Origin of the sequence: Nocardia sp. NPDC046473 (genome assembly GCF_040645995.1) — a bacterium.
GTDB lineage: Bacteria > Actinomycetota > Actinomycetes > Mycobacteriales > Mycobacteriaceae > Nocardia.
This window is the reverse complement of the sequence record NZ_JBEYZJ010000011.1, coordinates 1-115,343: the sequence shown is the minus strand read 5'-3', so window position 1 is coordinate 115,343 and position 115,343 is coordinate 1. Positions and strand designations below refer to the sequence as shown.

General features: G+C 67.0%; 90 protein-coding genes, 1 rRNA gene and 2 pseudogenes (1 of these 93 running past the window's edge). 27 read left to right on the top strand and 66 right to left on the bottom strand.

The features are described from left to right. Together ABZ942_RS35835 and ABZ942_RS35830 are read right to left on the bottom strand one after the other, a co-directional pair. A protein-coding gene (locus tag ABZ942_RS35835; protein WP_357390054.1) for a GGDEF domain-containing protein crosses the window boundary here: on the bottom strand, positions 1–769 show its 5' portion. 386 nt of this gene lie to the left of the window's left edge; 769 of the gene's 1,155 nt are visible here — the first part of the coding sequence; the start codon lies at positions 767–769; its stop codon lies off the left edge, out of view. 151 nt (positions 770–920) lie between these two features. Continuing rightward, positions 921–2,165, bottom strand: coding sequence for an alkane 1-monooxygenase (locus ABZ942_RS35830; RefSeq protein WP_357390538.1), 1,245 nt, complete (start codon positions 2,163–2,165; stop codon positions 921–923). Positions 2,166–2,442: 277 nt separating this feature from the next. On the opposite strand from ABZ942_RS35830, the gene ABZ942_RS35825 reads away from it, so the two are divergent. Both ABZ942_RS35825 and ABZ942_RS35820 read left to right on the top strand, forming a co-directional pair. Beyond that, a complete protein-coding gene (locus tag ABZ942_RS35825; protein WP_357390052.1) occupies positions 2,443–3,111 on the top strand; it encodes a GntR family transcriptional regulator in 669 nt (222 codons plus the stop codon). Positions 3,112–3,137: 26 nt separating this feature from the next. Then, entirely contained in the window at positions 3,138–4,145 is a 1,008-nt protein-coding gene (locus ABZ942_RS35820; protein ID WP_357390050.1) for a 1-aminocyclopropane-1-carboxylate deaminase, read from the top strand. Between the two features lie 6 nt (positions 4,146–4,151). On the opposite strand, the gene ABZ942_RS35815 is transcribed toward ABZ942_RS35820, so the two are convergent. The 5 genes from ABZ942_RS35815 to ABZ942_RS35795 all read right to left on the bottom strand — a co-directional run bounded on the left by ABZ942_RS35815 (position 4,152) and on the right by ABZ942_RS35795 (position 10,655). Then, positions 4,152–4,691, bottom strand: coding sequence for a DUF779 domain-containing protein (locus ABZ942_RS35815; protein ID WP_357390048.1), 540 nt, complete (start codon positions 4,689–4,691; stop codon positions 4,152–4,154). A gap of 37 nt (positions 4,692–4,728) precedes the next feature. Next, a complete protein-coding gene (gene adh, locus ABZ942_RS35810; protein WP_357390046.1) occupies positions 4,729–6,252 on the bottom strand; it encodes an aldehyde dehydrogenase in 1,524 nt (507 codons plus the stop codon). Positions 6,253–6,316: 64 nt separating this feature from the next. Beyond that, on the bottom strand, positions 6,317–7,612 hold the full coding sequence (locus tag ABZ942_RS35805) for a transcriptional regulator (protein WP_357390044.1): 1,296 nt from the start codon (positions 7,610–7,612) through the stop codon (positions 6,317–6,319). A gap of 131 nt (positions 7,613–7,743) precedes the next feature. Then, entirely contained in the window at positions 7,744–8,856 is a 1,113-nt protein-coding gene (locus ABZ942_RS35800) for a TerD family protein (protein WP_357390042.1), read from the bottom strand. A gap of 176 nt (positions 8,857–9,032) precedes the next feature. Beyond that, positions 9,033–10,655 (bottom strand): acyl-CoA synthetase, encoded by a 1,623-nt coding sequence (locus ABZ942_RS35795; RefSeq protein ID WP_357390040.1) that lies wholly within the window; start codon positions 10,653–10,655, stop codon positions 9,033–9,035. 125 nt (positions 10,656–10,780) lie between these two features. On the opposite strand from ABZ942_RS35795, the gene ABZ942_RS35790 reads away from it, so the two are divergent. Beyond that, positions 10,781–11,206, top strand: coding sequence for a nitroreductase family deazaflavin-dependent oxidoreductase (locus ABZ942_RS35790; protein ID WP_357390038.1), 426 nt, complete (start codon positions 10,781–10,783; stop codon positions 11,204–11,206). A 4-nt stretch (positions 11,207–11,210) separates the two neighbouring features. On the opposite strand, the gene ABZ942_RS35785 is transcribed toward ABZ942_RS35790, so the two are convergent. Further along, entirely contained in the window at positions 11,211–11,489 is a 279-nt protein-coding gene (locus ABZ942_RS35785) for a hypothetical protein (RefSeq protein ID WP_357390036.1), read from the bottom strand. A 196-nt stretch (positions 11,490–11,685) separates the two neighbouring features. Between ABZ942_RS35785 and ABZ942_RS35780 the strand changes: the two genes are divergently transcribed. The 4 genes from ABZ942_RS35780 (at position 11,686) to ABZ942_RS35765 (ending at position 21,070) form a co-directional block, all read left to right on the top strand. Then, positions 11,686–12,540, top strand: a complete 855-nt coding sequence (locus ABZ942_RS35780; RefSeq protein ID WP_357390035.1) for a tryptophan 2,3-dioxygenase family protein — start codon at positions 11,686–11,688, stop codon at positions 12,538–12,540. A 4-nt stretch (positions 12,541–12,544) separates the two neighbouring features. Continuing rightward, complete coding sequence (locus ABZ942_RS35775; protein ID WP_357390033.1) at positions 12,545–13,780, top strand: aminotransferase class V-fold PLP-dependent enzyme; 1,236 nt, start codon at positions 12,545–12,547, stop codon at positions 13,778–13,780. Next, positions 13,761–14,636: a PaaX family transcriptional regulator C-terminal domain-containing protein gene (locus ABZ942_RS35770; protein WP_357390031.1), complete on the top strand. Its 876-nt coding sequence runs from the start codon at positions 13,761–13,763 to the stop codon at positions 14,634–14,636. The genes ABZ942_RS35775 and ABZ942_RS35770 overlap by 20 nt, the downstream gene beginning before the upstream one ends. Before the next feature lie 167 nt (positions 14,637–14,803). Beyond that, positions 14,804–21,070, top strand: a complete 6,267-nt coding sequence (locus ABZ942_RS35765) for an amino acid adenylation domain-containing protein (protein ID WP_357390029.1) — start codon at positions 14,804–14,806, stop codon at positions 21,068–21,070. Here the strand turns inward: ABZ942_RS35765 and ABZ942_RS35760 are convergent. From ABZ942_RS35760 to ABZ942_RS35745, 4 genes are all read right to left on the bottom strand, one after another. After that, positions 21,017–22,138 (bottom strand): lipase family protein, encoded by a 1,122-nt coding sequence (locus ABZ942_RS35760; RefSeq protein WP_357390536.1) that lies wholly within the window; start codon positions 22,136–22,138, stop codon positions 21,017–21,019. The two genes, ABZ942_RS35765 and ABZ942_RS35760, sit on opposite strands and share 54 nt — an antisense overlap. Before the next feature lie 438 nt (positions 22,139–22,576). Further along, a complete protein-coding gene (locus ABZ942_RS35755; RefSeq protein WP_357390027.1) occupies positions 22,577–23,464 on the bottom strand; it encodes a biotin-dependent carboxyltransferase family protein in 888 nt (295 codons plus the stop codon). Continuing rightward, a complete protein-coding gene (locus tag ABZ942_RS35750; protein WP_357390025.1) occupies positions 23,461–24,111 on the bottom strand; it encodes an allophanate hydrolase subunit 1 in 651 nt (216 codons plus the stop codon). The genes ABZ942_RS35755 and ABZ942_RS35750 overlap by 4 nt, the downstream gene beginning before the upstream one ends. A 10-nt stretch (positions 24,112–24,121) precedes the next feature. Beyond that, positions 24,122–25,399, bottom strand: a complete 1,278-nt coding sequence (locus tag ABZ942_RS35745) for an MFS transporter (RefSeq protein WP_357390023.1) — start codon at positions 25,397–25,399, stop codon at positions 24,122–24,124. Between the two features lie 156 nt (positions 25,400–25,555). Here ABZ942_RS35745 and ABZ942_RS35740 point away from each other — a divergent pair, with 156 nt between their 5' ends. The 3 genes from ABZ942_RS35740 (at position 25,556) to ABZ942_RS35730 (ending at position 27,895) form a co-directional block, all read left to right on the top strand. Next, the gene (locus ABZ942_RS35740) at positions 25,556–26,263 is read left to right on the top strand and encodes a GntR family transcriptional regulator (RefSeq protein ID WP_357390021.1); all 708 of its coding nucleotides are present in this window, start codon (positions 25,556–25,558) and stop codon (positions 26,261–26,263) included. A gap of 95 nt (positions 26,264–26,358) precedes the next feature. Then, the gene (locus ABZ942_RS35735; protein WP_357390019.1) at positions 26,359–26,829 is read left to right on the top strand and encodes a GAF domain-containing protein; all 471 of its coding nucleotides are present in this window, start codon (positions 26,359–26,361) and stop codon (positions 26,827–26,829) included. A 172-nt stretch (positions 26,830–27,001) separates the two neighbouring features. Beyond that, entirely contained in the window at positions 27,002–27,895 is an 894-nt protein-coding gene (locus ABZ942_RS35730; RefSeq protein ID WP_357390017.1) for a class I SAM-dependent methyltransferase, read from the top strand. A 49-nt stretch (positions 27,896–27,944) separates the two neighbouring features. Here the strand turns inward: ABZ942_RS35730 and ABZ942_RS35725 are convergent, their stop codons facing one another. Next, positions 27,945–28,610 (bottom strand): maleylpyruvate isomerase family mycothiol-dependent enzyme, encoded by a 666-nt coding sequence (locus ABZ942_RS35725; RefSeq protein WP_357390015.1) that lies wholly within the window; start codon positions 28,608–28,610, stop codon positions 27,945–27,947. Between the two features lie 67 nt (positions 28,611–28,677). Between ABZ942_RS35725 and ABZ942_RS35720 the strand changes: the two genes are divergently transcribed. Further along, positions 28,678–29,592 (top strand): MerR family transcriptional regulator, encoded by a 915-nt coding sequence (locus tag ABZ942_RS35720; RefSeq protein WP_357390013.1) that lies wholly within the window; start codon positions 28,678–28,680, stop codon positions 29,590–29,592. Positions 29,593–29,662: 70 nt separating this feature from the next. Here the strand turns inward: ABZ942_RS35720 and ABZ942_RS35715 are convergent, their stop codons facing one another. From ABZ942_RS35715 to ABZ942_RS35680, 8 genes are all read right to left on the bottom strand, one after another. Beyond that, positions 29,663–31,348, bottom strand: coding sequence for a hypothetical protein (locus ABZ942_RS35715; RefSeq protein ID WP_357390011.1), 1,686 nt, complete (start codon positions 31,346–31,348; stop codon positions 29,663–29,665). Between the two features lie 297 nt (positions 31,349–31,645). Continuing rightward, positions 31,646–32,884, bottom strand: coding sequence for an acetyl-CoA acetyltransferase (locus ABZ942_RS35710; protein ID WP_357390009.1), 1,239 nt, complete (start codon positions 32,882–32,884; stop codon positions 31,646–31,648). A gap of 32 nt (positions 32,885–32,916) precedes the next feature. Continuing rightward, the gene (locus ABZ942_RS35705) at positions 32,917–34,659 is read right to left on the bottom strand and encodes a class I adenylate-forming enzyme family protein (protein WP_357390007.1); all 1,743 of its coding nucleotides are present in this window, start codon (positions 34,657–34,659) and stop codon (positions 32,917–32,919) included. Positions 34,660–34,668: 9 nt separating this feature from the next. After that, complete coding sequence (locus ABZ942_RS35700; protein WP_357390005.1) at positions 34,669–35,853, bottom strand: acetyl-CoA C-acyltransferase; 1,185 nt, start codon at positions 35,851–35,853, stop codon at positions 34,669–34,671. Then, complete coding sequence (locus tag ABZ942_RS35695; protein ID WP_357390003.1) at positions 35,846–36,880, bottom strand: LLM class F420-dependent oxidoreductase; 1,035 nt, start codon at positions 36,878–36,880, stop codon at positions 35,846–35,848. The genes ABZ942_RS35700 and ABZ942_RS35695 overlap by 8 nt, the downstream gene beginning before the upstream one ends. Beyond that, positions 36,832–38,292 carry a carotenoid oxygenase family protein gene (locus ABZ942_RS35690; protein ID WP_357390001.1) on the bottom strand — a complete coding sequence of 487 codons (1,461 nt, stop codon included), beginning with the start codon at positions 38,290–38,292 and terminating at the stop codon, positions 36,832–36,834. The genes ABZ942_RS35695 and ABZ942_RS35690 overlap by 49 nt, the downstream gene beginning before the upstream one ends. A gap of 80 nt (positions 38,293–38,372) precedes the next feature. Beyond that, the gene (locus ABZ942_RS35685; RefSeq protein ID WP_357389999.1) at positions 38,373–39,314 is read right to left on the bottom strand and encodes a helix-turn-helix domain-containing protein; all 942 of its coding nucleotides are present in this window, start codon (positions 39,312–39,314) and stop codon (positions 38,373–38,375) included. A gap of 70 nt (positions 39,315–39,384) precedes the next feature. After that, positions 39,385–40,173, bottom strand: coding sequence for an Asp/Glu racemase (locus ABZ942_RS35680; RefSeq protein WP_357389997.1), 789 nt, complete (start codon positions 40,171–40,173; stop codon positions 39,385–39,387). Positions 40,174–40,233: 60 nt separating this feature from the next. On the opposite strand from ABZ942_RS35680, the gene ABZ942_RS35675 reads away from it, so the two are divergent. The 4 genes from ABZ942_RS35675 (at position 40,234) to ABZ942_RS35660 (ending at position 42,947) form a co-directional block, all read left to right on the top strand. Further along, complete coding sequence (locus tag ABZ942_RS35675; RefSeq protein WP_357389995.1) at positions 40,234–40,899, top strand: class I SAM-dependent methyltransferase; 666 nt, start codon at positions 40,234–40,236, stop codon at positions 40,897–40,899. A 494-nt stretch (positions 40,900–41,393) separates the two neighbouring features. Further along, a complete protein-coding gene (locus tag ABZ942_RS35670) occupies positions 41,394–42,035 on the top strand; it encodes a histone deacetylase (RefSeq protein WP_357389994.1) in 642 nt (213 codons plus the stop codon). Between the two features lie 92 nt (positions 42,036–42,127). After that, positions 42,128–42,577, top strand: a complete 450-nt coding sequence (locus ABZ942_RS35665) for a hypothetical protein (RefSeq protein WP_357389992.1) — start codon at positions 42,128–42,130, stop codon at positions 42,575–42,577. 28 nt (positions 42,578–42,605) lie between these two features. Beyond that, the gene (locus tag ABZ942_RS35660; protein WP_357389990.1) at positions 42,606–42,947 is read left to right on the top strand and encodes a MazG nucleotide pyrophosphohydrolase domain-containing protein; all 342 of its coding nucleotides are present in this window, start codon (positions 42,606–42,608) and stop codon (positions 42,945–42,947) included. Positions 42,948–42,952: 5 nt separating this feature from the next. Here ABZ942_RS35660 and ABZ942_RS35655 read toward each other — a convergent pair whose 3' ends face one another. Continuing rightward, positions 42,953–44,080 carry a glycoside hydrolase family 3 N-terminal domain-containing protein gene (locus ABZ942_RS35655; RefSeq protein ID WP_357389988.1) on the bottom strand — a complete coding sequence of 376 codons (1,128 nt, stop codon included), beginning with the start codon at positions 44,078–44,080 and terminating at the stop codon, positions 42,953–42,955. A 1,851-nt stretch (positions 44,081–45,931) separates the two neighbouring features. Here ABZ942_RS35655 and ABZ942_RS35650 point away from each other — a divergent pair. Next, complete coding sequence (locus ABZ942_RS35650) at positions 45,932–46,120, top strand: hypothetical protein (protein WP_357389986.1); 189 nt, start codon at positions 45,932–45,934, stop codon at positions 46,118–46,120. A gap of 77 nt (positions 46,121–46,197) precedes the next feature. Here ABZ942_RS35650 and ABZ942_RS35645 read toward each other — a convergent pair whose 3' ends face one another. Next, a complete protein-coding gene (locus ABZ942_RS35645) occupies positions 46,198–48,762 on the bottom strand; it encodes an MFS transporter (protein WP_357389984.1) in 2,565 nt (854 codons plus the stop codon). Positions 48,763–49,236: 474 nt separating this feature from the next. On the opposite strand from ABZ942_RS35645, the gene ABZ942_RS35640 reads away from it, so the two are divergent. From ABZ942_RS35640 to ABZ942_RS35625, 4 genes are all read left to right on the top strand, one after another. After that, on the top strand, positions 49,237–49,893 hold the full coding sequence (locus ABZ942_RS35640; protein WP_357389982.1) for a hypothetical protein: 657 nt from the start codon (positions 49,237–49,239) through the stop codon (positions 49,891–49,893). 216 nt (positions 49,894–50,109) lie between these two features. Further along, the gene (locus ABZ942_RS35635) at positions 50,110–51,402 is read left to right on the top strand and encodes a fused response regulator/phosphatase (protein ID WP_357389980.1); all 1,293 of its coding nucleotides are present in this window, start codon (positions 50,110–50,112) and stop codon (positions 51,400–51,402) included. Beyond that, positions 51,399–53,033 carry a CHASE3 domain-containing protein gene (locus ABZ942_RS35630; protein WP_357389978.1) on the top strand — a complete coding sequence of 545 codons (1,635 nt, stop codon included), beginning with the start codon at positions 51,399–51,401 and terminating at the stop codon, positions 53,031–53,033. The genes ABZ942_RS35635 and ABZ942_RS35630 overlap by 4 nt, the downstream gene beginning before the upstream one ends. A 48-nt stretch (positions 53,034–53,081) precedes the next feature. Further along, positions 53,082–53,525: a response regulator gene (locus ABZ942_RS35625; protein WP_357389976.1), complete on the top strand. Its 444-nt coding sequence runs from the start codon at positions 53,082–53,084 to the stop codon at positions 53,523–53,525. A 23-nt stretch (positions 53,526–53,548) separates the two neighbouring features. Here the strand turns inward: ABZ942_RS35625 and ABZ942_RS35620 are convergent, their stop codons facing one another. The 10 genes from ABZ942_RS35620 to ABZ942_RS35575 all read right to left on the bottom strand — a co-directional run bounded on the left by ABZ942_RS35620 (position 53,549) and on the right by ABZ942_RS35575 (position 58,284). Further along, on the bottom strand, positions 53,549–53,917 hold the full coding sequence (locus ABZ942_RS35620) for an STAS domain-containing protein (protein WP_357389974.1): 369 nt from the start codon (positions 53,915–53,917) through the stop codon (positions 53,549–53,551). A 223-nt stretch (positions 53,918–54,140) separates the two neighbouring features. Next, entirely contained in the window at positions 54,141–54,719 is a 579-nt protein-coding gene (locus tag ABZ942_RS35615; RefSeq protein ID WP_357389972.1) for an alkaline shock response membrane anchor protein AmaP, read from the bottom strand. Beyond that, entirely contained in the window at positions 54,719–55,255 is a 537-nt protein-coding gene (locus ABZ942_RS35610; protein WP_357389970.1) for a DUF6286 domain-containing protein, read from the bottom strand. Before ABZ942_RS35610 ends, ABZ942_RS35615 begins: the two co-directional genes overlap by 1 nt. Beyond that, positions 55,252–55,575, bottom strand: a complete 324-nt coding sequence (locus ABZ942_RS35605) for an Asp23/Gls24 family envelope stress response protein (protein WP_357389968.1) — start codon at positions 55,573–55,575, stop codon at positions 55,252–55,254. Before ABZ942_RS35605 ends, ABZ942_RS35610 begins: the two co-directional genes overlap by 4 nt. Further along, complete coding sequence (locus ABZ942_RS35600) at positions 55,572–55,760, bottom strand: hypothetical protein (protein WP_357389966.1); 189 nt, start codon at positions 55,758–55,760, stop codon at positions 55,572–55,574. The genes ABZ942_RS35605 and ABZ942_RS35600 overlap by 4 nt, the downstream gene beginning before the upstream one ends. After that, positions 55,761–56,261, bottom strand: a complete 501-nt coding sequence (locus tag ABZ942_RS35595; protein WP_357389964.1) for an Asp23/Gls24 family envelope stress response protein — start codon at positions 56,259–56,261, stop codon at positions 55,761–55,763. It lies immediately after the preceding gene. A 95-nt stretch (positions 56,262–56,356) separates the two neighbouring features. Then, positions 56,357–56,674 carry a hypothetical protein gene (locus ABZ942_RS35590; protein WP_357389962.1) on the bottom strand — a complete coding sequence of 106 codons (318 nt, stop codon included), beginning with the start codon at positions 56,672–56,674 and terminating at the stop codon, positions 56,357–56,359. 76 nt (positions 56,675–56,750) lie between these two features. Beyond that, entirely contained in the window at positions 56,751–57,128 is a 378-nt protein-coding gene (locus tag ABZ942_RS35585; protein WP_357389960.1) for an Asp23/Gls24 family envelope stress response protein, read from the bottom strand. Beyond that, the gene (locus tag ABZ942_RS35580) at positions 57,125–57,727 is read right to left on the bottom strand and encodes an Asp23/Gls24 family envelope stress response protein (protein WP_357389958.1); all 603 of its coding nucleotides are present in this window, start codon (positions 57,725–57,727) and stop codon (positions 57,125–57,127) included. Before ABZ942_RS35580 ends, ABZ942_RS35585 begins: the two co-directional genes overlap by 4 nt. Next, on the bottom strand, positions 57,718–58,284 hold the full coding sequence (locus ABZ942_RS35575; protein WP_357389957.1) for a sigma-70 family RNA polymerase sigma factor: 567 nt from the start codon (positions 58,282–58,284) through the stop codon (positions 57,718–57,720). The genes ABZ942_RS35580 and ABZ942_RS35575 overlap by 10 nt, the downstream gene beginning before the upstream one ends. A gap of 167 nt (positions 58,285–58,451) precedes the next feature. On the opposite strand from ABZ942_RS35575, the gene ABZ942_RS35570 reads away from it, so the two are divergent. Beyond that, positions 58,452–58,658 (top strand): CsbD family protein, encoded by a 207-nt coding sequence (locus ABZ942_RS35570; RefSeq protein WP_357389955.1) that lies wholly within the window; start codon positions 58,452–58,454, stop codon positions 58,656–58,658. Between the two features lie 60 nt (positions 58,659–58,718). Continuing rightward, positions 58,719–58,916: a hypothetical protein gene (locus tag ABZ942_RS35565; protein ID WP_357389953.1), complete on the top strand. Its 198-nt coding sequence runs from the start codon at positions 58,719–58,721 to the stop codon at positions 58,914–58,916. A gap of 4 nt (positions 58,917–58,920) precedes the next feature. On the opposite strand, the gene ABZ942_RS35560 is transcribed toward ABZ942_RS35565, so the two are convergent. The 6 genes from ABZ942_RS35560 to ABZ942_RS35535 form a co-directional block, all read right to left on the bottom strand. After that, entirely contained in the window at positions 58,921–59,961 is a 1,041-nt protein-coding gene (locus tag ABZ942_RS35560; RefSeq protein ID WP_357389950.1) for a kelch repeat-containing protein, read from the bottom strand. Between the two features lie 92 nt (positions 59,962–60,053). Then, positions 60,054–61,229, bottom strand: a complete 1,176-nt coding sequence (locus ABZ942_RS35555; RefSeq protein WP_357389948.1) for a kelch repeat-containing protein — start codon at positions 61,227–61,229, stop codon at positions 60,054–60,056. Beyond that, entirely contained in the window at positions 61,226–62,494 is a 1,269-nt protein-coding gene (locus tag ABZ942_RS35550; protein WP_357389946.1) for a kelch repeat-containing protein, read from the bottom strand. The genes ABZ942_RS35555 and ABZ942_RS35550 overlap by 4 nt, the downstream gene beginning before the upstream one ends. Further along, a complete protein-coding gene (locus tag ABZ942_RS35545) occupies positions 62,491–71,676 on the bottom strand; it encodes a neuraminidase-like domain-containing protein (RefSeq protein WP_357389944.1) in 9,186 nt (3,061 codons plus the stop codon). Before ABZ942_RS35545 ends, ABZ942_RS35550 begins: the two co-directional genes overlap by 4 nt. A 78-nt stretch (positions 71,677–71,754) precedes the next feature. Continuing rightward, a complete protein-coding gene (locus ABZ942_RS35540) occupies positions 71,755–78,927 on the bottom strand; it encodes a SpvB/TcaC N-terminal domain-containing protein (RefSeq protein ID WP_357389942.1) in 7,173 nt (2,390 codons plus the stop codon). A gap of 36 nt (positions 78,928–78,963) precedes the next feature. Then, a complete protein-coding gene (locus ABZ942_RS35535) occupies positions 78,964–79,785 on the bottom strand; it encodes a hypothetical protein (RefSeq protein ID WP_357390534.1) in 822 nt (273 codons plus the stop codon). Positions 79,786–80,084: 299 nt separating this feature from the next. Between ABZ942_RS35535 and ABZ942_RS35530 the strand changes: the two genes are divergently transcribed. Beyond that, on the top strand, positions 80,085–80,834 hold the full coding sequence (locus ABZ942_RS35530; protein WP_357389940.1) for a helix-turn-helix domain-containing protein: 750 nt from the start codon (positions 80,085–80,087) through the stop codon (positions 80,832–80,834). A gap of 56 nt (positions 80,835–80,890) precedes the next feature. On the opposite strand, the gene ABZ942_RS35525 is transcribed toward ABZ942_RS35530, so the two are convergent. The 6 genes from ABZ942_RS35525 to ABZ942_RS35500 form a co-directional block, all read right to left on the bottom strand. Beyond that, positions 80,891–81,970, bottom strand: coding sequence for an amidohydrolase family protein (locus ABZ942_RS35525; protein WP_357389938.1), 1,080 nt, complete (start codon positions 81,968–81,970; stop codon positions 80,891–80,893). A 143-nt stretch (positions 81,971–82,113) separates the two neighbouring features. Further along, the gene (locus tag ABZ942_RS35520; RefSeq protein WP_357389936.1) at positions 82,114–83,226 is read right to left on the bottom strand and encodes an ATP-binding cassette domain-containing protein; all 1,113 of its coding nucleotides are present in this window, start codon (positions 83,224–83,226) and stop codon (positions 82,114–82,116) included. A 9-nt stretch (positions 83,227–83,235) separates the two neighbouring features. Beyond that, positions 83,236–84,030 carry a carbohydrate ABC transporter permease gene (locus ABZ942_RS35515; protein WP_357390532.1) on the bottom strand — a complete coding sequence of 265 codons (795 nt, stop codon included), beginning with the start codon at positions 84,028–84,030 and terminating at the stop codon, positions 83,236–83,238. 80 nt (positions 84,031–84,110) lie between these two features. Next, entirely contained in the window at positions 84,111–85,079 is a 969-nt protein-coding gene (locus tag ABZ942_RS35510) for a sugar ABC transporter permease (RefSeq protein WP_357389934.1), read from the bottom strand. 2 nt (positions 85,080–85,081) lie between these two features. After that, positions 85,082–86,443, bottom strand: coding sequence for a sugar ABC transporter substrate-binding protein (locus ABZ942_RS35505; protein WP_357389932.1), 1,362 nt, complete (start codon positions 86,441–86,443; stop codon positions 85,082–85,084). Then, complete coding sequence (locus tag ABZ942_RS35500) at positions 86,430–87,431, bottom strand: sugar-binding domain-containing protein (RefSeq protein WP_357389930.1); 1,002 nt, start codon at positions 87,429–87,431, stop codon at positions 86,430–86,432. The genes ABZ942_RS35505 and ABZ942_RS35500 overlap by 14 nt, the downstream gene beginning before the upstream one ends. Positions 87,432–87,532: 101 nt before the next feature. Here ABZ942_RS35500 and ABZ942_RS35495 point away from each other — a divergent pair, with 101 nt between their 5' ends. Beyond that, complete coding sequence (locus tag ABZ942_RS35495; RefSeq protein ID WP_357389928.1) at positions 87,533–89,020, top strand: mannitol dehydrogenase family protein; 1,488 nt, start codon at positions 87,533–87,535, stop codon at positions 89,018–89,020. Between the two features lie 49 nt (positions 89,021–89,069). On the opposite strand, the gene ABZ942_RS35490 is transcribed toward ABZ942_RS35495, so the two are convergent. The 13 genes and pseudogenes from ABZ942_RS35490 to steA form a co-directional block, all read right to left on the bottom strand. After that, a complete protein-coding gene (locus tag ABZ942_RS35490; RefSeq protein WP_357389926.1) occupies positions 89,070–89,828 on the bottom strand; it encodes an acyl-ACP thioesterase domain-containing protein in 759 nt (252 codons plus the stop codon). A 280-nt stretch (positions 89,829–90,108) separates the two neighbouring features. Beyond that, positions 90,109–91,518 (bottom strand): ribosome biogenesis GTPase Der, encoded by a 1,410-nt coding sequence (gene der, locus ABZ942_RS35485; RefSeq protein ID WP_357390530.1) that lies wholly within the window; start codon positions 91,516–91,518, stop codon positions 90,109–90,111. 11 nt (positions 91,519–91,529) lie between these two features. After that, on the bottom strand, positions 91,530–92,273 hold the full coding sequence (gene cmk, locus ABZ942_RS35480; protein WP_357389924.1) for a (d)CMP kinase: 744 nt from the start codon (positions 92,271–92,273) through the stop codon (positions 91,530–91,532). Further along, positions 92,273–93,154, bottom strand: a pseudogene (locus ABZ942_RS35475) (pseudouridine synthase); the annotation flags it as partial. The gene cmk and the pseudogene ABZ942_RS35475, both read right to left, overlap by 1 nt. Before the next feature lie 972 nt (positions 93,155–94,126). Further along, on the bottom strand, positions 94,127–94,771 hold the full coding sequence (gene scpB / locus ABZ942_RS35470) for an SMC-Scp complex subunit ScpB (protein ID WP_357390528.1): 645 nt from the start codon (positions 94,769–94,771) through the stop codon (positions 94,127–94,129). A gap of 629 nt (positions 94,772–95,400) precedes the next feature. Then, the gene (locus ABZ942_RS35465) at positions 95,401–96,216 is read right to left on the bottom strand and encodes a segregation/condensation protein A (protein ID WP_357390526.1); all 816 of its coding nucleotides are present in this window, start codon (positions 96,214–96,216) and stop codon (positions 95,401–95,403) included. Between the two features lie 557 nt (positions 96,217–96,773). Next, a complete protein-coding gene (locus ABZ942_RS35460; protein ID WP_357389922.1) occupies positions 96,774–97,748 on the bottom strand; it encodes a ParA family protein in 975 nt (324 codons plus the stop codon). 247 nt (positions 97,749–97,995) lie between these two features. After that, the gene (locus ABZ942_RS35455; protein ID WP_357389920.1) at positions 97,996–98,256 is read right to left on the bottom strand and encodes a cupin domain-containing protein; all 261 of its coding nucleotides are present in this window, start codon (positions 98,254–98,256) and stop codon (positions 97,996–97,998) included. Between the two features lie 80 nt (positions 98,257–98,336). Further along, positions 98,337–99,290: a site-specific tyrosine recombinase XerD gene (gene xerD, locus ABZ942_RS35450; protein WP_357390524.1), complete on the bottom strand. Its 954-nt coding sequence runs from the start codon at positions 99,288–99,290 to the stop codon at positions 98,337–98,339. Positions 99,291–99,301: 11 nt separating this feature from the next. Then, on the bottom strand, positions 99,302–99,964 hold the full coding sequence (locus tag ABZ942_RS35445) for an NUDIX hydrolase (RefSeq protein WP_357389918.1): 663 nt from the start codon (positions 99,962–99,964) through the stop codon (positions 99,302–99,304). 4 nt (positions 99,965–99,968) lie between these two features. Beyond that, positions 99,969–101,690: a CTP synthase gene (locus ABZ942_RS35440; protein WP_357389916.1), complete on the bottom strand. Its 1,722-nt coding sequence runs from the start codon at positions 101,688–101,690 to the stop codon at positions 99,969–99,971. 244 nt (positions 101,691–101,934) lie between these two features. Continuing rightward, positions 101,935–102,879 (bottom strand): copper transporter, encoded by a 945-nt coding sequence (locus ABZ942_RS35435; protein ID WP_357389914.1) that lies wholly within the window; start codon positions 102,877–102,879, stop codon positions 101,935–101,937. A gap of 13 nt (positions 102,880–102,892) precedes the next feature. Beyond that, a complete protein-coding gene (steA, locus tag ABZ942_RS35430) occupies positions 102,893–104,107 on the bottom strand; it encodes a putative cytokinetic ring protein SteA (protein ID WP_357389912.1) in 1,215 nt (404 codons plus the stop codon). Positions 104,108–104,928: 821 nt separating this feature from the next. Between steA and ABZ942_RS35425 the strand changes: the two genes are divergently transcribed. Both ABZ942_RS35425 and ABZ942_RS35420 read left to right on the top strand, forming a co-directional pair. Then, positions 104,929–105,693: a M23 family metallopeptidase gene (locus ABZ942_RS35425; protein WP_357389910.1), complete on the top strand. Its 765-nt coding sequence runs from the start codon at positions 104,929–104,931 to the stop codon at positions 105,691–105,693. A gap of 214 nt (positions 105,694–105,907) precedes the next feature. Continuing rightward, positions 105,908–106,327 carry an SRPBCC family protein gene (locus tag ABZ942_RS35420; RefSeq protein WP_357389908.1) on the top strand — a complete coding sequence of 140 codons (420 nt, stop codon included), beginning with the start codon at positions 105,908–105,910 and terminating at the stop codon, positions 106,325–106,327. A gap of 278 nt (positions 106,328–106,605) precedes the next feature. Here the strand turns inward: ABZ942_RS35420 and recN are convergent, their stop codons facing one another. The 6 genes from recN to ABZ942_RS35390 all read right to left on the bottom strand — a co-directional run bounded on the left by recN (position 106,606) and on the right by ABZ942_RS35390 (position 112,050). Next, positions 106,606–108,381: a DNA repair protein RecN gene (gene recN, locus ABZ942_RS35415; RefSeq protein WP_357389906.1), complete on the bottom strand. Its 1,776-nt coding sequence runs from the start codon at positions 108,379–108,381 to the stop codon at positions 106,606–106,608. Then, entirely contained in the window at positions 108,375–109,349 is a 975-nt protein-coding gene (locus ABZ942_RS35410; RefSeq protein WP_357389904.1) for an NAD kinase, read from the bottom strand. The genes recN and ABZ942_RS35410 overlap by 7 nt, the downstream gene beginning before the upstream one ends. Further along, positions 109,346–110,167 (bottom strand): TlyA family RNA methyltransferase, encoded by an 822-nt coding sequence (locus tag ABZ942_RS35405; protein ID WP_357389902.1) that lies wholly within the window; start codon positions 110,165–110,167, stop codon positions 109,346–109,348. Before ABZ942_RS35405 ends, ABZ942_RS35410 begins: the two co-directional genes overlap by 4 nt. Position 110,168: 1 nt before the next feature. Next, positions 110,169–110,477, bottom strand: a complete 309-nt coding sequence (locus ABZ942_RS35400; protein ID WP_357389900.1) for a hypothetical protein — start codon at positions 110,475–110,477, stop codon at positions 110,169–110,171. 13 nt (positions 110,478–110,490) lie between these two features. Then, positions 110,491–111,426 (bottom strand): HAD-IIA family hydrolase, encoded by a 936-nt coding sequence (locus tag ABZ942_RS35395; RefSeq protein ID WP_357390522.1) that lies wholly within the window; start codon positions 111,424–111,426, stop codon positions 110,491–110,493. A gap of 309 nt (positions 111,427–111,735) precedes the next feature. After that, complete coding sequence (locus ABZ942_RS35390; protein WP_357389898.1) at positions 111,736–112,050, bottom strand: hypothetical protein; 315 nt, start codon at positions 112,048–112,050, stop codon at positions 111,736–111,738. Between the two features lie 589 nt (positions 112,051–112,639). Between ABZ942_RS35390 and ABZ942_RS35385 the strand changes: the two genes are divergently transcribed. Continuing rightward, a complete protein-coding gene (locus ABZ942_RS35385) occupies positions 112,640–113,188 on the top strand; it encodes a DUF1062 domain-containing protein (protein ID WP_357389896.1) in 549 nt (182 codons plus the stop codon). Positions 113,189–113,247: 59 nt separating this feature from the next. Here ABZ942_RS35385 and ABZ942_RS35380 read toward each other — a convergent pair. Both ABZ942_RS35380 and rrf read right to left on the bottom strand, forming a co-directional pair. Next, a pseudogene (locus ABZ942_RS35380) lies at positions 113,248–114,066 on the bottom strand (hypothetical protein); the annotation flags it as partial. Between the two features lie 1,186 nt (positions 114,067–115,252). Further along, positions 115,253–115,343 (bottom strand): 5S ribosomal RNA (rrf, locus tag ABZ942_RS35375); the annotation flags it as partial.

Below are 115,343 nucleotides of genomic sequence, written 5' to 3'. Positions count from 1 at the left end.
CGCCGAAAGGGTGACCGAAGGTGTCATTGACGGATTTGAACCGATCCAGATCGAGCGCCACGACATACACGTCACCACGACCGCAGGATCCGACGAATCGCGCGAGGTACGAGTCGAGGCCGCGCCGATTCAGCAGCGTGGTCAGCGGATCCGACAGCGCATCCAGCCGCAGTAGCCAGTGACAGAACTGGACGATGGGAAGCACAACCGCGATCACCACGAAATTGCACACCACCACCCCGGCGCCGAGGGCGAAATCTCCGGTCCCACGCCCGGCATGCGGAAAGCCGATGACCATCATGCTCGCCAACACCACGTTCGCCAGCAGTGACCAGCCGATGTGCACGGCCAAGACCCGCGGACCGTGGAAGATCGTCACATATCCCCCGGTCGTCACCAGCAGAACGACGCCCTGCAGACCGAAGAGCCGGTCCCGGACCAGCACGTTGTTGGCGGCGATCGCGACATCGATCGCCGCGACCCAGGCGAGCGACTCCAGCTCCCCCGGCCACGGTAACGTCCACCAACGCAACGCCCACACCCCGGCGAGTACGGCCGCGGCAGCCGCCTGCAACTGTCCCACCGGCCCGGTCTGCCCCACCTGTGACACCACGGCCAGCACCGTGATCACGACCATCCCGATGCCCCCGCAGCCGACCATGAACTTCAGCGGGCGCAGCGCCGAATGGGATTCGAGCGTCTGAAGCAACCAGCGGTAATCCACCCGGTCGTTCCACCATGCTCGAACCATGGGTTGGATAACGGCCATCGAGTTACCGCCTTATGTCGGCAAACGGTCACCTATCGTCATAGATGCTGATGACAGTAAGCGACACAGCCCACTGGACGCACTAGTTACTTCGAGGCAACAAGCCGTCGCAGAGCTGTTACCGGTCACAGTCGGCCACTACGGGTGCGCCTTACGACGGCACGAGGCCGTCTACGGCCGGCGCGGCCGTCCCCGCCGGCCGCTCGAGCTGTCGGCCGCCAACCCCACTCAAGTGGTTCAGTTCGCTGCGTCCATGGGCCGCCAGGATCTTGGCTCGTTTACTGGGCTGGATATTGGCCTTGGTGATATCGCCGTCGTAGTGCGCGAGCACCCGCGGGTCCATCACGCGCCGCCACAGTGGCGGAATCGCCGCGCACACGACCATGGCGATGTATCCGGCCGGCAGCCGTGGCGCCTCGTCGGAATTGCGCAGCGTCTGATACCGACGTCCGGTATTGATGTGGTGATCGCTGTGCCGCTGCACATTGAAGATGAAGAGGTTGGTGACCAGCCAGTCGCAGTCCCAGCTGTCCTTGGGCGAGAAGCGAGCCCACGAACCGTTGGGTTTGCGCTCACGTAGCAGTCCGTAGTGCTCGATGTAGCCGATCGTCTTGAGCAACCCCATGCCGAGCGCTGCCTGTATCAACAAGTACGGCAAAATGCGCCAGCCGAATACGGCGAGCAGTCCGCCGAACAAGACTACGGTAATCGACCATCCCTGCAGGATTTGGTTGTGAATACTCCACCACCCCTGGCCTTTTCGGCGTAACCGCACCCCTTCCAGCTCGATCGCGGCACGGAAAGCGGTGACCAGATAGCGTGGCAGGAATTCCCAGAGCGACTCACCGAACCGCGCACTCGAATGATCGCCGGGCGTGGCCACCCATACGTGATGTCCGCGATTGTGTTCGACGGTGAAGTGACCGTAACCCGACTGTGCCAAGGCGATTTTCGACAGCCACCGCTCCAGTTTCTCGACCCGATGCCCCAACTCGTGGGCGGCGTTGATACCGATAAAGCTCACGAAGCCTACCGTCACCGCCAGGCCCAGTTTGTCCACCACACTCAACTCGTGACCGGACCACATGGCGCACGCGACAACCAGGCCGATCAGCTGGACCGGCAGGAACAGGAACGTGCACCACCGGTAATACCGGTCGTGCGACAGCACCTCATAATCCTCGTCGCGCAGATTATTGCCGTCCTCCCCCACCATCCAATCCAACACCGGGATAACGACGAACACGATGATCGGACCGCTCCACCAGAAGAGCGGAGAACCCGTGCGCAATACCAACTGAGAGGGCAGCAGCGCGGTCGCCGGTGCGATGAAACCTAAAATCCATAGGTGACGCTTGGGATCAGGTGACACCAAGCGTTTGCCCATTATTCGCATGTCTGCCCTTGGATGCGACTCGAAGCTACATTTCGGATGCGCGAAGCATAGGACGAGACCGCAGGTGGTGCCGTCCAAGACCTTTCAGTTAAGACCCACCTAAAAACCATCACGGGAATTCTGCGCTCGGTACTCACCGTGGCTTAAATCGATTGTCACCAGCAGCACGCTGAGGACTCATCAACCTTGCGGCCCCGCTGTGTGACGCCTGAGGTTTGCTGAGCGATGCGGGGAGGAAACCTTGACAACCACCCTGCGGTGGCATGCAATATATTGCATGCCGGTCCCGCACAACGAAGGTCTCGTCGCCCGATCACTGCTTCGGGAGAACGCCTATCGCGCGATTCGGGACGCCATCGTCGACGGCACCCTCGCGCCCGGCGAACGCCTCAACGACAGTGACCTGGTGAAATGGCTCGGCGTCAGCCGCACACCGGTGCGCGAGGCGCTGATGCGACTGGAGCAGGCGGGTTTGGTGCAGACCAAACCCGGCCGCTACACCATCGTCAGCCCGCTGGACGTCCGCGCGGTCCGCGCCGCTCAATCGGTCACCACCGCCATGCACGAGCTCGCCGTCCGCCAGGCCCTCCCCAACCTGTCCGCCGGCGAATTGGCGGCCATGCGCGAGGCGAACACCCGATTCGCGGAAGCCTTGCGCCGCAACGATGTCGACGCCGCGATCACCGCCGACGACGACTTCCACGGCGTCCCGGTCACCGCCAGCGCCAACGACGCCCTCCGCAGCGTCCTCGAACAGTTCACCCCGGTGCTGCGCCGCGTGGAACGCTTGCGGTTCTCCTCGCTGAGTGGCCGCAGCTCGGTGGCTCAGCACGACCGCATCATCGCGCTGTGCGAAGCCCGCGACGTCGAAGGCGCGGTGGCAGGCACAAGGGCGAACTGGCAGACGCTGCTGCCGCTGCTCGAAAACCTCACTCCCGGAACGTAATAACGCCGCTACCCCAAGGAATCACCATGCCACTCGACACCTTCGAGCGTTATCCCCTGCTGTTCGGGCCGAGCCCGATCCACCCACTGGACCGGCTCAGCGACCACCTCGGCGGCGCTCGCATCTGGGCCAAGCGCGAAGACTGCAACAGCGGTCTGGCCTTCGGCGGCAACAAGACTCGAAAGCTGGAGTATCTGGTACACGACGCGCTGAGCAAGGGCGCGGACACCCTGGTCAGCATCGGCGGCGTGCAGTCCAACCACACTCGGCAGGTGGCCGCGGTCGCCGCCAAGGCGGGCTTGAAAGCCGTTCTCGTCCAAGAGAGCTGGGTCGACTGGCCGGATCCAGGCAACGACAAGGTCGGCAACATCCTGCTGTCCCGCATCATGGGCGCCGACGTGCGACTGGTCCAGGCCGGTTTCGGCATCGGCTTCAAGGACAGCTGGCATCAGGCCCTCGACGATGTCCACGCCGCGGGCGGCACCCCGTACCCGATCCCGGCCGGCGCCTCCGACCACCCGCTCGGCGGCCTCGGCTTCGCCAACTGGGCTTACGAGGTGCAGCGACAAGAGCGCGAGCTGGGCGTCTTCTTCGACACCATCGTGGTCTGCAGCGTCACCGGCAGCACCCAGGCGGGCATGATCGCGGGCTTCGCCGGGCAGGATCGCCCGCGCCGGGTGCTCGGCATCGACGCCTCGGCAAAGATCGCCGAAACCCACGCGCAGATAGCGAAAATCGCCCGCGGCACAGCCGAACTCATCGGCCTCGGGCGCGACCTGCGCGACGACGAGATCACTGTCCTCGACGGCTGGGCCGGTGACCGCTACGGCATCCCCGTCCAATCCACCATCGACGCCATCCGGCTCACCGGCAGCCTCGAAGGCATGATCATCGACCCCGTCTACGAGGGCAAGTCCATGGCCGGTCTGCTCGACCTCGTGCAAAACGGTGAAATCCCAAAGGATTCCACCGTTCTGTACGCGCACCTCGGCGGCCAGCCCGCCCTCAACGCCTACAGCGGCGTCTTCTCCTGATCGAACTCAGCGCACGGTCGGTGGCGCGGGCACCGGGCACGCGTCCACCGCCTCCGCCACCACCTGAGCGGAATCCGGCACCGGCGGACGAACGCCCTCGGCGTAGTCAGCCCCGACCACCGGTGGCGCGAGTTCTAGCGCCTCGTTCTCGTCAGCGGTGAAAGCTCTTGCCCGGCTGAGGAATCGCCATCCCTCGGGCGCTTCCAGACTGAAACCACCGCCTCGGCCGGGGACAACATCAAGGACGAGTTGCGTGTGTTTCCAGGCCTGGAACTGCGATCCGGAGATCCACACCGGCACGGCGTCGAGGTCGGCGGACGGCAGACTCGCCGGCGCCTCCCCCACCGCGAGACGCAGATCGAGGATGCCGAGCAGGATGTCACGATCGCCGACGATGAACTCTCCCAACGGATAACACATCGGCGACGACCCGTCGCAGCATCCGCCGGACTGGTGCATCATCAGCGCACCGTGCACGTCGCGGAGGCGGCGCAACAGCGCCGCCGCCCCCACGGTCGCGACCAAACGGGGCGGGGCGACACTCACCGTGACGCCCGTTCCCGCTGCGCCATGTTGCCCGGCATCAGAAGAATCCCATGGCCTTCGGCGCGTAGCTCACCAGCAGGTTCTTCGTCTGCTGATAGTGATCCAGCATCATCTTGTGGTTCTCCCTGCCGATACCGGACTGCTTGTACCCGCCGAACGCCGCGTGCGCCGGGTACTGGTGGTAGGTGTTGGTCCACACCCGCCCGGCTTGGATGTCGCGGCCCGCGCGATACGCCGTGCCGCCATCGCGCGACCACACGCCCGCGCCGAGGCCGTACAGGGTGTCGTTGGCGATCGAGATGGCGTCGTCGTAATCGGTGAACGAGGTCACCGAGACCACCGGCCCGAAGATCTCCTCCTGGAAGATCCGCATCGCGTTGCGGCCGGTGAAGATGGTCGGCTGCACGTAGTAGCCGCCGTTCAGGTCGCCGCCGAGCATCGCGCGCTCGCCACCGGTCACCAGCTGGGCGCCCTCGCCCTTGCCGATCTCGATGTAGGACAACACCTTTTCCAGCTGATCGTTGGACGCCTGCGCGCCGATCATCGTCTCCGAATCGAGCGGATCACCTTGGCGCACCGCCTTGGTCCGCAAGGCGGCCAGGTCGAGGAAGCGGTCGAAGATGTCGGCCTGGATCAGCGAGCGCGACGGGCAGGTGCACACCTCGCCCTGGTTGAGCGCGAACATGGTGAAGCCTTCCAGGGCCTTGTCCAGGAAGTCGTCGTCGGCGCTCATTACATCGGAGAAGAAGATGTTCGGGCTCTTGCCACCCAATTCGAGGGTCACCGGGATCAGGTTCTGCGACGCGTACTGCATGATCAGCCGACCGGTGGTGGTCTCACCGGTGAACGCGATCTTCGCGATCCGGTTGCTCGACGCGAGCGGCTTGCCCGCCTCGACACCGAAACCGTTGACGATGTTGACCACGCCGGGCGGCAGCAGATCGCCGATGATGCTCCACAGGAACAGGATCGAGGCGGGTGTCTGCTCGGCGGGCTTCAGTATCACCGCGTTGCCCGCAGCCAGCGCGGGCGCCAGCTTCCAGGTCGCCATCAGAATCGGGAAGTTCCACGGAATGATCTGCCCGACCACGCCGAGCGGCTCATGGAAGTGGTAGGCCACGGTGTCGCTGTCGATCTCCGACAGCGAACCCTCTTGTGCGCGAATGGCTGCGGCGAAGTAGCGGAAGTGGTCGACGGCGAGCGGAATGTCGGCGGCCAGCGCCTCCCGGATCGGCTTGCCGTTGTCCCACACCTCGGCGACGGCGATCGCCTCGAGGTTCTCCTCGATCCGATCAGCGATCTTGTTCAGGATCACCGCGCGCTCGGCGGGCGAGGTCTTGCCCCAGGCCGGTGCCGCGGCGTGCGCGGCGTCGAGCGCGAGCTCGATGTCCTCTGCGGTGGAACGCGCTATCTCGCAGAATGTTTCACCGGTGATCGGGGTCGGGTTCTCGAAGTACTGGCCCTTGACCGGCGCAACCCACTGGCCGCCGATCCAGTTGTCGTAGCGTGGCTGGAAGCTCGTCGGGGACTCCGGCGAACCAGGACGTGCGTATACGGTCATCGAATCTCCTAGCGTTCACGGCGGTACTCACTGTGACCTACGACACTAGGACGTCAACGTTGCATCAACGTTGGGAATGGTTCGACCGGTCGCCGAGTTCCTGATCCAGCATGCCGATCTGTGCCGCCACTTGGGCATACAGCGACGAATCCCGGTCGAGCGAGGCCAGATAGGCCGACCACGCGCCGCGGTCCTCGCGTCCATCGACCGACGAGATCCACCAGCCGAGGATCGCCGGGTCCCTGGAGGTGAGGACGGCCGCGCGCATCCGTGCCCGCAGCGATTCGCGGACCCGGCCGACGCCGGGTGCCCGTGAGGCAGGCAGCAATTGGCCGCGGTAACGCGCCACTGCCGCGCCGATGTCGCCGCGGCGCAGGCTGCGCCGCAACTCGCCGACATCCGAATCGAGTTCCGTCAGTAGCCGATAGGGTCGCGAACCCAATGCGGTGCCGCCGAGAATCCTGCGCAGGCGCGAGATTTCGGCGCGCACGGTGACGGCGTCGAGGTCTCGTTCGTCCAGCAGTACCGCGATGTGCTCGGTCGCGAGTCCTTCCGGATGTTCCATCAGCAGCAGCAAGATCTCCGAGTGCCTGCGCGACAAGGCGATTCGCTCGTTGCCGAACAGGAGCGCGGGTTGTGATCCCAGCAGCTCCACCCGCGGTGCCGTACGCACGGACACCGGATGCGCCCGAAGTTCGGACTCCGCGACGGCGACCGTCGCCCTGATCAGCGAAAGCACTTCCGGCACAGCAACCCGAGGACCGCCGGTGATATCGATCGCGCCGATGATCCGGCCGGTCGCCGGATCATGCACCGGCCCCGCCGCACAGCTCCACGGATGAACCAGTCTGCTGTAATGCTCGGCGCCGAAGATCTGCACGCAATGATCAAGTGCCAGTGCCGTTCCGGGGGCATTGGTGCCGACCGCGGCTTCGCTCCAGTCCGCGCCGTCGACGAAGTTCATGCCCGCCGCCCGGTCCTTGGCCGCCGAATCGCCCTCCACCCACAGCAATCGGCCGTGCGCGTCGCTCATCGCGATCAACAGCCCGGTGTCCCTGGCATCTTCGACGAGCAGGGTCTGCACGACCGGGCGAACCGACGCCATCGGATGCGCGCGCCGATGCCGCTCCAATTCGATTCCGGTCAGCGACGTCCGCCCGATCTGCCGATCGGGATCGATGCCGTTGCCGCGACTGCGCACCCAGGACGCCTCGACCACCCGCCGCACCGACGCCGGCGCCGCACCCCGCTCGACAAACGATTCATGCGCGGCCGACACATCCGTGCCCACCTGCTCGGCATCCTCGTCCGGGCGCAGCGCTGCCCACGGGTTCACCCGAATATCCGCACCGCCGGCCACGCCTTCCATCCTCCTCGGCAATTCCGCCCCGATCAACGCACCGACCGGGTCCGACCCCGACGCTACCGACCGCGCAGGCAGTATCGGTCCGTTCGACCGAACGCCGTTGCTGCAGCGCACCGAACTGCGACTCAGAGGTAGGGGGTGATCTGTTCGGCGGCCTCTACGGGGTGGCCCGCTTGGATCGGGGCGCCGACGGGGTGGAACTTCCAGATGTCGGCCTCGCGCTGCACCTTCGCGACCACCATGCCGGTGTGCCTGCCGCCCACGCGGAGATTGCCGCCGGTCAGTTCGACGTTGGTGGTGCCGTCGACCAGGCGCCAGAAGGCGTTTCGCACTCGTTCGAAGGTGTGTCCCGCGTAGGAGGTCACGACGAAGACGACGGTCGAGGCCTCGGGTGACAGCAGGGTGAGATCGACGTCGATCATCTCGTTGTCGCCGTTGCCCGAGCCGGTGAGATTGTCGCCTTGATGACGGATCGAGCCATCCTTGGAGGACAATTGCCCATAAAAAGCAGCATCCATGAGTTCGCAGCCGGAAAAGACCAATGCCGATGCGTCGAGGTCGATATCGACTTCGCGTAGTCCGAATCGCCCCGGTTCACGAACCGGGTCCCAGCCCAATGCCATTTTCACATGCGACAATTCGGCGCCGCCCGGTTTACGCAGCGCCATTTCCTTGTTTGCGCCGAGCATGCCTGCGTCATGCGGGGCGGGCTGACGCACCGGCGGTTTCGGGGTGCGCCCCACCGCGACGCCGTGTGCGGTAACCAGGGTTGCGAAACCGCTGTGGTAGCCGTGTCCGAGGGGACGGAGCAGCCAGTCGGGGCCCGACCGATCGAAGTCCATGGCGACGACCGTCGATTCGGGTCCGAGGTCAGCAACGACGTACTCGCACAGTCGGTTCCCCGCGGCGTCATCGATCCGCAGCTCAGGGGCCGGGTATTCGCTCAGGTTGTCCTGCTGGTCATCGAGCGCGACGACGACTCGGACATGTTCGATGTCGGCGGGAATCGCGCGCAGGTCGATCGCCAACGCGCTGGGCCGACCTTCCTCGCCCGGCAGCAGTCGAACACCTTGCCCGAGCGGCTGGTTGTAGAAGACCAGATCCGCGTCCGCACGCACCATGCCGTCGGTGGTGAGCAACAGTGCGGACAGATCGACGGCCGCGCTGTGCCGGACCGAAACAACGATGTGCTCGGCTTCGAGCACATTTACCTGCCCCCGAGCCAGTTGCACGGTCATTCATCACACACTACAAAAACAATCGCCGAATACCTGGAACGGCACGCGTCTATTACTGCGGTTGAGTAACATATTCGGCGGGCCGGCGATGAATTAACGATGATTACCGGCCGACACCGACCGGATGCCGAAAACGATAGCTTTCAGCGGCGCCCGGTCGCGCCGGCACCCGTCGATCAGCGCGGCGAGCGCACCTGCTCGGGATGCTCGGCGACGTGCTTCTTGGCCGCCGGATAGTTGGCTTTGCCGCTCGGTTGCCGCATCACCTCGTCGACGATCCAATAGCGACGCGGCACTTTGTAACCCGCGATCTTCGTGCGCACGTGCGCGTCCAACTCTGCCAGATCGAGCCGAATTCCCTTGCGCGGTGCGACGACTGCCGCCACGGACGCACCGAAACGCTCGTCCGCGACGCCGACCACCAGCGCGTCGAACACCTCGGGTGACGACTTCAGCGCACCCTCGACCTCCTCCGGATAGACCTTCTCCCCACCGGTATTGATGCATTCCGAGCCGCGTCCGAGCAGGGTGACGGTGCCGTCCTCCTCGTAACGGGCGTAGTCGCCGGGCACGACGTATCGGGTGCCATCGATCTCGACGAAGATCGTCTCGGTCTTCGCCGGGTCCTTGTAGTAGCCGATCGGCACGTGCCCCCGGCGCGCGATCCGGCCGACCACGCCCGGCTTCGGCTCGATCAGTGCGCCGTCCTCATCGATCAGCGCGGCCTGGGCGTTGAACTTCACCCGGGGCCCCTGCGTGTGGTCGGAGTCCTTGGTGACCACCCCGAGTCCGGTACCTCCGCTCTCCGAGGAGCCGATCACGTCGGTGATGAACAGGTTCGGGAACAGCTCGAGGTACTGCTGCTTGAGCGAATGCGAGAACAGCGCCGCGTTGCTGCTCAACGCCCACAGCGCCGACACGTCGTACGGGCGCTCGCGGTAGGCGTCGAACAACGGCCGGGCCATCGCGTCGCCGGCCACGGCGAGCACATTGACCTTGTGCCGCTCGACGGCCCGCCACACCTCGTGCGCGTCGAACTGCGGCACGAAAACCACTGTGCCGCCGGAGTTCAGCGCGATGAACGACGCCCACTGTGCCGCGCCGTGGATCAGCGGCGGCAGCGGCGCCATGACGATGCCGGTGGGTCCGGACTTCGCGCCGTCGGCCAGTTCCCACTCGTCGGCGACGTACTCGCCGGTGACGTGGTTGATGCCGCCGCCGAGGGTGCGCCACACATCCTCGTGCCGCCACATCACACCCTTCGGGAAGCCGGTGGTGCCGCCGGTGTACAGCAGGTAGAGGTCGTCGGAGCTGCGTTCCGGGAAGTCGCGCACCGTCGCCTCGTTCGCCAGCGCCGCCTCGTATTCGGTACCGCCGTAACGGCGGAAGTCCCGGTCGGTGCCGTCCTCGATGACGATGACGTCGGTGAGCAACGGAGTGTGCGGCAGCACCTCGGCAACCACGTCGGCGTAGGCGCGTTCGTGGATCAGCGCCTTCAGATCCGCGTTGTCGGCGATGTAGCGCACCTCGTCGGCGACGTAGCGGTAGTTCACGCAGACCACCGCCGCGCGTAGCTTGTAGGCCGCGAACATCGCCTCCAGCGCCTGGATGGAGTTCCGCGAGTACACCCCGACATGATCACCCTTGCCGATGCCACGCGAGGCGAGGTGATGCGCGAGTTGGTTCGCGCGTTCGTCCAGCTCGCGATAGGTGACCCGACGGTCCTCGCAGATGACGGCGATGCGGTCGGGCACCGCGTCCACCGCGTGCTCGAGAAGGTCTGCGACGTTGAAAGCCATGACCGTCAAACTAGAACTTGTTCCAGTTCTACACAACGAAACCGGCACGGGCAGGCCGATGTCGGCAGCTTCCTGTCACGATTCGCCCGAACGCCACACCGCGAAGATCGACATAAGCTGGTGCCATGTCGATTCAGAACCAAGCCGAACGAATCTTCGCGGGCCTCAACGCATCTCTCTATCGGGTCAGCGGCGGGAAACTCGGCGGCAAGATGGGGCAGGCACCGATCCTGTTGCTCAACACCGTCGGTCGCAAGTCGGGCCAGCGGCGCACCTCGCCGCTGCTGTATCGGCAGGACGGCGACCGCTACCTGATCGCCGGGTCGCATCGCGGTGCCGAAAAGCACCCCGCGTGGGTGCTGAACCTGCGCGCGAATCCCGACGCGGAAGTCGAGATCGGCAAGAAGACCATCCCGGTCACCGCCACCGAGCTCCCGGCCACCGAACGCGACGCCGCCTGGGCCGAGTTGGACGCCATGTACGCCGGCTACGCGAATTACCGCGGCAAGACCGACCGAACCATTCCCATTTTCGCCCTCACCACCCGCTGAGCCGTCACACCCTGGTCAGCATGGCCTCGCCGACCCGAGGCGATGATGTCGTGCCTGCGAGAATGCCCAGCTCGGCCGCGCGGACGCCGAGCTGGAAACGCGTCGCGACCCCGAGGCGTGTCATCACCTCCGCGACGTATCTGCGGTAGGTCCGCAGCGAGACCGAAAGTCTGCGTGCCGCAGCCTCATCCTTCAATCCCGCACTCATGGCAGTGACGACCGCGACCGTCAACGCATCGAATGCGCGGTCGCCTCGGGTGGCCGGTGGCAATTCAGATGGCATGTCCCCTCCATGACGTCGCACTTTTCTCAATCAAGGAGGTACACCGACAACGTCGATCATGGACAGGCGAATCCCGGTCACCAGACGCCGACGAGCCCCGATGCGACAGTTGCCCAACCATGACACACACCTGGCGTGCGTCACGATAGTGTCATACGGTGGGGTGAAGGCCGCACCCTACTGAGGGGGACTCCGCATGACCGTCGAGCACAACACCCGCGCACTCGAACACGACATCGTCACCGACTTCAGCTCACGTCTGAGCTATGGCGGCTATCTCGACCTGGACACGCTGCTCAGCGCGCAGCATCCGGTGAGCAGGCCACAGCATCACGACGAGCTGCTGTTCATCATCCAGCACCAGACCACCGAGCTCTGGCTCAAACTGGTGCTGCACGAAACCCGGGCGGCGCGGGCGGCGTTCGAGGCCGACGACATCGGCGTCGCGCTCAAATGCATTGCGCGCGTGAAACATATCCAGAAGACACTCACTGAGCAGTGGTCGGTGCTCGCGACCCTGACGCCTACCGAGTACGCCCAGTTCCGCGAGGTGCTCGGCAACTCGTCGGGTTTCCAGTCGTATCAGTACCGCGCCGTGGAATTCGTGCTCGGCAACAAGAACGCCTCGATGCTGCGGGTCTTCGAAGCGGATCCCTTCGCACACAAGGAGTTGCACACGCTGCTGCACGAACCGAGCCTGTATGACGCGTTCTGGCAGCACGCCGCACGGATCGGCCTGGACGTGCCGCGCTCGACGCTCGATCGGGACGTGACGAAGGCCTATGTCCTCGACCCCGACCTGCTTCCCCTGGTGAAGTCCATTTACGAAGCGCCGGAAGAGCATTGGTCGATCTACGAGACGTTCGAAGAGCTGGTCGACCTGGAGGAGAACTTCCAGCTGTGGCGGTTCCGGCACCTGCGCACCGTGCTGCGCACCATCGGCATGAAGCGCGGGACCGGTGGATCCAGCGGGGTCGGCTTCCTGCAGCGCGCGCTCGACCTCACCTTCTTCCCTGAACTGTTCGCTGTACGCACCGAGATCGGACGCTGATCACATGACCGCCGCACCGCTCGACTTCGCCACGCGCGCAAAGGCTCTCGACGAATCCGACCCGTTGCGCGACTACCCGAGTCGCTTCCTCGGCAGCGAGGACCCCGAGATCGTCGCCTACCTCGACGGCAACTCACTCGGCCGCCCCACCCGGGCGACGGCCGAGCGTCTCGCCGCCTTCATCACCGACGCGTGGGGCGGCCGACTGATCCGCGGCTGGGACGAGCAGTGGTTCGACCTGCCGCTGACGATCGGCGAGCGGATCGGTGCGTCGATACTCGGCGCCGCGGCCGGCCAGACCACGATCGGCGACTCGACCACCGTGCTGCTGTACAAGATCGCCCGCGGCGCCCTCGCGCTGCGGCCGGGGCGCACCGAGATCGTGCTGGACCGGGACAACTTCCCCACCGACCGCTACCTGCTGGAGGCGATCGCCACCGAGCTCGGGCTGACGCTGCGGTGGATCGAGCCGGAGTTCACCGGTGGCGTCACCGCGCAGGAGGTGGCCGAGGCGGTCTCCGGACGCACCGCCCTGGTGGTGCTCAGCCATGTCGCCTACCGGTCCGGGTACCTGCTCGACGCGCCCGCCATCTCCGCCGTCACCCACGAAGCCGGTGCGTTGCTGCTGCTCGACCTGTGCCATTCCGCGGGCGCGGTGCAGATCGAACTCGATTCCTGGGCAGTCGATTTCGCGGTCGGTTGCACCTACAAGTACCTGAACGGCGGTCCCGGCGCGCCCGCGTTCGGCTACGTGCGCGCCGAGCACCTCGCCGAGTTCACCCAGCCGATCTGGGGCTGGATGGGGCGCGAGAGCCCGTTCGAGATGGCACAGGGATATCTTCCGGCGCAAGGGATCCGGCGGGTCATCAGCGGAACGCCCGCGATCATCGGCATGCTGCCAGTCCAGGACACCCTCGATCTGATCGAGGAGGTCGGCATGGCGGCCGTGCGCGCGAAGTCGGTCGCGCTCACCGAGTTCGCGCTCGAACTCGTGCGAACCTGGCTGCTACCGCTCGACGTTGCGGTATCGTCGCCCATCGACCCGGCCCGCCGTGGTGGCCATGTGACGATCGACCACCCCCAGTTCAAGGAGATCACCGCGCGACTCTGGCAACGCGGCGTCATCCCCGATTTCCGTCCGCCGCAAGGCATCCGGATCGGCCTGAGCCCACTCAGTACCACCTACGCCGAGGTGCTCGCCGGGGTGGCGGCGATCCGCGATGAACTCACCCCGCGCTGACCTCGCGGGGGCCGTCCTCGACGATATCGATTCGCGGCCGGGCAGCGCGACCTCGCTCGCCCGGACCGTGCTCGGCGCCTACGTCCGCGACCTGGGTGGTTGGATCGCCATCGCCGACTTCAGCGGATTGCTGGCCGGGCTGGGGGTGCCGGAGCAGAGCACCAGGACGGCGGTCACGCGGCTGAAGAGCAAGGGGGTGCTTGCTGCCGAATCCCGTGGTGGGCGTAGCGGATATCGCATCACCGACGCCGCGGAGGCGATGTACTCGCGCGGTGATCCGCGCATCTTCGGCTTCCGGCAGATGGGCGACGGCGAGGCCTGGCATCTGATTTCGTTCGGTATTCCCGAGTCCCAGCGCGCCGCACGACATCAGCTGCGCCGTCGGTTGTCCTCGATCGGCTGCGGCACCGTTTCCGCTGGCTTGTGGATCTGCCCGGAATACCTGGCGGCGGAGGCGTCCGCGATCGTCTCGGCACTGGCGCTCGACGAGTACGTGACATCGTTTCGCGCAACGGAACTCCAGGTCCCCGATACGCTGCGCGCCGCGGCGGCGCAATGGTGGGATCTGGCTGCACTCGCCGATCGGCACCGTGCGTTCCTCGAACACCACCGCGACATCCTCGCCCTCGAAAGCCGCACCGGTCGGCAGGCCTTCGATCGTTTCGTGCCGCTGCTCGACGAGTGGCGCATCATCCCCTATCTTGATCCCGGTCTCCCCGAGGAGATGCTGCCCGCCGACTGGCCCGGACTGGACAGTGTGCGGCTGTTCGCCGATGCGCAACAGCGCTGCCTGGAACCGAGCCGCCGATGGGTGCGGTCGAGCGTCGGAGACGCATCGATAAACGTAGGACTATAATCCTCCGAATTCGAAACCTCTTGGCACCCAATGCCGTAAAGTCTGGCTCCGCGCCGAGCGACCGGGCTGAGCACGTGCGTGTATAGGTGTCTTCTCAACGGTGGTGAACCCAACGGCGGCGTTATACCATCAGGCCCCTTTGTCACTTCGGATGGCGGGACCAGAGCTTGACCAGTGGTATTCAGCGGACCCCCTCGTCCGCTCGTCGTGCGCGTTCCCGCCGAACGTCGGCGTCGCACTCGCCAACGCTCGCCGCGCTGCTCGCCGCGGCGGTGGAGCGCAACCCCGACGGGGTTGCCGCGGTCTGCGGCGACAGCTCGATCACCTACCGCCAACTCGATGCGCGCTCATCACAATTGGCTCGAACCTTGCTGGCGATGGGGGCCGGTCCGGAGACCATGATCGTGGTGGCATTGCCGCGCTCGATCGACTCCGTACTCGCGGTGTGGGCCGTCGTGAAGACGGGTGCCGCGTTCGTGCCGATCGATCCGGGCCTGCCGCGCAGGCGCATCCAGTTCCAGGTCTCCGATTGCGCCGCCGAAATCGGGCTGACCACCAGCGAATACGCGACCGCGCTGCCCGCAGGCGTGCGCTGGCTGGCAATCGATGATCCCGAGTTCGTCGCGCTCACTGCAACGGAGTCGGCCAACCCCATCTCCTATCTGGATCGTCCTGCGCTGCTTCGTATTTCGAATACGGCCTACCTGATCTACACCTCCGGCTCGACCGGTCGTCCGAAGGGTGTCGCGGTAACCCACGCCGGTCTCGCCGCGTTCTGTGCTGAGCAGATCGCCAGATACACACTCACTCCGTCAGCGCGCACACTGCACTTCGCGTCACCGAGCTTCGACGCCTCGGTGCTCGAGCTGCTGCTCGCCGTCGGCTCGGCCGCCACCATGGTGATCGCGCCGCCGACGGTCTACGGCGGGGCCGAGTTGGCGAGTGTGATTGCGCGACACGAGATCAGCCATGCCTTCATGACGCCGTCGGCGCTGGCTTCGCTCGAGCCGACCGGGCTCGACCTGCTGCGGGTGGTGGTCGTCGGCGGCGAAACCTGTCCCGCTCCCCTGGTTCGCCGCTGGGCGGTGCCCGGTCGCCGATTCTTCAACGGTTACGGACCGACGGAGACCACCATCATGGTGGCGATCAGTGCGCCGCTGTCGCCGGATCTTCCGGTGACCATCGGGTCGGCGCTGTCCGGTATGAACTGCCGCGTGCTCGACAAGCGGCTGCGTCCGGTCGGCCTCGGCACCGCCGGTGAGCTGTATGTCTCCGGTCCCGGCCTGGCCCGCGGCTACCACGCGCGCGCCGGCCTGACGGCGCAGCGTTTCCTGGCCGACCCGCACGGTGCGCCCGGCACTCGGATGTATCGCACGGGCGACATCGTCCGCCGCGGCACCGAGGGCGACCTCGAATACTTGGGCCGCACCGACGATCAGGTCAAGGTCCGTGGCTTCCGGATCGAGCTCGGCGAGATCGAATCGGTGCTGGCGCGGCAATTGGGGGTCCGGGTAGCGGTCACCGTCGACCGCAAGACCCCGGCGGGAGAGACGGCGCTCGCCGCCTACGTCCAGGCCGAGCCGGGCTACCTACTCGACACCGATGAACTGGCGAACGCGATGGCGCGGCAACTGCCGCAGTACATGCTGCCCACCTCGATCACCATCGTCGATCGGATTCCGCTGACACCCACCGGAAAGGCGGATCGGGCGGCCTTACGCCTTCGCGCAGTCGATCAACTCGCCTGCCGGTCGCTGTCCGGCCCCGGCGAGGAGTTGATCGCCGAGGTGTTCGCTCGGGTCTTGGGTCAGCAACAGCTGGGCGCTGACTCCGATTTCTTTGCCTCGGGCGGTAATTCGCTGCTCGCCACCCAGGTCGCCGCCCGGCTGAGCGAGACGTGGCAGGCGCAGATTCCGACCCGGCTGCTGTTCGACCATCCGACCGTCGCGGCGTTGGCGAAGGCGATTCAGGCACAGCGGTTCGACAAGGGCCGACCGGCGCTACTGGCCCGGTCGCGGCCGGAGCGGGTGCCGTTGTCGCCCGCGCAACTTCGGTTCTGGCTGCGCAATCAGTTCGACCCGACGTCGTCGGTGGACAATATCGGCTTCGCCTTGAACATGTCCGGTGACCTCGATGTCGAGGTGCTGCGCGCGGCCTTCGCCGACACCGTTGCCCGTCACGAGATTCTGCGCACGATGTATCCCGCCGACGCCACCGGTCCGCGCCAGCAGGCGCTCGAAACAGCCAGTGTCGTTGCCGATTTCGCCGTCGAGGAGATGCTGACGGCGACCCCCGACGCGGTGGCCGAACGCATTCGCGCCATCCTGTGGCGTGGGTTCGACGTGTCGACCGAAGTGCCGCTGCGGGTTCGGCTGCTGCGGACGCCCGGCGAATACGTGCTGGTGTGCGCGGTGCACCATATCTGCGCCGACGGATCCTCGCTGGCGCCGCTGGCTCGCGATATCGCCGTCGCCTACACCGCGCGATCCGCGGGCACCGCCCCGATGTGGCGGCCACTGGATATCCAGTACGCCGACTACGCCCTGTGGCAGCAGGCTTTGCTCGGCTCCCGCGACGACCCGGATTCCATACTGTCCCAGCAGCTTTCCTACTGGACCACAGAATTGGCCGGGCTGCCGGACGAGCTCGACCTGCCGACCGATCGACCGCGACCGAGCACCGCGTCGTTGCGGGGCGCGGCGACCCAGCGGCCGGTGTCCGCCACACTGCACCGCGAATTGCTCGGCGTCGCCCGCGAGCACAAGGCGACGCTGTTCATGGTGATGCGAACGGCCCTGGCCGTCCTGCTTTCTCGGTTGTCCGGCAGCACCGACGTCGCCATCGGTGTGCCGATGACCAACCGCGCCGAGGCCGCCCTCGATGACCTCGTCGGCATGTTCGTCAACACGACGGTGTCACGGACCCGGATCGACCTCGGTGAGAGTTTCACCGCGCTGCTCGATCGGACCAGGGACCGGGATCTGGTGAACTTCGCCCATTCCGAGGTGCCGTTCGAGCACGTCGTCGACGCGGTCAACCCGGTGCGGTCGCCGGGACGGCATCCGCTGTATCAGGTCGGTTTCGCGTTCCAGAACTTCGGCAAGGCCAGCCTCGAGCTGCCCGGCCTGACGTTCTCCGGGCTCGATATCGACACGCGAACGGCGAAGACGGATCTGCATATCGCGGTGGTGGACGAGCACGGCGCCGACGGCACGCCCGGCCAGATCATCATCCGGTTCAGCTACGCCACCGACCTTTTCGATGAGCCGACGGTGCTGCGGTTCCTCGACGCCTATATCCGGGTGTTGCATCAGGTTGCCGCCGATCCGGTCGGCGCGGTCGGTGACATCGACATGGTGCCCCCGCAGGAACGGCGGCGGATCGAATCCTGGTCGACCGGTGGCGATCACGCGGTCGCGTCCGAAACCCTCGGTGCGGCACTGCAGCGCAATGCCGCGGCCACTCCGGATGCCACGGCCCTGATCTTCGGATCAGAGCGCCTGACCTACGCGCAGTTGCAGGACAGGTGTAACCGGTTGGCGCGGTGGCTGATCGGGCAGGGCGTCGGTCCGGAGACCGTTGTCGCGGTGGCGATGCGTCGGTCTATCGATCAGGTTGTCGCGCTGTGTGCGGTTGCCGAGTCGGGTGGCGCGTGGGTTCCCATCGATCCCGAGCATCCGGCCGAACGGATCGGCTACGTGCTGGATTCCGCAGCGCCACGGTGCGTGTTGACCACTACCGGAGACGCATTCACGGTTACCGCCGCGCATGCTGTCGACACCCTCGATCTGACACAGCTGGACCCCGCACCCGTGCGCGCGGACGAGCGGCGCGTGCCGCTGCGTGGCGACCATCCTGCTTACGTCATCTATACCTCGGGTTCGACCGGGCGCCCGAAAGGTGTTGTGGTCAGCCACGAAGCGATCGTCAACCAGCTCGACTGGATGCAGCAGCGGTACGACGTCGAGCCCGCCGACACCTATCTGCAGAAGACACCGGCAACCTTCGATGTGTCGCTGTGGGGATACTTCCTGCCGCTGCGTGCGGGTGCCCGGATGGTGCTCGCCGGACCGGACGAGCATCGCGATCCAGCGGCGCTGTGCGGGCTGATCGCCACGCACCGGGTCACGCTCACCGATTTCGTGCCCACCATGCTGACTACGTTCGCCGGTCATGCCACCGCCGCCGAAGTGGCCTCGCTGCGCGCCGTTTTCGTCATCGGCGAGGCGCTCGCGCCCGAGACAGCCCGGGCATTCGCCGCGATCAGCTCCGCCGAGGTGCACAACCTGTACGGCCCGACGGAGGCCGCGGTCAGCATCACCGAGCACCGCTTCGACCCGGCCGATCCGGCGCCCGCGGTGCCGATCGGTGTGCCGGAATGGAATTCGCGGGCCTTCGTGCTCGACGCCCGGCTGCGGCCGGTGCCGGTCGGCGCGGTCGGCGAACTGTATTTGGCCGGAATCCAACTCGCGCGCGGCTATCACGGCGCGCTCGGGCTGACCGCCGGACGCTTCGTCGCGAACCCGGCCGAGCGCGGTGCGCGGATGTATCGAACCGGGGATCTGGTGCGCTGGAACGCGCGCGGGACCCTGGAGTACCTCGGGCGCAGCGACTTCCAGGTGAAGGTGCGCGGGCATCGCATCGAACTCGGTGACATCGAAACCGCACTGCTCGCCGATCCCGCGGTCGGGCAGGCGGCGGTCGCGGTGAAACCGTCCGACACCGGTGACCGTCTCGTCGGTTACGTCGTCGCGGCTCCCGACGCCGAGGTAGACCCGAATACGCTGCGGCAGTCGATATCTCGCATGCTGCCTGCCTACATGGTGCCGTCTGCGGTGTTGTTCCTCGACGCGCTGCCGGTCAATACCAGCGGCAAACTCGACCGGGCGGCACTCCCCCAGCCGGTGTTCGCCTCGCGGAACGGCGTCGCCCCGTCGACAGTGCTCGAGATAGCCATCGCGGACGTGTTCGCCGAGGTTCTCGACGTGTCCCCGATCGGGGTGACCGACGACTTCTTCGAGCTCGGCGGCTCCTCGCTGATGGCTTTCACGCTGCATCAACGGCTTTCGGCACGGCTGGACCTCGACGTGCCGATGTCGGCGCTGCTCACCACGCCCACCGTGCGGGGCCTCGCCGCACATCTCACCGGCACCGCAGCGCAGACCCCGGCGGTATCCCCGGCGGAGGACGCCGTACTCGACCGCGACATCGATGGTCACGGTTGCCTGCCCGTGTACTGCGGACCACGAAAGGAGGTGCTGCTGACCGGCGCGACCGGCTTCCTCGGCGCTCACCTGCTGCGGGAGCTGTTGGAGCGCACCGACGCACAGATCAGGTGCCTGGTCCGGGCCGACACCACCGAGCAAGGCGCCGACCGGATTCGGCAAGCCCTGCACCGCTATCAACTGTGGAACGACGCTACCGCGGCTCGGATCGTCGCTGTCCCAGGCGATCTCGCCGCGCCTCGACTAGGACTCGCCGAGACCGACTACCACCACCTCGCCGACAGCATCGACGTCATCCTGCACAACGGCGCCCGGGTCAACCACATCGACCCGTATGCACGGCTGCGCACCGCCAACGTCGAAGGCACCCGGGAGGTTCTCCGGCTCGCGACCACCCGGCGGCTCAAGCCGGTGCACTTCGTCTCCACCCTCGGTACCACCGTCCCCACGACGGTGGCACCGGGCGTCATCGAAGAGAACGTCCGGCTCGAAGCCGACCAACTGCCCGACAACGGCTATGTCGCGTCCAAGTGGGCCGCCGAGGAACTGGTCCGGCAGGCGGGCGAACGCGGCATCCCGATCGGCATCTACCGCCCCGGAACCATCTGCGGCGACCCGAAAGTCGGCCGCAACAGCGCCGATGACTCGTTCTGGAACATGATCCGCGCCGCCGCCATCCTCGGCCTGGCGCCGGACGTCGGCGACGCGACCATCTCCCTCATCCCGGTGACCTACGTGGCCCGCGCCATCGTCGAACTCACCACCCGACCGCAGTCGGAATCGGTGTACCACCTGATCAACAAGACCCCGGTGACGGTAGCCGACATCTTCACCTGCCTGCGCTACCACGGCCTCCCGGTAACCATCGCCCCACTGGACACCGTCCGTGCCGCCCTCGCCGAAGAATCCCACCGCCGCAACACCATCGGCGACGACTCCCTCGTCCGCGCCGCCCTCCTGAGCACCAACTACCTCGGCCTCGCCAACCTCGACTGGAGCGACACCCACACCCGAACCGCACTGTCCGACACCGGCATCACCTGCCCACCGATCACCGAGGCCGCCCTCGACGCCTACATCAGAGAGTTCATCACCTCCGGCTTCCTACCGTCCGGCCGCACTCCCGGCGCGGTGCTACGCCCCAGCGACGTGAGTTCAGCAGGTGGTCGGCCCGGGGTCGGCACCGGCCAGGACGGCGGTCAGCCATAGCACCGATGGTTCATAGCCGACCAGTTCGGCCGAAATATGCTCTGTTGCAGGCACTCTGAAGAAGCGGAGGTTTGCTCCTGCGGCGCAGTACCGTTGGACAACGGGCTCGATGGCGGCGATGGGGATGATCGGGTCGGTGGTGGAGTGCCACATGGCAACCGGCATGTCGGGGGTGCCGCCGTAGCCGAGACTGTCTCGGTGCAAGGCGGTTTGGATGTCGGGGTCCAGGAACGCCTGCTTATCCTTCAGGTAGTTCTTCAGTGGTCGCCAGGCGCCCGTGGCGGCGGCGGTGTAGAGGCATCGGTGTTCGATGTCGCCGACCATGGTCATGCCGTCCGCGGTGAGGAACTTGTCGAGCGGGATCAAATCCGGGTATTCCCTGGACAATCCGATCAGCCAGATCCAGCCGACGAAATCGGCCTGTCCGGCGATACCGGGACCCGCGTCCATGGCGAACATGGTCATCGCGTGTTTGTCGCCGGGCACGCCGCCCTGGGCGCTGCCCTTGATCGGTAGTTCGGGGGCGTAGCTGCGGTGCAGCTCGGCCGCCCACCCGGTCGCGCTGCCGCCGCCGGAGTATCCCCACAGCCCGATGGGCGAATCGGCCAAGCCCAGATCGGCGCGCCGGGTCGCGCGGACACCGTCGAGCACCATCCGGCCCTCGCTCGGCGCCAGGGTGGTGTCGGTCTTGCCGTTGAAATCGGGGACCGACACCGCCATGCCCTCGCCGAGGAACTGCAGCAGCAGCTGAGTTTCCTTCATCGTGCCCGCGCGCACGGTGTGCGAGGGGTTGCACGCCGGATCCAGGCCGTCGATCGCCTCCTGATACGAGATGACCGGGCGCGGACTCGGACCTAGCCACGGGATACCCGGGATCATCACGGTGGTCGCGGTGACGATCGGCCGGTCGAGACTGTCGGTGCTGCGGTACAAGACCTGTTCGGTGTGCACCGGCGGCCACGGCAGCCCAAGCAGATAGCTGGTCACCACGCGCTTGCGGATCACGTCACCGTTGGCGTAGCGGCCGAGATCGGCCGGGTCGTCGAACCACCGATCGTCTTTGGGCATCGGCACCGGAATGACCGAGTAGATATCGGTTTCGCGGGGCAGCGGCGGCAGCTGGTTCTCGTCAGGCCGTACCGGCCAAGTTCCTCCCGGGCCGGTGTTCGGCGCATCCGGTCCGGCGGTGGCCGGCGCGGCGACCGCGCATGAAACAGCGAGCGTGAAACCTACTGCGAATATGGCACGACAAACACGGATCACTAGCGGGGCACCTCTCACGCGAAGATGACATCGAAGCCAGAAGCCGCCGATAACAGCGGCCGCCAACCGGGACACCATCGAGCGCCCGACGGACCGAAAGAGGTCTCAGTCCACACGACGGTTCGCAGGTGTGTCACTACGCAACCAGCCAAGGTTTGCCAGTTACCGCTGTGCAAACTGCATAAGCCTCGCCAGGCCTGCGGAGCCGCAGGTTGCTGCCCGAACCGGCTCTGGCCGGTGCGATCAGGGGTGAACCGGGCGAAAGCGCAGGTGTTGACCCGGTCGCAGCTGCGCGAGCAGGTCGACGTCGGCGGTGACGACGGTGCCGATCACCGGGTAGCCGCCGGTGATCGGGTGATCGGCGAGGAACACGACCGGTTCGCCACTCGGTTGCACTTGGATCGCGCCGAGTGGCATGCCCTCGGTCGGCAGCTCCTTGTCGTTGATCCGGCTCAGCGGCGGCTCGTCGCCGACGCGGGCCAACCGCACGCCGACCCGATCGGCCCGATCGGTCATCGCCCAGGCGCCGGTGAACAGCGAGCGCGGATCGGTGAACCAGTCCTCCCGCGGCCCGAGCAACACCCGGACGGTGACGACACCCGATCGCACCGAAGGGACCGGCGCCACAGCGACATTCGGCCACGGGTACCCGTCCGCCGAGCCCACGCCGAGCTCCGTTCCCTCGGTCAGCGGCTCCGGGCCGAGCCCCGCGAGGGTGTCCCGGCTGCGGGAGCCGAGCACCTCATCGACGGCGATGCCGCCGCGCACGCCGACGTATGTACGCAGCCCAGCGGCGGCCAGGCCGAGCTTCAGCCGCTGGCCGGTGCCCAACGCGATGACCGACGCGTTGGCCTCGGCGACGCCGTCCACGGTGATCGGCGCGTCGGCACCGGCCACCGCGAGTAGTACCGGCGCCTCGGCCACGAGTTCCAGTCCGCCGAGCAAGGTTTCGATGCCCGCGGCATCCTCGGGATTGCCGACCAGTCGATTCGCCAGCTTCAGCGAACCGCGATCGGCCGCACCGGAGACGCCGACGCCGACCGAGAACCAGCCGGGCCTGCCGAGGTCCTGGATGGTGCTCAACGGACCCGGGTCGAGAATCCGCAGTACCGCACGACGCGTCGAACTCATCCCCTCGCCTCCTCGGTGAACCGAACCCTGGTGCCCGGGCGCAGCAAGGATGGTTCGGCTCGGTCCAGGTCCCACATCCGGACGTCGGTGGTGCCGATGAGCTGCCAGCCGCCGGGCGAACGCCGCGGATAAACGGCGCTGTACCCGTCGGCCAAGGCTACCGAGCCGGCGGGCACCGAGGTCCGTGATTCCGTCCGGCGCGGTACGGCCAGCCCGGAATCGGTGGACTCCAGATAGCCGAAGCCCGGCGCGAATCCGATGAACGAGCACCGCCACACCGCTCGGGTGTGCGCGGCGATCACGTCACGGACCGAGATACCCAACTGCGCCGCAACACTTTCCAGATCCGGCCCGTCGTAACGGACCGGGATGGTGCGCAGGGCGTCAGGTTCCGACTCGACCGAACCAGCACCCTGCGTATTCCGAAACAGTTGCCGCAGTTGCTCTTCGACGGCACGGGCGTCCGCGGTATCGGTCATGGTAACCAGGATCGTCTGCGCGGCGGGCAGCACATCGTGCACGCCCGCGGGCAATTCGCGCCGCAGCAGGTCGATGAACGCGACCAGATCGGCGTGCTCGTCGGGCGCGACGAGCACCGACCGGTCCCCAGCGGGCAGTATCCGCAGCGGTGCGCTGATCGCGGACATCGACACTCCTTCAGGCTAATTCGCGGCCGCGGGTCTCCGGCAGGCCGAACAACGCGAGCACGGCGAGCACATAACCGAACGCGCCGAACATCATGGCCCCGGCCAGTCCCAGCGTGGTGGAGGCCAAAAACCCGACCACCGTGGGGAATATCGCGCCGACGCCGCGACCGAAGTTGTAGGTGAAGCCCTGCCCGGTGCCGCGAGACGCGGTCGGATACAGCTCGGACAGGAATGATCCGAAGCTGGAGAAGATGGCGGCGGTGCAGAATCCGAGCGGGAAGCCGAGGATCAGCACCAGCGTATTCGCGCCCTCCGGCACCTGGATGTAGGCGACCATGAAGGCGACCGACAGCACGGCGAAGAGTTGGATGGTGCGTTTGCGTCCGATCCGATCGGCGAGGATGCCGCCGGTGACGTACCCGAGGAACGCGCCGCCGATCAGCATGAACAGATAACCGCCGGTACCAACGACATTCAGGTGTCGACTCTTCTTCAGATAGGTCGGCAGCCAGGTGGCGAGGGTGTAGTAGCCGCCCTGCACACCGGTGGCCAGCACCGAGGCGAACAGCGTTGTCCGAACCAGGTCCCGCCGGAAGATCGACGCGAACGATCCGGCCCGCTTGCCCGCCGATTCGCGCCGCTGCGTGACGGTTTCGGAGTCGGTCAGATTGCGGCGCACCCAGATGATCAGCAACGCGGGCAGCGCACCGGTCCAGAACAACACCCGCCAGGCCAGGTCTTCGCTGACGAACTGGAAGACCAAGGTGTAGACCAATACCGCCAAGCCCCAGCCGACCGCCCACGCGCTCTGCACATAGGCGACGGTCCGGCCGCGGTACTTGGTCTGCGCGTATTCGGCGACCAGGATCGCGCCCGCCGCCCATTCACCGCCGAAGCCGAGCCCCTGGAAGGCCCGGAACACCAGCAGCGTCTCGAAGTTGGGCGCGAAGCCGCACAGCACCGTGAACAGCGTGTAGGTGGCGACGGTGAGCTGAAGGGTGCGTACCCGCCCGATCTTGTCGGCGAGCACTCCCGCCAGCGCGCCGCCGAGCGCGGACACCAGCAGCGTCACGGTGGTGAGCAGACCGGCCTTGCCCGAGCTGATCACGAAGTACGACGAAATGGCGCCGAGCGCCAACGGCAGAACCTGGAAATCGTAGGCATCCAAGCCATATCCGCCGAACGCGCCGAGGAAGGCCTTCTTGCCTTTGGCGCTGAGGGTGCGGAACCAGTCGAAGGGTGGAGATTTCTCGGCCGGATCCACCGGGAGGTCTGTGGAAAGGCTCATGGCTGCCTCGCAATGCTAGAGCTCCGGAGAGCGACGTACGTCACAGCAGCGTACGGATCGTTGAACGATTCTGCAATCCTAAAGTTGGATCGTCGGCTGGCAGTTCGATCCCTGAGTTATGCTCGAACAGCAAAGCCACTGGTCCGCGGAGGTTTGATGGCAATACCGGTAGATCGGCCCGATCCCGTGTACACGGCGCTTTCCGAACACAAGGGTCTGCTCGCCCGGTCCAGTCGCAGTTCTCAGACCGCCGACATCGTGCGTGCCAGCATCCTGGATGGGTCACTGCGACCGGGCCAGCGGTTGTCCGAGCCCGATATTTGTGCGGCGCTGGGGGTTTCGCGCAATACCCTGCGGGAGGCGTTCCGCTCGCTGATCGAGGAACGCCTGGTTACCCACGAGCTCAACCGTGGCGCGTTCGTGCGCATCCCCACTTCGGACGATGTCGCGGAGCTCTACCAGTGCCGCCGGGTGATCGAGGGTGCGGCGGTGCACGGGTTCGACCGTGCGGGGCAGGAACCGACAGACCTTGCCGCCGCCCTGGCGCGCGCGGATGCCTGTGCGGCGGAACAGGATTGGACCGGCGTCGGCACGGCCGACATCGATTTCCACAAGGCGATCGCCGCACTGAATCGCAGCAGGCGGCTGGATCAGATGATGGCGAGCGTGTGGAACGAGCTGCGACTGGTTTTCCACGTGATGGCCGACCCGCTCACCTTTCACGAGCCCTATCTGGCCCGTAACCACGAGATCTACGAGGCGATGATCGGCGGGCAGTCCGCCGCGGCGGAGAAGATGCTCGCGGACTATCTCACCGACGCCGAATCCCACATCCGCGCCGCGTACACCCAGATCGTCGCCTGACCCTGGTTTGTCGCAGGGTGAGCGCAATCGTCGCGACCGGACCGTCCGCCGAGGAGAGTGAGACGACTTGTCCCGTCTTGCCAGGAGAGGTCCCCATGCCCGATAGCAGTGCGCGGTTCCGGCCGATCGAATCGTTGCTCGAACAGACGGCGGCCGAGCTCGGCGTGCGGTCGGTCCTGGTCATGCGGTCGACGCCGACCCATATGGCGGTCGAGGCGACGGCCGGCGCCGCCGAGGTGCACTACACGGTGGGTGCCGAGGGCAAGAAGGGTGCGGCTTTCGCGGATGCGCAGGAGCTGTACTGCGAGCGGGTGGTCGACAACGACACCGAGCTGTTCATACGCGACTCGCGCGCGGATCCGGTCTTTGCGGGCAACGCGGACGAGGTGGAGTTCGGGTTGGTCAACTACCTCGGGTTGGCGGTGCACAATCCGGACGGCAGTGTGTACGGCACCGTCTGCGTGCTCGATGACCAGGCGCGCGACTACACCCCCGAGGAGCGGGCGCGCCTTGCCGAGCTGCGTGCGGCGGCCGAACAGGCCCTTGCCACCGAGCCACGCCCCTGATCGCGCCCTGACCGGGCGTTCTGCAGGGTTCGCCGCCAAGTCGTAGGATCAATTCGGTCACCGCTCTACCCTTCCGACAGCAGCGCAATTGCCACGTCGGCAAGCGGATCGCGTGCATCTCTACCGGAACTGCTTGCCGGACAGGTCATTCAAAGACTTCGAGGAGAGCACCATGCGTACCGAAGGTGATACCTGGGACATCGTCAGCAGCGTCGGGATGACCGCGCTATTCGTCGCGGCCATGCGGGCGGTCGAGTCGAAACAGCCCGACGCCCTCGTCCACGACGAATTCGCCGCGTTGTTCGTCGCGGCCGCCGACGATCCCGACATGAATCAACTGCTCAACGATCGAGAGCTATGGGCGCGGAGCCCGCTCGGCACCGAATTCATGGGACTGCGCAGCAAGTTCTTCGACGACCTCTTTCGCACCGCGGCCGAGGCCGGGGTGCGGCAGGCGGTGATTCTGGCCGCAGGGCTGGACGCCCGCGCCTATCGCCTGGACTGGCCGCAGGGCATGGTCGTCTACGAGATCGACCAGCCCAAGGTGCTGGAATTCAAGCGGCAGGTCCTCGACAGCGCGGGCGCCACGCCCAAGGCCGACCGCCGGGAGGTGGCCGTCGACCTGCGGGACAACTGGCCCGCCGCGCTGATCGAGGAGGGCTTCGATCCCACCGTGCCCACGGTGTGGTCGGCGGAGGGCTTGCTCCCGTATCTGCCAGGCGCCGCGCAGGACGCACTGTTCGCTCGGATAGCTCAGCTGTCGGCGTCCGGCAGCACGCTGGCCTGCGACGCCTTCGACGCCGATGTCGACCTCGCCCAGCTCGCCGACCTACAGGCCGAGCAACTGCGCGACACTCCCTTCGGGACGGTCGACTTCACCAGCCTGTTGTATACCGACGATCGCGCGGATCCGGCCGAGTGGCTGACTGATCAAGGCTGGACCACGACCATCGTGCCGCCCGAGGAACTGGCCGAGCGTTATGACCGGCCGCTCACCGCCGTCCTCGAGCCGTACGCCGAGATGTTCAACAGCATCAAGTACTTGACCGCCGCCAAGCCCGCCTGATTGCCCACGCGCTTGTGGGGGCCGCCGCTGTTGATGGCGGCCCCATTGTTCAGGCCTGATTCGCGATCAGGGTGGCGGCGAGCGTGATCGCGCCGGGACCGGTCAGCAGCGACGACGCCGCAGTGCGGCCCGTCGCGAGCAGGAGCAACGCACCCGCGGTGCCCTCGACGAGCAGGCCGTCGCCGGCCGACCAGTCGATGTCGGTCGCTACGAGGCGATAGCCCGCCAACCGGTCGTCGATGCCGAACCGGTCGCCGGTCGCCCACACTCGATCCAGCGCGGATCGTGCTGGCACGGAAGGCATCTCGCGGGTGAGGCCGAGCGGTATCGCGATGTCCTGGACATGCACGAGCATGTCCAGCAATCGATCGGTGGGGATCGTGCCGATCGGGAAGAACCGCGACGGCACGCTGGCGCGCAACTCCGCGTGCAACTGCCGGGTGCTGACGCTGTCGGCGTGCCGAATGGCGGTGTCGCGCAACGCCCCGTGCACGCTGCCGCGGGCGCGCAGCAGGTTGACCAGGATCCAGCCGAGGTTCGCACGCGTGCACAGCACCACGTGCGCGACGACATCGCGCACTCGCCAGTCGGCGCAGAGGGATTCGTGGTCCCAGTCGGACTCGGAGCGATCGGCGAGCAGGTCGGCCATCCGCTGGCGCTCGGCGGCCACCGCGTGCCAGATCTGCTCGGTCGTCATGGATTCGATGTGGTTCATAGCTCGACCCTCTCACTCGACGTTCCACTACCGTAAGAACTCCACCCGAGTGGAGGTGCAAGCTACTGTGACCGAGGACACACCGCACGGCGTGGTGAGCATCGGCGAGTTGGCGCGCCGGACCGGCGTGCCCGTTCGGACGATCCGGTTCTACTGCGACAGCGGGATTCTGGAGTATCACCGGACCGGCGGCGGTCATCGGGTGTTCGACGCCGCCGCGGCCGACCGGCTGCTGCTGGTGCGCCGACTGCGTGCCATGGGTTTGCCACTGGCCGCGATCGAGCGGGTGCTGGACGGTAGCGAGACGATCAGCGAAGCCGCCGCCGTCGAACGCGCCGCGCTCGATGCCGAGCTCGAGGCGCTGCGGTGGCGGCGGGCGGCGCTGGTAGCCATCGAGAACGCACCGCCCGAGGAACGGGCCGGGCGGCTGGAACTGCTTGCCGCGGTGCACGACCGGGGCGCGGTGATCGAGAGCATCGTCGCGTTCTGGCGGCCCATCCTGGTGCCGCTGCCGCGCGAGGAGTTCGATTCGTTCATCGATATGAACGTGCCCCCGCTGCCGAGCGAACCCGCACCCGCGCAGGTGGTCGCCTATGCCGAGCTCACCACCCTCACCACCGACCCGCACGTCAAAACGGCGATGACACATCAGATCTGGCGATCGGATGGAGACCGGATCAGCGACCGGCTGCAGTTCGTGACCTCGGTCGCCGACGCGTTCGAGGGCGCGGCACCGCTCGTCGCCGCCCACGAAATACCCCGTCCTGGACCAGAACTGGACCAGTACGTACAAGCCCACGCGGCCGCCAGGCACGAACGGGACACCCCGCGATTCCGACGCGAGCTGCTGACCACCGGCACGACCGACACCGATCCCCTGCTACATCGTTTCTGGCGGCTCACCGCCGATATCACCGGCACGGAGACAACGGTGGGGGCCGTCCACTACTGGCTGCTGGACGCGCTACGCCAGACAGTCTGAAGCCGCTCCCGGCCCGATCTTCCGGGCAAACACGAAGCGGCTGAAGACTTTATGGAGTTGTGCGGTCCGGCTAGCGGTCGCGGCCTGCTGCCGGAGTGGATGTCTTCCGGCTCGTCCGGGCGCGGCGGCGGGCGGCCTGCAGTTCGGCGAGTTCCTGTTCGAGGATCTCGGCGATGCGGAACTGGCCGGTGTCGTGGATCTCCGGGGTGGCCGGAGCATCTTTGGCGGCCTTGGGATCGGCTGCGGTAGCCGCCTTTTCGTCGGCCGCGGCCGGCTGCCGCTTGATGGCGGCGGTGGTGGCGGACGCCGCGGCGGTGGCGGACGGGCGGTCCGCCGCGGCCACGGCGGCCTTGTCCGGGGCCGGTGCGGCAGGCTTGCTCGGCTTGGCCGGGGCAGGCTGCTGCGCGGCGATCTTGGTCGGCGTGGCCGGCTTCGGGGCCGCCGCGGTGACCGGCTTGGTGGCCGCCACAGGGGTGGGCTTGGTGGCTACCGGAGTGGCGGGCTTGGTCGGCGCGCCGGCGCCGTTCACCGGGGTGATCGGCTTGCCGGCGATCCCGTTGTGCTTCTCGCCGTTCACCGGCTTGCTCGGCACGACCGGCTCGTCGGCCTGGACCGGCTTGGAAGTACCGGGGGCGGTGCCGTTTTCGGACTTCGTCACCGGCGGCGTCTCCGCCGTGATGTCGGAGAGGTCGCTGCCGAGGGTCGCTGCGGCCACGACCTTCGCCGACGGTGCGGGGGCTGCCGAGCGGAAGGCGGACCGGGTCGGCGCGGGCGGCTCCGGCGCCTTGTCGTCTTCGTCGGCGAGCACGACGGTGTCTTCGATCTCGGGATCGACGATGCTGGCCGGTGCCGCGTTCAATTCCGCGAGCGGATCCGGCTCGGCCTCGACGGTCAGTTCGGCGAACGAGCTGGCCGCCATCACGTCCGCAGAGCGTCGCATCCGGTAGCTGGCGAGTGTGGGCAGAGTGCGCCGGATCTGCTCGGCCGGGTCGGGCAGATCCCGGACCTGATCGGTGGCGCGGTGGATGGCGAGGCCGTAGCGGGCGCTGGCGGCGTCGTGGATGAGCAGCGAGACGCCGATCATCACCGGCGCGACGGCGTGCACGGCGGCGTCGTACCAGTGCTCCGCGCGCAGATACGGGTACGTGTTGAGAGTGACGGTCAGCCCGAGCAGCGCGACCTCGGCGGCGACGACCTGCTTGCGGTTGTCGACGACACCCCACTCGGCCACCTTGTTGGTGCCGATCATGATGATGATCAGGCAGACGCTGATCATGCCTTCCAGCAGGTAGCTGAACCAGTACAGCGGGTCACCGGGGCCGCCGGGCGCGATGTTGTGCTGGACGTTGACCGCGGACCACAGCATGCCTGCGGCGACGACACCGGCCAGCGCGCGCAGTGACCAGGCGCGGTGCCGATATAGGGAGGCCAGTTTGGCATGCGGGCTCGACTCGCGGCGCTGGGCTGCAATTGCCTTGCGGGCCACCAGGAGATCTCGCATGTCGGCCTTCTCGATCGCTTCGGTGGTCTGCCTGGCGCGGTCGGCCGCTCCCGCGGCGGCTTGAGCCTCTTTCCAGCGCTGACCCCGGTCTTGCCCGCGAATCTTCTCGGCGAGCTCGCGTTCGGCCAGTAGCTCATCCTCGGAGAGCGCTTCGGTCAACGCGGGATCGAATTGGTATGCCAGCCGGCCACGGGCCTTCTCGACCCGCCGCGCCAGCTGTGTGACCTCGTCCTCAATGGGATGCTGGATGGTCATTTCGGCTCCAAGAGGAGATTCGATGGCAGACAAGTGATCACGCGTGGGAAGGCTACATCGCATTCGCCGTCGACGCACCGTTGCCAGCGAAAACCGTCGATTTGCCGGGAGAATGCGGCGTGCCGCGACCGCGTTTCCTGGATGATCATAGAACAGGCACGACGATTCGCAACCGCAAAGTTGCGGACGATCGATAGCCGAGGATGCTCGCGGGACGCTGTGCGGCGTCGGTCACCGCACGCCGAGTGTCCTTGCACCGTGGGCGAATACGGCAAGATCAGGAACGGCTCGACTTCACTATGACCGTTTCGTCTGACTCTGCACGATGAAACTCGCTGCGGTCGTGGCGCTCCCGCCGATGTTGAGGGTGGCGAACCGGTGCGCATCCGGCACTTGGTACGCTCCTGCATTCCCGGTGACCTGTTTGTAGGCATCGAGTACCATTCGTACACCAGTCGCACCAACAGGATGACCACCACCGATCAATCCGCCGCCGGGGTTGACCGGCAATCGGCCGTCACGCGCTATATCGCCGCCCTCCACGGCTTTCCAGCTCTCGCCGGGACCGGTGATGCCCAGATGGTCGATCGCCATGTACTCGGACATTGAGAAACAGTCGTGTACCTCGATGCCGTCGAGCGCGTCGATATCGGGCAATCCGGCCCGGTGCAACGCGTCGAGCATCGTCTGTCGCACATGGGGAAACACGTATTGATCGTCGGCCGAGACACTTAGCTTCTGCGCCAACGACAAACCTGCGGTGCGATGTCCCCAGCCGCTGACCACCGCGCGCTCGTCGGGCCGTAAGTCGGTGCGCCGCGCCAAGAATCGATCCGACACCAGGATCACGGCGACGGCGCCATCGGTCATCTGACTGCAATCCTGACGGCGCAGCCGGCCGGCCACCGGCGGGTTCGCGGTGTCGCCGGTGCCGAAGCTGTCCGGGGTGAAGGTCCAATTCCTGGTCTGTGCAAGCGGGTTGGTGCGGGCGTTGGTGATGTTGAGTTCGCTGATCGCGCGCAGGTGGGCGTCGTCGAGTCCGTAGCGCCGATCGTATTCGTCGGCGAGTTCGGCGAACATGGTGGGCCACACGAACTTCGTGTCCTGCGCCTCGTGGCCGACCCAGGCCGCGGCACCGAGATACCCTGCGGCTTCGTCACCGGGGACAGTCTTTTCCAGCTCTGCGCCGATCACCAGCGCGCAGTCGTAGCGACCCGATTCCAGGTCGGCCATCGCGGCGAGCAGCGCCATACTGCCGGAAGCACAGGCGGCTTCGTGCCTACTGGCCGGGATGCCCCACAGCTCCGGGATGACCGTGGCGGGCATGCCGCCGAGTTGGCCCTGGCCGGTGAACAACTGGCCGAACGCATTTCCGACGTGGATCACGTCGACCTCGGCCGGCGCGAGGGCCGTCGATGTGAGCGTCGCACCGACGACCTCCCCGATGAGTGCGTCGAATCCCTTTCCGGCGCGGTGCCAGTTGACCGCGAAATCGGATTGGCTCCCGCCGAGTAGATGAATGGTGCTGGTGGACATGGAAACTCCTGTATGTCGTGGATAGGCGGCGATCAGGCCGGGTCATCGATGAGCGTCGAGCGCAACTCGCGGCGCAGCAGCTTGCCGACCGGGTTGCGGGGCAGTGTTTCGACGATCTCCAGACGTTCCGGCAATTTGAACGACGCCACCTCGCGGGCCCGCAGATGATCGACGAGAACGTCCAGCGTGACGGCCGCGCCGGGCTCGGGAACGATGAAGGCACAACACTTTTCACCGAGCACCGGATCCGGATAACCGACCACCGCCACGTCGGCGACGCCGGGAGCGTCGGCAAGCAAGCCCTCGATCTCGGCCGGGGCGATGTTCATGCCGCCGCGGATGATGATCTCCTTGATCCGGTCGACGAAACGCAGATAGCGGCCGTCCACGCCGCACAGCTCGAATACGTCTCCGCTGCACAGGAACCCGTCGTCGTCGAACGGTTCGGTCGTTGCGGTACCGGGCAGATATCCGCCGAACACGGCCGGGCCCGCGAGCCGGAGTTCGCCGATGCCACCGACTTCGGTGACCGTCGCGCCGGTGCTGACATCGACGAGCTTGACCCGCGTACTTTCGGCGAGCCGGGTGGCCCAGCGGACGCCAGGCGCGCCGTAACGCGGCAGGTATTGCGCTCGCATGATCGGATCGGGGAAGTCGATGGGCGCACCGAGCAGGGACACGCCTTCGTTGGAGCCGAAGAAGTTGAGCACCTCGATGCCGAGGTCTTCCTGCCAGCCGCGAACGACGCTGGGTGGCAACGGCGCTCCGCCGGAACCGACTCGTTGCAGCGAGGACAGGTCGGCCGAGGCGCGGAGTGTTTCGTTGTGCAGCAGCATCGTCAGTAGCGCGGGCGGCATGCTGGTGTGGGTCACCCGATGGTGCGCGATCTGGCCGAGGAACACCGGCAGATCCAGGGGTTGGTGCTGCACCAGGTGCCCGCCGGTGATCAGCCACGGCAGGAACGACGCGGCGAAGCCCGCCATGTTGACCATGGGAAAGGGGTTGAGCAGCACCGACTCCGGGGTGAGGTGCAGTCCGTCCTGCACGCCCCAGGCCATGGCGAGCCAGTCGCCGTGGCATCGTGGAATTCCCTTGGGCGCGGCCTCGGTTCCGCTGGTCCAGCAGATGGTGACCCGGTCGTTCACCGAAATCGTCAGTCCGCGAACGTAGCAGCGCAGCCGCTCCCGGTCTGCCGTATCCACCGGCTCGTCCAGTGCGATCGCGGCGTCCGGCACGCCGGGGCCGAAGGCGAAGACGGTGCGCGAGTCGCCCGCCACTTCCAGTGCCTCGCCGGCGAGTTCGCGTCCCGACAGCTCGCCCGTGGTGATGATGGCCGTCGCGTCGGCCGCAGCGATGATGCCGGTCAGTTCATGACGGCGGTAGGAGGCGGGCATGGGTGTCGCGACCGCGCCGAGTCGCCACAGCGCGAAGTAGGTGGCGGTCAATGCGATCGAGTTCGGCAGCAGGACGGCGACGGTATCGCCCTGGCGGATTCCGTTGCGGTACAGCACGGCTGCGAGATCGATGGTGTGCTCGTCGAGTTCGAGCCAGGACAACGTTCGCGGCTGTGCTCCGGTCAATGCGGCGAGGTTGGCGGGATCGGTGACGGCGGGCGCATCCGGTGCCGTGTCGATTCGGCGTTGCAGGAGTTCCGGCAGCGTATCCGGTTGCCACCAGCCACGATCGAGATACTCACGCACCGTGTCCTCGGGGTGGCAGGTGGGTACCGACGCAGTGGTTACGGCATCAGCTGCGGTGATCGGCGACTCGACCATGATGTTCCTTCAATTCAGACGCCGCAGCACGACCGCGGCGCCAAGCCCGAGGGCCGCGGGAATGGTGACCAGCGCGTGTTCGCCGCCCGTGCGCGTGAGTGCGTCGAGCGCTTGGACGATGAGGTTGCCGCCGGTCGCCCCGAGCGGATGACCGACCGCGAGTGCGCCACCGGTCGGATTGACCAGCGCTGGGTCGAGGCCGAGTTCCCTGGTGAGCAGAATTGGTGTGACAGCGAAGGATTCGTTGGCTTCCACCACCTCCAGGTCGGCGGCGGTGAGGCCCGCGCGGCTGAGCGCGAGTCGTGCGGCGGCGGCCGGGGCGGTCAGTAGTGGCGAGCGCACGGCGGTCTGTGCGGTGCCGATGATCCTGGCGATCGGTGGGTGGCCGAGTGCCTGTGTCGCGCGGAGACTTCCGACTACCAGGGCGGAGGCGCCGTCGGCGAGTTGTGGCGCGGTCGCGATCGTGTGTAGGCCGTCCGCCGGGTGTGGTGATCCTGGTAGGCGGCGGGCCACCCGCTCCCATGCGGGATCGTCGCCGAACAGGGCGGGTAGTGCGGCGAAGGTGTCGATGTTCGCGTCGGCGCGGGCGCCCTCGTCTGCGTCGAGCAATACGGTGCCGCCCTTACGGACCGGCACCACGGAGTCGGAACTCGGTGCGGCGGTTGCCCTCTGGTGTGACTGCACGGCGTAGGCATCGAGTTCGGCGCGGGTGATGCCGTAGGTGGCGGCGGTGAGGTCGGCGGATACGCCGATCGTCACGAACCCGGTGCGTTCGCCGAGGTCGGTGTCCGTGGCGATGGCGGGTCGATCCGACAGCATCGGCACCCGGGACATCGATTCGACGCCGCCTGCGACGATTACGTCGGCATAGCCTGCGGCGACCCGGGCTGCGGCGCTCTCGACCGCGTCGAGGCCGGAGCAGCACAAGCGTGAGACCACACCACCGGGCACTCGGTCCGGCCAACCCGCCCACAGCGCCGCAGCGCGGGCGAGGTTACCGCCCTGCTCCTCCACTGTCGTGTTGATGCCGACCAGGATGTCGTCGACGGAATCCAGACGGAGCGAGCGGCTTTCGAGTGCGGTGAGCAACTGCCCGAACAGCTCGTAGGGCGGAATTTCGGCGAGCGTGCCGCCTGCTTTGCGGACTCGGGCGCGGGGTAGCCGAATCGCGTCGTAGATGTAGGCGTCAGGCATGGTCGATCCTCGCAAGGGTCTCGAGCGTGTGGTGGCCCGCCGGGTCCTCGGCCGAAGTGGCGGGCACGACGACGATTTCGTCGACGCCCGCGCTGCGGTACGCGTCGAGTCGGCGGAGCAGGGCGGTGTCGTCACCGAACATGCCTACGGCTGCGGGCAACTCGTCGGGGACACCCGCCAAGATGTCGCGCGGATGCGCGCCACTGTGCGCGAGTCGCACGATCTCGCCGAAGCCTGCCTCCTCGAACATGGCGTCATAGCCCGGAGCACGCAGGTAGCCGACGACACCGCGGCGGACCGTGGCGAGGAGGTCGACTGTCGGATCCGCGGCGGCGGTGACCCATACCGAGATCGCGGGGCTCGCTACGCCTGCTGCTGCCGCGGCCTCGCGGACCAACTCGGCGCATCGCGAAACCTGTTCCGGGGTTACCAGATTGAGCACCACGCGGTCGGCGGTGCGGGCGGCGGCAGCCAAGGCCCGAGCACCGAAGGCGGCCACGGTGATCGCTGAGCGCGGCGGCGTGAGACGGAGCCGGTAGCCCTTGGTGCGTTCCACCTCCCCCGCGAAATCGACCTTGTCGCCTGCGAGCAGCCCACGCAAGATGCGCGCCGATTCTTCTAGATGTGTTGCTGTGTGGCGTCTTTCACGTCCATGCCAGCCGTTCACCACGACTGTGCTCGAACTGCCGATGGCGACGTCGACCGTCCGGCCGGTGAGTGCCGCGACACTAGCGACGCCCATCGCGATGGTGGCCGGACTGCGCACATCGACGGCAAACGGTCCGAGGCACAGCGGAATTCGGCCGGGCGCCAGCCCGATCGCGGTGGCCAGGGCGAAGGCGTCGAAGGTCGCCATCTCGCCTAGCCACAGCCGGTGATAGCCCAGCTTCTCGGCCGCTTCGGCGACGACAAGGGCGTCCAACGGATCACGGTCCTGCCAATAGGGCAGGCTCACGCTCAGTTGGCGGTCGGCGGCGCTCACTCGGCCGGCGACGCGGCCGCGCGCATCCGCGCGCCACTCACCCACGTGGCGTGGAATCCGAGCGGCACGCGGGTCGGCAGGCCGAGGCGGCAGACCGGTCCGGCGGCCAGGTCGGCGGCGTCGTAGATCCAGACCTCGGACAGCTGGGTGTGGCTGTTGAACGCGAACATCGTCAGCCAGGCGTCGTCCTCGTCGCGCCCGTCCGGACGCGGGACCACGGTGAGCTCGCTGCCGAAGAAGCCGTCGCCGAACGGCTGGGTTTGCTTGGCGCCGGTGCGCAGGTCGTACTTGATCACCGCGTCGAAAAGCATTGTGCTGTCTACCGATAGCCGCATCTGATAGGACCAGCGGCCGCGCTGGCCGGTGCGGCCTTGATCGATGGCCGGAAATTCGGTGTTGACGTCGTCCATCGGCTCCTCGATGGTGGCGCCGGTGCGCAAGTTGAAGCGGTACCTGTGCAGTTTCGCCTCGGGGCGCAGGTAGGCCAGCAGCTGGGCGAGGGGGTTCGTGCGGTCCGATACCGGGCTCGGCTTGGCGACCCGGCAGACCACCATGACGATCTCGTCGCCGTCCTCCCACGAGTTGACCGTGTGATAGATGTAGCCGGGCGCGGCCTCGAACCAGCGCACCTGGGTGCCGTCACCGCGCCGGGGCAGCACCGCGAAACGGCTCGGCAGCGTGCGATCGAAGAACAACTTGAACCGGCCCGCCGCGGCGGCCCTCGGGTCGTTGTACAACGGCAGATCCATCAGGATCGAGTAGTTCTCGGTGATCGCCATGTCGTGCGGCAACCGCGGGCCGGGCAGCTCGAGGCCGGTGTAGTGGGTGACCGTGCCGGACGGGTCGGCGATGCCGTAGCGCAGGTACGGCGCGTGGATGCCGTAGTCGAAGAAGATGAATTCCTCGGTGCGCTCGTCGACCTTGGCGTGCGCGGAGATTTCGCCGGGCAGCGTGCCGCCGAAGGTGTCGACGCCGCGGGTCTCCAGGCTGATCGGGTCCAGCGCATAGGGTTTGCCCGCGCGGTACCACAGCGACAGCAGGTTGCCGTGATGGAAGACGACGTCGGTGTTGGCGGAGTTACGTTCCCGGCGGTCACCCGGCGGGTTGTCGTCCCACGGCTCGATCACGCCGCGCCACAACGCGGTTCCGGCGGCGCGCTCGGCCTCGAACTCGGTGGTGCGGATGTAGCGGTTGCGGTAGGTGGCCTTGCCGTTCTCGAAATGCACCGCGTGCAACATGCCGTCGCCGTCGAACCAGTGGTAGCGGCCGATCGGCGCGAACTGCGGGTTGGGGCCGTTGCGGACGTAGACGCCGTCGAGGTCGGCGGGGAGTTCGCCGTGCAGGACGGCGAGGTCGGTCGCGGTGATCTCGTCGGCGGTAGGCGCGTACATGCCTTCCAGGTACGGATTGGTCAACGCTTGCGCGGCCGGTGCGATGAGTTCTTCGTTGAGCGTCATGAGTTGCCTACCTCTTCACTACAGTTATTGAAGTGATACGCGTCTCAGTGAAGGGTGTCAAGAGGCGCTGGTCGGGCGGCTCAGGCGAGGCGGTCGAGGGCGGCCTGTGCGACCGGTTCGAAGCGGACGTCTGTGCGATCGAGTCTGGCGTCGCAGCCGCGGCAACGCAGGGCGGGCACCAGGTCCGCGCCGCATTCACGATGGCGGATGCGCAGGCCTGGTTCGGGTGCACCGGGATGTGCGAGTGCGGACCAGGAGAGCAGGAACGCGTAGATCGCGAACAGTGCGCGGCCGCGCGGGGTCAGGCGGTATTCGCGGCCGGCGCCTTCGCCGGATCGGCGCAGGATTTCGGCGTCGCACAGGCTGGACAGTCGCTCGGTCAAGGTGGTGGGCGACATGTTCATCGCGGTGCGGAACGCGCTGAATCGGCGCATGCCTGCCAGCGCGAGGCCGGTTACCGTGGCGCTCCAGCGGTCGCCGATCGCCGCCATGACCTCGTCGAATTGCATGTCGGATCGCGCGGAGACGGGAGCGCGGGCGCGGCGTCTGCCGCTGGAAGTGAAGCGCCCCAACGCATCGTCGCCCAGGTCGACGTCGGTGTCGCGTGGGGTCACCGTGCGGCCGCAGCCTCGGCACATCAGCACCGGTGGGCCGCGGTGTCCGCATGCACCGTGCACCAGGTCGGGGTGCAGCGCGCCCTCGGCGGTCCACTCGCGCTGCCAGCTCCAGACGGAGACGAGGATCTCCCAGGTGGCCAGGCCCAGATCCGTGAGCAGATAGTCGAAGCGGTCCGGCGACGCCGCCTGCGGGGTGCGGACGAAAACGCCTGCGTCGACCAGGGCCGCGAGTCGGGCGGTGAGTACGGCGGGCGGGGCGCCGGTGCGTTCGATCCACTGGTTGAAGCGGCGGGTGTGGTTGACGAAGGCGTGGCGCAGGATGGTCAGCGTCAGGCGGTCACCGAGCAGGTCGAAGGTGGCTGCGACGGGATGCCGGGCTGATTGCCCTGCGTCGATCAGGTCCATCTGTGCACACCTCCGGATCCTTGCCTAGTTGCACTTCATTAACTGTAGTTGATTTCGGCCTGGTGAGTGCTCAAGGAATTTCGACGGACTCCAGTTCGAGGTCGATCTCGAGGCGGGTGAGCATCTCCCGGAACTCACTCGCCGGGTAGCGGTCGTTCTCGGTGACGAGGCCGAGCACGGTGCCGCTGCCCGGTACGGACAGCGGGCGGATTCGGTCGACCACGCCCTCGATGGGGTCGAACAGTCGCAGTTCCGGGCGCGCGCGCTCGAAATAGTCACGGAGCCAAGGTAAATGGGTGCTGGAGAGCGTTACCGCGTCGATGCCGGGATGCGCCGCGAGCAGGGTGGTCAGGAACTCGCTGATCACCGTCGCGGTGTGGTCGCGGCGGAACAGGAAATCGCCGCTCTCCACCAGTTCCACCAGTGGTGAGGCATTAACGGTGTGTACCCGGGTGATCGCCGAGCCCGCTGCCGCGCGCAGAAAGTCGACCAGCTCAACGCTTTCCACCAGCGAGCGCACGCCGAGCACCGCCACCTCGCCGGCGACCGCCAGCGCTTCCCGCACCGGTGGCCGCACTCCGAATATCGGGACCGGGCTGTGCAGATCGTCGAGGATGGTCACCGAAGGGGCGTTGGAAGCCAACAGGATTGCGCTCGGCTCGAAATCCGCGAGGAACCGCACCGCGCGGTCGACCACCGCCAACAGTTCGGTCCGATCCTTCGCGCCGTACGGAAAGCTGGCCCGGTCGGCGAGGTAGACGATGTCACGGTCGGGCAGGCGCTGATGCAACAGTTCCACCGCCGAATAACTGCCGAGGCCCGCGTCGAAGACCGCGATCGGCTGCCGCAAAGAGGTCACCCGGTGATCATGCCCGGTGGTCGCCGCGCGGTCTCCGAGGACGCCTGACAGACTCGGCGGGTGACCGATTCTCGTGATGCGGACGCGACCCGGCTGGCAACCGACTCGCTGACGCAAGGTGATCCAACAGGTTGGTTCGAGCGGCTGTACGTGGCGGCCGCCGATGGCACGGCCGTGGTGCCGTGGGACGCCGATGAGCCGAACGCACTGCTGGTCGACTGGCTCGAGCGGCACGAGCGGGCCAATGATGGCATGCGGGCGATCATGGTCGGCTGCGGGTTGGGGCGCGATGCCGAGCACCTCGGCAAGCTGGGCTTCGAGACGACCGCGTTCGATGTCGCCGAAACCGCGATACGGACCGCCCGTGAACGTTTCCCGCACTCCCCGGTGAACTACGTCGTAGCCGATCTGCTCGAGCCGCCCGCCGAGTGGACGGGTGCGTTCGACGTGGTCGTCGAGTCGATCACCGTGCAGTCACTGCCCGTCTCGTTGCGTGCGGTAGCGACTGCGAACGTCGCACGGATGGTGGCACCCGGCGGGGAGCTCGTGGTCATCGCGAATATTCGCGAGGAAGGTGCGGAAGTGGACGGGCCGCCCTGGCCGCTCACCCGATCCGAAATCGACGCGTTCGCGATCGATGATCTCCAGCCGATCCGGGTGGAGCAGGTATCGCCCGCAGGACGACCGGGCTTTACACGGTGGCGCGCGGTCTTCCAGCGAGCCTGACATCTCCGCTGGCACACCATCCACACTGATGCGAGCTATCCCCCTGACAGCTAGTCGAGCCACGACCACAGCATGGGCAATGGCCCCCGCGCACGCCTCGTCCCCCCGCGCACGCCTCCTCCCCCCGCGCACGCCTCCTCCCGTCGCGTTCGCCTCGTCCCGTCGCGTTCGCAATTGCTGGCAATTGCGTGCGCGGTTGGCGAATTCTAGCGCGGGGCCAGCCGGTTGACGGATTCAGTCTCGTGCCCGGCGGCGTCACGTCGGCGTAAGCCCAGCCGTCTCGTTCAGCCAACCGGCGAAATCGTGCGCGGCCAGCAAAACCATGCACAGCACGAGGTGCTAGCTCGCGGCTGACTTAGGCCCAGTCACCCGGCGTTCCTGCTTGCGCGCACGTCCCAGGCAGCCGCGCACGAAATCGCCGGCTGAATTGTGCGCGGACGGCGAAACCGTGCGCAGCATGCGGGCTGGCTCGCGGCGAGCGGCAGGATGGTGGGGTGACCGAGAACGGTGATGTCGGTGCCGCTGGCCTGGTCTGGTATGCGGCGTACGGGTCGAATATGCATCTGAGTCGGCTGCAGTGCTATCTCGCCGGAGGTACGCCGGAGGGTGGGGCGCGGGCGGTGCCGGGCTGCCGTGAATCGGCTGAGCCTGCCCGTTCGGTCCCCATCATGCTGCCGGGGCTGCTGTATTTCGCCACCGAATCGTTGGTGTGGACCGGCGGGCGGGCGTTCTACGATCCCGACGGCCCCGGTCAGACTGCCGCCCGCGCTTACCTACTCACTGTCTCTCAGTTCTCCGACATCATCGCCCAAGAGATGTACCGGCTCCCCGGCACTGATCTCGACCTCACCGAGGCAATCGCCAACGGCCGCTCCGCACTAGGCCCTGGCCGCTACGAAACCCTCTCCTACGCAGGCACACTCGAATCCCACCCGATCCTCACCTGCACCGCGCCCTGGCACCACACCGATCTCCCCGGCAACTCCCCCTCCCCCACCTACCTGCGCCACCTGGCCACCGGTCTGATCGAATCCCACGGCTGGACAATCGAAACCACTGCCACCTACCTGGCTACCCGCCCCGGTGCCAGCCTCACCTGGACCCCCGATTCCCTGACCGCCCTGCTCCGTACCTGACCGATGAGCCGCTCTGCCAACCTCTAGGTTCTGCCTGCACGGTGCATCGATCGGCTCTCGCTCGTACGGAGATCATCGCTACCGTGTCGGCTGTGGGTACCATCGCGGCCGCCAGATTGAACAGGTTGCGAACGGGGCTGTGTGCTCTCGCATTCGCAGCAGATGTGTCGCTTCGGCTTTCGCCGCTGCCGATCTGGGAATCGCTGGCACCGCACTCCATTGCCGATCTCCTGATCGCTACAGTGGCGATAGCAGTGGCTTGGGCGTCGGTGTTACTCGCACGGCGCTCACGGGTTGGACGGGCGCTGTCCATCTGTATCGCCGCGCTCGCCGTTCTGTCCGTCACGGCGCAGATCGCGAAGATCTACCTTGCCTATGACGGGCATCGCAGTCTCCGGTTCGCCGACCATGTCCTGGCCACTCCACACGGCGACCTCGTCGATTTCAACGTCCCTCTTATCCTGGCCTACACCGCGGACATCCTCTTGTGGTTGTTCGCTGTGGCGTTGTCGATCGCCTCCACGCGAGGCAAGAAGACCTGACCGACCGTGGACGAGGTAGACACGGGGCGTGGATATTCAGGAACTTCAAGCCCGAGCAATCACGATTCACGATCTCTACGACGCGCTGAATCTCGCGGAACGTGGACGGACATGGACTCGGGCGGACTTCATGCTCGGGTTCGTCGGGGACGTAGGCGATCTCGCGAAATTGGTCATGGCGGCCGAGGGGGCTCGAGCGATGCCCGGCGGCCGGGCGGCGTTGGAACATGAACTCGCGGACTGTCTTTGGTCCGTGTTGATTCTGGCGCACCGATACGAGGTGGATCTGGAGAGCGTGTTCACCCGGACGATGGGTGAGCTCGAGGAGAGCATCTCGGATCGGTTGGGGCGTCGATCTGGTTCAGCGTGAATTGTTCACGGGAGGCCGGCACGTAGGGCGGTGACTCGGTCTACCGCGGCGGTGAAGGCTGCGGGGTCGAGTTGTCCGTTGGTGTAGGCATTGGCCAGGGCGGTGGTGGCGCTTTCACCTTGGCTGGTGTCGCGAGCGGAGCAGAGGATGAGGTCCATGCCTGCGGCTGCGGCGGAAGTGGCGCGCTGGCCGGTGGTTCCGTACGGGTTCAGCGCTCCTGCCTCGATGGCGTCGGTGATGGTGACGCCGGTGAAACCGTTGCGGGCGCGTAGTTCCTGGTTGACGATCTTGGGTGACAGTCCGGCGGGGTGGTCGGGGTCGAGGGCCGGGTAGATCGCCCAGGACAGCATGACAAGCTTTACCCTGCCGAATATTGCTGGCGGGTAAGGAAACTCGTCGACCGAGTGCAGGGTGGACTCACTCGAGGGGAGCGTGACCGGGTCGGTGTCGGTGTTCTGACCGCTGGGTGCGGAGCCGAGGCCGGGGAAATGCTTGGCGGTGGCGGCGACGCCGGTGGCCTGTTGCGCGGCAGTGAACGCCAGCCCGAGTGCTGCCACCACAGCGGGGTTGTTGCTGAACGAGCGTTGGTAGCGATCGATGAAATTGCCGGGAGTGTCGTAAACGTCCAACACCGGGGCGAGGTTGACGTTCATCCCCACCCCACGCAAAGTGCGCCCCGCACCGAGGCCCGCATCGATGGCAGCGGCCACCGGATCAGCAGACTGCCCAACCTGTTTCGCCGACAACACCGGATCCCCGGGCAACCGCCGCACCAGTCCACCCTCCTGATCCGTCATCAACAACAACGGCACCTTGATCGGACTTTCCGCCTGCGCCTGCCGCAACTGCCCGATCACCCCCGCGATCTGAGCCGTACTGGAAATGTTCTCCCCGAAGAAGATCACCCCGGCAGCCTGACCAGTGCGAATGGCATCCAACAGCACCGGCGGCGGGACCAACCCCGAATACGAATAGATCACCCGCTGCCCCGCCAACTGCATCGGCGTCAACCCCGCCGCCCGCGCCCCTGGCCCAGCGACCACCCCCACTTGCACCGCAGCGACCAGCACTAACACCACAATGGCAGCCAACCGGGCATGCCAGCGACGGAAACCGATGGCGGGCATCAACATCCCCGACTCCTTCCACCCCATGACAATGGTGGCGCATCGATCGGCTCGACGCGAGGCCCTGTGTCCCCAGATGGAACGCCTGGGTGAGTCTTCCGCTTTGCTCGATAGGTCAGGTTGGGAAGTCCTTAGGTGTACCTATCCGATGAGTGGACCTATCCAAGGGCATGAACTGGTAGTGCTGGGCGCGTCGCCTGCCGTACCCGGCTTTAGTTATCGGTCAGGTGCGCGATGTCGCGTTCCCGAGGTGGTCATCTGGCTGTGGTGGCGTTTCGAGAGCTCGATAATCAGCGAATCTCGGCTTCCGAGGTGGTGTAGACACCTCCGGCACCCACTGTTTGAGCCCCTCACTCAGTACAGCGGGGGTGAGGCTGACACAATGGGTGTACGGATGGGTTTCGCGGGGTGATCTGGTCGTGGTTGCGGCCCAAAGGGCTCCGATGTGGTGAAACCTGGTGGTGGAGAGGGGGTTCCACAGGGCCTGCATACCTCTCACAAAGGCTCGACACTTCGTAACAGGTGTGGACGGTCTGCGGGTTCGGCGCCTACGGGCCAGACGGCGTCGATCAACACCATCCGTTGCGGGTTGCAGGACGTATCGCCTCGGATCTGCACTCTCTCTCGGGATCTGCACTCGGAATAGGGCCCTAGAGTCGGTGCAGATCCCGAGAGAGAGTGCGGATTTGGTGGTGCGGGGGGGGCGAGGCCGCGGGACTCGTTGGAGTGTTCCTCGAGGACCGGGAGTAGGCCGTCGGTGGTGGGCTTGCGGCGGAGTCCTACCTGGTCCGGGTAGTCGGCATTGATAACGGTTCCATCGGGTGCTGAGGGTGATCAGGAACTGGGAGGGGGCCGTTGATTCCAGCTGCGGAGATTGCTACTCAGACCGTGCGTGCCGAGAGGGGTGCGACGACCGAGGTTCGGATCTATCGCCAATTCGCCGATCCGTCGGCGCGGTGCTTATCTGTATGCCTGCCATGGGGACCTGGGGAGCTACCTGCGTTTCCTTCGCGGAGGCGCTGGCGCGGGCAGGGTTTCAGGTGGTGCTCGGCGAACTGCGGGGGCAGGGCACGAGTTCGGTGCGCATGGGGCGCGGGACGCGCTACGGGTACCACGAGATCGTGACCCGCGACTATCCCGCGCTGTTCCATGCCGTCGAGGCCAATTTCCGTCAGCGCCACGGTATCTGTTCGGGCACAGCCTCGGCGGCCAGCTCGGAGCACTCTCCCCGGGGCAGCATCCAGCGAAACCAAGCACATCGCCCTGCCCGCGTTGGAGCCGCAGTCGCTGCTGAGCCGTCCGACGTCGGCCGAGGAGTTGCTCGCCGGAGTGCGAGCGGCCATCGTGCGGTTGTACGCGATGCTGGAGCAGGAGCCCGGACTTCATTCGGCTGGTACTGGTCGAGGCGAGTGCCATCGACAAGGAGCTCAGTGATCGGCTGCTCGGTCTCGAGTTGCTCGTCAGTACCATTGTGGCACAGGAACTTCGGCGCGGTGTCGCGGAGGGTTGGATTCGGGCGGACATTGATCCCGAGGCGACCGCGCATATCACGATGACCCTGGTGGTGCCGGGGTTGTTGCAGCGGCGGGGCCATCCTCATGGGAGCGCCCTCCTGCCGCTACCGAACCTGGCCGTTTCCGCGAAACCTGGCCATTCTCGGTGGCGCACACCTGGCCGTAGGGATCGGCCGACTGGTCGGCTATTTTCCGGGCCGGCGCATCGGAGTGCTCGGTGACGACTCGACCCAACTCATGCGCGACTTCGCCACCCAGGTTCGGACCGGCCGCTACCGGGTCCCTTCCTCGACAGTGGATTTCGAATCAGGGTTGTCCCAGGTGCGGATGCCGGTCCTGGCCGTTGCCATCGAAGGCGACAGCATGGCCACCGCCCGAGGAGTCCAGGCCCGGCGACAAGCTCGCCAACGCATCGGTGACCCACTGGAACCTGCTGCTGGACACCATGAACCGAAACCCGCACTACCACTGGGTTCGCGACAGCGCCGTGCTCATCGAGCGCATACAGGCGTTCATCGACACAAACTCCTAACCGACAAGCCCATGCGTCGCGTTGTCGGCCCCGTGTTGGAGGCACTGTAGACGGAACCCGCGACAGCCAGTCGCGGGTTAGGGGTGGCTCGGTGAATCGTCCAGTTGGTAGCTGAGTTTCACGTCGTGGTTTACCTCGCCGCCCGTGACGGTTATTCGGCTGGTTGATGGCGGGTAGCCGCGGGCTACTACGGTGTATTGACCTTGGGGGAGATCGGTGACGAGGTAGCGGCCGGTGTCGTCGGTGCGGGCGGTGGCGGTGAGGTCGCCGGTGGTGTTGAGGACGCTGATTTGGGCGTCGGGGACCGGGCGGCCGTCTTCGGCGACGGCCGAGCCGACGAGTACGGCCATGGGGCCGAGTTCGATGTCGTGGCGAAGCAGGCCGGATTCGGGGACGGTGAGGGTGGTTGCGCTGGGGCGCATGTGTTCGGCTACGGCGACCAAAGTGTAGGTGCCGGAGACGATTCCGTGGCAGGTGTAGCGGCCGTCGGCGGTGGTGGTGGCCGCGCCGACTACTTCGCCGCGCAGGTCGGTGAGGGTGACGGTGGCGCCGAAGAGGGGGGTGCCGCGGGCGGCCGAGCGGACGACGCCGGACAGTTCACCGGATCCGAGGAGGGTGAGGTCGAGGCGCTGTGCGCGCTGCCCGACCGAGACTGTTACCGCGGCGGGTTGGTGATCGGTCGCCGAGATGATGAGGACGTAGTTGCCGCTCTCCGGTACGCCGATGACGTAGCTGCCGTCGGCGTCGCCGGTCGCCCGCGAAACCTGGTGGCCGCGTTGGTCGATCAGGGTGAGCGCGGCGTCGGGCACCGGGTGACCGTTTTCCCGGTGGATACGTCCGCCGATCGCGCCGTCGCCGTATCCCTCGAAGCCTTCCACCGAGTCGAGCACGGTCACCGTGGAACGTGCTGCGGCCATGGCGAACTGGCGTGCGCCGTTGTGCTCGGCGGCCGCGTGCCTGGCGACGGCCCCGGCCAGCACGGGTTCGGGCTCGGTGAGTGCCTGCGCGGCGCCCTCCCAGATCTGATCCTCGTCCCAACTCGGCTGCACGGCGGGCGAAATCACGATGGGCTTCGGATCCCCCTGCAGCGGAATCTCTTTCATGAACATCAGCACGAAGCAGGCCAGCAGCGCGACCGCCGCGGCGACGTAGAACACACCGTGCATGGACTCGGTGAAGCCGATCAGGATCGGCGCCTTCAGCTCGTCCGGCAGCGCCTCGATACCGCTGGTGTTGCTCTGCATAGTGCTGAGCTGTTCGGCATCGAACCCGGGCGGCAATGCCCCGCCGAACGCGTCGATGATCTTGTTGGGCAACAGGTTGAACAGAATCGTCAGGAACACCGCGACACCGAGCGTGCCGCCCATCTGCCGGAAGAAGGTCGCCGCCGCGGTGGACACGCCCATATCCGACCGCGGCCCGGCGTTCTGCGCCGCGATGACCAACGTCTGCATACAGAAGCCGAGCCCGAGCCCGATCACCGCGCAGTACGTCAGCGGCTGCCACAGCACGCTGTCGTAGTGCACCTGCGCGAACAGCGCCGAACCGAACGCGGTGATGAAAGTGCCTGCCACCGGCAGGATCTTGTAGCGACCGGTCCACTTGGTGATCCGCCCGCCGAGCTGCGACCCGACCGTGATGCCGAGCACCAGCGGCACCATCAGCAGACCGGCATGGGTCGGCGTAAAGCCGCGCACCACTTGGAAGTACTGCGGAACCATGGTGATCGCGCCGAACATGGCGATGCCGACGATGAAGCCGCCGAGAATGGTGACGCTGAACGTCGAACTCTTGAACAGCCGCAACGGAATCAACGCCGCGTCCTTCATCAGGAACTCGACGAGCAGGAACAGCAGCAGCCCGACCGCGCCGACCCCGTAGCAGAGCAGCGACCGATGCGATTCCCATCCCCAGTGCCTGCCCTGCTCGGCGACGACGAGCAGCGGCACAGTGCAGATCGTCAGCGTCACCGCGCCGAGCCAGTCGATCCGGTGATTCTGGCGCTGGTGCGGCACATTGAGCACCCTGGCGACCACGAGCCAGGCCAGCACGCCGACGGGCACGTTCACCAGGAACACCCAGCGCCAGCCCGCGATGCCGCCGAGGGTGTCCAGGTCGGAGAAGAAGCCGCCGAGCACTGGGCCGAGCACGGTGGCGAAACCGAAGACCATCATGAAATAGCCCTGGTAGCGCACCCGTTCGCGGGCGGGCACGATATCGCCGACGATGGTGAACGCCAACGACATCAGGCCGCCGGCCCCGAGGCCCTGGAACGCGCGGAACCCGGCGAGCTCGTACATCGAGGTGGCGAAGGTGCAGGCCACCGAGCCGACGATGAACAGCCCGATCGCGGTGAGGTAGAACGGCTTACGCCCGTAGATGTCGGCCAGCTTGCCGTACAGCGGCGTGGTGATCGTCGCGGTGATCAGATAAGCCGTTGTCGCCCACGCCTGTTCGTCGAAGCCGTGCAGGCTGTTGGAGATCTTCACGATCGCCACGCTGACGATGTTCTGGTCGAGGGCGGCCAGGAACATGCCGAGCAGCAGGCCGGACAGGATGGTCAAGATCTGCCGGTGCGACAGTGCGGTGCCCTCGCCCGCTTCCAGGCCCGGCGGCGTTGCCTGGGTGGTGGAATTCGTCATGTAGGCCCTGATTCTGGTCGGCTGCGTTGTCAGCGGTTTTCTTCGAACACGCGCATCCGATCACCGGTCGCCCCCAATGCACTGCGCGGCCGTCGATCGGCTCGGCTCGGCGCTCGCCAAGCCATGTGACACAAGCGATCTGCACTAACTACTGCTGGTAGAACTCTCAGCGGTGCGACAGTTCGGCGAGCTTACCGGTGTGCTGTGGGCCGCCAACGGGCGTGGCCCCTCCCCATTTTCACCAGCAGACCTACCAAAACCGCGCAACTAGTTGCTAACGCGAACAATACATAGGCCCGTCAATCCATTATCACCGCGGGTAGGCGGTTCCAGAGAAACCCGCGCCCGGATAGCCATTTGCTATGTAAGGTCTTTCGTGTCTCGCGCATGCGGGACGAGCTTCTGCGGCGCGGGCTGCGGTATGCCCTTGTCGCAGGTTCCGAACAACATTCGGCGACAGGGGGGAATCAGCAGATGTCAGAAACCGGCCCGGCACCCAGCGACCCATCACCCGCACCCGCACCCGCACCCGCACCCGCACCCGCACCCGCACCCGCACCCGATGGTGGCACCACGCCCGATGCCACACCTTTCTGGCGGTCGATGCTGTTCTGGGCAGTGGTGAGCGGCGTCGGAACGGTGCTCGCGGTGTTCGTCGGCATCGCCCAGTGCGCCGGCTCGAATTCGCCGACGGCGGCACCGAGTAGCGCACCCGTTCCGGTCCCGTCCGCGCGACCGGCAACCGTCGAACCACCATCGCTCACTCACGGCCACCAGAAGATCGCCAACGTCGACGGTATCGACCTGGACACCGGGCAGATCCACGATCAGAACCAGCTCGGCGTAGACATGAGCCCATCCAAGACCGCCGACTCCCTCAACGCCATGACCAACGGCAAGCCCCGCTTCGCCATCCCGCGCGACGACGCGGGCTCCGGCCTGGACCGCTGCAGCGCGATCCGGCCTGCCGCCTGGACCCAGACCTTGGCCAACACCTACCACCTGCTCACTGGCAGCCACCTGTGCGTGCAAACCGACCAGGGCAACCTGGCCGATCTCACGCTCACCCATATTCCTTCCGCCGCCGAGCAATACCTCGAATTCGATTTCACCACTTGGCGGCCTGAATAATCGACGGCGGTCGGCCACAGCGAGTCCAGGAGGGAATCGAGCCGCGCGACACCCGCCACAGGTAGTCGGGCTCGGCTGTGCCTGGCGGGACGGTAATGTTGGCACGTCGCGAGGTACAAGGCCCGGAGGGTGTGCCGAACGAATGTGGGTACTCCGCGTGAGTCGTATTCGACGACGACCGAGTAGGTCAACGCGGATGGAAGGAGACCGGAGTCGATGCTTTCCGGGCAGAGTGGGCAGATCGGCCTCCTCGGCGACGGCGACGGCAAGGCCCGCGCAGCAGCACCGATTCCCGAGCGCCGACCAGACCGTGCCGCCGTCTGGAGTTGGCCGGAGTTGTCGGTGTTACTGGTCGAGGACGATCAAGCCGACGCCTTGCTGGTCGAGGAGCTGATCGCCGACGGCGCGCCGGGCCTGCCGATGCGGTGGGTGCGGTCCGCGGCCGAGGCGCGCGCGCTACTCGCGCAGCAATTACCCGACTGTGTGCTGTTGGACCTGCATCTACCCGATGCGCACGGACTCGAGGCGCTGGCCACGGTGCGCGAGTACACCGACCAGGTCGCGGTCGTGGTGCTCACCGGCCTGGACCAGGAGCAGATCGGCCTGGCCGCGGTGGCGGCGGGCGCCCAGGACTACCTCGTCAAAGGCCGGGTCGAGCCCGAGTTGTTCGGCCGTGCAGTGCGTTACGCCATCCAGCGTAAACAGGCCGAGCGTGCGTCGGCGGCGCTGCGGACCAGCCAGATGCGCGCGCAGGAGAACGCGCGACTCGAACGTGGGCTGTTGCCGACCCCGCTGCTGCGCGGCGAACGCTCGGTCGACATCGTGGCGCGCTACCGTCCCGGCCGGGCCAACGCCCTGCTCGGCGGCGACTTCTACGACGTCGTACAGCAGGCCGACGGCACCGTGCACGCGCTGATCGGCGATGTCGCCGGCCACGGCCCCGACGAGGCCGCGACCGGGGTGGCGCTGCGGCTGGCCTGGCGCACGCTGGTGCTCAGCGACATCTTCGGCATCCGGCAGTTGCAGCTGCTGGAGGAGGTGCTGCTGGCCGAGCGCACCGGCAGGCAGACCTTCGCCACGCTGACCAGCCTGATCCTGCGTCCGCGCGATCATCGCGTGGTGGTCACCAGGGCCGGGCATCCCGGCATGCTGTTGCGCACCGGGGCCGAGATCGACTGGGTCGAGGTGCCCGGCGGTCCCGCACTCGGTTTCCTGCCGGGCCGGGCCGAATGGGCCGCGCACGAGATCACGTTGCCGGTCGGTTCCGGCCTGATGCTGTTCACCGACGGACTGTTCGAGGGACACACCGACGCGAGCCAGGATCGCCTCGGCGAGGAGGGCCTGCTGGAGCTGGCGCGCACGGTGACCGCCGCCGAACCCGCGGTGTTCGTCGACGAATTGATCCGGCGCGCCGAGGAACTCGCCGAGGCGCACGGCGGGCTCGAGGACGACGTGGCGGTCTTGTACCTGCAGTGGAATCACCGAGACCTGAACCAGGACAATCGATGACGACATCTCCCAGCAAGCGGTCCGTGGCCGGTCGACTGACCGTCCAGGGCTGGTTCATGCTCGTGCTGGCCCTGATGGTGATCTTGGTCGTCATCGGCACGGCGGTCGGTGCGCACCAGCTCGCCAAGACCAACCGGGTCGCCGACCGGATGGTCGACGGGTTGCAACCCGCCACCGCCGAGACCTATCGACTGCAGGGCGCGCTGCTCAATCAGGAGACCGGCATTCGCGGCTATGCCATCGGCGCCGATTCCCAGTTCCTCGCACCTTATTCCGAAGGGGTACAGGACGAAGCGCAGGCCGCAGCCAAGATTCGCGAGCTACTCGCGGACCGCCCGCAGCTGATCGCCGACCTCGACGCGGTGGAGCGGGCGGCCGCTGAGTGGCGCACCGGATACGCCGAGCCGCTGATCGCCGCGGTGACCGCGCGCGGCCCCGCCGCCGTCGACGAGGCCGCGGCAACGCGCGGCAAGGCGAGCTTCGACAGCCTGCGTGCCCTGTTCGCGGCCCAGAACGCCGATCTCACCACCGAGGTCGACCAGGATCGGGCCGAGCTGAAAAACACTCGCGCCGTGCGGGATGCGGTGCTGACGGGCCTGGTCGTCGCGTTCCTGTTGGCCGCGGTCGCGCTGACCGTCCTGGTGCGCAAGCTGGTGGCGCGCCCGCTGGACTATCTGGAGGCGGCCTCCCGGCGAGTCGCCGACGGCGATTTCGACCACCACATCACCGCACACGGACCCGCCGACCTCGCCACCGTCGCGGTGGCGGTGGAAGGCATGCGCCGCAGGGTCGTCGCCGAACTGGAGTCGTCCCGGGTCCAGGAGTCGGTGCTGGCGGCACAGACGGCGGAGTTGGACACCCAGACCGCGGAACTGCGCCGCTCCAACGCCGAACTCGAGCAGTTCGCCTACGTGGCCTCGCACGATCTGCAGGAACCGTTGCGCAAGGTCGCCGCGTTCTGTCAGCTGCTGGAAAAACGCTACGCTCCCCAACTCGACGAGCGCGCAATCCAATACATCGACTACGCGGTGGACGGCGCCAAGCGGATGCAGGTGCTGATCAACGATCTGCTCACCTTCTCCCGGGTGGGGCGCGTCATCGACGGCAATGTGCCGATCGAGCTCGACCAAACCCTGGACAAGGCGGTGGCCAACCTCTCGGTGGCCGCCGAGGACACCGATCTGCGGCTGGAACGCCCGGACGAGCTACCGGCGATCACCGGCGATCCGACGCTGCTGACCATGCTGTGGCAGAACCTGGTCGGCAACGCGATCAAGTTCCGCGCACCCGATCGGTCGCCGGTTGTCCAGATCGCTTGTGTCGCAGATGGCGACACCGGCGGCTGGCTGTTCTCGGTCTCGGACAACGGGATCGGCATCGCGCCGGAGTTCGCGGAGAAGGTATTCGTGATTTTCCAGCGGTTGCACAGCCGTGAGGAATACACCGGCACCGGCATCGGGCTCGCACTGTGCAAGAAGATCGTCGAACACCACGGCGGGAGAATCTGGCTCGATACCGAATACACCGGCGGCACGCGTTTCTGCTTCACGCTGAACTCGCCTGTGCTGCCGGTGGATACCAGCGCACTCGGCGAAACCAGTAGGCCGCGGCAAACTCTCGAAACCAGCTGACCCCGTCCTTCGATAAGACTGTCCCCCAGATGAATACAGGAGTACCTCTTGACCATTCCCGGCCAGCCCATCGACATCCTCCTGGTAGAAGACGACCCCGGCGACGAGTTGATGACTCGGGAAGCATTCGAGGACAACAAGATAGGCAACACCCTGCACGTCGCGCACGACGGTCAGGAGGCTCTCGACTTCCTGTATCAGCAGGGCGAACACGCGGGCGCGCCGCGGCCGGATCTCATCCTGCTCGACCTGAATCTGCCCAGATACGATGGGCGCCAGGTGCTCGAACGGATCAAGGCCGACCCTGACCTGGCGCACATTCCGGTGGTCGTGCTCACCACGTCGGCGGCCGAGGAAGACATTCTGCGCAGCTACAAATTGCACGCCAACGCCTATGTGACGAAGCCGGTCGACCTGGACCAATTCGTCACGGCCATCAAGCACATCGACGATTTCTTCGTCCAGGTCGTCCGGCTGCCTCGGCAGCGCTGATATCCGACGAGCGCAGGCCGGCACTAGACCGGGCGGCGCGGCTCCTCGACGGCGAGCGCTTCGTCGACGGTGTTGTGCACGCTGAGCAGCTTGTCCAGCCCGGTCACCTCGATCGGCCTGCGCACCGGCGGCGAGGCCACCACGCGCAACCGGCCGGACGCCAGCGACTCCGCCGCCACGAGCAGCACACTCAGTCCGGCGGAGCCGAAGAATTCCACCTGGGACAGGTCGACGACCAGCGTGGCCGGCTTGTCCCGCAACGCATCATCGACCGCGGCCTGGAACTGTGGCGCGGAGGCCATGTCGATTTCTCCGGTGAGCGAAAGGATTCGGGCGGAATCGACCGATCGCACGTCCGTTTCCAAGCTCTTCGCCTTTCCGTCCGCGCTCATCGAGTACCCGCCTGGACACCGACGCCGAGCGCCATTCGGCCTCGACTCGACCGACCTGAGTCCGCTACACCAAACCGGTTGCCTGGCATCGCCACTTCGCTACCTCCGACGCGTCGACCCCCCGCCCGCTCGAGCACGGCGCGGGGCTGATCCAACTCGCCAAACTACCGTAGGCCGCCTCGGCTCGCCGCGCCCGCCTCGGCCTGCCGCGTTCCGACAATTCTCAGCGCACCCGCGCCGGTCGCCGGTCTTCGGCGAAGTCCAGCTCCAGCGTCACCGGAATGACCTCGACCTCCAACGCTTCGCGTAGCCGGGTGACCGCGTGGCCCAGAATCCGGCGGCGCAGCTGGGTGATGTCGGCGGTCGGTTCGGCGGTGACCACCAGGTGCAGTTCGGGCGCGTCGCGGCCGCCGGACAACCAGGCCGAGGCGGTGCGCACGCCCTCGTAGCTTTCGATGTCGGTGGCCACCGGGGCCGCGGCGGTGGCCGACGCCAGCACGGTGGTCCCGGCCCACTCGGTGCCGCCGGTGCGCCAGGTGACCGACTTGGGCATCCGGAATACCTGTGCCAGCAACCAGCGCAGGCACAGCAGGCCGATCAGCACGGCGACGGCTACCGCGGCCCACAGCACCCAGGTCGGCGGCGCCGCGGTGCCCGGCACGAGGGTGTCGTCGGATTCCACCCAGCGCAGCCGCCCGTAATGCGCGGCGACGGCGAGCACGCCCGCGGCGAGCAACAGCACGCCGGTGAGCCCGAGCATGGTCCGGTTCAACGCGGCCGGACGGTTGGTTCGACCAGCCATCACACCTCTCCTGTCTTCGGGCCGTGCAGCTTGGCCCGGACGCGTCGCACCGGCTGCGGGCCGATCTCCTGGACCCGGCGGGTGAGCGTCTCGCAGATCTCCTCGGGCAGACCGTCCGCACCCGCGCGATCGGTGCGCGCGGACACCTTGACTCCTTTGCGCCGCAATCGGATTCGTGCGGAGCTGACGCCGTCCACCGAAGCCGCGGTGCTGCGCAGCGCGGTGCGCAACCCACCGCGGGTCACCCCCGCGGACATCCCGTCGTCGGTGTCGAGCGGCAACACGGCGGCCCGGCCCGGCCACAGCGCCAGCGCAAGCAGCACGAATCCGAACACCACCGCCGCGACACCCACCGCGAGCACCGGCATGTCGTGCCAGGTCATGCCGTGCAGGTCGGCCGCGACGGTGTCGTAGGACAGATACTCGTGCGCGCCGATCAGCCGCTGGATCAGCGACACCGCCACCGCCACGCACGCGGCGAGCAGCAGCACGGCGACCATGATCGCCGGAATCACCCGGCGCGGCCTGCGCTTCACCGAACTCTCCTTCCGGCAACGGTTTCAGTGGTCAGCTCGGTCACCACGATGTCGATGCCGGACACCGCGAGTCCGGTCAGCTCGCTGGTGCGCCGGGCCAGATGTGCGCGACACGCCTCGGTCACCCGGCCGATCGGCGACGGATACTGAATCGGCAACCGCACATCGAGGGCGGTCCGGTTCGCGAAGACCCGCGCGTCGACCCGCACGTCGGCGCCGACGCCGGCCACCTCGCGCGCGGCCTGCGCGACGATCCGCTGCACCGCGCGCGGCGCCACCGTGGTGACGCCCGGATACTCGTCCGCGACGACGGCGGTCATCGCCTGCCCTTGCGCTGTGCCGATTGCAGCAACCCGACCAGGTCCAGCTCGCCGTCGAGCCAGCGGCCGACCACCAGGCCGAGCACGGCGAACAGCAGCACGACGGTGAAGGCGCCGAATCCGCCGAACGCGCCGGCGAAGCCGAGCGCGAGACCGACCGCGAGGCAGATCGCTGTGGCACTCATCTACTGCACCCGACTGCTCGGCGCGGGCTCGTCGTCGTCGCCGGGGATGTACACGTCGTTGACGTTGATATTGACCTCGACCACGTCCAGGCCGGTCATCTGCTCGATCGCGTTGATCACGTTGCGGCGCACCGCGCGCGCCAATTCCGCGATGGCGACGCCGTATTCGACGACCAGTTCCAGATCGACGGCGGCCTGGGTCTCCCCCACCTCGACCGAAACCCCTTGGCCGATACTGGCGGACGCGCCGGGGATGCGATCGCGAATGGCGCCGAACGCACGCGCCGCGCCGCCGCCTAGATCGTGCACGCCACGCACCTCGCGGGCCGCGAGCCCGGCCACCTTCTGCACGACGATGTCGGCGATGGAGGTGGTGCCCTGGTCGCTGGCCAGCTTGCTGTCCTGCTGAGCGGCCGCGGCGGAGGAAACCCGGCTCGCCGGGGCCTTGGTGTCGGCGGGCGCCTTGGTGTCCGTGTTCTTGTCAGTGGTTGTCGTGCTCATTGCTCCTCCTGATTTCCCTTGCGGTACAGCGGACATCGGCTTCATTAGGATCGACACGTGATCCGACCCGGACGTCACGGGCTCGACGGTGTGACCTAGGTAACCCCCTCGCTGCCGAAGGCTCCGGCGTCGAGCTCGGTAACCACCAGGCGCAGGCGCGCATCGGACCAGTCGGTCCCGGCCAATGCGGCGCGCAGGGCGGCTGTGGCCTTCTCCAGCAGCGGCGCCAACGGCAGTTCGGCCGCGGCGACCCGCACCTCGACTCGGCCTGGTCTGACATCCACCGCGAAACCTCGTGCGTCCCATGGCCACCAGGCCGGGCTTTCCGCTCCGAGCGGTGTCGCGGGACGAATGCCGTCGATCGTGTCCAGCGCGCCCAGGACCACGGCGATGATGTCGCTGGGAGAACTCACGGCTGCGCCTCGCCGGCACTCGACTCCGCCGTGCCTTCTAGGCAGCTGTGATATCGGTTCGCTCGCTGACGCTCCCTCACCGGCGCTCCGGCTCGATATCGAGAATCGTCACCGACACCTCATCGACCGTCTGCCCGGTCTGTTCGAACACCACCCGCGAAACCTCCTGCTGCACCGCGTGACCGATCACCGCCGCCGCGCGTTCGGCCGAAATCACCACGTCCACTTGCACACTCAGCGCGCCCGAGGCGGTCCGGCGCACCCGCACGCCCTCCGACGACGCGGGGTCGGCACTGGTCAGGCGCTGCTTGCCCACCCGGACCAGCGACGAGACCAGCCCGCGCACACCGGGTTCCAGCCGGATCACGCCCGGCGTCGCGCACGCCGCCTGCGCGGCCACCGCGGCGACGACCGGCGCCTCGATCCGGACCTCGGAAAAAGCATCGGTCGTCATCGCCGCCCGCCCCCCGTTTCGTCGTCCTCATAGATGTCCGCGACCACCAGGTCCAGGGTCTCCAGCACGAGGCCGGCCTGGGCGGCGAGTGCAGCGCTGACCCGTTCGCGCACGAGCGGCAGCGCCGCGCCGACGGTGGTGTGCCCGAACCGGATGGCGACCGACAGCTCCACCGCCACCAGGGTTTCCCCGTCCATCCCCATGCCGACCCTGCGCACCCGGCACTGCCTGGCGCGCACGCCGGGCACCGAATCGGCGGCATAGCGCAGCACGGTGGCGACGGCTTGTTCGCTCACCTCGACCGTGCCCGGCGCGGGTGTCGGCAAGACCAGGGTCCGGCCGCGCCGCGCCTCGGCGCGCACCGCGGACATGATGCGTCCGGTCAGATCGGGCGGCGCCGGATCCGGTTCGTCGATCAGCTCCTTGGTCGCCGCGCGCAGGGCGAGCAGGCTGTCGCGCGCCGCCCGGCAGTGCGGGCAGCTGGTCTCGTGTTCATCACCGAGACCGGCCTCGACCGCGTCGAGCCGATCCCAGACCTGTTCGATCTCGCGGCCGCAGGGCAGCCGGTAATCCTGTTCTGTCGTTCCGTTCACCGCCATGGTTTCATCACCTCGGACAAGTGGGCTCGCGCGCGGGCAATCCGGCCACGCACCGCCGTGGTATTCACTTCGACGATGTCGCCGATCTCCTCGTAGGTCAGCCCGTGCACCTCGCGCAATAGCCAACAGGCGCGCTGTTCGGGCGTGAGCAGCTGCAGCGCGTCGTTCAGCGCTGCCAATTGCGTGCTCACCTGCACCGCGTGCTCGGGCTGGGTGTCCGAGCGTGGCGATTCGGTGGTCTCCGGGTCTACCTCCACGGTTGGTTTGCGGGCCCGGATCACGTTCAGGCACCGATTGGTCGTCATGCGATAGAGCCAGCCGACGAAGGCCGCGTCCTCGTTGAGCTGCGGTAGTCGGCGCCAGGCCCCGAGGAACACCTCCTGGACGACATCTTCGGCGTCGGAGCGGTCGGCGAGCATCTTGACCGCGAGGCGGAACATCTGGGCCTGATAGCGCAGTACTAACTGCTCATAGGCCCGCATATCGCCGTCGCGCGCCCTGCTCACCAGGGTCGCATCATCGGGCGCGGTCTCGGCAACCGTTTCTGTCGTGGTCACAGCACCTCCTCCACCGCTCATCACGTAGACACCGGGGAATGGAAACCGTCACGGCCAGTATGACGTGATCGTTGTCTCATTGGTTGCTGCGTGCGGTTTGTGAAATGGCCGTGTCAATACGACGTGTGCATCCAACCCGGATGTGCCACGACACAGCGGAGGTTTCGATGTCTCTGAGCGACAAGATCGGCAACAAGGTCGACGAGTTCGGCGGCAAGGCCAAGGAAGCCGCGGGCAACGCGACCGGCGACGACGATCTGCGCGCCGAAGGCAAGGCGGACCAGGTCGAGGCCGCCGTCAAGGGCGCGGTGGAGAACGTGAAGGACGCCATCGGCGACGCCGTGGACAAGGCGAAGAGCGCGTTGGGCAAGTAGCCCGCGCGTGCGGTGTGCGGCCGCGAGTACGGCCGCACACCGCTCGGTTCGAACAGGGGTATGACAGTGATCAATCATCGACCGACCAGAATCGCCGGTGTCGAACCGGTGACCGCCGTGCTGGCCATCGCCACCTGCCTGGCATTGACCATCGGTGTGGCCGCAATGACGGAGTCCGTCGCCGCGACCGTGGCGGCGTGTGTCAGCATCATCGCCGGACTCGCGCTCGCGCTGGCCATCCTGCCGCACAAGGCGTGACGGACTACGGGGTGTAGATCTCCGTCAGTGCCGGAAGATCGTCCGCGTTGCTGCCGCCCGCGGCGAGCACCCGGCCGTCGGACAGCAGCGTTGCGGCGAAATCCGTGCGGCCGTAGGACATCGGCCCTACCGCACTCCATGTGTCGGCGTACGGGTCATACAGCGAGGTGGCGAGGAACCCGGCGAACAGATACTGCTCGTCACCACCACCGAACACCAGCACCTTTCCGGACTTCAGGGTGATCGCGTGAAAACGGTCCCGGCCGATCGGCATCCTGGCGGCGGGCGCCCAGCGATCGGTCACCGGATACCACCGCTCGGTGGTGTTCAGCGAATGCGAGTCGTATACCGGACCCGATACCCAGCCGTGGGCCGCGCCGCCGAGCACGAGCACACTGCCGTCGGGCAATAGCACCGCTTGGTGCGAAAGCCGAGGTGTCGCCAAAGACCCTGTCGTGCTCCACTTTCCGGTCACCGGGTCGAAGATCTCACAGAAGGCGGTCGGCGCGGCCTCGTGCCTCGCGACGATCGCGGCGCCACCGATCACCAGCACCCGGCCGTCCGCGAGCAGGACCGCCTGATGCGAAGACCGCTCGTCGACCATCGGCTCGGTCGGCTCCCAGGTGTCGGTGGCCGGGTTGTACAGCTCAGCCGAGTTCGTGGACCCTAGGTCGGTACTCATTCGCGGTTTCGCGCCGCCCGCCACCAACACTCGGCCATCCGCCAGTAGTGTGGCGCTGTGCATGCTGCGCGGAGTGCTCATGCCGGTTCGGGTCGGCGTCCACTTCTTGGTCCTCGGATCGAAGCGTTCCGCCGCAGCGACGGTGTTGAACGGCTGCTGATATGGACCGGAGATACCGCCGGCAACGAGGACCGTCCCGTCCGGCAATCGAGTCACGGTGTGCAGCCTGCGCCCGAGCGTCATCGGCGCCGTCGCGGACCAGGTCGAGGTGGTCGCGTCGAACAGTGCGGTGGCGGCCACCCCGGCGAACGCCGCATCGGCGCCGCCGGCGAGCAAAGCCCCGCCACCGTCCACACCAACCATGGCACAGTCATTTTCAAAGGCTCGGCTGGCGTCGGGTAGATCCGACGCATTGGACCAGCTAGCGGTCGCGACCGGCGGACTGTCGAGTGAGGTCACTGTTCTCCCTCCGAAGGCGTGTAGATCTCGGTGCTCGCGGTGAGCCGCCAGTTGGTGGACGACCCGTCGAGGTGGTCGACCCCACCGACGACCAGCACCCGGCCGTCGTCAAGCGCAAGCGCGCCGAATGCCCAACGGCCCGTGGCGAGTCCGGCTGCCTGCTGCCACGTCTTGGTGGTCGGGTCGTACAGCGCGGCGTTGCGCAGACCAGTGGACACATTGCTCGCATTGGCGCCGCCGATCACCAGCACCCGGCCATCGCGCAGCAGGGCGGCGCGATGATACAAACGGGCACAGGGCAAGTCGGCGTCCCTGGTCCATGTTCCGGTGATCGGGCTGTAGCGTTCGGTCGTCCAATCGCTGCCCGTGTTGAACACCCAGCCCGCCACCCAGCCGGGCCAGCCGCCGCCGGTGACAAGCACGGTGCCGTCGCGCAGCACCGTCGCGGTGGCGTCGAACCTCGGCCGGGCCGTGCTGCCGGTCGGCGTCCACTTCCCCGTTGCCGGATCGAAGATCTCGCAGAAGGCCAGGTCGGTGTAGGTGCCCGAGCCGACGTCTGCGGTGCCCCCGATGACAAGCACGCGGCCATCGTGCAGCAGCACCGACTGATGCACCGATCGAGCGTCGTTCATCGACTCGATCGGTGTCCATGTCTTGGCGGTCGGGTCGTAGATTTCCGCGGTCGCCGTGGTGCCGCTACTACCCGATCGATCGGCGTATCCGCCTGCCAGCAAGACCCGCCCGTCGGCGAGCAGGGTTGCCGAATGCGCGGTGCGGCCAACGCTCATCGAGCCCGCGGCAACCCACTTTCCGGCGACCGGATCGAACCGCTCGGCTGTCGCCAAGCCCGCGTTCGAGGTCTGTGGCGTCGGAAGTCCACCGGCCGCCAACACCGAACCGTCCGGCAGCCTGGTCAACGTGTGCCCGCTGCGGCCCTCCGCCAGCGCGCCGGTGGTCGTCCACGTGCCAAGGCCCGGGTTGAACAGGGCACAGGCCGAGGCGGACCCGAAGTTCGTGTCCTGCCCGCCCGCGATCAGCACATGACCATCCGCGAGCTGCACGGGGTTGTCGCCCATGCCCTGCCAATTCACCGCGAGGGGAACATCTTTCGCGGCGTGCCAGGCACCGGCCTCGGTCGATGCCTCGAATTCCGTTGTGCTGATCGAGGTCATGGCGTGTACACCTCCGCGGTCGCGGTGAGCACGTTCTCACCGATGACCGGTGCCGCCGCGCCCGACCGCACGATGCCACCCGCGACGAGCACCCGGTCCTCCGGGAGCCCGACCGCCGCCATGGCCCAGCGCCCGACCGCCATGTTCGCGGCGACCGTCCAGGTACCTGCGGCCCCGGCCGCACCCGGCGTATAGAGAACGGTGTCGCTGTAGCCCGCGTCGAAGACGCTGCTGTCGGTGCCGCCGATCACCAGCACCTTGCCCGATTTGGGCAGCGACACCGCACGATGCTGGCTCAGCCCCCACGGCAGGTCGGCGTCGGCCGTCCAGGTTCCGACACCGTTCGCGTCGAGCCGGAACCGCTCGCAGGTCTTCAAGCTGTACGGATCGATGATCGAACTGTCGGAGTGGGACACCACGTCACCACCCGTCACGAGTACCGAGCCGTCATTCAACGCGGTTGCCTGATGCCCCTTGCGTGGCGTGTGCAAGCTCGCGGTCGGCGCCCAGGTGCCCTTGTCCGGAGTGGTTCCGGCAGTGAAGATTTCGCAGTAGCCCAGCGCGGCGTACTGGCCGCGGCCGATGGTGATGACGCCGCCGACAACGAGCACCTTGCCGCCGGGCAACGCGATTGCCGTGTGCCCGAATCTGATATCGGTCATCGGCTTGACCGTCGTCCACGTGTTCGTTCCCGGGTTGTAGATTTCGGCGGACCGCACCGCCCGGTTGGTGTCGGCCGAACGCGCCGAGCAGCCGCCCGCGACCAACACCGTCCCGTCGGTGAGCAGGGTGGCCGAGTGCGAGAACCTCGGCTCGTTCATCGAGGCGACCGCGGTCCAGGTACCGCCATTGGCGGGATCGAATATCTCGGTCGCGTTCGTGCCACGGGCAGGCACCGTGACCGGCCCCGTAATGCCGCCCGTGACAAGCACTTTGCCATCGGCGAGCCGGGTGCTGGTGTGTAGTCTGCGGGCCACATTGAGCTGCTTCGCCGTCGCGGTCCAGGTGCCTGCGGCGGGATCGAATCTCGCCGAGAGGGACAGCGGATTACGGCGCCCGTCCTCGCCACCGGCCAGCAGTATCGCACCGTCGGACAACAGAGTGACCGCCGTTTCGTTCGGCTCGGCCCAGAATCCGGGCACCGGCAAGGGGCCCGCCGAGGTCGTCCAGGTGCCCGGAGCTGCTGCGGCAGCGGCATTTTCGACAGTGCCGGGTCGGTGCCACGGCGACGGTCGCGGCCGCAGTCGATCCACTGGAAGTGTCATGAGTTCTTTCCTTTCACGGTGAACGGGCAAACCAGGAGCAGGTCGAGCACGGCATCGGGATCGAGCCGTCCGTCGGTGGTGAGCAGGTGCGGATCGAGACCGGTGAGCGGGACGGTGACGATCCAGTCCTGGCCCGAGTCCTTGACTTCGGCAGTGATACTGGGGAATCCGGCCTTCGGCAGGCCGCCCAGCGACGGGTCCGGCTGGAGTTTCACCGCAGGGCGGCCGGTGCCGACGGCCAAGGTAGCGATCAACGGGTCGCCTTCCCGGTAGTAATCGACGAGCCGGGTGCTGCCGTCCGGCCCGAGATCCTGGGAAAGCACCAGCACCAGTTCGGGTTTCGTCACGCTGAAACGCTCGTCGCGCAACATCTGCGGGAACTGGGTTTTCGACAGCGTGAAGGTCGCCTTCGCGGTCCCCGCGGCGGGGGTGGCCAGGAATTTCTGCCACTGGTCGGCGAATTCGCGCCGGGCGCTGAACACCCGGAACAGACCGGTGCCACCCCCGGCGTGCACCCAGTCGTTGACCGCTTTGCGCAGCTCGTCACTGACCTGCTGCCCCAATGCGGTACCGCCGTCGCGGGCGGTATAGCGCAGGTGCAGCACCACATCGGTGATGGACTCATAGTCGAACTGACGGAACTCGCTCGGCAGCGACAACTGCCACTCGCTGATCGCGCCCGCACCCTCGAACGGCAGGAACCGCTCGTCGCGCAGATTCGTCTCGAACAAACCGGAATCGTCCTGTCCGGTGCTGGTGACGATCGACTGCACCGGACCGGCGAGATCGCGGAACCGAGTATCGGGCCCCGGCCGTTTGCGCGCGTACTTGCCCTCCGGCAACCGCGGATCCACCCGCACGCTGCTCCGGGTCAGCGTCGCGGTGAGATTGACCGTGGTGTACGGACCGACCACGCACGGCACCGTGACACTGAGACTCTTGATCCGGCGGAAGTAGTGCCCCGGCGCGTCCAGATCGAACAGCGCCTCGGGCAGCGTGATATAGCAGCGACCGGTTTCCTTGAGCGCGAGCAATGCGCGGGAATCCAACTGTGCCAACGAGATCCGCTTGGACAGCTCGAGCTCGCGGGCGTTGGCGTCCAGGAACGCGACGTCCATCCGATTGAGATCGGCGACCAGCCGCTCCCCCGACAACAGGCCCTTGTGCAAGCTGTCCCAGTACCCGAATTTGACGAAATTCGAGTCCTCGGTGCCCAATTCGTGCCGGTAGGACCGTTCGGCCCGCTTGGCGACGTCGTAAGCCAGCTGATAGGTCTGGAAGAAACTGGTGGACAGCTGGCCGACCATCCAGTCGTAGAGTTCCCGGTTGGTGTACTTGCCATGCAAGAACTGGTCGACTTCGCGCGCTTGATCCCGCTGCTTGTCATGGTTGGCCAGCTCGGTCTCGGTCATCTCCTTGCGCAGCGTCGCCGCCGCGACTTGCTTGTCGTACTGGGCGATTTCGATGTCGGCCTGCCCCGCCTGGAAGGCCCAGTCGTCACCGCGACGGCCATAGCCGCCCATGGTCGCGGCCAGGCCGGCGCCCGCGCTCAGCACGGCGGCGGCAGTGCCGATCGCGCCCGCGGCATGGCTGAGCGAATTGCTGATCTGGCTGCCACCGAAGGTCACACCCGTGGTCGGCGGCGGGCCGACCTTGGCATCCGGGAACAGCGCGGCGACAGACGCCGAGGCCTGGAACACGCCGCTCACGCCCTGCACCACCATGGACGCGGTGGTGAGCGAGCGATGCGTCTTCTCGCCGTCGTTCATGAATTCGCGCTCGCTGTAGTACTTCTTCTTGTGCTCGGCGAGCTGCTTGGATTTCTCCAGCGCGGCCAGCGACTGGTTCGCCTCGGTGACCTGCTGCACCCGCACGTTCCTTGCCGCGTCGAGGATCGCGGTCTCGTGCCCGGCGCGCAGCCGGGCCAACGCCTCGACGTCACGTTTCTCCAGTGCCGCGAGCAACGCCGCACCGAACGCCTTGACCTCGCCCGCCAGCTCTTCGGCCTTGGCCAGCATGGGCGCGAAACGGTAGTGCGGCAGCGGCGCGTTGATGTCGTCGAGCACCGACGACAGGTCGAGGCCCGCCGCGACCGCCCGAACCAGCACATTCGGATCGATCACCGCGCCGAACGCAGGCAGCTTACGAGCTACGCCGTCGATATTGCGGCCGGAGCGGATCTTCGACAACCGATCGTCGACGAGATCCCAGTACCCGAGCAGCTTTTCGTTGCGCGGGATGTGGAAATAGTTGTACCAGGCCATGCCCGAACCGATTGTGATGGACGGCGTCACCGGGGCCTCGGCCGAATCGCTTGGCGCGATCAGGCTTTCCGCCGCGACGACCGGGCTCAACGGCCGATCGCCCGCCGCCAGTTCACGGAAGCTCTTGATCGGCGGCGGGGTGGGGTCGGTGATCTCTTCCGGCCTGCGGCCGAGCAATTCCGCGGCCAGGATGTACAGCTGCGCCGCCTGGTTGATCGACTCGCCGGTGTCCTGCCGGAACAGCTGATCGCCCCAGGCGATCAGATTGTCGAGGTATTTCATCACGACCGCCTTCTGATAGGCGGTGGTGCGCAGCTGTGCGACGACATCGGGCTGGAACGGATTCTGCATCCAGAGCGCGATCGGGGTGTATTCGTTCCCATTGCCCTGCGCCACCCGCAACAGCACCTGCTCGATGCGCTGCTGGTAATAGCTGCTGTCCGGCTTCGACGGATCACCCGCCGTCTGGAAGAACGGCTTCGTGCGCCAGAAGCGTTGCGGCACCGGCTCGTTGCTGGTGTCCAGGGGGTCGAAGATGGTGTGGAACCACTTTTGCGCCTCCTCGAACTTCCGGTCCACCGACAGCCGCTCGGCGATCATCAACGGCGCCTGGAAGAACAGTTCCCAGTTGTACTGCGCGTACGGGTCCGCCCGGTTGAATTCGACCGACTCGACGGGCATATCGCCGGATACGTAGGAGAAATCGGGGTCGTATTCCGCGGTGAAGTCGAACGGCCCGCTGTACAGCTCAGGCCTCGTCTGCAGGTCACGCTGGAAAAGTCCGGCCGTTCCCGCCGTATCATACTGAGCGGCAAACGATTTGGTGTGCGGATGATACAGCGGGTTGACAGTGTAGTGGAAGTCGAAGATGAACTCGACGTGCGCCTGCAGCAGATATATGCGTTTGTTGTCGATGTAGAACAGGACGTTCTTCCACATCTCGTTGAGGTCGTTGATCCATTCCTGGTGCGGGTGCAGCAAGCGATATGCCCGGCCCGGCGGGGTTTTCCGCCAGAGCATGAACATCAGGTCGTTTCGCGGATCGAGGGTATTGATGGTCACGAAGCCGGGGGAGAAATTGTAGAACTCGTTGTTATCGGTAGCGAGCCCCTTCCGGTCCGCGATCGGCAGCAGGATCGGGTAGTCGCTGAGCTCTACGGTTGTCATGCCGAAGGCAATGACCGTCTCGCGGGCATCGACTCGGAACCAACCCCGCATGCGCACCGGCGTCGGCTCGACGCCCCGCTGTTCGCGATAGACCAGGGCGAAAACCAAATCCCCTGCCGCGTCGTCCGGAATCACGTATGTCTGGTACCTGGCCAGCTCGTCGACGAACGAGGTAGCGCTGTGCGTCACGCTCAATTGGGTTTTCGCGGTCTTCTTGGCATGCCACGCACCGTTGACGAAGCTGCTCCAGTTGAGCTGGACCTTCATCACCCGCAGGGAATCCCGCATTTTGTCCTTCGGCGCGGGCATCTCGAACTCCACCGGCGCACCCTCGTAGGTGGAGGTCGTCCAGAACAGATAGAGCCGCTTGTTCCAGACGACCGGCAGCACACTGTCGCTGTCGATGTCGAGCTCGACCTTGCGCCACGGCGTCCACGCCCTGGTACCCGATCGATCGAGCAACCGGCAGGAGCGGAAGTAGTAGTCCCGAGGGCTCGACTCGGTCCGCGCGAAGACGTACAGCGTGTTCGTGGCCTTGTCGTAGTACGTGCCGCACGGGTGCAACCGCGCCACGTCGCCGAGCTGTTTCAGATAGCCGCCTATCGCGGCTTCTCCTGCGGCGGAATCGGATTCCTTCTGCATCAACTCGTTCTCCAGTTGTGTGAAGAACGGCGTCTTGTCCAGCCGCAGGTCGGGTTCGAAGTAGTTCTCCGGGTACAGGAAGACCTTCTGGTTCGCCTCCCACAACCGGTACTGCTTCATCCATTCCCAGACCTGGAGGTCGCCGGGCGAGGCGATCGTGACATTCGGCTCGAGGTCGAGCTGGATGCGTTGTACGAACAGCTGGACGCTGTAGATGGCCTGGGCGATCCGCGTTGTCATTTGGGCGGCACCCATTTCGACGTCGAGCAGGTAGTAGTCGTGCAGGCCGTACGCGTCGTGCCACAGCGGCGTGCCGTTTCCGGTCAGCAGCGGATTGGCGACCAAATAGGAGACCAGCGCGCCACGCTGATGTCCGCGAATCCCGTCTTGCATCGGGGCAGCGACGACCGGCCAATCCTGCAATGTGTGTTGCGCTTTCGCGGCCTGCCAGGCGGCCTGGGCGGCGTCGGGTGTCAGCTCGGCGTGCAGCCAGGAGCCGAGCCGCTCGGCGGTCACACCGAGGCGGCGCAACATGCGGACGGCGGCATTGAGCACGGCCATCGCGCCGACATCGAGGAAACGCGCCGCCGTGGACAGCCCGAGCAGTTCGGCCAGTCCGGCAAGATCCGCCGCGTTCCAACCGGTTCGGGTGGCAAGCACGGTGGTGACGTCAGCGGGCGTTGCCTTCGGGCCTTCGGCGGCCTGCCATGCGAGAGCCAGCGTCTGGTAGCGGCCCGGCGTTGCGTTGCGCAGCCGGATCAGGTCGAGCAGCCGCACGAACTTGCCGAAAAGTGGGGCTGGTCCGGTGATCCGCGTCGGTGGCAGGTCGTTGAGATCGATCCAGCCGACCCGATCCGCATAGCCGAACAGCAGCGGCAGCTCGAGCGCGGTGATCCCCAGCTTCGCCAATACCAATGCCACGCGGTGGATTCGGGCGAGCGAGCTGAATTGCTGGGCGAAGGCGGTTGTGGTCACCGCGACGGCGGGATCGCTACTGACATAGCCTGATACCAGGAAGTCCTCCAGCACCGTCGACCCCGGAGTCGAGCGCAGCCATACCCCGAGCAGCTGGTCGGCGGTGGCGGCATCCAATCCGGTCGCCTGCCCGATCTGCTGTTTGATGGTGATCTCGCTGAGCGTGCGCCGCAGCAGCGGATTGAGTTTGCTCAGCACCACCCGGAATCGGCCTGCCGGGCCCAGGATGTCGTCCTTGAAGAAGGCGAGGGCGTCCCCGGCGGTCAGGAAGGCATTGCTGTCACCGACGGGAAGTGGAACTTCCTGCGCCGCAAGCAGGGTAGTCACCGCCGCGGTGAGACCGGCGCCGCCGGGTGCGGCCGTCAACGCCTCGGCTTCGGCCTGCGACAGGTACCCGCGCAGCTTCAGCGTGTGGTCGTTGATGTCGTAGAAAACCTTGCCTGCCAAAGCTTTCGGCATTTGGTAGCCGACCGGCAACTGCGGCAGCGATGCGGCGTAGACCGGAATCCGCAGCGCCTTCATCCTGGTCCGGACGAATCGCTGTGGCGCGTCGTACAGTTCGTCCACCGCCGCGAGATACGCCGCGTTCGCGGGCAGGACCGCGCGCAGTTCGAGACGCTGGGCTTCGGTCATCGGACCGGCGAAGACCAGCTGGTGATCGTCGCCGTTGTAGCGGATCGGCGACTTCTGCGGGAACACCACGTCGTCGGGCAGCGCGTCCAATTGCGTGGTGTAGGTGACGATTCCGAGCAGGGTGGCGACGGCGTCCTGCGCCAATGCGGGCTCCCAGCCGAGCAGGGCCAGCTGCTTCTTGGTCAGATCGCCGCGTTCGTCGAGAGTTTGCGCGGTCTCCTGATAAACCCCCTGCAAGGCCGCGCGCAGCACGGTGAGGATGCTCGCCGATGTGTCGTCGTCGGGGATCACCCCGCCCTGCGGCGGCAACGTGGCGGTGAGCACCGCGTCTACCTCGGGGACGGTGAAGCCCGCATCCTGAATGGCCGCCGCCGCGTCCAGGAAGTGTTCGGTGACAACGGTTTGCGCGTAGATCGGGGCACGTGGGGCGATATCGACGAGGGCGGGCGGGCCAACCGGGGCACCGCCGGAGACCTCACCTTCCACACCGGGCGCGAATGCGGGCAATGGCTGTCCGACCGTCGGCAGGATCGGCGCGCCTGCCGGTACCTCGTGCTCGACCGTCTCGCCGGCGAACACCCCTGCCAAGATCGGGAACGGACCGCCGCCGCCGTAAAGTTCGATGAGCCGCAACAGATCCGGGATCGACAGCGACAGCGCGGTGGCCAGGGTGACCGTACGCACCAGCGCCGACAGATTGGCCAGATTCACCACCCGGTTGGGGATCACCGCGCGCGGACCGGTGGTCAGCGCGGTCAGCTCCTCGTCGGTCAACTGCAGCACCGCGAGCAGCGCCGCGGTCACCGCTGGGTCGGTGATGCTGCCGAGCACCGACAATTCGGCCCGATCGGCACGCAACGCGAACGGATTCCGCCCGCCCGGCGCGCTGGTCACCACCGACGGGTCGAGGAACATCCGGTCGTACAGCGGCGGCTCGGCATCGGTGCGGTAGACGTGCGTTTCGACCGTTTGGTAGAACGTCAGCACCTGGTCGACTGAAAGATCCAGCCGTGCGGCGATTTTACGCACGGCACCGATGGTCCGCAGGGTCTCCCGATCCAGGTCGCCGCGGCTGTTGCTGCCGAAGATCGCGCGGTCCAGTGTGCTGGCCGACCAGCCGAGCGCGCGCTGCAACCGGACGAATCGATGCAGCCGATCCAGCGCCGCGTAGTCGAGGCCGACGAGGGTCATCTTCGTGGTGTCGTACCGCGAATCCGCGTCCGCTTTGATCGACAGCGCGGCAACGGGATTGACGAACCGGGTATCGAGCAGCTCGGTCAGCTCGGTGTAGCGCAACGAGCCGACATCGAGCAAGGTCCGCACGTTGGCCAGCGCCGTAACGAGGTCCGGCCCAGGCGGATTGCCGTAGAAGTCGGCGAGCGTGCGTGCCGGTGTGAGCGGCTCCCCCGCGATGATCTGTGCGGCAACGGTATTGAGCCCGAGTCGCTCGTCGGCCCGCAGCGTCGGCGAATCCGCCGCCGCCCCGACGGTTTCCAGCAGCGATATCCGGGTGACCCCGAGGTTGGCCAGGTAGGAGCCGGTCTGATCGCGCCACAGATCGTAGGGCAGATCCCAGGGGTAGACCGCCGTACGCAGCTTGTCGTAGGCGCCGTTGTTCACGTGCTGCGGCTGGATTCGCAGTGTCGCGGCGTCGCCACTGCTCTGCCGCTGCTTCGGTGGAATCGCCGTGGTCGGTGCGACGGCCGACTCGAGCAACTCGTTGATCAGGTCGACATAGGGCAGCTCGAGCGTGGTGTTGTCGATGCTCAGGTCCACGTCGACCAGGTCGCCGCGACGCGCGTAGAGCACGTCGGCGACCGTGCCCTCGTGCCGGTCGTCACCACCGCCCAGCCTGCGCAGGAAGTACAGCAGGTCGACCAGGTACGCGGCCTCGCCGTACACCGAGTGTGCGTCGTCGAAGGTGCCGTAGTCCGCGGAACCGAACAGCTCTTCCCAGTTCGGAATCGGGTGGGGCGCGCCGGGGTCGGCGGGGGCGAAGCTCGGCAGCCATGGCACGTCGAAGTGGGCGGCCGTGCGATAGTCGGCGATCAGGTTGACCGCGGCCGCGTGCACCTCGGTCGCCCTGGCGTGGATGGCGTGTGCGTCGGCTTCGTCGATACCATCGGCCACCTTGCTCGCGAAGGTGTCGCGGCCGAGCCGGGCAACGGCGAACGACGAGCCGAAACCGTTGTTGCGCAACGACTGCATGGCGTCGAAGCGGCGAGCGACCTTGAATGTGCGCTGGATCTCGCCGAGTTCAACGCGCGCTTGTTCGTCCGGGACAGTGGCCGAGTTGACCGGTGTGCCGAGGATCTCGAATTCCGGGTTCTCGGCGAGGAACTTGCTCGCCGCTGTCTCGGCGTGCTCCGGGCTGGCCGATAATTCGAAGGCGATATGCGCCGTCGGATAGGTCTCGATGAGTCGCGTGCGCAGGATCTCCGCGTACCGCCTCACCTGGTCGATCTCCGTACCGGATTGCGTCAGCGATGCCTGAACCCACTGCGGCACACCGCTGGTCTGCTCGATCAGCTCGGACCAACTGCCATCGAGGCGCACCAGGTCGCGGGGATGAGCGAATTCGCCGCTGTCGAATCTGGTCAGCAGTTCCCGCAGCAATGGCGGGTTGTCACCGATCAGCCCGCGAAGTTCGAACGCAAGACGCAACCGTGCGGTGTGCGGCGCGGCAACCGGGTCCTCCGCGGACTCGACCGCTGAAGCGTCCGCATCGGCGGCACCATCGAGGTACGCGGCGTACATCCGCTGGCGGGCAACGGGATCGGGCACGGCCGCGGCAAACAGCTCACCGACCGGCGACAGCGGAACGCTGGCCGCCGGATCGACCGCTGCCCGTACCTGTTCGGCCCGCGCGCCGGCCGCGAAATCGGCGGCACCGTCGGATGATTCGATGACTTTCGCGGTGACCGCGGCGGTGACCGCGGCTTCGATCTGAGCGGCCGGACGTGCCGTGAACGCGGCCAGATCTCGCGGAAGCCCTTGGCGCAGCGCGCCATAGAACAGCTCGGCGGACAGACCTGTCGCTTCGGCATGCCGCGCGGCGGTCGCGAGATCTTCGATCTGGTCCGCATCGGTGCCCGTGGCAGCGGCTAACGAGTCCGTGTCGGCGGTGCCGAGGCCGCTGATCGTCGCTCCGTCGAGCAACGGGGTGACGGCGGAGCGAACCGCCGCATACTCCGCCCTGCTGTCGACCGGCAGATGCAGATCGACAATGGTCTCGCCGGTGCCCGCGGGCTCGCGGCTGGATTCCACGCTGGGACCTCCATTGTGAGCCGCCCGGACGATCACGCCGACCGCCCCGCCCGCGGGCGCATAGTCGATGCGATATCGACCGTCTGCGCCGGTCACGCTTTCGCCGAGTGGCGCTTCCGAGCGCAGGCGGCGCTCTGTCACGGTGACCGTCGCACCCGCGACCGGGCGGCCGTCCGGGTCGCTGATCGTTCCGGTTACCGAATCGCGTTGTACCACAAGCTCATTGGATGTCATCGCTGCCCCATTCCACTGCTGAGAGAATTTGTCATGTCCGGGTCGGACGGCCGTATTCGGTCGTCGGTGCTGTGCGGCTCAACGGAGCCAGTTGGCGAAGAACTGCTCCAGCGTCAAACTCGGCTGTCGCACATAGGGCTGATTGCCATTCCGTGGATCGGCCGCCTTGATCGCGTCGTTCAAGATCACGCCGCTGTTGTGGTTGAGATGTGCCAATTTGTCACCGACATACGCCGCTCCGCCGATGAAGGCGCCGGCGCCTCCGCCGATCAATCCGGCTTCGGATCCGAGAATCACGAGCTTCGCGTTGAAGGTCGCCGCGCCGTATGCCTGGATCAGGCCACCCGCCATCTCCAGCACACCGGCAGATGATTGCGCGGTGCCGACAATGCGAGATTCCTGCTGCAAACCTGCCTGGTAGCCGAGGAAGCCGGAGAATGCGCCTATACCACCGAAGAGAATGCCGAACGAGCTGGCCACCGGGATTTCGATCCGCTCCTGTACCGAACCAGGAAGCGAGTTGTGCGGAACCACCGGCGATTTGCTCGCTGTCGCACGAACCGCGATCTCGGCCGATGGGTTGTCCCAAATTCCCTGGACCATCGAATCCGGCAATTCGATCTTGCCCGGCCCCTTTCCAGCAAGGGAATACAGTTCTTTCTCGGTGAAAGTCCGTCCTGGGAACAGCTGGGCAGCCCGATTGCCGAGCGCCTCGGCGAATCGGGCCGACGCGGCCGCATGCTCCGGTGTCTGGCCCATGATCCAGCCGGTCTTCTCGGCGGCGATCGCGGCGGCGGCCTCCGTCTTGCCTGCCTGGCCGGACCACAGATGATACGGCCCCTCGAGCGTCTTTCCCGCAGTGTCCTTCGCCGCGGCCAATGCACCACCGACGCGGTCGGCCACGAAAACTGCCCGATCCGTCAATGGAACAGACAGGTCCGCACTGTCATCACCCGGAGCCGCCACTGAGGAGGACTCGCCTTGCTGTGCCGCATCCCAGGTATCGCGCAGGCCTTGCTCGGTCCATGGACCGTAGGCGTTGCTGCGAAAGTCCTCGAAGGAGCTGTAGTTCCGCGGGTTGTTGGCGTCGTTGTCGCTGGAGGTCTGCTTCTTCGTTTCGGTGCCCGACGGATCGGTCAATCGGATCGGATTGTTCTTCACGTAGGCGTAAATGTTGCTGCCGTCGACGAAACCCGCGGGGTCAGGGCATATCCACCGCCCGAGCCAGGACGAGCAGTATCGCGCGCCGTGGTAATAGAAGCCGGTTTCGGTGTCCTTTTCCTTGCCGGTGAAGCGGTAGCGTTTGAGGCTTACCTGCGCTGCGCCGGAGGCAGATTGGTAGGAGGTGGTGCCGAACGGGTGGAATTCCTCATAGGAGAGGATCGCGGCAGTGTCACTCAGTTCGACTGTGGCGGAGCCGAGATGGTCGGTCAGCTGGTAGCGCTGCACCGGACGGGGATTCGGGACCGGGACACGATCGTCGATGGTGGTCGTTTCGACCAGCGCGACCCGGCGGGTGCCATCGAGAATATGCAAGGTCTCGCGGCGGGTTCGGGTGGTGCCTGCGGTGACGCGGTGATAGATCTCGCTGTTGCCCAGATAGATTCGAGTGTCGGTGGTGCCGTTGTTGCGGATGGTTGCGCGCACGCGTTGTCCGGTGGAGTCGTACTGGTAGTAGGCGTCTCCCCCGCCGCCGAGGTCGGCATGGACCAGGCGATTGTCGGTGTCCCAGTCCATGATCGGCAGATGCGGCATCGAGGTGACGTTTCCGTTGGCGTCGTAGGTGTAGCTCGCGGTGAACCGGTCGTCGAGGTCACCGGGAATACTGTTGGCCAGCAGGCGATTACTGTCGGTCGCGGTCGAATGTCGCCGGGTCCAGCCACCGTTGGCGGCGGTGTGGGTCACCGCGCTGATGTTGCCGCTCTTGTCGTAGGTGTATGTCTCGGTGTACGAGCGCATCGCGGTGCTGTCGTTGGCGTGTGGGATCGGCGCGGTCGGCGGTTCACCGGAGCCGGGTTGACTGGTTTGGCCGACGTGTTCGCGACCGGTTGCCGTAGTCAGCCGGTAGCTCGGGTCGTAGCCGAACGTCCGGGTGGCACCGACAGCAGTGTTCGCGAAGAAGACGGTCGATTGCGCGGGATCGGCTGCAACGCTGACGTTTCCGGTGGGGTCGTAGGTATACCGCAAGGCTTGCAGAGCTGGACCGTTCCCGGTGCGGCTGTCGACGGCGGCGAGCCGGAAGGTGTCCGGCTCGTAGTCGTACCGAGTCTCGGTGCCGCAGCCCGTGGTGACGCGCAGCCGTTGGCCGCGCGCGTTGTAGTCGATGCCGGTGACGAACTCGCTCCACGCGGTGTCGCCACGGAGCTGAGTTTCGAGGCGCTCCAATAGATTCGCCTCGTTGTAGGTCGGCTTGGTCTTGCTCCCGTCCGGCGTGCCGATCAGGGTCGGGCGGTTGAGCGCGTCGTAGTCCGTGGTGGTGCGGTACACCGTTTGTTCGAGCAGTCGCGTCGCGGTGCGCAGGGCCTGCTCCGGGTCGGCGATGTCGGCCAGCACCGACCAATCCGGTTCGCTGAGCGGGTCCGCGGCCAGTCGGCGCTCACCGGCCAGCTGGTTGCCCTTGAAGTCGACCTGGGCGGTGCGGACCGCACCGGCGCCGTCGAAGACGAGATATAGCCGGCCGCGCACGTTGTCGGCAGCACCATTGCCGAGAGCGTCGCCGTAATACCCGCGCGATCGCAGGCGTTCCCCGGTGCCTGCGGTGGTGGCGTAGGAGTGGGTGACGCGGCGCAATTCGTCGTAGCGGAAGCGCTGGAACGTCCCGCGACCGTCCCATGAACGCACGGGTTGGCCGCTGACATCGACCAGCGTCCATCGCTCGCCCGCGTCCCGGCTCAGGGTGTGTGCCGGCCGCCCGAGCATGTCGAATTGCTGCTCCAACACCCGGATTTCGCGCGGGTCGATGGTGATCAGTTCGTTGCCCTGGATGTCGTGGATGACGGTCGTCACGAACTTCTCGGTGCCGTTGTCGACGACGACGATGTGCGCCCGGCCAAGGGTGTCGAGCTTGGTTGTGCCGTGTGTACCCGCGTGCGGCTCGGTGGCTTTCGCGGCCAGGTAGCGTGGATCATCGGTGGGCAAGTTGATTCGGTCTGTGTACCAACGACTTTCGAGCACCGTGTCGTTGCGGTCCCACTCTTGCTGTGCCCAAGCGTCGAAGGTGACCCTGGCGAGGGTGCCGTCCGGGAAGTCGGTGCGGACGAGTCGGCCGAGCGGGTCGTAGGTGAGGATCGGGGTCACCCCGTGCCGCACCAGGTCCGGTTCGGTGTCGAACTCCGCGTCCGGTGCGAAGTACGGTTCGTACTTCTTGATCGGGTTGCCCTTGTTGTCGTAGATCGTCCGGCCGGTGCCCACCCAGCGGGGTGCGCCGTCGTCGCCGGGCTCGGCCTGCGCCTTCATCAGCATGATGCGGCCGCTGCCGTCGAGATAGGTCCGCGACTCCTGTACCCGGCCGTCCGGCGCGCGGTGTTGCTCTCGCGCGAAGGTGCGGAATCGGACCGGTCGCGCCGTCAGGTCGTAGGTCAACCAGGAGGTGGGTCGATCGGCGTCGGCAGGTTCCGGCGTCGCCAGGTCGAGGACATCACCCTCGTTCCCGCCTTGCTTGCCGAGTACCGCGGTGGCGATCACCAGGCCGAGCGGGTCGAAACGGACGGCGGTGCGATTGCCGTTCGGATCGGTGAGCAGCCACGGCTGTAACACGCGGTAATTGATCGATGTGGTGACCACATTATCGACCGGATCGGTGACCCCGGTCTGCCGCAACAGGTGAGGTTCGTAGGCAATACGCCAGCTCGCACCGAAGGGGTCGGTATAGGAACTCGGCAGGTAGAAACGCGTCGGATCGAAGGTCTGCCTACCGGAGGGCAGCCACCAAACACCCTCTCGCAGTGCGTATCCGGCCTCGCGCAGCATGTCGTCGGTGACCCGGGTGCCGTAAAGCTTCGCCACCTGACCGGCGGCGAACACCTGGCGGTAGGAACACCACGGCAACAGGGGCACGGCGAAGCTGCCCAATGGCAGTTCGGCGGACGCGTCACCGGCGGCGTAGGTCTGCTGGGCACGGGCGATCAGCCTGCGCTCCGGGCCCGAGCCGGAAAGTTCTTCCTGATAAGGGATTTCGTGGCGCGCGGCGTCGATCGAGCCGTCTCGCAGTTCGGTCTCGGTGAAGATGCGGCCGCGTGGCGAGAGCCCACCGACCTCGTATTCGCGATCCTCGATCGTGATACCGACTCGCCAGCGGTCGGCGGCGGTAACGTCGTTGCGCACGTCGTGTTCGCTGACCGTCATGTGCAGCAGTCCCTGCTCGGTGACGTCGGGGCGGCGGCGCGGATAGGCGATCTGGGCGGCGCGCAACACATTCCCCCACTCGTCCACGTCGAGGGTTACCGTGTGCCCGATTCGCGGGTCCTCGGATTGCCGTTCGGTGTGCACCGTCAATGTCTCGCCCGGATCAACGGCGATCACGCAGTACTGCGCCGATCCACGCGGCTGCAGCAGCCGTGGCCGATAGCTCGACTCGGTCACCGAATATGGCTCGCCGAGATCACCGTGACCGTCCTCGGCGTAGACCTCTTCTCGCAGCACGTGACCGCGCAATGCCCGGGCCGCCTCGCGCTCCTCATCGACGGTCGCCCCCGCGGGTAACACGGTGTCGGCAAGGTCCAAATCCTTGTCGTAGGAGTGATACTCGGTGACGAACTGCTTCGAGATCCGCTCCCCGTCGCGGTGCCAGCCGGTGTGCTGCCAGCGTTTGACGACCACAGGTGGCTGATAGAGCCGGTCGCCCTGCCCGGCGAAGGACAGGGCGTCACGCTGCTCGACGTAGCCGAAACCACGGAATTCGCGCTCGATGCCGTCGTAGTAACCGTGCCGGTAGCGGTAGGTCGTCACCAGCGTGGTATCAGCAACCGCATCGCGAGTCTGAACGGCGGACACCACCTGCACCGGAAACGGCAACCGGGTCGCCCATCGATGATTCGACGCCTGATCGGCCAGGTAATAGGTGGTGGACGACTCGTAGGCGATGGTGGTGCGCAGGCCACGGTTGTTGTCGACGGCCGACATCAAATGCGGTTTACCCGCTGCCATCAGATCGAGATAGCGGACCTGCGGTTCGTAGTCCGGCCGTGGCTCGGCCACCATCAGACATGCCGTGCCCTTGCCCAAGAGATCGACGACCGTGGTGGTACCGGCCAGATCCGGCGCCGCGAAGCCGGTGATCGTCTCGGCGGCGCTCCAGGAGTTCCCGGACTCGTTGAACCACAACGAGATTCGATCCGGTCCGAGATATATCAGATCGGTCGGCGCACTCCCATCGATGTCGGCCAGTCGAATCCGGCGCTGGTCGAACCGATCCGGGTGATCGAACACCGGGGCACCGGCCATCGGCACCTTGGGACCGAAGCGGCCGTAGCCGAGATTGGGCCAATACGCGATCTCGCCGTTGCGGATCCGGACCAGATCGGTGAGCCCGTCGCCGGTCATATCCGCCAGATACACACTCTGCTCAGGGTCCGCGAAAACCAGGCGGGGCCCGTGTTCCTCGGTGCCCGCGTTCGACGTTCGGCGCGCGGCGCCGAAACCATCGAGTCCCGCCCCCGGATGCCAGTCGAAACCGGCGCTGTCGGTGCGCAATAGATCGGCCAGGCCGTCGCCGCTCAGATCGACGAACCGCAGATTCGGGTCGGCCCACTGCACGATCGGCAACGAGCCGAAGGTGGCGAAATCGGTCCAGCCACCCTCGGCGGTGCGCCGATGGAAACCCGGTGTCACGCCGCCGAAGTCGGTCAACGCCTGGGTTCCGTCGCCGGCCAGATCCAGCAGCTGCCGCCCACCGGACAGGCTCGCGCCGACCGGCAGCGGGTCGACGGCGCGCGGTGCGGCGACGGCTCCGCCGCCCCGGTTGGCGCGGTAGTACCAGGTGCCGTCTTCCTCGGCCAGGATTCCCGAGAGGCCCTCGCCGTCCAGATCAATCCAGCGGTAACCGCCGTCCAGGCGCGGCGGCGCCGCGCCGTCCTCGGTCGTCATGGCCTGGATCTCGTGCCCGACGGCGCGTTCGGTGTACTCGAAGCTCAACGACGGCAAGTCTTTACGGTCGTACGATGCGCCGACCCGCAGATAGCCCGCCTGCGTCGCGCTGGTCAGCTTCGTAGCGACCGCATCGGGCAGGTAGTCCAGGTTCGTCGAGGACACCAGCACCGGGTCAGCGGCGAGCTCGGCGATGTGGTGGAACATCAGGATTCGCGCACACAACCGATAGGTGCGTATCTCGAAGCCGGAACGCCTGGTAGAGAATGGATCCCGGCGCACATGCCACGGCGTCACCTCGTCCGGCGTCGGCGCTGCCACCGCGTGCTCGCCGTAATCGAGCACCACCTCGAAACAGAAATCCGCCTGTCCCGGTGTCGAATTGCCGTACCGGACACGCTTGAGGTAGCGGTTCGCCCCGGTGCTGCGGTTGCGCTCGCACGGCGCGGCCAGGTCGACACCAGCCCGGTCCTCCGGCTTGTACTCGTAGCGCACCAGATTCCCGCGATCATCGGCGGTCTCCTCGAGCAACCACCGGAACACCCGGCTCGGGTCGGCCGGGTCGGCGATGCGAGCCGCGGCGTCGCGGCCGAACACACTGGTGACATTCGACTTCGACGTCATCCGCCAGTGCGTATCCCCCGAATTCCGGTCACACCACCGCTCGACCCGTGCGTACAGCCCCTCGGCGCGCGGCCGATAGGCGATCACCTCGAAGGCGCCTTCGCTGCGACGCGCCGGAAATGCCGCGGGCACAAGATCTTCCGCGCCCGCCAATTGGAAAACATCGACCTCGTCCGAATAGCGCGGCAACCCCTTGTCGGTCTTACGCGAGATCGACGGCACATCCATCGACCAGCCGAGCCCGAACGGCCCGTTGCCCACCCCGGAGTCGTAACCGAGATTCAGCTGTGGCGTCATCTCGGCCCGACCCGGGGTGAGCGGTATCGGCAGCGTCACCGCCGCGGTACCGGTGACCGGGTTGGTCGCGAACTTCTCCCCCATCCCGCGGACCGCACCGCCTGCCGTGGGCAACGACAGCGAGGGCAGGTCACGCTGCGGTGCCGCGCTGGACTCGCGACCGCCCGCGGCGGCGGCCGCGGACTGCAAGCTTGTCTCGGGTCGATGGTCGGGCTCGGTGCGGTGGTGCTGAACGGGCTGGGTCATGGTGGTCGCGTCCTTATCGATACGGGCGTGCGAGGACTATTTCCGTGGGCTTTCGAGCGCGTCCTCGACGGCCGCGAGCGCGTCGACGGGGGTGCGGTTCTGGCCCTTCGCGTTCTGGCCGAGTTGGGGCCAGCCGGACCCGTCGGGGCCGAGCAGCTGGATCCAGATCGCCCGGGTCTTTTCCAGCAGCTCGCGCTGCTCGACTTCGTTCAATGCGGACATGAATTCCTCCTCTATTCCGACGCCGCAGGCCGCGGCGAAATCCTGGGGCGACATGTCGTTGGCGGCGTTCATGTCGCAATCGCCGAATGGCGGGCAGCCCTCGGGCAGGCCGCCGCCGAAACCCTGGCCGTCGGTGTATTGGTGGGCGATCTGGCCCGGCAGGTTCGGATTGCGGCCGTAGCCGGCGCCGATCACGCGCAACCCGTCGGGGCGGTCGGACCACATGCCGAAGAAGTCGCCCTGGTTGGCGTAGCCGATCACCCGCCGCGGGTCGCCGAGCCAGTCGGCCAGATTCCAGTACGCGGCGTTGATGCCCTCGGATTGATCGCCGCCGGGATTGCCGCCCGATTCGACGTCGATCATCGCGATCATGCGCGGGTGTGGACCGCCGAGCTGGGCTACCATCTCGCGGTGAGTCTCGACGGTCTCGAGCCAGTTCGGCCGCCAGTAGAAATAGACGATGAAACATGCCAGACGGCCGGAATCGACTGCCCGGCAAGCCCATTCATAGTTCGCGGCGAAGTTCGGATCGCGGAACGTGCCGTCGTTGGAGCGGAAGCTCAAGATGCCGTGTGGATAGGAATCGTCGACCGGCGCTTGAAAATAGGACACGTCCGCGAAAAGACTGTCTACCATGTGATCTCCCTCGATTCCGTCTGCCCGAAATTCCCCTGAGTGGTCGCCGCCGCCGATTTCACCGGCTCGACGCCGTGAGACGTCGATGAAACGTGGGTGAAGGGCGCAAACCGGAGACTCTTCCTGGTAGAGGAACACCGCCCGGCGCCCGTTCGGCGCGACGGACCAATGCTGAAGCCGGTCGGTCCGCCCACGGAAGTTGTCGGTCTGATGAGCGAACCGGGCGTTCCATTTGTTGGACCGAGAGCGATAAGCACGGCGTGCTCGGTTCGTTGCAGTTCTGCACGGGAGGACAGAGAGTGAACGAAACGACGATGGAAAAGGCGGCCATGGGGGGCCGCGGCGTGCTCGAGGGGGCATTCGCCCTGTTGGAGGCCCTCGCGCACGGCGACGAACTGGGCTTGACCCAGCTGGCGACGACGGCGGGATTGCCGAAGGCCACGGCCTATCGGTTACTCAGCCAGTTGGTGGTGGAAGGAGCGGTGCAACGCCGTGGCGGTCGATATCAGATCGGGCCACGGGTATTTCGGCTCGGGCAGACGTGGCAACCGGCGCGGATGCTGCGGGCCGCCTCGGCTCGGCCACTCGGGCAGTTGACGGCGGCGACGGATCGGGGCGGGTTCAGCCTGTCGGTGACCGATCGGGGGCACACGATGTTGATCGGGGGCATCGGGCGGGAGATCGATGAGGTCTTTCCGCTGCGCGCGGGGGTGCTGCTGCCGTCTGGTACGGCCGCCGAGCAGGTGCTGGCCATCGGCCATCCGAATCACACACCGCCCGAGGAGTTCTCGCCTCGTGAGTGGAGTCGGCAGATCACGCTGGCGCGGGAACGTGGACTGGCCTATGACACCGACATGAGCCGTTTCGGGCTGGCCTGTGTCGCGGCGCCGGTGCGCGGGCCCGCCGGTGAGGTCGTCGCCGCGTTGGCGGGCACGGTCGCTGAGCTGAATCGGCTGCCCGCGATGGCGGAGGCAGTGTTGCGGGCGGCAGGGCTGGTGAGTGCCAATCTCACCAGGCTGCTCAGGTCGCAGGGCGTGATGTCGCTCTGAAGGTCGTCGGGGTGTCGCCTGGGCAGTGTGGCGACACCCCGACGACTCGCCTTCGATCAGTTGTGCGAGATGCCGCCGCACCAGACGCGTTCGAGCAGGCGGGTGGCGTGGATGTCGGCCAGCGGGTCGCCGTCGATGAGGACGAGGTCCGCGCGCATGCCGGGGGCGATCGTGCCGCGGTCGGGCAGGCCGAAGTATTGCGCGGGCAAGGTGGTCGCGGCGAGCAGGGCTTCCGCCGGAGTCAGGCCCGCGGTGACGAGTAGCTCCAGTTCGCGGTGCAGCGAGTCGCCATGCGGCGGCTGGAACGGCACGCCCTCGTCGGCATTGGCGTCGCTGCCCGCGAGGATGGGCACACCGGCGGCGTGCAGCGACGCGACGCTGGCGAGGCTGTCGGCGAAACCGAGGCGGCCCAAAGCCGTTGCGATGCCCTGCATCATGACGAGGGTCGGGGCGGCGACGCGACGTTCCGCCGCCATCCGGCGCACGTCCTCGGACGGCAGCTGGCCGTCCGACGGAATGTGGGTGATGATGTCGACTCCCGCGTCCAACGCGAGGGTGTAGGCGCCCAATGATGTCGCGTGCGCGACGACGCGAAGATCCTTGGCATGCGCCGCCGCGACAACGGCTTTGGCGGCGGCCTCGTCGGGACCGCCGTCACCGGGCGCCTCCAGCACGAGCTTGATGTAGTCCGACCCGGCCGCCGCGCGCTCGGCGACCATCGCCTCGGCCTGCTCCGGACCGTCGATGACCGCGTGCCCGGCCAGGCCGGGAAGCCGGGCATGCATGCCGCCCGCGCCGATGATCGGCGTGCCCGCGCTGCGAATGTCGGTGCTACCCGGCTGATTACGCAGTGCCGCGAGCCGCTCGGGCGGGAAGGTGGTCATGTCCAATGCCGTGGTCACGCCGTGCACGACGAGCTGGTCTAGGGACTCCGTCCCGGCCAGATGGACGTGGGCATCGATCAGGCCGGGTAACAGGATCGCGCCGTGGCCGTCCACGCTCTCGGCGCCGTCGGCGTCGGTGCCGATCACCGCCCCATCGATCACCACTGTTGTCGGTGCGGTCAGGCCGTGGCCATCGAACACGCGAACATTGTGCAGGGCGGTTTTACCGATCGCTGGGGAGTCGACGGTCACGCAAGCCTCCGGTGCGGATAGTCCATGCAGCGGCGGGGTGCGACCGCTCCGCTAGGGAACGTTAGTAGCCGACCGTGCTTTTGTCCGCACACGAAGTGATAACGCATTGTTCTACTGAAGGCACTGTTCGGTCTCGCTTAAGACTATTCGGCGATCCGCACTCCGGTCTCCGGATGGAACAGGTGTACTGCGGCGGCGTCGGTCACCGTCAGGTTGACCGACTCGGCGAGCTTCGCGGGCGATCGGACCCCCGAGCGGGCCACGAACATGAACGACTCGCCGTCGAGGCCGGTGACCTGGCCGCCGGAAGGGCGCGCATAGACATAGGATTCGCTGCCGAGCTCCTCGATCAACTCGACGGTGACCGCGAAACCGCTGCCGTCGCGGCGCAGTTCGAGCTGTTCGGGGCGGATGCCGACGGTGACCTCGTCCAGGCCGTCCGCGGCCAGCCTGCTCATCCGGTCACGCGGCAATTCCAGTGTGCTGCCCGCGATTTCGACGCCGCCTGGGACGATCGGGACGGTGCACAGGTTCATCGACGGCGAGCCGATGAAGCCCGCGACGAACGCGGTGGCGGGCCGGTCGTAGAGCTCGGCGGGGGTGCTGAACTGTTGCAGCCTGCCGTCGCGCAGCACGGCGACGCGGTCGCCCATGGTCATCGCCTCGACCTGGTCGTGCGTGACGTAGACGGTGGTGGTGCCCAGCCGTCGTTGCAGCGCGGCGATTTGGGTGCGCGTCTGCACGCGCAGTTTGGCGTCGAGGTTGCTCAGCGGTTCGTCCATGCAGAACACCCGCGGCTCACGCACGATGGCACGGCCCATCGCGACCCGTTGCCGTTGGCCGCCGGACAGTTTCGCCGGTTTGCGGTCCAGATACGGGGTGAGGCCGAGTAATGCGGCGGCCTCGGCGACGCGGCGCTTGCGTTCTTCCAGCGGCACTTTGAGCATCTTGAGCGCGAAACCCATGTTCTCCCCGACGGTCTTGTTCGGGTAGAGCGCGTAGTTCTGGAAGACCATGGCGATGTCGCGGTCCTTGGACGGAACGCCGGTCATGTCGGTGCCGTCGATGCGGATCGCGCCGGCGTCGATCTCCTCCAGGCCCGCGAGCATGCGCAGGGCGGTGGACTTGCCGGAGCCGGACGGGCCGACCAGCACGATGAATTCGCCGTCGGCGATGTCCAGGTCGAGCGAGTCGACCGCGAGGGTTTCCGCGCCGGGATAGACGCAGGAAGCCGAGTCATAACGGATGGTGGCCATGGGTTTTCCTTACTTGATGGCGCCGAACGAGAGACCGCGCACCAGCTTGTTCTGCGCGATCCAACCGGCCAGGACGACGGGCAGCGCGGTGAGTACCGCTGCGGCGGACAGGCGAGCCCAGTACAGGCCCTCCCCCGTGATGAAGCCGACCAGGAACACCGGAATCGTCTGGGCCTGAACGGCGGTCAGGTTCACCGCGAAGAAGAATTCGTTCCAGGAGAAGATGATGCAGATGAGCGCGGTCGCGGCGATGCCGGGCGAGACCAGCGGCAGGATCACCTCGCGCACGCCGGTCCAGGTGCTCGCGCCGTCCATGCTCGCGGCTTCCAGCAGTTCGCTGGGCACCTCGAGGAAGAACGAGCGCATCATCCAGACCGCGATCGGCACGTTCATCGAGGTGTAGAGGATGACCAGCGCCCAGATGTTGTCCAGCAGACCGATATCGCCGACGATCACATACAGCGGCACGATCGCCGCGACGACCGGCAGCATCTTGGTGCCGATGAAGAAGAACAGCGCGTCCTGGGTGCGGCGCACCGGCCGCAGCGACAGCGCGAACGCGGCGGGCAAGCCGAGGATGAGTACCAGGATGGTCGACATCGCGGTGGCGAAGGTGGAGTTCAGCAGCGTGGTGCCGATGCCGCTGTCCAGCACCGCCGAGAACTGGTCGAGGGTCGGGGTGAAGAACAGTTTCGGCGGGTCGGTGTAGGCGTCGCCCTCCTGTTTGAAGGCGGTCAGCACCATCCACAGCACCGGGAAGAAGAAGCCGATGCCGACCACCCAGGCCAGCGCGCTCCAGAACATCCCGGCGCGGCTGCGGCGCCTGCGCACCGTGATAGCGGGTTTCTCGTCGCCGACGGGCTTGTTGTCGAGGGCACGCGTGCTCATGCCGCTTCCTCTTTTCCGGTGAAGGACTTGAACAGCAGGCGCAACGCCAGGGTGGCGACCACGGTGGTGGCGACGACGGTGACGACGCCCATCGCGGCCGCCTGACCGATGTCGAAGCCGAGGAAGGCGCGCTGGTAGATGTAGAACGGCAGGTTGGAGCTGGCGATGCCGGGGCCGCCCGAGGTCATCATGTACACCGCGTCGAAGGTGTTGACCAGGTAGATGGCGCCGAGTACCGCGCCGAGTTCGATGAACCGGCGCAGGTGCGGCAGCGTGAGCTCGCGGAAGACGGCGAAGGAGTTCGCGCCGTCGACCCGGGCGGCCTCGACGATGTCGCGGGGCATGGACTGCAGTCCGGCCAGGATCAGCAGCATCATGAACGGCGTCCACTGCCACACCAGATCCGCCATCACGGCGGGCAGTGGGTATTTGCTCACCCAGTCGACCTGGCCGACGCCGAAGGGCTTCAGCACGAAGTTGATCAGGCCGAAGACCGGGTCGAGCATGGTGGTCTTCCAAATGAGCGCCGCCGCAACGGGAGTCACCAGGAACGGGGTGATCAGCAGGGTGCGCACCACGCCGCGGCCGAAGAACGCCCGGTCGAGCAGCAGCGCGAACAGCAGGCCGAGGATCACCGAGATGATGACGGTGCCGACGATCATGATCACCGTGTTGACCGCGACCTCACGGAACTGACTGTCCCGGAACACATCCGCGTAGTTCTGCAGGCCGTTGAAGTGCCGGGAGCCGGGCCGCACGAGGTTCCACGACTGGGTCGAGTAGTACAGCGTGAAGACGAACGGCACCTGGGTGACGACGAGCATGAAGATCAGCGCGGGCAGCAGCGGGCCGCGGCGGCGCCAGCCCTCGGCGCGGGAGATGCGGTCGCGCCGGGAGACGAGCGGGGGCGGCGGGGCGGCCGGGGCCGAGTCGGCAGCCGCTGGGGCGGTGGTGGTTTCGGACATGGTTACTGGCTCTCTCGATACGACCGTCCGACCACCTCGGCGTACTGCTGAGCTTGGTCGAGGGCGTCGCGGACGCTGATCCGGCCGGCGATCGCGGCGCTGATCTGCTGACTCACCCGGGTGCCCAGATCCTGGAATTCCGGGATGGTGATGAATTGAATGCCGGTGTAGGGCACCGGTTTAACGCCCGGGTGTGCCGGATCGACGCCTTCCATCGCCGACAGGGTGAGCGGGCCGTAGGCCTTCGACGCTTCCTTGTACTCCGGAATCTGATAGGTCGACAGGCGGCTGCCCGGTGGGACGTGCGACCAGCCGAGCTTCTCGCCGACCATCTTGATGTAGGGCTTGCTGGTCATCCAGGAGACGAATTTCCAGGCGGCGTCGGGCTTTTCACTCGTCTTCGGAATGCCGAGCGACCAGGTGTAGAGCCACCCGGAGTTCGGCTTCTGCTGCTTCGGCGCGAGCGCGTAGCCGATCTTGCCGACCACCTTGCTCGACGCCGGATCTTCCAGCACGCCGACCGCCGAGGTGGCGTCGTACCACATCGCGGTGTTGCCCTGCGAGAGTTGGGTGGCGCACTCACCGAAGCCGCTGGTGGCCGCGCCGGGCTCGCCGTGCTTGCGCACCAGGTCGATGTAGAACTCCACGGCGCGAACAACTTCGGGGCTGTTCAGCTGGGCGTGCCAGTTCTCGTCGAACCAGCGGCCGCCGAAGGTGTTGATCACGGTGTTGAGCGGGGCGAGCGTCTCGCCCCAGCCGGGCTTGCCGCGCAGGCAGATGCCGGAGCGGCCGTTGGCCGGGTCGTCGAGTTTCGCGGCGGCGTCGGCGACCTGGTCCCAGGTCGGCTCGGCGGGCATGGTGATTCCGGCCTGCTCGAGTAGGTCCTTGCGGTACATCAGGAACGAGGACTCGCCGTAGAACGGCACCGAGTACATATCGCCCTGGTACGACAGCGACTTCTGCAGGGACGGAATGAAATCCTGCTCGTCGTAGCCGGGGGTGTCGCGGGCGTAGCTGGACAGGTCGGTCAGCCAGCCGTTGGCGGCCCACTGCGGGGTCTCGTAGTTGCTGATCATCACGACGTCGAACTCGCCGCCGTGGGTGGCCACCGACGCGGTGATCTTGGCCCGCGCCTCGTTCTCCGACAGCGACACGAATTTCAGTTTGGTGCCCGGGTTTTCGCGCTCGAACTCGCCGGACAGCGCGATCGCGTCCTGCATCTGCGAGTTCGACACCATGGCGATGGTGACGGTGTCGCCGCCACCGGAGGTGAACGATCCGGCGCCCGCGCAGCCCGCCGTGGCCAGGGCGGCCGAAACGACAAGTGCCAGTGCGCGTCTTCCGATTGGGCTATGCCAACTCATCGGCCAGGCCCTCCTTCTGTTCCAGCAGCCACCGCGCGGATTCGATGTCGGTGACGAGGATCTTGGCCAGCCCGCCGCGCAGCACGCCCAGGGTGGCCTCGTGTTTGACCTGCCCGCCGGCGATCAGCAGTGACGTCTTGCACGCGCGCACGGCGTCGAGGGAGACCGAAACCGTCCGGGCGGCAAGCGATCCCGCGACGTCGTGGCCGTCGGCGCGGAAGAACCGGCCGCCGATCTCGCCGACCGCGCCGAGGCTGCGCAGCTCGCCGAGGATGGCGGTGTCGAGGTAGCTGCCCTCGAACAGGGTGGTCGCGGTGGAGACGGTGCCGACGCCGAACATCATCACGTCGGCGTTGCGGCCGAGCGCCATCGGGTGGCCGAGCAGCGAATCCTGTTCCAGCGCAGTGACGGTCGCGGCATCGGCGTAGAGCGGGGCGTTCAGGCGGACCGGAGTGGCCTGCAGCACGGTGGCGCAGCGGCCGAGGGTGTAGTCGACGCCGGTTTGGTAGTCGACCGAGGTCATCGATCCGTCCAGCTGAACTACCGTGGCGCAGCGAGCGGACTTGGTGCGCAGTTCTCGGGCGACGGCGATTGTCTCTGGGCCCCAAGTGAATCCGAGGGTGGCCTGCGGTTGCAGCCGGCGGGCCAGCACGCCCACCGCGGCGCGGGCCAGTGGCAGCAGGCCGGAGGGTGAGCCGTCGGGGACATCACGGAGCACGACGGCCTCGGTGAGTCCGAACGCGCGCTCGAGATCGCTCTCGACGTCGGTGTGCACCGAATCGCGCAGCTCGTCGGGGACGCTGATCTCGATGCGCACCAGGCCTTGTGCGCGAGCCCTGGCGATGAGCCTGCCCGCTGTTGGACGCGAAACACCGAGTTTGGCGGCGATTTCGGCTTGGGTGGCGCCCTCTAGGTGATACAGCTGCGCGGCTCGGAGTGCGAGCCGGACGTCATCGGGCGTACCCGGGCGGGAAGGGACGGTGGCCACACGGCCTCCTCAATGAGCCTGAGCATATGCTCAGCGTGTGAACTACTGCTCACGCAGGGTACCATCCGAAGTGTGACGTACACAACACTGGCGGGGTAACTATGACTAGGGACACCAGCGTGCCGCTGCGTTCCGCGACTCTGCGGAACCTCGACTCCGGCATTGCCGTACCGACCTATGACCGGACGGGAATCACCACCGGCATAGTGCATTTCGGTGTCGGCGGGTTTCATCGCGCGCATCAGGCGATGTATATCGACCGGCTGCTGGCCGGCGGCGGCGCCCGCGAGTGGGGCATCTGCGGGGTGGGCGTGCTGCCCGCCGACCGGCGGATGCGCGACGTGCTCGCGGCGCAGGACGGGCTGTACACGCTGTCGGTGCTGGCGCCGGACGGCAGCTGGAACACGCGCGTGATCGGCTCGATCGTCGAATACCTTTATGCGCCGGACGATCCCGAGGCGGTGCTGGCGAAGCTCGCCGACCCGGCCACCCGCATCGTCTCGCTCACCGTCACCGAGGGCGGGTACCACTTCTCCGCGACCACCGGTGCGTTCGATGCCGACGATCCGGAGATTCGCGCCGACCTCGCGCCGAATGCGGTGCCCAGCACCATCTTCGGGCTGATCACTGAGGGGCTTGTGCGCCGAAGGGCGAGCGGTGTCGCACCGTTCACGGTGATGTCGTGCGACAACATCGAGGGGAACGGGCATGTCGCGCGCACGACGTTCAGCGCGTTCGCCGGGCTGCGCGATCCCGAGCTCGGCGACTGGGTGGCGCGGGAGGTGCGGTTTCCGAACTCGATGGTGGACCGGATCACGCCGGTGACGCCGCCCGAGGCGACCGCCCAGGTCGAGCGGCGGTACGGGGTAACCGACCAGTGGCCGGTGGTAACGGAGCCGTTCGCACAATGGGTACTGGAGGATTCGTTCACGCTCGGCCGACCGGATTACGGCACGGTCGGTGTGCAGCTGGTCGAGGACGTCGCGCCCTATGAGCTGATGAAGCTCCGGCTGCTCAACGCCAGTCATCAGGCGCTGGCGTATTTCGGGTACCTCAGCGGCTATCGACTGGTGCACGACGCGGCGCAAGATCCGGCGTTCCGCCGGTTTCTGTTGCGGTACATGGATATCGAGGCGACGCCGACGTTGCGGCCGGTGCCCGGGGTCGATCTCGGACAGTACAAGCACACGTTACTCGAACGGTTCTCCAATCCGGCGATCGGCGACACCGTGGCGCGGTTGTGCGCGGAGTCCTCCGATCGGATACCGAAATGGGTGCTGCCGGTCATTCGGCAGCGGCTTGCAGAGGGCGGCGAAATCACTTGCGCGGCTGCGATTGTCGCGAGCTGGGCACGGTATGCGGAGGGCGTCGACGAGCAGGGTGAGCCGATCGAGATCGTCGACCGGTTGCGCGATCGGTTGGTCCCGCTGGCCCGTCGGCAGCGGGAAGATCGGACCGCGTTCCTCAGTGAGCGTTCGGTTTTCGGTGACCTGATCGACGAGCCGCGGTTCGTGAGCGCCTATGTCGCGGCGTTGGATTCGTTGCACGCCAAGGGAGCTCGCGCCACCGTTGCGGAATTGGCGGGTTAGACCTGCGATGGGCCCTCCCCCGGCTCTCGCCGCGAGAGGGCCGGTCCGGTCAGATCGGCAGGACTCGGGTGACCGCGTGCGTTTCACCGGCGACGGTGAACCAGATGTCGAGCGCCGAACCCGCGCGCTGGGCGGCCAGGTCGACGTGATCGCCGGACCTCAGCGGCTTCACGTACTCGATGATCGCGCGATGCGGGCCCGACTTGAGGTCGTCGTGATCGGCCAGAACCTCTTCGACGCCGCTGAGATAGACCGAGTTGTTGACGTGGTCGAGCATGTCGATATCGGTGATGCGCAGCGGGAAGGGGCGTACCTGCACGTCGGACGCGTCGGCCGACGGCGCCGGATCGGTGAGGGCGGCCTTCCAGCGCAGCCGGTGTTCGGTGGTGGCGGCCAGCATCGGCTCCATGAAGCGGTCGCTCATCCGGGCGGGCACACCGGTTTCGGTGCCGAAGTGGATCAGGAAGGCTTCGGTCTCGACCAGACCGCCGGCACTGCCGCTGATCTGCACCCGCATGTTGCACCAGCGAGTGGACAGACCGGAACACCAGCGGCGCAGAATGACCCGCTCACCGAACTGGATCGGCTTGAGCACATCCATCACCGTCCGCCGCACCACCCAGCCACGGTGCGTGTCGCCGTCCTCGACGGCATCGAGATGTTCGAACCCGATGTCCTGCAGATAACGGGCGATGGCGTCGAGCCGAAGGCGTTGATCGCCGTCGGTATCGGCGAGACGTACCGGCCACCCCGTCTCGAACGGGGTTCCGGCGGTCGGACGTTCCGGCAGCACGCTGGGAATGACCATATCCGGATAATGCCAGCTCACCCTCCCCACCCGCGCGTCGGCACGGTCAGCGCGTCGCACATCTCACACCGCGCCCGACACGGGAAATCCCGACCACGACGAACCGGACATGCCACAGCCGCCGAGCAAGGGTACGGATCCGGTCGGCAGCGACCACGTTCAAGATCATGGGGAACTGGTGTCAGAGCCTTCTCGGCGGATACCAGCACTGGTTCCCCATGATCATGAAAGAGCCCCGGGACGCCGGGCGTCTCGGGGCTCTGTCGGGTGAGGTGCTGGGTCAGCGCTTCTTGGAGGTGCGTTCGCGCTTTTCGCGGACGCGGACCGAAATGCGGACCGGGGAGCCGTCGAAGTTGAACTCTTCGCGCAGGCGGCGTTCCAGGAAGCGGCGGTAGCCTGCCTCGAGGAAGCCGGTGGTGAACAGGACGAACGTCGGCGGGCGGGTGGTCGCCTGGGTGGCGAACAGGATGCGAGGCAGACGGCCGCCGCGCATCGGCGGCGGGGTGGCCGCGACCACTTCCTTGAGCCAGGTGTTCAGGCGGCCGGTGGAGATGCGCTTGTCCCAGGACTCGAGCGCGGTTTCCATGGCGGGCACCAGTTTTTGCACCGAGCGGCCGGTGTGTGCGGAGATGTTGACCCGCTGGGCCCAGGGCACGCGGACCAGGTCGCGGTCGACCTCGCGGTCGAGCTGCAGGCGGCGGTCCTCGTCGACCAGGTCCCACTTGTTGAACGCGAGCACGAGCGCGCGACCGGAGTCGGCGACCATGCTGATCACCCGTAGGTCCTGTTCGGTGATCGGCTCGGAGGCGTCGACCAGCATGATCGCGACCTCCGAGGCCTCCAGGGCCGCCTTGGTGCGCAGCGAGGCGTAGAACTCGGTGCCGTTGGCGTGCGAGACCTTGCGGCGCAGTCCGGCGGTGTCGACGAACTTCCAGATCTTGCCGCCCAGGTCCACCAGCGAGTCGACCGGGTCGACGGTGGTGCCCGCGACATCGTGCACGACCGAGCGCTCGTCGTCGGCCAGCTTGTTCAGCAGGCTGGACTTGCCGACGTTGGGCTTGCCGACCAGCGCGACCCGGCGCGGGCCCGCGCCGCCGGTGCCTTCGCGCGGGGTTTCCGGCAGCACGGCGAGCACGTCGTCGAGCAGATCGCCGGTGCCGCGACCGTGCGCGGCGCTGACCATCCTCGGCTCGCCGAGACCGAGCGACCACAGTGCGGCGGCCTCGGATTCGACCTTCTGATCGTCGACCTTGTTAGCGACCAGGATGACCGGGATCTCGGAGCGACGCAGCTTCTTCACCGCGGCCTCGTCGGTGGCGGTGGCGCCGACCACGGCGTCGACCACGAGCAGGATCGCGTCGGCGGTCTGCATGGCCACCTCGGCCTGGCGGGCCACCGACTGCTGCAGGCCCTTGGCGTCGGGCTCCCAGCCGCCGGTGTCCTGCACCAGGAAGCGGCGCCCAGACCAGTTGGCCTCGTAGGAGATTCGGTCGCGGGTGACGCCGGGGATGTCCTCGACGACGGCCTCGCGGCGGCCGAGGATGCGGTTCACCAGGGTCGACTTGCCGACATTCGGGCGACCGACCACGGCCACCGTCGGCATCGCCAATACTTCTTCGCCCTCGAACTCGCCGTCGAGATCGGTGAGCTCCCAGTCGGTTTCGTCACTCCAGATGCCGTCGCCGGCCATTACGTCTTCAGTCACTGCGGACCTCCCGTCCTGGTCGCCGAAATCTGCTGCGCGACAACGCGATACAGCTCGTCGATGACCTCATCCATGTTCAGGTCGCTGGTGTCGACCAGCACGGCGTCGTCGGCCGGACGCAGTGGGGACACCTTGCGGGTGGAATCGAGGTTGTCGCGCCGCTGCACGTCGGCGAGCACGGCCTCGTAGTCGTCGCCGCGGCCTTCGGCGATGTTCTGCTGGTTGCGCCGGTGCGCGCGAGCCTCGGCCGAGGCGGTGAGGTAGATCTTGGCGTCCGCGTCGGTCAGCACGACGGTGCCGATATCGCGACCCTCGACCACGATTCGCTGTGCGGCGGTGGCGATTTCGCGTTGCAGCGCGACAAGCAGATCGCGCACCTCGGACACCGCGGAGACCGCCGAGACGGCCTTGGTGACGGCGTCGCCGCGGATCTCCGAGGACACGTCCTCACCGTCGAGCTGGATCACCTCGCGGCTCGGATCGGTGCCGATCGACAGCGGCAGCTCCTTGACGGCCGCACCGATGGCGGCGGCGTCGGTGAGCTCGATGCCTGCGCGCAGCACACGCAGCGTCGCGACCCGGTACATCGCGCCGGTGTCCAGGTAGCGGGCGCCGAGCCGGGTGGCGAGGCGGCGCGAGACGCTGGATTTACCGGTGCCGGACGGGCCGTCCATCGCGACGACGAGCGGACTGGTCCCCGACATCTGCCGGGGCGCCTCGACCGGAATCTCCACACCCATCACAACGACACCGCCTCGTAGAGTTTGCCGATTTCACCGCGACCGAGCACACGCAGCGTGCCGGGCCGTTGGTCGCCGAGCGCGACCGGACCGATATTGGTGCGCACCAGCCGGCTCACCGGATGGCCGACCGCGTCGAGCAGGCGGCGCACGATGTGCTTACGCCCTTCGTGCAACACCAGTTTCACGAGAGAACGTCCCTCGTTGATCTCGAGCACCTGGAAGCTGTCGACCTTCGCCGGGCCGTCCTCGAGCTCGATGCCGTCCTTGAGCTTCTTGCCGATGCCCTTGTGCACCTCGCCGTTGACCGTGGCCAGGTAGGTCTTGGAGACCTCGTAGGACGGATGCATGAGCCGATGCGCGAGGTCGCCGTCGTTGGTGAGCAGCAGCAGACCCTCGGTGTCGGCGTCCAGACGGCCGACGTGGAACAGCCGCTGGCCGGCCGCGATGCGCTCTGCGACGATGTCACCGACGCAGGGGCGACCGAGATCGTCGGACATGGTGGACTGCCAGCCCTTCGGCTTGTTCAGCACGATGTGCACCAGTTCGGAGCGCACCATCACGCGAGTGCCGTCGACCCGGACCACCGCGACCTCGGGATCAATGCGCAGGCCCTGTTCGACCACGATGGCACCGTCGACCTCGACGCGGCCCTGAGCGATCATCTCCTCGGCGGCGCGACGCGAAGCGACACCCGCCTTGGCGAGGACCTTCTGCAAGCGTTCGCCCTCGCCCCACGGCATTTTCTCGTGGCCCTCGGAAGCCGCCGGTTCTACGTGCTGGCGCTTGGCGGGCTTGGCGTTGTTGAGCAGCGGGGCGGACTGAGTCTGCTTCTGCGGCTTGGGGTTCTTCTTCTTACCGGTCGGCGCGGACTGCGCGGCACGGCGCTGCGGGATGCCGCCCTGTGCGGGGCCGCGGCCGGTGGAACTGCCTGCTGCGTTGCCACGGTAGGAGTTGCCGGATTGTGCGTTGCCGTTCTGACCGGAGTTGCCTTCGGCGCGGCCACGGTAGGCGTTGCCGCCGGAACCGGCCTCGCTGCGATCGCGGTATGTGTCGGAGCCACCCTCGGAACGGCCACGGTAGGCGTTGCCGCCGGAGCCAGCCTCGCTGCGATCGCGGTAGGTATTGCCTTGCGCGGAGCCGCTGTCCGAGCGGTCGCGGTAGGAGCCACCCTGCGACGAACCACCATCGGAACGGCCGCGATACGCGTTGCCACCCTCGGAACGGCCGCGGTAGCCGCCCTGCGACGAGCCGCCTTCTGAGCGGCCGCGGTAGCCGCTGCCACTATCGGAGCGATCACGGTAGGAGCTGCCACCCTGCGAAGAGCTGCCGCGGTAGGAAGTGCCCCCCTGCGAGGAACTGCCGCGATATCCGCCGCCTTGCGCGTTGCCGTCTCGGGTGCCGCGATAAGAACTGCCGCCCTCGGAGCGGTCGCGGTACGAGCCTTGCGTAGAGCCGCCGCGGTAGCCGCCACCCTGGGCGTTGCCGTCTCGCGTGCCGCGGTAGCCGCCCTGCGAGGAGCCTTCGCTACGGCCGCGGTAAGAATTGCCGCCTTCAGAGCGGTCACGATAGGAGCCCTGGGCCGAGCCACGGCCGCGTGCGTTGCCGCCTTCCGAGCGGTCGCGGTAGCTGCTGCCCTGCGTAGCACCGCCGCGATATGCGTTGCCGCCCTGCGCGTTTCCGCGCGAGGTGCTCGACGGCGCTGCGCCGCGGTAGCCGCCCTCGCCGCGCGCTGCGCCGCGTTCGGTCCCCCGTCGAGCAGCGCCTGCGCCTCTTACGGGACGCTGCTCGTCATTGCGTTTCCTGCGATCCGGTGTGCCATCTCGGCGAGCGGAAGTATTCATTTTGTCCTGTCAGTCCTCGCTGCCAAGGTCCAAGTCGGCCTCGGCGGGTTTTTTCAGCCTGGTGTAACGGGGGTCCGTATCCAGGCTCTCGTTGATCTCATCGATCAGGTCGACGCCCGGGAGCAGGGGCGCCAGCGGCGGCAAATCGGTCAGCGACGCGAGTCCGATCCGCTCCAGGAACAACTCGGTCGTGCAATACATCGTCCCGTTGGTTTCCGGGTCGACGCCTGCCTCGGCGAGCAGGCCCCTGGCCAGCAGCGTGCGCATCACCCCATCGACGTTCACGCCGCGCACCGCGCTGACCCTGGTCCGGGTCACCGGCTGACGGTATGCCACCACCGCCAGAGTTTCCAACGCCGCCCGCGTCAATTTGGTGCGGGCGCCATCGAGCAGCACCCTTTCAACATATGGCGCGTACTCGCTGCGAGTATAGAAGCGCCAACCGTCCCCAACGAAACGCAGATCGATCCCACTGCCCCGCGCGGACAGTTCCGCCCGCATCTCCCGCAACACCTCATCCACCCGCTCGGTGGTGTCGTCCAAGGCCGCCGCCAGCTGCTCTACCGGGGCCGGAGCGTCGACAACGAGCAACATCGCCTCCAACGCCGAACGAAATTCAGCGTCCTCGAGATGCTCGGGGGTGAACTCCGCCACTGTGTTATCGGCGACTGCGTCATTGGCGACTGGTGTCGCGTCGTGGGTGGCTGGGTTCGAGTCGTCAGCGTCCGGATTCGTGTCCTCGGCGTCTGGAGTCGCATCCACGGAGTTCGACGTCGCGTCGTCGGCATCGGACGTCGCATCATCGGCAACGGGAACTGCGGCATCAGCATCGCCCTGAGCCTGGTCATCCACTGCCGGAGCAACGGTGTCAGCGCCAGAGGTGGCGGACTCCTTCGCGGCTACAGCGGCTTCACTCGAGGAGGCGCGCGCCGAGCCGTCCGACGGTATCGCGTCATCGGCCACCGGAGTCGCGGCGTGAGCATCTGTAGTTGCGTCATCGGCAACTGAAGTCGCGTTGTCAACATCCGTCGTCGCGGAATCAGCAACCAGAACCGCGGCGTCAGCATCGTCCTGAGACTGGTCGCCCGCTACCGGAACCTTGGTGTCAGCGCCAGATGTCGCGGACTTGTTCCTGGTTACCGCTGCTTCACTCGTCGCGGTGCGCGTCGCGTCGCTCGAGGGTGTCGCATCGGCTGAGTGCCCGTCGCTGTTCTCGCGGACGGTTTCCGTCGCGTCGGCGTCGGCGTCCCGGGTATCCGAGACGTCGGCGTCCACGGAGTCGTTCACCCGTAGTCCTCCTCGATATTCAGGTCCGCCTGCTCGGCGTCCGGGACGTCGTCGCCGATCCAGCTGACCGACAGGTGGCCGAGTGGGTCGGGCTGGTCGAACTCGATCGTTTTGCCTCGGTACAGCTCTAGCAGGGCCAGAAAGCGGGCGACGATCTCGATCGGGACGGTGCAGTCGTCGACCAGTTCACCGAAGGTGGTCCAGCCGCCTTTGCCGCGCAGTTTGAGGCGTTCGAGTACGAGTGCGGCCTGCTCGGCAACCGAGATGGAGTGCGCGTGCAGGTGGTCGAGGCCGACCCTCGGCACCGGGCGGGGACGGAAGGCGGCTGCGGCGATCGCGGCGAACTCGTGTGCGTCTACTCCCAGCGTAACCTCGGGCAGCAGGTCGGCGAAGCAGTCCTCCAGGCCGACCGCGCGCGGGTATCGCCGCAGCGCAACGGCCTCCAGCTCGCCGAACAGTTCGGCCACCTGTTTGAACGCCCGGTATTGCAGCAGCCGCGCGAAGAGCAGGTCGCGCGCCTCGAGCAGTTCGAGGTCCTCGGCGTCGGTCATCTCCCCCGACGGCAGTAGCCGCGCCGCCTTGAGGTCGAGCAATGTGGCCGCGACGACGAGGAATTCGGTGGTCTGATCGAGGATCTTGTCGGCCCGCAGTTTATGCGTGGCATCGTCGGACAGTGCCGCCGTCAACGCCTTGGTGTAGGCGATGAACTCGTCGGTGACCTGATGCAACGCCACCTCGGTGACATCGAGCTTGCGCGAACTGATCAGCGTCAACAGCAGATCGAACGGCCCTTGAAAGTTGCTCAGCCGCAGATGAAATCCGGACTTCTTCTCCTCGGGCGCAGCATCGCCGGAGGTAGCGACGACATCCGCGGGCGCAGCATCGCCGGGCGTGGATGCAGCATCGCCGGACACGGCCGCCTTGTCGGTGGGCGCGGCCCCAACGCCGCTGGGCACGACCGCGGAGCCACCGAGCGTGGGCGCATCGTCGCCGGGCACGACCGCATCATCGACTAACGCAACATCATCCGCGCAGCTGGAATCGGCTGCGGCAACTCCGTCCGTCGCTCCGACGGCATCGTCTCGCACGACGGGATCGTCGGAGTCCGCCGCACGCTCGGCGACATCGTCCGCAGCAGTCGGCTCCGAGTCGGAGTCTGCGGTGGATGGCTCGTCGGGCATGTCGACATCATCGAGCACAGGGGTGTGGTGGGGTGCGTCCAGGTCCGGCGAGGCAGGTGGTTCGTCCGGGTCGTCGGCGCGCGCCGAGGCTCGCTCCAAGAGGTCGCCCGACGGGTGGTCGTCGCCGTGCGCGACCACTTGGCCGGTCGAGTGGTTGGTAGCGGGTGGCGCGGCGTCGGTGCCGCCGATCACCGGCCCGACCGGTGGATGACTTCCCGCGCCATCGCCCGATATGCCTCGGCTCCACCGGATTTCGGTGCCCACGTGGTGATCGGTTCGCCTGCCACGCTGGCGTCCGGGAAGCGGACGGTGCGCGAGATCGCGGCGTCGTAGACCAGGTCGCCGAACACCTCGACGACTCGTGCCATCACCTGACGGGAGTGTAATAGTCGGGCGTCGAACATGGTGACCACTATCCCGTACAGGCTCAGCCGCGGGTTCAGCCGATCGCGCACCTTCTCCACGGTGTCGTTGAGCAGCGCGAGCCCGCGCAGCGAGAAGTACTCGCATTCCATCGGAATGATCACACCGTCCGAACAAGCCAACGCGTTGACGGTGAGTAAACCGAGCGAGGGCTGGCAGTCGATGATGATGTAGTCGTACTTGTCGCGAATGGGATGCAGTGCCCGGCCGAGGGAATGCTCGCGACCGACCTCGTTGACGAGCTGGATTTCCGCCGCTGACAGATCGATATTGCTGGGCAGCAGATCCATGTTCTCGACGCGGGTCGGCATCAGCACGTCATCGATCGAACCCTTGGAACCGACGAGCAGATCGTGCACGGTGAGGTCGAGATCATGGTGGGCCACACCCAATCCCGCGGACAGCGCGCCCTGCGGGTCCAGGTCGACCAGCAGCACCTTGCGCCCGTATTCGGCCAACGAGGCGCCGAGATTGATGGTGGAGGTCGTCTTGCCGACGCCGCCCTTCTGGTTGCACATGGCGATGATGAGGGCGTCGCCGTGCCGGTCGAGCGGTGGCGGGTCCGGCACGAGGCGCAATGGGCGCCCGGTGGGTCCGAGTGCCGCGTCCTCCGGGACCGGTTCGGCCCCGGTGCCCCACAGGGTTTCGGCCGCGGCCTCCGAGTACGGACCGGTGCGCTGCCCCGTGCGCGGCTCCGCCCCAGCACCCATCGGCGGCTCTGCCGCTCCGGCTGATGTCACGATCCGCTGCTCCTTATACGTTCCTGCCCGTTGCCTCGCCGAGCGTAGCGAGGCCGATCAGGCCCGACCCTCGCTTTCGTACGGTCCGACTCTCGATAGACGCTACCGCGTACGAGCGGCCAAGTGCCGCGACGCGCGCGGCGTGTTCGCGGCACCACGCCGGGCCGCGAACAGCAAGACGCTACCGCGTATCGCTCAGCGCCACTCCGGGTCACCGTCGAAATGCACGTCGAAGCGGTCGTGCAACTCATCCACGCTGTCCCATTCCGCCTCCCCGCGAGCAATTCGACCGAGCTGCCGAAAGTACTCGAAACGGACGATACCTGGTGTCAGCCTCGGCGGCGCCGTCCGTGGCCGCGCCGAACGCGTGCACCGTGCCGGGCGGGACGACGACCAGGCCGCCCGTACGCACCGAGCTCAATTCGCCGTCGACGAGAAATTCCATGGCACCGTCGAGGACGTAGCAGATCTCCGTGGTCAGCAGCCGAATCCCGGCCGCGCGCAACACAAGTCCTCATCGAGTCGAGTCATATGGTCGTCAAAAGATCTTGGATAGCGACCATATGACTCGACTCGATGAGTGAGGGGTCAGCGGGCGCGGGGGTGGGCGGTGGCCCAGACCTCGCGGAGGGTGTTGACGGTGACCAGGGTGTAGATCTGGGTGGTGGTTACCGAGGCGTGGCCGAGGAGTTCTTGGACCACGCGGACATCCGCGCCGCCGTCGAGCAGGTGGGTGGCGAAGGAGTGTCGCAACGTGTGCGGCGAGACGGTGGCGCCGATGCCTGCGCGTTCGGCGGCTGTCTGCAACACCTGCCAGGCACTTTGCCTCGACAGCCGTCCACCGCGGGCGTTCAGAAAAAGGGCACCCGCGTTGCCTTTTCCGCTCGCCGCGAGTTTCGGCCTCCCCCGCACCAGATACGCGTCGACCGAGGCCAACGCGGGCCTACCGATCGGCACCATGCGCTGTTTGCCGCCCTTGCCGTGCAGCACGACCGCGCGTTCGTCGGTGTCGATGTCGTCGACGTCGAGACCGACCATCTCGGAAATCCGTGCGCCAGTGGAGTAGAGCAGTTCCAACAGCGCACGATCGCGCAACCCGCGCGGGCCGCCGTCGGTGCCCGGCGCGGCATCGGGATCGCTAGCCGAACCACCACCCGCTGCCTCGAGCAGCTTCAGTACCTGGTCATACGGCAACGCCTTGGGCAGCCTACGACCCGGTGCAGGCGGTTTCACCGCATGCGCCACATCGGTGGTGGTCATCCCTTCGGCCGCGGCAAACCGGTGCAGCCCGCGCACCGCGATCAACGCACGGGCGACCGAACTCGCGGCCAGCGGCGGGAATTCGGTGCCGCCCGCCCGCAACGCCATGGTGAACTCCGCGACATCGGCCTCGGCGACCTGATCGAGCGCGGCGATCCCGCGCCCGGTCAGGAAATCGAGATACCGGCCGAGATCACGCCGGTAGGCGCCGAGGGTGTTGCGCGCGGCGCCGCGCTCGACCGCGAGATGATCGAGGTAGGCGTCCAATTCCCGCGCAAGCACCCGCGGGCCCTTCAGTCCGCGGACTTCGCGGCGGCCTTGCGGCGCAGAAACGCCGTCGGCTGTCCGGGCCACGGCGCGTCCGCCGGACGTAGCTCGATATTGCCTGCCCGGGCAGCGGCCAGCGCGAGGACACCGGCCACGGCGGTCGCGTTGACGATCTCCCCGGCCAATGCCGCGCGGACCGCCTGATCGACCGGCATCCGGACGATCTCCAGGTCGGCTTCCTCGTGTTCCGGCTCCGGCTGATCGGTTTCATACAGCCCGCGCGCGTAGTACACCCGCAACGCCTCGTCGGTGAACCCCGGCGAGAGCGCCACATCCACCAGCACGTGCCATTCGCGGGCGGCCAGCCCGGTCTCCTCGGCGAGCTCGCGCTGCGCGGCGACGAGCGGGTCCTCGCCGGGCAGGTCGAGCAGGCCGGCGGGCAGCTCGAGCAGCCGCCTGCCGATCGGATGCCGGTACTGGTTGATCAGCACCACATTGTCGTCGTCATCGATCGCGGCGACCGCGACGGCACCGTGATGCTCGATCACCTCGCGCTCGGCGACCTTGCCGCCGGGCATCCGCACCTGGTCGAGCCGCAACGCCAGGATGGCGCCGCTGTAGACGATCTTGCTGGACACGGTCTCGAAATCGTGGCTGCCCGGTTCGGCGCTGCCACCGTCCTGCGTCATCGCCTTAGGCCTGATCCGCCGCGCTCGCGAATTCCTCGTCCGGGATGTCGACCGGAAGACGCTCGGCGAGCTTGTATTTCAGCGCCGCCGCGACGAGCGCCGCGAACAGCGGATGCGGGCGGGTCGGACGGCTCTTGAGCTCCGGGTGCGCCTGGGTGGCGACGAAGAACGGGTGCACGTCGGCGGGCAGTTCGACGAACTCCACCAGGTGCCCGTCCGGCGAGGTGCCGCTGAACCGCAGACCGCTCTTGGCGATCCGATCACGGTAGGCGTTGTTCACCTCGTAGCGGTGCCGGTGCCGCTCGGAAACGTGCTCGCTGCCATACGCCTGCGCGACGACGGAACCCTTCGCCAGGGTGGCCGGGTAGGCACCCAGCCGCATGGTGCCACCGAGATCGGCCTCACCGGCGACGGCCTGCTCCTGATCGGCCATCGTGGAGATGACGGGATGCGGTGTGTCCGGCTCGAATTCGGCCGAGTTGGCCTCGGTCAGACCGACCGAACGCGCCGCTTCGATGACCACACACTGCAGTCCGAGGCACAGCCCGAGCAGCGGAATACCGCGAGCGCGGGCGTAGCGGATGGCACCGACCTTGCCCTCGATGCCGCGGATACCGAAGCCGCCGGGGATCAGCACCGCGTCCACGTCACGCAACGCGGCCTGGGCACCGGCCGGGGTCTCGCATTCGTCCGAGGGCACCCAGCGGATGAGCACCTTGGCCCGCGAGGCGAACCCGCCCGCGCGCAGCGCCTCGGTCACCGACAGGTAGGCGTCGGGCAGGTCGACGTACTTGCCGACGAGCGCGACCTCGACCGTCTCGCGCGGCGAATGCACCCGGTCGAGCAGGTCGCCCCACACGGTCCAGTCCACATCACGGAACGGCAGCCCGAGCTTGCGCACCACGTAGGCGTCGAGGCCTTCGCGATGCAGCACGCGCGGGATGTCGTAGATCGACGGCGCGTCCGGGGTGGAGATGCAGGCGTCGACGTCGACGTCACACATCAGCGCGATCTTGCTCTTCAGCGCCTGCGGCACCTCGCGGTCGCAGCGCAAGATCAGCGCGTCGGGCTGGATGCCGATATTGCGCAAGGCCGCCACCGAATGCTGGGTCGGCTTGGTCTTGAGCTCACCCGAGGGGGCGAGGTAGGGCACCAGCGAGACGTGCAGGAAGAAGACGTTGTCCCGGCCGACATCGTGGCGGATCTGGCGAGCCGCCTCGAGGAACGGCTGCGACTCGATATCGCCGACGGTGCCGCCGATCTCGGTGATGACCACGTCGGGGGTCTGATCGTCGGCGTCCGGCGCGCTCATGGCGAGCACCCGGCTCTTGATCTCGTCGGTGATGTGCGGGATCACCTGCACCGTGTCGCCGAGGTATTCGCCGCGGCGTTCCTTGGCGATGACTGTCGAATAGATTTGCCCGGTCGTGACATTCGCGTCCCGGGTCAGGTCCCTGTCGAGGAACCGCTCGTAGTGACCGACATCCAGATCGGTTTCGGCCCCGTCCTCCGTCACGAAAACCTCTCCATGCTGGAAGGGGTTCATGGTGCCGGGATCGACGTTCAAATACGGGTCGAGTTTCTGCATCGTGACGCGCAGTCCACGCGCCGTCAACAGCTGACCGAGGCTGGAGGCGGTAAGACCTTTACCCAATGAGGAGGCGACTCCACCGCTGACGAAGATGTGCTTCGTGGCCGTTCGCGCCTGATTCCGTGTATGACCCACGGGTCTTCACGGTAACACGGATCAGGCGTCCAGTTCTAACGCCACGCACGTTTGCTGTGTATATGCCGCGTGGCCGCGGCGGGGTCGCGGCCCCGAGTGTCTCGCGTCCGAGCGGTCGAGACTCGCGCCTGCGGCGCATGCGCTTCGACCGCTCGGACGCGAGACGGGCCGCGACCGGCGCTCGCAGAACTCGCGCGTTGTGGTCGGGTGGGATTTGAGCGGCACTACTTTCGTGCACAAGCGTCTATCGCGGTGCGGAAGCGAGTGTGAGGGAGGTCGCCTTCTCGCCGGTGCCGTATCGGCCGGTGCCACCGTTCAGTTGCTCGCTCAGGGCGAGGACTGTGGTGACGCGGCCGATTTCGCGGTCGAGGTTGTCGACGGTGCTGACAGACGTGGCGAGGGGGCCGTCGGAGCGGACGATGGCGAGTGGTCCCGGGTTCTCGGCTGCGCCGGAGCGTCCGGCGAGGACGACGCCTGCGCCGCGTCCGCGCAGGGCGCCCGCGAAGCGTGCGATGTTGGCGCCCTGACTGTTCTCGCCGGACTTTGCCCCGTTGCCGGTGATGACGACTGCGGACTGGGCCGGGCGCACCGGGGTGTCGCCGTAGGCGAGGAAGCCGCCGCCGCGCAGCGTTTCCAGCACCAGGCCGAGTTCCTGTGGGGTGCCGCGGGTTTGCCCGTTGGCCGGATCGAGCAGCACGACCAGGCCGAGCAGGTCGCCGGCCATGCTGCCCTGATCGACTGCGCCGGTGCGCAATTGGGCGCCGGCCGGGATGACGTTGGTGACCGTGGTGCGCATCCGGTCCCCCTCGGTGGCGTCGACGAACGCGTCGGTGAGCGAGATGCGGCCGGTGATGGTGGCGCCGGAGGTTTCCAGGGACTTGGTCACGCCCTCGATGTCGGCGGGATCGGCGTCGGGGGTGGTGAACACCGCGACGGTGCGATCGGCCAGGGTGCCGCCGAGGATGCGGCCGGCGGAACCTGCGATGAAGCGGTCGGCCGAGTTGAGCTGATCGGTGAGTCGCCGGTTCTGGTCCGACACCGTGTCGACCTGTTGGCGCAGATCCGTTTTGTCCGCGCGTAGCCCCGACAGCAGATCCGCCGCCAGCGTCTGCGAGCCGAGCACCACGCCGATGGCGAGGGCCAGGAAGATCGCCACGATCGACACGGCGTGCTGGCGTAACGAGATCATCGTTCTCCCTTGGTCATTTGTCGCCCGCGCCGACCAGGCCCTGCGCCCACAGCGCGAACCGGTCCCAGGTGTCGGTGGCCCAGGCCATGGCGTCGGTGCCGGTGTTGGAGGCGAGCAGCACCACGATCACCGCGATCAGGGCGGCCAGCACCACCAGCGCGATGCCGATGCCGGAGACCCGGTTTCGGTACAGCGTGGCGACGGCCTTGGCGTCCATCAGCTTGGTGCCGAGCTTGAGGCGGGTGAGGAAGGTCGCCGGGTTGCTCTCCCGGCGGCTGCGGTCGAAGAAGTCGTCGAGGGTGGCGGCTGCGCCCGCGGTGACGATCAGCGACGCGCCGTGATGGTGTGCCAGCAGCAGCGCCAGGTCGGCGGGTGCGCCGGAGGACGGGAAGGTGGTCGCGCCGATGCCGAGATCCTGGATGCGTTCCAGGCCCTTGGCGTGGCCGTCGGTGTCGGCGGGCAGGATCACCTCGGCGCCGCATTTCAAGGTGGCGGAGGTGATCTCGTCCGGGTCGCCGACGATGAGGTCGGGGCGGTAGCCCTGCTTCATCAGGGTGTCCGCGCCGCGGCCGACGCCGACCATGATCGGCACGTACTCCTTGATGAACGGCTTGAGCCGCTTGAGGTCCTCGGCATGATCGGGGCCGTCGGCCACCACGACCACGTGCCGGTGCTTCATCGACAGTTCCAGCTCCGGCACGCCGATGCCGTCGATCAGCAGCGCGCTCTCGGTGCGGATGAACTCGATGGTGTTGCCCGCGAACGCCTCGAGATGGTCGGCCAGGCCGTTGCGGGCCTCGATCATCCGCTCGGCGATGTCGGAATCGGTGAGCTCGATGCCCTCGACCAGGACCTCGGGCTCCTTCTTGATCACCTTGTCGGCATAGACGACGCCCTCGTCGATGCGGACCTTGACGCCGTCCTTGATCTTGCTGAACGCGTCCGAGCTCACCGTGTCCAGCAGCAGGATGTTGTTCGCCACCAGCACTTCCGGGCCCAGGTTGGGATAGCGGCCGGAGATCGACGGCGAGGTGTTGATCACCGCGACCACCCCCGCCTCGACCAGCCGATCGGCGGTGAGCCGATCCAGGTCCATCTCGTCGAGCACCACGACATCGCCTGGTCCGACCCGTTTCAGCAGGCGCCGGGTGTTGCGATCCACCCGGGCTATCCCGGAGAGGCCGGGCAGCGTTTCGGTGTTCCTCGACAACAACGCCAGCATCTTCATGGCCCCGATGCTGCCCGCAAACCCTCAACCGTTGGTGGAGGCGCGCCGTCGGCCTACCACATACATCACTGTGACAACAGTGACACGACACACGACACGCGGAAGAACTCGGTACGGCGTGTCAAACGTGGCGGGCGTCACATAATGGCCGCTATCTCGCGCGCCCGGCGAGCAGGACCGCTACCGTTTCGTTACCGTCGACCAGCCCCGACGACAGCTCGACGAGACGTGACAAAGGACGACCGCGTGATGTGCCTCGAAATAGCCAGGGAGACCGGGCTTTTGCGCCGAAGACCAGACATTTCTCCGATTTCGCCAGGTTCTGGACATTGCCGACAAATGCGGTCGATTCGATGAGCAGGCACCGGACTCTCGATGCCGATCGGCGATTTGTGGCCGATCGGCGCGATTCAGACGGCGATCAGCAAAGTTATAGCTACTCATCGGCTCGGGCGGATTCGTGGCCGCCGCTGGATGACTCGTGGTCGCCAGACGAGCAGTGGGCAGCCGAGGATCAGTGGGCGCCGGATGATCAGTGGACACGGCCCGCGGACCAGTGGCCGTCGGTCGATGATCAGCGGGCACGGTCGAGCGATCGGCGGCCGTCAGCGGATCAACGGACACGGCAAGGCAATTCGTGGCCGTCCACGAATCGACGGACTCGGCCGGGCAATTCCTGGCCGTCCACCGATCAGCGGACGCGCCCTCGCGATTCGTGGCCGTCCGCCGATCAACCACCGCTGCCCGACAATTCGTGGCAGGCCGAGGAGCAGTGGGCGCAGTCGAGTGACGACTGGGCGCGATCGGCCGGCCCGCGACCGGTGGCAGATCCGCAGCCAACCCCGGTCGCCGACCTGCCGGTTCGGCCCAAGCGCCGCGGCGGCAAGCACCGGATGCCGGCACCGCCCGCCGCACTGAAGGGCCGCGCCGCCATCGTCGCGGTTGCCGCCGGTGCGCTCGTCGCCGCCGGCCAGAACTTGTCGACCAGCAATGACAAGCCGCCCGTGGAAGCCGTGGCCCCGATGGCGCTGGGCCAACCACAGGCGCAGACCGTCGAACCGCCCGCCGCCGAACCGGGGCTGCTCGACGAGGGACCCGCCGACCTGGACCAATTCAGCGACATCCTCAGCAACGGCAGCAAGGTCGCCGACGAAATATCCGCGGAGGCCGCCGCGAAACTGCGCCCGCTGTTCATGAAGTTCACCTCCGGCACCTTCACCTCCGGCTACGGAATGCGCTGGGGCGCACTGCACCCCGGCGTGGACGTCGCCGCACCCATCGGCACCCCGATCGTCGCGGTGGAGGACGGCACCGTCATCAGCTCGGGACCGGCCGAGGGCTTCGGCATGTGGGTGCGACTACTCGGCGACGACGGCACCATCACCGTGTACGGCCACATCAACACCTCGCTGGTCAACGTCGGCCAGCGCGTCATGGCAGGCGACCAGATCGCCACCGTCGGCAACCGCGGCGAGGCCACCGGCCCGCACTGCCACTTCGAGGTCTGGCTCAACGGCACCAACCGCATCGACCCGCTCCCCTGGCTCGCCACCCGCGGCATCAGCCTCGGCCAAGAGCGCGACTGACTCGTACCGTCCTCCGCACGCGGTCAACGGCGGCATGCCCGCGAGGTAGTCGGCGACGCGCCTGGTCCTCCGCCGCGCGCCCGAAGTCGGCCTGGCGCGAAGTTGACGACGATGCGTCGGGGCAACTGTCTGTGACACCGGTTACATCGGCTCATCGCTCTCCAAGGTGATACCTATATGCTGCCCGTCACAGGTAACTCGAAGAGGAGACCCCATGGCCAGCACGACTGTCGACGCCGTCATCGCCGCCCCGCGCGATGTGGTGTATCGGCTCTTCGCCGACCGCGAGAGCATCAGCCCGTACCTTCCGATCCAGGTCAAGCTGACCAAGCCCGGGCTCACCGAGCGCGAAGGAGTCGGCGCGCAGCATCTGCTCGGCGTCGGCCCGGTCGGCGTCACCGAGGAGATCACCAAGCTGGTGCCCGGTGAGCGGATGGAATACAAGATCGTCAAGGGTGCCCCGGTGAAGCGGCACGTCGGTGTGGTCACCTTCACCGACGCCGATAACGGCACGCTCGTCTCCTACACCATGGAGTCCGAGCCCAGCCTCCCCGTGCCCGCCAAGGTCCTCGAGTTCGGCCTGAAGAACTTGATCACCCAGTTCATCAAGGCCGCCCAGAAGGCCGTGCGTTAGACCCACAGAGGATGCACACGTCTCACAAAGAGTTCAGCCCCTGTGAGACGTGTGGACGGCCTGTGAGTCAGGCGGTAGACCGTGAGCTCGGTGGCGCGTGGTGCGGCAGGAGTTGATCGCAGGCGGCCGCAGCTGTGCGGGCTGGATATCAACAACGAACCGCCGCACAGCTTCTGATATTCCGCACGCGGACTCGCCGCCCTGACACGCGCGCGTATGTCAGAAGCCGTGCGGCTGGCGGGTGTCCGATGGCAAAGGGCCTGCTGCTGCGGGACGGGCTAGACGGTGGTGCCGGACTTTTCGGCGCGGGCGAGGTCCAGGAGTTCCTCGGCGTGGGCTCGTCCGGTTTCGGTGTCGTCCAAACCGGCCAGCATGCGGGCCAATTCGATGACGCGCTCGTCCTTGGTCAGGGCGTGCACGCCGCTGTTGACCTTGCCCTTGCCGTCGTCGGACTTGTCGACCACCAGGTGGGTGTCGGCGAAGGCGGCGACCTGGGGCAGGTGGGTAACCACGATGACCTGGTGGGTGCGGGCGAGACGAGCCAGCCTGCGGCCGATCTCGACCGCCGCGCGGCCGCCGACGCCCGCGTCGACCTCGTCGAACACCATGGTCGCGCCGTGATCGGAGCTGGCCAGCACGACCTCGAGGGCGAGCATCACCCGGGAAAGCTCACCGCCGGATGCGCTCTTGCTCAACGGAAGTGACTGCGCACCCGAGTGCGCGGACAACCGGAACTCCACCTCGTCGATGCCGGAAGACCCGGCGTGCACGTCTTTCCCGTCGATGGTCAGCGGTGCGGAGTCCTGCGGTCCCGCGGGCATCGGGCGCACCTCGACCTCGAGCCTTGCCTTCCCCATCGCCAGACCGCCCAACTCGGCGCTCACCGCCGACCCGAGCTTGCCCGCGGCCTTCTTGCGCGCGGCACTCAGCTTGCGCGCCGCCTCCCGGACCCGCTCGGCCGCGATATCGACCTCGGCGGCCAACGCGGCCAGGGTTTCCTCGGAGACATCGAGCGAGCCGAGCTTGATGCGGGCGTCGTCGGCCCAGGCGATCACGCCGTCGATGTCGGGCGCGTACTTGCGCGTCAGCGACTTGAGCTCGGCCTGGCGGGTAAGCAGCGAGTCGAGGGCGCCGGGATCGGACGGCAGATCCGACAGGTAGCCGCTGAGTTCAGTGGTCAGATCCACCACCACCGCGATGGCCTCGCCGAGCCGGGGACCGAGCGCGGTCAGCGCGGGATCGTCGGCCGAGTCGATCCGGGCGAGCGCGGCACCGAGCAATTCCAGTGCGCCCGAACCCTCTTCGGGCGAATCGACGGGTCCGGCGAGCGCGTCGTGCGCGGTCGTCGCGCCCTCGCGCAGCGAATCGAGATCGCTGAGCCTGCGCACCTCGTCGACGATGCGCACATCCTCGCCGGGTTCCGGTGCGATGGCGTCGATTTCGGACAGCGAATGCTGCAGCCGGTCCGCCTCCTGCGCCAATTCCCTACTGCGCGCGGTCCGTTCGAGCAGTTCGGTGCGGGCATCCAGCCAGGAGCGGCGATGCACACCGTATTTGCGCAGCAGTGGCCCGACGGTCTCGACGGCGAACTGGTCCAGCGCGGACAACTGCTGATCGGGGCGCTGCAACCGCAACTGATCGTTCTGGCCGTGCACCGTGAGCAGCGGCGCGGTGAAATCGGCGAGCACCGAAGCCGGTACGCCGCGCCCACCCAGATGCGCACGGGAACGACCGTCGCTGCCGACCGTGCGGATCGCGATGATGCTGCCGTCGTCATCCGGTACGGCCGCAGCCGATTCCAGCACCTGCGCCACTTCCCCGCGAGCGGCGTCGTTCACGTCATCGACGGTGAATCGGCCCTCCACCACCGCCCGCTCGGCACCGAGCCGAACCCGGCCCGCATCGGCCCTGGCACCGCTCAGCAGGTGCAGGCTGGTGACCACCATGGTCTTGCCCGCACCGGTCTCGCCGGTAAGAACAGTGAGACCCTCATGGAATTGCGCAGTGGCCGTAGATATAACGCCAAGGCCATCAATCCTGATCTCTGTCAGCACTGGTCCTCACCCACCCCGCCGGCTGCCGTCCCCGGGCTGCTCTCCGTTCGCCGTCGGCCACGCCAGCCTGTCACGGGCAATTGGAACTTGCGCACCATCCGGTCCGCGAACGGCGCGGAATCCAGCCGCACCCACTGCACCGGTTGGGCGCCGCGCACGGCCTCCAACCGGCCGCCGCGCGGCAGCTCGATGCTGCGCCTGCCATCCAGGAAAACTATCGCATCGTGTCCGGTCGCCACGCATTCCACTGCGATCCGCGAGGCCGGGCTGGTCACCAGCGGCCGCGCGAACAACGCGTGCGCGTTGCTCGGAACCACCAGCAGCGCTTCGAGTTCCGGCCACACCACCGGGCCGCCAGCGGAAAACGCGTACGCGGTGGAACCGGTGGGGGTGGAGATCAGGATGCCGTCGCAGCCGAACGACGACACCGGCCGTCCGTCCACCTCCAGCACCAGCTCCAGCACGCCTGTGCGCGAGGCGTTTTCGATGCTGCCCTCGTTGAGCGCCCAGCCGGTCTGCACCACCACGTCGTCCACCCGGACGGTGAAGTCGATGGTCATCCGCTGTTCGATGCGGTAGTCGCCGCGAACCACGTGTGCCAGTGCGTCATCCAGGTTCTCCGCCTCGGCCTCGGTCAGAAACCCGATGCGGCCCAGGTTGATTCCCAGCACCGGCACCCCGGCCGGGCGGGCCAGTTCGGCGGCGCGCAGGAAGGTGCCGTCACCACCGAGCACCAGCACCATCTCGCAGCCGACCGCGGCCTGCGGACCGTGCTCGACCACCCGCACCGGATAGCCGCCCGGCTCGGCCTCGAACCGGGTATCGACGGCCTCGTCGGCCAGCACCCGCAGGCAGATGCCCGCATCCGCGAAGATCTTCGCCACCCGATGGGCGGTCTCGATGATCTCCGCCCGGCCCGGATGCGCCACCAGCAGGATCTCCCGGCCACCGGACCTGGTCGCGTTCACTGTGGACCCTCCTCAACCGCACGCTCGACGAGAGCAGCGACTCGCTCACCGTCGTCTTCCGGCTGCCCGTCCTTGCGCAGCCATACGAAGTATTCGACATTGCCCGACGGGCCCGGCAACGGGCTCGCCACAACGGCCTCCGTGCGCAGGCCGAGCGCCGCGGCCGCGGTCGCGACATCGCGGACCGCCTCGGCGCGCAGCGCCGGGTCCCGCACCACGCCACCGGTGCCGACGCGGTCCTTGCCGACCTCGAACTGGGGTTTCACCATCGGCAGCAGATCACCGCCCGGCGCGGTGCACGCGGCCAGCGCGGGCAGCACCAGGCCGAGGGAGATGAAGGACAGGTCACCGACGACCAGTTCGACTGTGCCGCCGATGGTTTCGGTGGTGATGTTGCGCACGTTGGTGCGATCGACCACCCGCACCCGATCGTCGTTCTGCAGCCGCCAGATCAGCTGGCCGTAGCCGACATCCACCGCGATCACCTCGCGGGCCTCGCGCGACAGCAGCACATCGGTGAAACCGCCGGTCGACGCGCCCGCGTCGAGGCACCGCTTGCCCGCGATGGCGAGTCCGGCGGGCTCGAAGGCCTCCAGTGCGCCCAGCAGCTTGTGTGCGCCGCGAGATGCCCAGGACACCTCGTCGGGCTGCTCACGAACCAGCAGCGGTGTGCCCGCCTCGACGGCGGTCGCCGGCTTCACGGCGACCGTTCCAGCTATCAGGACGCGACCGGCCCCGATCAGCTCGACCGCGTGTTCCCGCGATCTCGCCAATCCGCGGCGAACCAGTTCGGCGTCCACGCGCGCGCGTCTGGCCACCTCAGATCTTGTCCACCGTGGCCAGCGCCTGCACGAGCACGTCGTGCGCCTGCTCCAGGATGCGGGCGCGGCGGGTGATATCCGTGCCGGTTTCGGCGCCCTCGGCCGCGGTGGGTGAGCCGGGCCAGCTGGTGCGCGTCGCGAGTTCGGTGAGCAGGCCGTCGATCTCGCTGCGGATGCGCTCCGGGTCGGCCGGCTCCGGACGCCCTGGTCCGCCAGGCAGATGCTGGCCGGGCAACGGAGCCCCCGGGCGGGGGCCGTTCGCGCCGGGCATACCGGGGCCGGTGGGGCGAGGCATGGGAGTAGTCATCGTGGCGTCAACGCTATCGGATTTCCGCACCAGACGCGCGCACCGTCACGGCTCGTCCCGGGTTGCGCCGCAACCGGTCGGCCAGGTCCGCGGCGAGGTCACTCGGGTCGACGTCCGTTTCGGCGGGTATCGGCGGATAGTTCAGCGCGTCCAGTGACTCGGCGACGTAGGTGGGGATGGACTCGGCGGCGGCGTCTTTCAGCTCGTCGAGGGTGCTGACGCCGGTCAGGACCAGCAGTGATTCGAGGCCGACGGTGTTCGCCCCTTCGATGTCGGTGTCGAGCCGGTCGCCGACGACCAGGGCACTGCGGGTTCCGGCACGCACGAGGGCGTCTTCGAGCAGGGGCGCATAGGGCTTTCCCGCGACGATCGGTTCCCGATCGGAGGCGGTGCGCAGGGCCGCGACCATCGACCCGTTGCCCGGCGCGAGGCCACGCTCGTTCGGCAGGGTTTTGTCGGTATTGGCTGCAACCCACAGTGCGTCCGCGCGCAGGGCGTAAGCCGCTTCGGCGAGGTCGGCCCAGCAGGTTTGCGGTGAATGTCCTTGTACGACAGCGGCAGGCGGGGTGTCGTCGAAACGACGGATCGGGTGCAAGCCCACCGCGGTCACCTCGGCGGCCAGATCATCGGAGCCGATGATCAACACGGTCGCACCCGGCTCCAGCCGTTCGGCCAACAGCCGCGCGGCAGCCTGCGCGCTCGTCACCACTTCATCAGTGGTCGCGCGGAAACCAAGCTCCGCCAGGTGCGCGGCAACGGTCTGCGGTGCCCTGCTGGCGTTATTGGTGACGTACATGAGCCGCTGCACGGCCCCATCGTCGGCCAACGCCTCCGGCGCACCCTCGATCACCGCGTCACCGCGATACAGGGTGCCATCCAGATCCAGCAACAAGGCTTCGTACCGATCTCGTAGCCGCTCCCTACGCGCCGACTTATCCAAAGTCTCCAACTCCGGCACCCCGCATGTTCCTCATGTCTTCCATTTCGTTGCCCTGTACAGCGCCGAACTCGGTATCCGCCGGACGCCCGCCACCACACCGAGGCGGTGGCCTTCGGCCGGTCCGGGACATCCGAACACTACGCCAGCAGTCCGACAGGAAACGCATGGCACCGACTCCCCCACGGGCTCACATCCGCCGCAGCACGCAACATCTGGCGCTCCGCCACAGCACCGGGGGTGCCTGACGACAAACGGGACATGAGGGCGGCTCCTCTCACGATTCGCCGCCCTCATGTCCCGCTGGACATGTCTCGTGTATTAGCCGGTGACGCAGTTGCCTGCGCCGTCGGCCTTGCCTGCCTTCGGCGACATGATGCCGGGGACGGAGCAGTCCGTGTCCTTCGGCATCGGGACGAACTGGACGACGTCTTCACCGGGCTTGTGGCAGGTCGCCTTGGCGGAGACGCCGCCGGGCAGGTTGATGCTCTCGGTGTATTCGAAGCCCGCGTCGGCGCAGGCCTTCTTGGCCTGCTCGCCGTAGTTGGACGGCTCCGCGTTGGCCGAAACGGCGCCCATCGCGGTCAACGCCGCGGCGGCCAAGCCGACGAAAACAGTGGCCCGAACACTACTCATCGTGCATCTCCTTGAAATCAGACAGTCTCGTAATGTATCCCCGACCCATACCGCGTCACCGACCCGAAGTCAGCACACCCGTAGCGATTTCGCGCCACGAACACTACGCGGTCCGACCAACCATAGTTGGGCATTCCGCCGAAGAGATCAACGGGCACAACGAATCCCGGTGAGTGGCCCGGCAATCCAGCAGACTGGTCAGCACGCTTCGCCGGCGGGCTCGAAAACCGGTGGAACAAGAGCCGGCGTGCGAGATTACCGTGCTGCCGAACCAAGCCCGCTAGTGCCGCGTCCAGAATGCTCAGCGCGATATCGACCGAAGGCGCCCTTCATCGCGTCCAACCAACCACAGGGCGCCCTCGGTCGAGATAGATGCTGACGCTGCTCACCGACCGAAGGTGCCCTTCATCTCCTCAGTCCGACCCAAGGGCGCCTTCGGTCGGGGTTCATAGTTCAACGTATCGAGACGCGGCGCCGGCCAAGGACATTCCGCTGTACACCCTGTGAGACCTCCCCGGCACTGAAGCGTCGCGCATGTGCGCCGCGCCGCTCTGTACTGCCCACCTCTCACTGAAACCGGTGTACTTCTATGCTCAAAACCCGGGTGGTCGTGCCCACCTGCCTGCCGCTCGTTCGCCGCCGCTGCCACGCGTGCGCGGCGGAACGCTTCCGGGCAAGCGGCAAATTTCGGGTCAATGCTAACCCCAAGCTCATCGACGCCTGGCTCCTCGCGCTCGGTACCGCGTGTGGGGAGACCACGACGCTCACGGTGCTGGAACGGACGAACGTGCGCGCCGTACGACCTGAGCTGCTGAATCGGCTGCATGACAACGATTCTGGCCTGACAGCTGAACTGCTCCAGGATCCGATCGTGCAGCGCCGCAATCACATCGCCCTCGACTGGGATAACTCCTGGCGCCTCGACGCTGGCGAATCGGATCAGTCGGCGGACGAGGCGGTCGACGTCTCGGTCGACTTTGCGGCGCGGATCCCGGTCCGGCCGGTGCGACTGATCGCCGAAGGCTTCGGCCTTTCGCAGGCCGAGGTGGAGAGATTGCTCGCCGGGGGCGATCTCGTTTCCGCAATCCGGCTGAGCGGCAAGCTATCCGGCGACTTCACCTTCACGCTCGAGCACTGAGCCATCCTCGTGACCAGGGCCTGTCCGGCAAGATCCACCGGACAGGCCCTGGTCACGGGCTACAGCTCGAGGTCGTCGGCGGGGTGAGTGCCGCCGGTGAGTTCCTCGGCGCGTTCTTCTGCGTCGGTTTCGCCGTCGAGGTCGGCGGAGGCCGCGTTGAGGAACCAGGTCAGGCCCTCGTCGGTGCGGCCTGCGGCGACGAGAGCGTCGGCGTAGGCATAGAACAGGCGCGCGGCCGCAGAGCCGGTGCGCGACGGGTCCAGTTCGGACGTCTGCAGCGTGACGACGGCCTGGTCGTATTCGCCGAGGTCCATGCGAGCGCCGGCGACCACGATGCGCAATTCGGTGGCCTCGTCGCCGGTGAGGGCACGGGCCTCGTCGCTGCGGCCGAGTTCGATGGCGCGTTCCGGGCGACCGAGGCCGCGTTCGCAGTCGGCCATGACCGCGAGCAGACCGGAGCCGCCGGACATGCGGCGGGCGGTACGCAGCTCGGAGAGCGCTTCGGCCCATTCGCCCGCGTGGTAAGCGGTGACGCCCGCGGTTTCGCGGACCACGGCGATGCGGCCCGCACGTTGCCGAGCGGCACGGGCGTGTGCGAGGGCCAGGCGTGGATCGTCGTCGATCAGCTTCGCGGCCATCACCAGATGACGTGCCACAGCTTCCGCGTTCGACTTGTCCAGGCTCAGCAGGTCGCGACGGACAGCGGGCTCCAAGTCGGCCGGCTGCACGTCATCGGGAAGATCCGGCTCCTCGGGACGCGGCGGACGCCGATCCTGCGACCGATCACCACCCACACCACTGCGAGCACCTTCGCCCCCACGACGCCGATCATCCGGCCCGTTCCCCCGCGAATCGCCGCCGCGATCAAACCCGCCACGACCAGAATCGCCGCCACGCTTGAAACCACCACGATCACCGGAGTCGGAACGGCCACCGGAATCGCCACCACGATTGAAGCCGCCACGGTCACCGGAGCCACCACTGCGATTAAAACCGCCCCGATCACCCGAGTCACTACTGCGATTAAAGCCGCCACGATCACCTGAGCCACCACTGCGGTTGAAACCACCGTCACGGCTGGAGCCGCTACGGTCGCCCGAACCACTGCCGCGATTGAAACCGCCACGGTCACTGGAACTTCCACGGCTGGAATCGCCGCGACCGGTCGAATCGCCGCCGCGCTTGAAGCCACCGCGGTCCCCCGAAGTGCTGTCGCGGTTAGAGCTGCCGCGCTCGTTGGAGCTGCCACTGCGGTTGAAGCCACCGCGACTGCCCGAATCGCCGCCGCGATTGAACCCACCACGGTCACTGGAGCCACCGCTGCGGTTGAAACCGCCACGATCACCCGAGTCATTGCCGCGGTTGAAACCGCCACGATCGCTGGAACTTCCACGGCTGGAATCGCCGCTACGTTTGAAACCACTGCGCTCGCCGGAGGAACTGTCACGGTTAGAGCTGCCGCGCTCGTTGGAGCTGCCACTGCGGTTGAAGCCGCCGCGGCCGCCCGAATCGCTGCTGCGGTTGAAACCACCGCGCTCGCCACCGCTGCGGTTGTCCGAGTCGCCACCGCGGTTGGAGCTGCCGGAATCGCCACGGTTGTTGAAGCCGCCGCGGTCGCCTGCGTTACCGCGCGAGCTCGAATCTCCGCTGCGGTTGAAGCCGCCGCGCTCGCCGGAGCTGGGACGGTCGCTGGAATTGCCGCGCTGGCCGAATCCACTGCCGCCGGCGTCGCCGCGGCGGTCCGAACCGCCGGAGCTGGAGTCGTTATTGCGTTTGAAGCCGCCGCGCTGGCCGCTTTCGCGGTCGGGGCGGTTCTTGGCGGAGTCGTTGCCACCGCTGCCCTGAGCTGGGCGATCGGATCCCTCGCCGCGCGGGGAGGACTTCCGGTCGTCGTTCTGTTCCGACACGGTGATCCCTTTCTGAGGTCCGCAAGAGTGGTCGGGGCCCCACAAATTCAATCACGTGTCTTGGTGGGGGCCTGACACGGCAACGTCGTTTCAGCACGATGAAGTGCTGAAACGACGATAGGGGACCCAGAATCTGGGTCCCCTATCGCGAAGGATGTTCCGGCGGTGTCCTACTCTCCCACACCCTGTCGAGTGCAGTACCATCGGCGCTGGCAGGCTTAGCTTCCGGGTTCGGAATGGGACCGGGC

Bases quoted from the DNA above. Each gene is read 5' to 3' on its own strand.
- ABZ942_RS35830 (WP_357390538.1), bottom strand. From the start codon at position 2,165: ATGCGAATAATGGGCAAACGCTTGGTGTCACCTGATCCCAAGCGTCAC.
- ABZ942_RS35825 (WP_357390052.1), top strand. From the start codon at position 2,443: ATGCCGGTCCCGCACAACGAAGGTCTCGTCGCCCGATCACTGCTTCGG.
- ABZ942_RS35820 (WP_357390050.1), top strand. From the start codon at position 3,138: ATGCCACTCGACACCTTCGAGCGTTATCCCCTGCTGTTCGGGCCGAGC.
- adh (WP_357390046.1), bottom strand. From the start codon at position 6,252: ATGACCGTATACGCACGTCCTGGTTCGCCGGAGTCCCCGACGAGCTTC.
- ABZ942_RS35800 (WP_357390042.1), bottom strand. From the start codon at position 8,856: ATGACCGTGCAACTGGCTCGGGGGCAGGTAAATGTGCTCGAAGCCGAG.
- ABZ942_RS35795 (WP_357390040.1), bottom strand. From the start codon at position 10,655: ATGGCTTTCAACGTCGCAGACCTTCTCGAGCACGCGGTGGACGCGGTG.
- ABZ942_RS35790 (WP_357390038.1), top strand. From the start codon at position 10,781: ATGTCGATTCAGAACCAAGCCGAACGAATCTTCGCGGGCCTCAACGCA.
- ABZ942_RS35785 (WP_357390036.1), bottom strand. From the start codon at position 11,489: ATGCCATCTGAATTGCCACCGGCCACCCGAGGCGACCGCGCATTCGAT.
- ABZ942_RS35780 (WP_357390035.1), top strand. From the start codon at position 11,686: ATGACCGTCGAGCACAACACCCGCGCACTCGAACACGACATCGTCACC.
- ABZ942_RS35775 (WP_357390033.1), top strand. From the start codon at position 12,545: ATGACCGCCGCACCGCTCGACTTCGCCACGCGCGCAAAGGCTCTCGAC.
- ABZ942_RS35770 (WP_357390031.1), top strand. From the start codon at position 13,761: ATGAACTCACCCCGCGCTGACCTCGCGGGGGCCGTCCTCGACGATATC.
- ABZ942_RS35760 (WP_357390536.1), bottom strand. From the start codon at position 22,138: ATGCCCAAAGACGATCGGTGGTTCGACGACCCGGCCGATCTCGGCCGC.
- ABZ942_RS35755 (WP_357390027.1), bottom strand. From the start codon at position 23,464: ATGAGTTCGACGCGTCGTGCGGTACTGCGGATTCTCGACCCGGGTCCG.
- ABZ942_RS35750 (WP_357390025.1), bottom strand. From the start codon at position 24,111: ATGTCCGCGATCAGCGCACCGCTGCGGATACTGCCCGCTGGGGACCGG.
- ABZ942_RS35745 (WP_357390023.1), bottom strand. From the start codon at position 25,399: ATGAGCCTTTCCACAGACCTCCCGGTGGATCCGGCCGAGAAATCTCCA.
- ABZ942_RS35740 (WP_357390021.1), top strand. From the start codon at position 25,556: ATGGCAATACCGGTAGATCGGCCCGATCCCGTGTACACGGCGCTTTCC.
- ABZ942_RS35735 (WP_357390019.1), top strand. From the start codon at position 26,359: ATGCCCGATAGCAGTGCGCGGTTCCGGCCGATCGAATCGTTGCTCGAA.
- ABZ942_RS35730 (WP_357390017.1), top strand. From the start codon at position 27,002: ATGCGTACCGAAGGTGATACCTGGGACATCGTCAGCAGCGTCGGGATG.
- ABZ942_RS35725 (WP_357390015.1), bottom strand. From the start codon at position 28,610: ATGAACCACATCGAATCCATGACGACCGAGCAGATCTGGCACGCGGTG.
- ABZ942_RS35715 (WP_357390011.1), bottom strand. From the start codon at position 31,348: ATGACCATCCAGCATCCCATTGAGGACGAGGTCACACAGCTGGCGCGG.
- ABZ942_RS35710 (WP_357390009.1), bottom strand. From the start codon at position 32,884: ATGTCCACCAGCACCATTCATCTACTCGGCGGGAGCCAATCCGATTTC.
- ABZ942_RS35705 (WP_357390007.1), bottom strand. From the start codon at position 34,659: ATGGTCGAGTCGCCGATCACCGCAGCTGATGCCGTAACCACTGCGTCG.
- ABZ942_RS35700 (WP_357390005.1), bottom strand. From the start codon at position 35,853: ATGCCTGACGCCTACATCTACGACGCGATTCGGCTACCCCGCGCCCGA.
- ABZ942_RS35690 (WP_357390001.1), bottom strand. From the start codon at position 38,292: ATGACGCTCAACGAAGAACTCATCGCACCGGCCGCGCAAGCGTTGACC.
- ABZ942_RS35685 (WP_357389999.1), bottom strand. From the start codon at position 39,314: ATGGACCTGATCGACGCAGGGCAATCAGCCCGGCATCCCGTCGCAGCC.
- ABZ942_RS35655 (WP_357389988.1), bottom strand. From the start codon at position 44,080: ATGTTGATGCCCGCCATCGGTTTCCGTCGCTGGCATGCCCGGTTGGCT.
- ABZ942_RS35645 (WP_357389984.1), bottom strand. From the start codon at position 48,762: ATGACGAATTCCACCACCCAGGCAACGCCGCCGGGCCTGGAAGCGGGC.
- ABZ942_RS35640 (WP_357389982.1), top strand. From the start codon at position 49,237: ATGTCAGAAACCGGCCCGGCACCCAGCGACCCATCACCCGCACCCGCA.
- ABZ942_RS35635 (WP_357389980.1), top strand. From the start codon at position 50,110: ATGCTTTCCGGGCAGAGTGGGCAGATCGGCCTCCTCGGCGACGGCGAC.
- ABZ942_RS35630 (WP_357389978.1), top strand. From the start codon at position 51,399: ATGACGACATCTCCCAGCAAGCGGTCCGTGGCCGGTCGACTGACCGTC.
- ABZ942_RS35620 (WP_357389974.1), bottom strand. From the start codon at position 53,917: ATGAGCGCGGACGGAAAGGCGAAGAGCTTGGAAACGGACGTGCGATCG.
- ABZ942_RS35615 (WP_357389972.1), bottom strand. From the start codon at position 54,719: ATGGCTGGTCGAACCAACCGTCCGGCCGCGTTGAACCGGACCATGCTC.
- ABZ942_RS35605 (WP_357389968.1), bottom strand. From the start codon at position 55,575: ATGACCGCCGTCGTCGCGGACGAGTATCCGGGCGTCACCACGGTGGCG.
- ABZ942_RS35600 (WP_357389966.1), bottom strand. From the start codon at position 55,760: ATGAGTGCCACAGCGATCTGCCTCGCGGTCGGTCTCGCGCTCGGCTTC.
- ABZ942_RS35595 (WP_357389964.1), bottom strand. From the start codon at position 56,261: ATGAGCACGACAACCACTGACAAGAACACGGACACCAAGGCGCCCGCC.
- ABZ942_RS35585 (WP_357389960.1), bottom strand. From the start codon at position 57,128: ATGACGACCGATGCTTTTTCCGAGGTCCGGATCGAGGCGCCGGTCGTC.
- ABZ942_RS35580 (WP_357389958.1), bottom strand. From the start codon at position 57,727: ATGGCGGTGAACGGAACGACAGAACAGGATTACCGGCTGCCCTGCGGC.
- ABZ942_RS35570 (WP_357389955.1), top strand. From the start codon at position 58,452: ATGTCTCTGAGCGACAAGATCGGCAACAAGGTCGACGAGTTCGGCGGC.
- ABZ942_RS35565 (WP_357389953.1), top strand. From the start codon at position 58,719: ATGACAGTGATCAATCATCGACCGACCAGAATCGCCGGTGTCGAACCG.
- ABZ942_RS35560 (WP_357389950.1), bottom strand. From the start codon at position 59,961: ATGGTTGGTGTGGACGGTGGCGGGGCTTTGCTCGCCGGCGGCGCCGAT.
- ABZ942_RS35555 (WP_357389948.1), bottom strand. From the start codon at position 61,229: ATGACCTCGATCAGCACAACGGAATTCGAGGCATCGACCGAGGCCGGT.
- ABZ942_RS35550 (WP_357389946.1), bottom strand. From the start codon at position 62,494: ATGACACTTCCAGTGGATCGACTGCGGCCGCGACCGTCGCCGTGGCAC.
- ABZ942_RS35545 (WP_357389944.1), bottom strand. From the start codon at position 71,676: ATGACATCCAATGAGCTTGTGGTACAACGCGATTCGGTAACCGGAACG.
- ABZ942_RS35540 (WP_357389942.1), bottom strand. From the start codon at position 78,927: ATGACCCAGCCCGTTCAGCACCACCGCACCGAGCCCGACCATCGACCC.
- ABZ942_RS35535 (WP_357390534.1), bottom strand. From the start codon at position 79,785: ATGGTAGACAGTCTTTTCGCGGACGTGTCCTATTTTCAAGCGCCGGTC.
- ABZ942_RS35520 (WP_357389936.1), bottom strand. From the start codon at position 83,226: ATGGCCACCATCCGTTATGACTCGGCTTCCTGCGTCTATCCCGGCGCG.
- ABZ942_RS35515 (WP_357390532.1), bottom strand. From the start codon at position 84,030: ATGTTCTGGAGCGCGCTGGCCTGGGTGGTCGGCATCGGCTTCTTCTTC.
- ABZ942_RS35510 (WP_357389934.1), bottom strand. From the start codon at position 85,079: ATGTCCGAAACCACCACCGCCCCAGCGGCTGCCGACTCGGCCCCGGCC.
- ABZ942_RS35505 (WP_357389932.1), bottom strand. From the start codon at position 86,443: ATGAGTTGGCATAGCCCAATCGGAAGACGCGCACTGGCACTTGTCGTT.
- ABZ942_RS35495 (WP_357389928.1), top strand. From the start codon at position 87,533: ATGACTAGGGACACCAGCGTGCCGCTGCGTTCCGCGACTCTGCGGAAC.
- ABZ942_RS35490 (WP_357389926.1), bottom strand. From the start codon at position 89,828: ATGGTCATTCCCAGCGTGCTGCCGGAACGTCCGACCGCCGGAACCCCG.
- der (WP_357390530.1), bottom strand. From the start codon at position 91,518: ATGGCCGGCGACGGCATCTGGAGTGACGAAACCGACTGGGAGCTCACC.
- cmk (WP_357389924.1), bottom strand. From the start codon at position 92,273: ATGGGTGTGGAGATTCCGGTCGAGGCGCCCCGGCAGATGTCGGGGACC.
- ABZ942_RS35445 (WP_357389918.1), bottom strand. From the start codon at position 99,964: ATGACGCAGGACGGTGGCAGCGCCGAACCGGGCAGCCACGATTTCGAG.
- ABZ942_RS35435 (WP_357389914.1), bottom strand. From the start codon at position 102,879: ATGATCTCGTTACGCCAGCACGCCGTGTCGATCGTGGCGATCTTCCTG.
- steA (WP_357389912.1), bottom strand. From the start codon at position 104,107: ATGAAGATGCTGGCGTTGTTGTCGAGGAACACCGAAACGCTGCCCGGC.
- ABZ942_RS35420 (WP_357389908.1), top strand. From the start codon at position 105,908: ATGGCCAGCACGACTGTCGACGCCGTCATCGCCGCCCCGCGCGATGTG.
- ABZ942_RS35400 (WP_357389900.1), bottom strand. From the start codon at position 110,477: ATGACTACTCCCATGCCTCGCCCCACCGGCCCCGGTATGCCCGGCGCG.
- ABZ942_RS35390 (WP_357389898.1), bottom strand. From the start codon at position 112,050: ATGAGTAGTGTTCGGGCCACTGTTTTCGTCGGCTTGGCCGCCGCGGCG.
- ABZ942_RS35385 (WP_357389896.1), top strand. From the start codon at position 112,640: ATGCTCAAAACCCGGGTGGTCGTGCCCACCTGCCTGCCGCTCGTTCGC.